The organism is Desulfuromonas acetoxidans DSM 684 (assembly GCF_000167355.1).
In the GTDB taxonomy this organism is placed as follows: domain Bacteria; phylum Desulfobacterota; class Desulfuromonadia; order Desulfuromonadales; family Desulfuromonadaceae; genus Desulfuromonas; species Desulfuromonas acetoxidans.
On record NZ_AAEW02000005.1, the window covers coordinates 115343 to 228521 of the forward strand.

Genomic DNA, 113179 nt, shown 5'->3' on the forward strand with positions numbered 1-113179 from the left:
GCCATGCGTGCCGCTTATCAACAGGCGGGCTGGCAGCCGCAAGACGTTGATCACATCGAATGCCACGCCACCGGCACCCCGGTCGGTGATGCCGTTGAATTTGCCAGTCTCAAACAACTCTGGCAGGACCAGGCCACCGATCACCGCTGCGTTATCGGTTCGGTCAAGTCGAATATCGGCCACCTGCTCACCGCCGCCGGATCGGCTGCCGTGATCAAAACCCTGCTGGCGCTCAAACATCAGCAACTGCCGCCCACGGCCGGATTTCAACAGGCCGGTGAACAGATGGGCATGGAAGACAGCCCGTTTGACGTGTTGCCCACCTGTCAACCCTGGCAGCGCAACGAAACACGACCTCGCAGGGCCGCAGTCAGCGCGTTTGGTTTCGGCGGCATCAATGCCCATCTGCTGCTCGAAGAATGGCACGAAAACGCTACTCAGCAGAAAACCTCCAAACCGCAAAGTTCCTGTGAGCCGATTGCTATCGTTGGCCTGGATGTGCGCCTGGCCGACCATGCTGACATCGCAGCCTTTCGCCGCGACTGGCTGTCCGATCAGGAGGAAGAAACGTCCTTCTCTTCGCCGAAGCATTGGTACGACGCTGAAACAAGCCAATGGTTTACAAAAGAATTTTCGCAACACAACAGTGAATCAGGACACTATCTTGATCAAGTTGCGGTACAGCCGGGGACCTTCCGCATCCCCCCCACTGAACTCAAAGAGATGTTGCCGCGCCAGGCCCTGATGCTGCAAAGTGCCGCAGCCGCTCTCGACGATGCGGGTCTCAAAAATCACGACCATCTCGACACCGGTGTGTTTGTCGGCACCGGACTCGACCTGAATGCCACCAGCTTCAGCCTGCGCTGGGGATTGCCGGAACGGGTACGCCGCTGGGCAAAGCAAAGTGGCAGTGACCTTGACCAGCAACAGCTCGAACACTGGTGCGACACCTTACGTGACGCCATCTGCCCACCATTGACCGCCAACCGCACTATGGGTGCCCTGGGCAGCGTGGTGGCCAGCCGGATTGCCCGTGAATTCAAATGCGGCGGTTCCAGCTTTACCATCGCCGCCGAAGAGAACTCGTCCATCCAGGCCCTGCAACTGGCGACACAAGCGTTGCGACGCAAGGAGGTGAAAGTGGCGATTGTCGGTGGGGTTGACATGCCCGGTGACATTCGCGCCCAACTCAGTGCCAGCCAACTCGACCACCGTACACCGATCAATGAAGGGGCTTGTTCCGTCGTGTTGATGCCCCTGTCAGAGGCCCGGCAACAGGGACATACCATCTACGCGCTGATTCAGGACGTGACGACAGCCACGGCAGCGGATGATGGTTTGATGTCACCACGCCCGGAAGCCTTCAGCCGATTTGCCGACGTCACCGGCACGACGTATGTCGATCATATTGCCCCGAATACGGCAACTCTGGATATTCTGCGCAAAGAGATTCGGCCGTCATGGCCTGTTTCCAGCTCGCACCGTTATGGCCACAGCGGTGAGGCGGCCGGTCTGGTCGGCGTTATTGCCGCAGCCCTGTCTCTGCACCAGCGCATTCTACCAGCCTCGGCAGACAACGATGCCCGTTACTGGCTACACAATCGCCAGGAGGGACTACGTCAGGCCCTGGTGACCAGCACCGCCACCGGCGGTTTGCTGGCGGCGGTCCGCCTTGGTGAGGATGATCATTGCGACACCCCACTGCCGCAACGCCTACCTGCGGCGCCCTTGAATCGTGCCCTGTTTGCCGTATTTGGATCAACACCGGGCCACCTGCTCAGCAAGTTGACCGAACTGGAACAGTGGCTGGCCCATCAGAACCAGACCGCCATTGCTCCACTGGCCGCGCAGTGGCGTCTCAGTTCGCAACCGGAGAACACACCGGGAATGGCCCTGACTCTGGTGTGCGCCCATGTGGCCGAGCTGGTCGAACAAATTGCCTTTGCCCGTGAACATGTGACGCAACATCCCGATCAGCGTCTCGACGGTCGCGGCGGTGCCCGCCTTCCAGCCTGCGCTCGCGACAATGTGTTCTACAATCCCGAACCGCTGGCCGACAAGGGCCAAGTGGCGTTCATCTTCCCTGGGTCCGGCAACCAGTTCCCCCACATGGGACGGGAATTGGGCCTGCTGTGGCCGGAGATCTTTGAGCAGCAACATCGTGACAACCAGCGTCTCAAAGACCAGTTCCAGCCCCACCTGTTCTGGAACGGCACCGAGCGTGAGCAGATTGAGCAGGACCACAACGGCATGATCATCGCCCACGTGGCGTTGTGTACCGCGCTGAGTGACCTGGTACGGCGTCTCGGCGTCTCACCCCAGGCCGCCATCGGTTACAGCCTCGGTGAATCATCCAGTCTGTTTTCCCTCAAAGCCTGGCAACAACGCGATGCCATGCTTGAACGGATTGAAGCCTCACCCTTGTTCACCCGCGATCTCGGCGGACCATGTGACAGCGCGCGTCAGCTGTGGCAATTACCAGACAATGACACGGTCGATTGGACATTGGGCATTGTCCCCATCGCTGCCGATCGGGTTGAACACGCATTGCAGGGCCGTGAGCGAGTTTACCTGTTGATCATCAATACCCCGCAGGAATGTGTTATCGGTGGCCAGCGAGCGGCCGTTGAGGCCCTGGTGGCAGATCTGGAGTGTCCATTCATCGAACTGAAGGGCGTGACCACCGTCCACTGCCCAGTGCCGACCATGGTGGCCAAACCGTATCACGATCTCCACCTGTTTCCGACCACGCCACCTGAGGGTATCCGTTTTTATAGCTGCGCCAGTGGCCAGCCCTATATGCCGGATACGGAGAGCTGCGCAGCGGCTATCCTTGCCCAGGCGGTGGATCGCATCGATTTTGTCCGCGTGATTGAAAATGCCTACAACGATGGCGTGCGCCTGTTCATTGAAACCGGCAGCGGCAATTCATGTACGCGCATGATTCCGCGCATCCTCGGTGACCGTGCCCATATGGTGCGCCCGGTGCATGTTGACAATCAGCCCATGGCCGTCACCGTTACCAGACTGATGGCACAACTGATCGCCGAAGGTGTTGAGTGCGATCAATCGCTGTTGGAGCAGGACGCGAAAAATCCGCTGCAGCCCGCCGGCAAACCGGCCAATGCCGTCATCCTCACAAATGGCCAGGCGAACTTGACTTTGCCACCCTGCCCAATGGAACAGCAGAACTCTTACGATGTATCACCGTCACCAGCGCGTCCACACGTGATAACGCAACCGTCACAGAGCAAGCCGGTTTCTGGGTCACAGCCGGTCACGAATCCGGTGTTTGCTACCATGAGCCGCACCCAGCACCACCATACGGCCTGCCACGACACCTTTCTCGGTCTGTCGGAGCAGATCCAGCAGCTCATGCAACGCAACCTGGAACTGCAAAAACAACTGCGAGCCCATCTGCCCGAAGAGTCTCAACCAACAGCACCTGCGCAACCGGCTCTTACGGCAACAGCCGTGGTCAAACCGCAGCAGGATGTGGCTTTTGACCGCGACATGTGCATGGAGTTTGCCATCGGTTCCATCGCTGCCATGCTCGGTCCCCGTTTTGCGCCCATCGACGACCATCCGACACGGGTGCGCTTACCCGATGAACCGCTGATGTTGGTGGACCGGATCATCAAGGTGGAGGGGGAACCCTGCTCCATGAGCCATGGCCGGGTGATCACAGAACACGATGTCACGGCGGACCGCTGGTACCTCGACGGCGAGCGCATCCCCACCTGTGTTGCGGTAGAGGCGGGTCAGGCAGATCTGTTTTTGTCCGGCTATCTGGGCATTGATTTTCACACCAAAGGTCATGCGGTTTATCGCCTGTTGGATGCCATTGTCGAATTCCACAGTGAGCTGCCCAAGCCCGGTGATGTGATCCGTTACGATATCCGTATTGAACGCTTCTTCCGCCAAGGCGACACCTGGCTGTTCCGCTTTGAGTTCGACAGTACCGTCAACGGCCAACCGCTGATGACCATGCGCAACGGCTGTGCCGGATTCTTCTCCCAGCAGGAACTCGATGCCGGTAAAGGGATCGTTCACACCAAGTTCGACTTGATGCAACAACAGGGCAAACGACCGGCCGACTGGCAGGAACCGGTGGACATGATTCGTGAAAGCTATAATGGCGAGCAGATCAAGGCGCTGCGCAACGGCGACTTGGTGTCCTGCTTCGGCAACGCGTTTAACGCTCTGACGATCGGCACCCCTTACACTCTGCCCAGCGGTCACCTCGAACTGGTCGACCGGGTCACGGAAATCATTCCGGGTGGCGGGCGTTTTGGTCTGGGACAGATTCGCGCCGAGATGGATATTCAGCCGGACGACTGGTTTCTCACCTGCCATTTCTGCGACGACAATGTCATGCCCGGCACCCTGATGTACGAGTGCTGCCTGCACACATTGCGCATTTACCTGATGCGCATGGGCTGGGTCACGGCTGAAGGGGAAGCGGTCTGGCAACCGGTTCCCGGAGTTGGCAGCCAACTCAAGTGTCGTGGTCAAGTCACAGAGCACACCAAAACCGTCACCTACGAAGTCACCCTGAAGGAGTTGGGCTACCGCCCGGAGCCTTACGCCATTGTCGATGCTTTGATGTATGCCGACGACAAGCCGATTGTCGAGATCATCAACATGTCAGTGCGTCTGAGCGGTGTCACTCGTGAGGCAATGCAACAACGCTGGCACGCGGCCCCGCAGGTTGAAAGATCTGTGATCAAACCGGCCATTTACGACTATGACAGCATTCTCGCCTACTCGAATGGCAATCCGTCTGAAGCGTTTGGCGAACCCTATAAGATCTTTGATCAGCAACGGCGCATCGCCCGTCTGCCACGACCGCCGTTCCAATTTCTCGACCGGGTGACTGACGTTCGTGCCGAAGCGTGGAAGATGGAAGCCGGCGGCACCATTGAAGCGCAATATGATGTGCCCAGCGATGCCTGGTATTTCGGCGAAGAGCGCACCGGTCAGATGCCATTCAGCGTGCTGCTGGAGATCGCCCTGCAACCGTGCGGCTGGATGGCCGCCTATGTCGGCTCAGCCTTGACCAGTGATATTGACCTGTGCTTCCGCAATCTGGACGGCAATGCCGTCCAGCACCGTGAGGTCACGCCACAGACCGGCATCTTGTCCACCACGGTAAAACTGACCCGGGTGTCCAGCAGCGGCGGCATGATCATTCAGAGTTACGATTTTCAAGTGGAAGACCAACACGGTATGGTGTACAGCGGTGATACCGTATTCGGCTTTTTCACCGAACAAGCCCTCGCCAACCAGATCGGCATTCGCGACGCAGCCCTGTATCAGCCGACACCGCAAGAGCAACAGGGATCACCACTGCCCTACCCAATTCAGGCACCGTTCCCGGATGAAAAATTGCGCATGATCGATGAAATTGCCCTGTACGCAGCTGACGGTGGCCCGCACCAATTGGGTTACATTCGCGGCACCAAACAGGTCAATCCCGCTGAATGGTTTTTCCAAGCCCACTTCTATCAGGACCCGGTATGCCCCGGCTCACTGGGCCTTGAGTCCTTCCAGCAGTTGCTTAAGTATGTTGCCAGCCAGCGCTGGGCATGTGATGAAAACACGGTCTTTGAACCGATCACCCTCAACCATCAACACCATTGGATGTACCGGGGACAAATCATCCCGTCCAACGATGTTGTGACAGTGGAAGCGGTGATTACGGCCGTGGACGATAAACAAAAGATTTTGACTGCAGATGGTTTTCTACAAGTTGACGGCAAGGTGATTTACCAGATGAAATCATTTTCACTGCGCATTTCATAACCTTGAAAACACTTTAGGTTTTCACCGCAACACCCTTGATTTAAAGAGATATTAGAAAATATAGACAAGCTTACCCTTGAAACATTACGTCAAAGTGGTACGATAGATTTTCTTTAATTTTATTGAGAACAACACAGGAGGAGTATTATGGTTCGATGGATGATCATTATGACGGTTTTGCTGTTGTCAATGACCGCCTGCAGTTCGGATGAAGCACCGACACAGCACGCGGCCTCCTTGAGCAAAGCCATCCAGGAAGCCCCGCAGCCGGTCGAGGAACCGCAAGTTGTCGCCGCTGAACCGGAAACAGTTGCTGAAGAATCAGTCGAGCAGGTCAAACCAATGCCCTCTTCCGACTGCTCTGTCGCAGAGTTCAAACAATCTGAAGTGGAAAAGCCGACAGCAGAGCAACCGACCACATCGATTGTCTCCGTGGAGCTACAATGTACGTTCGGCCCGGTTCTCTTTGACCACCGTAGTCATGTAGAGATGATGAGCTGTGACACCTGTCACACCAGCAACCCACCAGGAAAAATCGCCAAAAGCAAAAAAGAGTTTCACGCCACCTGCCGCGGCTGTCATGCCGACAATGGTGCCGGACCAACCAAATGTCGTGAGTGTCACAACCGCGAATAGATCAACACGCCATAGTCAAAACGCCGGCAGAGTCATTCTGCCGGCGTTTTAGTGCCATCTGTTCCACGTCAAATCCGTTTTCCCTGATGCAACGATGTTCGTTTACGTGCTTTCCCTTTTCGAACGGAACGCCCCTTCCCCGCATTGGAACCCCTGAAAATCTTGATGATCTTTTCCCAAAAATACGCCAGAATAAACAGCGCGATAAAAGGAAGGTATTGATACCAGGCCAGGGGAGTCAAAACCGACACAAAAAAAATCACAACGATCAGGGCGATCGCGCCCACGATGGAATACACTGCCATTTTGTTCACCTCGTTTTCATTACATAACACATGAGGCCAAGCCTCAGGACCCAGCGCACCACGCAGGAGACCCATGCTCAACCTTAACCGCACCGAACAACAATATATCGAACGTGCCCAACACATCAACCTTCATGATATCGATTACGACTCATTGCTCAAACATCGTTCGCATCATACCTATTCAGCACTTGGCATTGGGGCCTGTTTTTTTATGGTTGGTATTCTGTTGTTTGTTGCTGAAATTCTGCCGGATGTTCCCAGTATCGGTTCCATTCCCGTAACCATGATTCTGCTCACCGGTCTGATGGTTATCTTTTACGCCTTACGTTATCAAAGAGAAATTGAAACCCGCGTCACCTACGATATTCTACAGCGAATTCAGGCCATTGAGGGACACGATGGCTTTCTGTGGCGCATGAACACCATCATCAATGCCTATTGTCAGGAACAGTACGGCGGGCTGCCGGAGAGCATTCAGCAATTGCAAATTTCCTCTCAAGCGGGCGGGATTGAGATGAGTGAAATCCGTCTGTACAAGGATGTTCTCAAAAACACGATTGTCTGGTACCGAAACAATATGCCGGAAGAGTAATCCTTTTTTTGAACTTCGCCACTTTTAATTGCTCCAGCGAAGACCCTCCTTAAATCGTCTGATCCCACGTAATGCGGGCTTGCACCCCAGCAGGTCGCGATTGAAGGGAAAAGTCAAGAAAGTGTAGCGCTATAAGGTCTTGCGGAACTTGACTGCAGCAATCGTCAAAAAGCCCACGGCGTGAACCATCTCCCACATGATCTGTTGCCACAAATCCACCAGCCCGGCTCCTTTGATCACCACGCCGGTAATCGCTTCAAACCCCCAACGCATCGGATTGAGATGGGTCAGATACTGGACGGCCTGTGGCATGTTGTTGACCGGAAAAAGATAACCACTGAGCAAAGCACAAGGCATCATGATGAAGAACGCTGTCAACAGCGCCTGCTGCTGGGTATGGGAGATGGTACTGATCAATAAGGCCAGCCCCAGGTAGGAGAGGATATTCAGGCCGACGACAAAGATCAGCACAACCACACTCCCTTTGACGGTGATGCCGAACACCACCCGCGCCAGCACAAACATCATGGTCGTGGTTAGATAGCCGGTCAGAAAAAACGGCAGGGTCTTGCCGATAATGAACTCAAAACGGCCAATGGGCGTAACCATCACCTGCTCAATGGTACCAATCTCTTTTTCACGGACAATGGCAATACTGGTCAGCAAGGTGCTGGTCACAAGAATCATCAGCGTGATCAGCCCCGGCACATAAAAGTTGCGGCTGTCGAGATTGACGTTGAACAGATTGCGCGGCACCAATTCAACAGCGGGCTCAATATGGGCGGTTAGAGCGCGATTGTAGCGCTGCAGCACGCTGCTGGCGTAGTTAAACATAATACCGGAGTCGTTGCTCATGGTGCCGTCGGCGATCAACTGGACGGCCACCGTTTTTCCCGATTCCAGATCGCGAGCGGTTCCGGCGGCAAACATCAGAATGCCCCGCACATCACCACGGTCCAACAACTGGCGAGCCTGGGCCAATGAATCCACCATGCCATACACCTTAAAATAGCCGGAGGCGATAAAATCATCGGTGATCTCGCGGGTGACCACGGACCGGTCGTCATCGACAATGACCAGATCGATGTTTTTAACATCCAGAGTCAGGGCAAAGGAGAACACCAGCAGTTGCACCAAGGGGAAGCCGAACACAATAATGCGCATTTTCGGATCACGCAGCATCTGCTTGAGCTCTTTGACCAGCATGGCTTTGAGTTTGAGAATCATGTCAGTTCAACCTCAGTTTCAGCGCCCGATTGGCAATAAACACCATCACGGCGGCATACAGGGTCAACAGCATAAAATTGCTCACCATCATCTCCAGCCCCACCCCTTTGAGATAAATACTGCGCAGCATGGCAATAAAGTAACGAGCTGGAAAAATATGGCTCAAAATGCGGATCGGCAGCGGCATATTGGCGATCGTGAAAACAAAACCACTCAGTACCAGCGTTGGTAAAAAGCCGGTAATCAGAGCGATTTGATTGGCGACCACCTGTTTTTTCAGCACAATGCTCAACACCAGTCCGTAAAACAGCACGCCGACGAGGAACACCGACGCCACCAGTAACACCAGCGCCGGTTCGCCACGCAACGGCACATCAAACAGCCATTGACCGAGACCGGCGGCGATCAGCACATCGACGATACCGATAAAGTAGAGCGGTATCGCCTTGCCCAGAGTCAACTCCAGACGACGAATCGGCGTACTGATCAGTTGCTCCATCGTACCGGTCTCCCATTCACGGGCCACAGTAACACTGGCCAGCATGGATGCGATCACCACCATAACAATGGCAATAATGCCGGGAACGATATTGTAGGTGCTGACCAGGCCTTGGTTGTACCAGGCGCGCATATGACCTTCAACCTGCCCCACCTGGATTTCGCTGCCAAGATGACGACTGCGCTCGACCAGGACCTGCTGACTGTACAGCCAGCCCAACGCCTGGGCGTAACCAAGAGCCAATCGACCGATGTTGGCATCACTGCCGTCGACAATCAGTTGCACCTGAGCGGTCTTTCCTTGTTCAATATGGCGGGCAAAATCACGCTCGATGAGCAACGCCACCAGAATGCGGCGCTGGCGCATGGCGCTCTGAACTTCGTCGAGCGTTTGCAACGAGTGCTCAATAGAAAAATAGCTTGAACCGTCAAATTGACTGATCAGATCACGACTTTGTGGCGACATGGAGCGATCAATCACAGCCGTCGGCACCTGCTTGAGGTCCATATTCAGCGCGTAGGCAAACAACGCCAGCAGCAGCACCGGGATGGCAACAGCCAACGCCAGGCTGCGCCAATCGCGCAGAATATGGATAAATTCTTTGACCACCACGGCCTTAAGTCGCTGCAGGTTAATCATCGCTACGCGCCTGTTCAATTAATCGGATAAAAACATCTTCCATACTCGGCTCTGTCACAGAGACCTGTGCGGCCACCTGCTGTTGACGGAAGAACGCTTCCATTTGCCTCTGTCCTTGCTGTGCATCACGCACCGTCACATGCAATCCCGCCCCAAACAGCGCCACATCCGTGATCTGATCAAGGTCGGCAACCGCATCCAGCCATTGCTGGGGTCGCTCTACAGCAACCTGAAACAACAGGCCATCATGATGCTGACTCTTTAATTGCGCCGCAGATCCGGAAGCGATCATCGCGCCGCGATAGATCAAGGCCAAACGGTCGCAATACTCAGCCTCTTCCATGTAATGGGTGCTGACAAACACGGTCACGCCGTGATCGGCCAGCTCGTTGATAATCTCCCAAAATAAACGACGACTGGCCGGGTCCGCACCACTGGTCGGCTCATCGAGAAACACGATGGACGGTGCATGGAGGATGGCGCAGGCCAACGCCAACCGTTGCCGCCAGCCACCGGCAAGATCCGCAGTCGGTTCAGAGCGGCGTTGTTCAAGTCCGGACAATTGCAGCGCCCAATCACGTCGCTTGGCCAGATGGGTGCCGGACAGGCCATAGATACCGCCGTAAAAGTCAATATTTTCCACCACCCGCAAATCTTCATAGAGCGAGAACTTCTGGCTCATGTAGCCAATGCGGGTTTTAATTCGCTCGCCCTGACGCTGGACATCAAAACCAGCCACCTGACCGCGCCCGGCACTCGGCGTCAACAGCCCGCATAACATGCGGATGGTCGTACTTTTGCCGGCCCCGTTCGGCCCCAGAAAGCCAAAGATCTCACCGTACGGCACATCCAGAGTAATTTTGTCGACGGCGGTAAAACTGCCAAAGGTTCGTGTCAGATCCTCCGTAATTACAGCACTGCCTTGCGGGCTGTCGATCCCCTGAGCCACCTGACTGAGCAAGGCATCTTTCTCGCTGTCCGCAGGTTGTAGGGTCATAAATATATCTTCGAGCTGGGCACGCTCCTGAACAATATCGCTGGCATCCGGTAACCAGCGACGCAGTTGAATCATCATGGCTTGCGAGTCGTCACAACGCACCCTGACCCGGTCGCCGTAGAGATGTATCTGGTCGGAATCAAGATGCTGCTTGAGAATCCGTGCCGACTCAATACAGCGCGAACACGATACCGAAACAATATGCAGCCCGCTCTCTTCGACCACCTGTGCGGGCGTTCCTTCGCGGATCAACTGTCCCTGATGCAACAGACCGACCCGTTCACAACGCTCGGCTTCATCGAGATAGGCGGTACTGACAATGATGGTCATGCCTTCGCCAACCAGTTCATAGAGGATGCGCCAGAAGTCGCGACGACTGACCGGATCGACGCCGTTAGTTGGTTCATCAAGCAACAACACCTGGGGTTTATGAATCAGGGCACAGATCAGCTGGAGTTTTTGTTTCATGCCACCGGACAGTTGACCGGCACGCCGCTGACGGAACGGGCGCATGGTGCTGAAATCAAGCAGCAGTTCGGTGCGCTCGCGGCGTTCCGCGCCACTCATGCCGTAAAGATCGGCATAAAAGCGGATGTTTTCATCAACCGTCAGATCGGGATAAAGGGCAAAACGCTGACTCATATAAGCCATGCGATCTTTGACCTGCTCCTGCTGTGAGGTTGACGAAAACCCGCTGATAAACGCTTCGCCGCTATCCGGTCGCAACAGGCCGCTGAGCATACGCAATGTTGTCGTCTTACCTGCGCCGTCCGGACCGATCAGACCATAGATGGTGCCGTGCCCCACCTGAAGAGCCAGTGACTGGACGGCAACAAGCGGACCAAACGCTTTTTTCAGTCCACGGGCTTCAACAGCCCACGCGTCACTCATGGCGACTCCAGGAGGATCTGCCCTTCAACAGGCATCCCCGGTTTCAGTTCGTGCTGCGGATTTGCCAAGGTGATTTTAACGCGGTACATAAAATTGATCCGCTCACGGTAGGTTTGCACCGACTTGGGAGTGAACTCCGCTTCGTCAGAGATATAGGTGACCACACCGTTGAAATCACGCTCAGGCCAACTGTCACTGCGAATCACCGCTTTCTGGCCAAGCTGAATGCGGCCAAGATCTGTTTCACTGACATACACCCGCGCCCACACCTCATCGAGAACGGCTGCGGTAAAAATGACACTGCCCGGTTGAACGTATTCCCCCACTTCGGCCGGCCGAGTAAGAATGGTGCCATCAAGCGGTGCGTTAAGATGGGTATAGGTCAGTTGCTGGCGCGCCTGCGCGGTTGTCTGCTCAGCCACTTTCACTTGGGCCTGAGCAGACAAGATCGCCTCATTGCGCGAGCCTTCGACCGCCAGACTTAACCGTTCCCTAGCCTGGCCAACAGCCGCCCGCGCCTGTTTTACATGCTGTTGTGCAGTTTTCAAGGCGGTCTGGTACAGCTCCAGAGTGCGGCGGCTGGTGCCACCTTCTTCATAGAGTTGGGAGAAACGCTGTTCATCGAGTTGCGCCTGTTCGAGTTCGGCCTGACTGGCCTGCTCTGCAGCTCGCGCTTCATTTATGGCGGCCTGAGCTTCGCGAATCTGTTGGGTGCGACTGCCGGCCAGCACTTCGTTGAGCACAGTTTGCTGATAATCGCGTTGCGCTTCGGCCACAGCGACCGCCAGAGTTTCATCACTGTCCTCAAGCACTGCGAGTTGTTGCCCCTGTTTGATCTGGTCGCCTTCATCAACATGCAGCTCGCTGAGACGACCGGAAATCTTAAACGACAAATCAACCTCCGTGGTCTCGATCATCCCGGAAACAAGGACACGGTCCTGAGGAACCGTATCGCGACTGTTGACGATGACAAAACCCACAGCAGCACCGATCACAAGAATCAGCGGCAACAGGAGTAATTTTTTCATAACCCCTCCTCTTTCAGGCCACACAGACCATGCAGGGAAAATTGGTATATATGTTGAGCATGACGTTCAATCTCTTCACGATCTTTGCCGAGCGTAAAACCTGAACGACTCATGACTTCATGGGCGATAAACGGATACAGGCATTGTCCGGCAACACTGGTGGCTATTCGGATCAGTTCCGCCGGTTCCCGTGGCCCGACAAATTCGCGCACCACATCGACCATGGTCAAAATCATCGGTTGAATATGGCGTTGAAACAGTTTTTCAAAGGCCGGTGACGGTGCGGTTAACTCCCGCGCCATCAGTCGCACCCGCGAACGATCACGTCCGAGGCCGTCACCACCAATCAGACGATGCAGTAACAGGCGAATTATCTGGCGCAAGCGCTGTTCAGCGGACATGCCCGGCGTCAGGTAGTCGGTCATGGGGTAGCGGTCAAAAGCGTCACCAATCACCTGATCAAGGAGGGCTTCATACAGACCGTTTTTGTTTTTGTAGTGGTAATGAACCAGGGCAACACTGACACCGGACTTGGCGCAGATGTCGCGAATCGTCGTGGCCTTAAAGCCCTTATCGGCGAAGAGTTTCAGTGCCGTCTGTTCAATACGTTGCTTTGCAGAAAGTTTCATTTATCGCACCCTGAACAAATGTTTAGTTTAAGCCTAACGTACTTTGCTCCTCGGCGCAAGGAGCAGAGGACATCGTTGGCACCGGTGCTATTTGTCCGTTCCTGGAAAAACGGAACGACAGAAGGTTACTCGCTTACGGAAAAGACGCGTGTCGAGAGATGGGAACAAAAAAAAGCGGAGCAACAATGGTTGCTCCGCTTTTCGTCCCATAACGGGATGTGGATGGTACGCCCAAGGGGATTCGAACCCCTGTCGCCGCCGTGAAAGGGCGGTGTCCTGGACCAGGCTAGACGATGAGCGCATATATGTAACATCGGGAAAACCCGAAATTTTCAGTAGCTTGTGGAGAAGTGATCTCCCTGAAAACGCGCTGATAATAATGAACATTGTCGGTCAGGTCAAGACAAAAAAACGACGAATGTTTTTTTTATGTTCAAAGGACACATTGACGGTAACGTAAGAAGGCTTTTCACACAATCACCCACTCCCTGCCCCAGCCTGTGCGCGATTTTTTCTCTCAACGTGGACAACCAGGATGGGTTCCGCTACTATTATTAAAAATCCCCCTTGCTTGAAGAAGGAATGTCACATGAATGAAAAACGTCACTATGCTCGTGTCAATTTCGTTGAGCAGGCCCACCTGCAATATGCCGATCAGTCGCGGGAAGTCACTCTGCACGATATCTCCCTCAAAGGAGCATTAATAGAACTGGCTCAGCCTGTTGCAAACGATCTGACCGGGTCCGCATGCCACCTGTCGTTACGTTTGGCCGACAGCAGCATTGTTCTTGATTTTGATGCGCAGGTGGCTCACGCCGAGGGAACAGCGATGGGTATGACCTTCACAGGCATGGACAGCGACAGCATCACCCACCTGCGTCGCCTGCTGGAACTCAATACCGGAAATCCGGAAGAGATTGACCGGGAACTGAGCTACATGGTTCAGAACCGCTGATCGTTATACTTCTCCAACCGTCATTTCGTTCCAGGTTTGATCGTGTTCCAGCCTTTGGACGTGACCAGTTCAAGCAGTTGTTCGACTCGCAAGTGACAGTCAGTCAGGCCCATAACCTCCTGACCGGGCAGTGCATAGTCTGATGCCGGCCAGACACCTTCAGCTGTGGGGTCAATGCAGTCCGGCACGGCAATCCCTTCAAGCAATTCGTAAATGTCATCCATATCTGTCTCAACTCCGACCACCTCACAACCGGCACAACGAGCCAGATAAAGCACCTGTCGGCATTGCATCTGTTCTGGCGGATAACCCCACTCCCAGTAAACATTGATGGGGAAATAGCGCCACCCTTGTTGATCGGCGACCGTCACCGGCTGAACAAAGCACAACACAACACTGGCCTCATATACGCTTTCATCAAGAGGGACACCTTCCGGTTTCACTGCATACAGGCGCAAAGGGCGCTCAGAATTCCAATGCTGTTCAATGAAATCCGCTGCAGCGGCAATATTGTTATGAAACGTCAGGCAGGGATACATGGCCGCATCCTTGCCCTGCAACCAAGAGGGATCAGCGCCAAGGAGATCAACGCCAACAGCCATCTGTTGCTCTGCTGTCTCTGCCAGTCCCTGTGCATTCAGTCCACAACGGCTGACGAGCTGTTGCCAGCGAGCGGCATCCAGTGATGGTGGCAGTTCCATACTTTGATCACCTCCGCAACAGCCTGGAGCCGGAGCATCAGGCAAATGCGCGCGACGTCGTCCTGCGATATAACTGACAATCCCACCCAAGAGGCATAGGATCACGGCACTCCAGATCAGATAGGCAAACCATTGCATCAGCGTCCTCCTTTATCATTCGACACAAGACCTTCAAAATCATGAAACCCAAAACCCGTTGCACATCAACACATTGGACGATGACACAACAAAACCGGACACTAGCAAATTGTCTACGGTTGAGCAATGCAATTTCCTTGCACACCGGGGCGCTTTCTGACAATATGCAGCGCGACCCGTTCCACAGGCTGTTGACAAAATGTGTTCGACAGCGCTGTGTATTCATTTCAATCCAAAGCACGGAAGGTTTCTCATGCTGACAACCCGGGATCAGCAGGCGGTTTTCCTGCTGGCGCATGTCGTTATTCGTGATCGTAATCTGTCAGTGGCGGCATTGAAAAGCGGTCAGGACATTCACCATCGCACCCCTGGTCGGCCAACCATGTTGGACTGGGCGATGGACTACATCCTGACACTGCCCGATGACATGGGAGATCAGGAGTTGCTCCACAATCTGCACCTGAATCCGTCGCATCAGTGGACACCGGAACAGGCCCGACGCGTCGCTACCGTACATAAAAGTTTTTACCAGCGCCTCACCGATCAACGTATTTACGCCATCGGCGTAAAATGGCTGAACTCTCAAGGCCGGTTGATCCTCCAGCAATATGCACTGAGCCAGGCTTCTGCACAGACCTGCCAGTAATTTTCAATAATTCGAGCAACACAACACGCAAAACGGTTATGAACTACCAAAACGTTTATATTAACGCTATCAATTACGAACTTCCGCCGGTAGTCGTCTCCTCACAGGAGCTTGAACATCGTCTGGCACCGTTGTATGAGGCGCTGCATATGCCTCTTGGGCAGCTCCAGGCCCTCACCGGCATTCGCGAGCGGCGCTGGTGGCAACCGAACACCCCGCTGTCACAAGGTGCGATTGCTGCCGGACACAAAGCACTCACCGCAGCAGATGTCCCGGCTGAGGCGATCGGCGCCATCACCTATGCCGGTGTGTGCCGCGAATTGTTTGAACCGGCGACCGCCTGCCGGGTGGCCGATGGCCTGGGTATTGGTGGCGAAGCCCTGATTTACGACACCAGCAATGCCTGCCTTGGTGTTCTCAACGGCATCCTCGATATGGCAAACCGCATTGAACTTGGCCAGATTCGTGCCGGGATGGTGGTCTCCTGTGAAAGTGCCCGCGAACTTAACGAAGTCACCATTCGCCGTATGCTTAAAGAACAGGATATGGCTCTGTTCTCCCGCTCTGTCGCTACCCTGACCGGCGGCTCCGGAGCTGTGGCCGTACTGCTGACCGATGGTTCGTTCAACAGCGCACAATCTCACAAATTACTTGGCGGCGTCGCGTTGGCAGCCCCCCAACACCACCAACTGTGCCGCTGGGGTGTTGAGGAAACCGCTCAGGACCAACTGCGCCAATTCATGAACACTGATGCCGTGGCCGTTATGAATAACGGTGTGCAATTGGGCCTCGACACCTGGAAGAAGTTTTTGCCGACCATGGACTGGAGCGAAACCGACATTGATCGTGTCATCTGTCACCAGGTCGGGTCAGCCCATCAGACCACCATTCTTAAGACGTTGGATATCGATGCGCGTAAAGACTTCACTACGTTTGAGTTTCTCGGCAATATCGGCACCGTATCGCTACCGATTACTGCGGCCATTGCCGCTGAGCGCGGTATCCTCAAAGCCGGCGACCGAACTGCCCTGCTGGGAATCGGCAGTGGTCTGAACTGCATGATGTTGGGAGTACAATGGTGAAACGACTGCTGCCCTTTCAAGGAAACACGCTGACCCTGGCCAACAACCTGCGTTATCACTATCTGGATAAAGGTCAGGGAGATCCTGTGGTCATGGTGCATGGTAATCCGAGCTGGTGTTACTATTACCGCCACTTGGCTGTTGCACTGTCCGCCAGTCATCGGGTCATTGTTCCCGACCACATCGGCTGTGGACTGTCGGACAAACCGGATGATTCCCGCTACCGTTACACCCTCGAACAGCGTATCGCCGATCTCGAAACCCTGTTGGACCATCTGCAGATCAAAGAAAATATTACCCTGGTGGTTCACGATTGGGGCGGCATGATTGGCATGGCCTATGCCACCCGCTACCCAGAGCGGATCAAGCGCTGCGTCGTGCTCAACACCGGAGCCTTTCACCTGCCACCATCCAAACCGCTGCCAAAAGCACTGAAACTGTGTCGCGACAGCAAACTTGGCGCGTTTCTGGTGCGCGGGTTCAACGCCTTCAGCCGTGGGGCGGCCTGGGTCGGCTGCAAGATCAATCCCATGCCCCCGGCCCTGCGTGCCGCTTATATGGCCCCGTACAATACCTGGAACAATCGCATTGCCACTTTGCGCTTTGTTCAGGATATTCCCCTTGATCCGTCAGATCGCGCCTATGCTGAAGTTAGTCGGGTTGCGGACAATCTCCACCTGCTGGTGGACAAACCCATGTTTATAGGTTGGGGTGAAAAAGACTTCGTTTTTGACCACCATTTTCTTGCTGAGTGGCAAAAACGGTTTCCCAACGCCCAATATCATACCTGGCCACGTGGCGGCCATTACATCCTTGAAGATGTCGGCGACGAACTGATCCCATTGATCTGCCGATTCATTCAGGAAACAAAGTGACATAAGAAACCATGATGGATTGTGACCTGACCGAAAACCTTGCCATTCATCTGACTCGTCGTGCCGAACAACAGCCTTATACGGCGGCGGTTATTTTTCCTGAGGGGCGAGATCGTGATGGTCACGTCAGCTATACCCACCTCACCTATCAACAACTCGAACAACAAAGCAACCGCATTGCCTGTGCTTTGAGCCAATACGGTGTTCGCTGTGGTGACCGCACGGTCCTGATGGTGAAACCGAGCCTGAATTTTTTCTCGCTGACCTTTGCCCTGTTCAAATTGGGTGCTATTCCAGTGCTTATCGATCCGGGCATGGGTGTTAAAAACATCAAGCAGTGCCTGGAAGAGGTGCAACCGGACGTATTCATCGGCATCGATAAAGCGCATGTGGCGCGCCTGCTGCTCGGCTGGGGGAAAAACTCTCTACGTCTGTCCATCACCACCGGCGTTTCCCTGCGCTCGACAGTGCCGACATTGCGCACGTTAGTACAGAGAGTTGCCGAGGCGGCACCGTTTACCGCACACCAACCGCAGAATAATGAAACGGCGGCGATCCTGTTCACCAGTGGCAGCACCGGTCCCCCCAAAGGGGCGATCTACACCCATACCAACTTCAATGCCCAGATTGCCGCCCTCAAACAGCTGTATGCCATTGAACCGGGCGAGATCGACCTGTGTACCTTTCCGCTGTTTGCTTTGTTTGCTCCGGCTCTTGGCATGACGGCAGTGATTCCCGACATGGATGCCACCCGTCCGGCCCAGGTCAATCCGCAACGCATTTTTGAAGCTATTGATAACTTCGGCGTCACCAATATGTTCGGCTCTCCGGCCCTGCTGCGACGTGTCGCTCAACAGGGTCTGCTCCAGCACAAACAGTTGCCGACCCTTAACCGGGTGATTTCCGCCGGAGCGCCGGTGCCGGCAACAGTGCTTGAGCAGTTCACTTCAATGATGGCGCCCGAAGCAAAAATCTACACCCCTTACGGAGCCACCGAATCACTGCCGGTCTGTTCAATTGACAGCACCACGTTGCTGGGAGAAACCCGTTATCTGTCGGATCAGGGCAAGGGAACCTGCGTCGGACAAGCCATTATCGATGTGCAGATCATTGCCATTGATGATGAGCCCATTGAACATTGGACAGAGGATCTGACCGTCGCGGATGGCGTTATCGGCGAAATCTGTGTACGCGGTCCCCAGGTAACCAGCGGCTATTTCAACCGTGAACAATCCAATAAACGCTCCAAGATCTTTGTGGAGGATGGCAGCTTCTACCACCGCATGGGCGATGTCGGTTATCGTGATGACCAGGGTCGCATCTGGTTCTGCGGTCGTAAGGATCATCGTGTTGAACACAATGGCGAAACCCTGTTCAGCATCCCCTGCGAAGCGGTGTTCAACACCCATGGCGATGTGTTTCGTACGGCACTGGTCGGTCTCGGCAGCCGCCCCAATCAACGGGCAGTGTTGTGCGTCGAGCTGAATCCGGGCATCGGTAAAGAGCGTCACGACTCCATTCGTCAGCAATTACGCGATATTCAGAACAACTACCCTCATACCCAGGCCATCGACACGATTCTGTTTCACCCCCGTTTTCCGGTGGACATCCGGCATAACGCCAAGATTTTCCGCGAAAAACTGGCGGTGTGGGCGGCCAAGGAGGTGTCATGATCGTTCTCGTGACCGGAGGCGGTGGTTTTCTCGGCACGGCCATCGCTCGCAAGCTCCGCCAACAGGGGCATCAGGTGCGCAGCTATTCGCGTCGCCATTATTCTCACCTTGAGCAGATGGATATCCAGCAATTCAGCGGCGACTTGACCGATGTGAACGCGCTTAAAAACGCGGTCAGCGGTTGTGATCTTGTCTACCATGTTGCGGCAAAAGCCGGTATCTGGGGAGATTACGCCGACTACTACCAAGCCAATGTGGTGGGGACGGAAAATGTCATCCGTGCTTGTCGTGACTGTGGCGTCAGTAAACTGGTCTACACCAGCTCACCCAGTGTTATCTTCAATGGCGAATCAATGGAAGGCGTTGATGAATCACAGCCCTACCCTGAGCATTATGAAACCGCCTATCCACAAACCAAGGCCTTGGCCGAACAAAAGGTTATCGCTGCTAACGATGACACCCTGGCCACAGTCTCGCTGCGACCTCACCTGATCTGGGGTCCCGGTGACAACCATCTTACGCCACGCATTATTGAAGGTGGTCGACAAGGCAAACTGCGCCGTATCGGCAGACAGGATCACTTGGTTGACTGCATTTATGTGGATAATGCCGCTGATGCACACCTGCTTGCCGGTGAAAAAATTGCCATCGGTAGCCCCATCAGTGGAAAATGCTATTTTATTTCCCAGGATGACCCCCGTTACTTGTGGGATATTGTCAATGGTATTCTAGCAACGCAAGGCATTGCTCCGGTATGTAAAACCGTGCCACGACAGTTGGCTTATATCCTTGGCGGACTCTGTGAAACAATTTTTCGAATGCTACAATTGAAAAAGGAACCGCCGATGACCCGCTTTGTGGCTAAGGAATTATCAACAGCACACTGGTTTTCCATGGATGCCGCTAAAAAAGAGTTGGGTTTTCAACCGAAAATTTCAATTGAACAGGGTCTTGAACAGTTAAAACACTGAAAAGATACAATTGTATACAAACGACAACATTATGGCTGTTTAAATGTTTTTCCAGACTATAACCTTTTGTAATTATTAGATCTTTTCTATCTGCCTATTTTTTATGCAATCCGTCAATTCCTTCGTAAAACGGGGAGTTTAGCTTTTTATTCAGGTAGTTTTCCAGAAGTTATCCACAGCCTCTGTGGATCACGGTTTTCCGTCTCAGGAGGGCCCGATTTATGACACGAACCACCTTTTCACTCAACATTTCCGCTGACGATTTTCTGCGTTACTATCAGGGTTCAGCCACCTGGATTCGCATTCAGGCCGACAACGGTCAGATGCTCAAACTTCCCGCCAGCAACTTTCGTAAATTCCTCACCCATTCAGGAATCCACGGCCGGTTTATGATTGAATTTGATGACCAATTCAAGTTGGTCGGTCTGACAAAGCTCTGAACGCAGCACCATTCCTCTGAAATCTGGCAAAGTTTGTGCAATATCACTACAGATTAGCTGTGTTTCTGCTTTAACCCTTCGGAGGAAAACGATGCGCCCAGGTCCGCTCACATCGTTCATTGTTCTGATGCTGTTGCTGATCACCACTAGCCCGGTGGTGGCTGGTGATTATCTCAATTCTGCCCATGGCAATGCATCGTATGGCGTAGACCGCCTCGACGGCCCATACGCTATAGGCAACTGCGCCCACTGTCATGAACAGCACGCATCCATTGACGGCAATGAACCCTCACCGGTTATTGATGACTCGCCGACAAAGCACGCTCTGTTCACTTCGGCCTACACCTCAGCAACCGATAATTTCTGTGTCGAGTGTCATGATGGAACGATCGGTGTCGCCAACTCAGCAATTGTCAATCACAGCTACAGCTACCGTGCTGGTGGCCTGACGACCGATTTTGCCAGTTCCATCAAGGATATTTTTGATCTCGATTCTGTGGACATCGCCTCAACCCATAATCTTGACGATATAAAAACTCTGCTCTCATCTGCAGCCGTTGGCTTACCATGGGGATACACCAGCGCCTCCCACCCTTGTGAGGGGTGCCACAACCCCCATGCGGTCCAAGGAGATCCAGCCAACTCGGATACTGGCCGCAAAACCGTCGACAGTCGCGGCTATCCGTTATCACGCCCCAGTCAGCACACGCCGCTTTCCGGGTGGGGCGTCTGGGGAGACGACAGCTCGGAAAAGATGTCGACCTATGCCGCAACAGGGATCTACCAAGCACCGTATTACTACGGTTCAACCTCGAACCATGAGCCGGAAAACAACACCACAGATGACGGTTCCAACCTGACCGACGTCAATACCTTTTGTACCGATTGCCACAACAAAACCACGTCCATCTACAGTACGACGCTCGGACGTCCTTTGTATCAATTCGACTGGGGCACTGAAATTCACGGCAAAGGCAGTGCGATCGATCTACCGGCCAAAACCGAATGCCGTACTCCTTTTATCGACAGCAACCAGGGAAGCTATATCCTGGCTTGTACCGATTGTCACGAAGCTCATGGATCACCCAACATCTTTTTAATTCGTCCCATTGTCAATAACAATGCGGTGTCTCTGCCCGTGGGCACCACGTATTGGGGAGATCTGTGCAGCAGTTGCCATGCAGCAACGGCAGACCTTCGCGCGTTCCACCACCAGGCCAATGACGGCTATGCTTGTACAGACTGTCATGAAAGCGGCAAGGGGCCTCAGGTCAACAACTGCACCGGCTGCCATTTTCACAGCAGCTACAACAGTAACTATCGTCTATTCTAAGCATTAAAAGACATCAAACGCACAAAGGGGAAGGCATCTGCCTTCCCCTTTGTGCGTTATACCTATCAATCGTTGACTGATATCATTCGTTAATTCAAACCAAACTTTTTCATCCGGTAGCGGATGGTGTCACGGCTCATGCCCAAACAATTGGCTGCTTTGGTCTGGTTACCGTCATAACGCAGCAACGCCTGTTGAATCAGCATTTTCTCAACTTCGTCCAGCGTAATACCGTTGGGTGGCAGGGTAATCCCCATGCCGGAGCTATCTGTCGAAACCAACGTATCGCTGTCCACGGGCTGATCGGTAATCAAATCGTGGTTGGGGTGGCGGATTTCACGCGGTAAAAAAGTTGGCGTCAGTAAAGGTGCCGGGTCCAGCATCATAATCCGCTCAATAGTATTACGCAATCACGCACATTGCCCGGCCAGTCATACTGCTTTAAATAGGCCATGGTTTCCTTTTCCAATCCCTGCACTTTCTTTCCGTATTCAGCGTTAAGCCGACCGATAAAATATTCAACCAGGCTGGGGATACAATCGATACGCTCACGTAATGGTGGCAAATGGATACACATCACATTAAGGCGATAGTACAGATCACCACGGAATAACCCTTGCTCCACCAGAGCGGGAAGGTCCTGATTGGTCGCTGTGACAATCCGCACGTTCGCTTCGAGATTACTGCGACCGCCAACCCGCCGGTAGCGCCGTGTCTCAATCACCTTGAGAATCTTGGTTTGCATAGCCAGAGGCATGTCGCCAATTTCATCGAGGAAAACGGTACCGCCATCCGCGCATTCAAAGATCCCCTCTTCACGCTGGGAAGCATCGGTAAACGCCCCTTTTTCATGTCCAAACAGTTCGTTTTCGAGCAAATTGTCGGGAATGGCTGCGCAGTTGACATCAATAAACGGCGCATCCGCACGCGAGCTGTGCATATGAATAGCCCGAGCGACCAGCTCCTTTCCCGTACCGCTTTCGCCAAGAATCAGAATGGTTTTACAATCACTTTCCGCACAGATCTTGGTCATCTTGAACACTTCAATCATCTTGGCCGATGAGCCGACCAGTTGGTCAAAATCGTTCTGACGCCGCAAAATCCGCTTGGTGGTTGTGGTTTGTTTTTTCAGGCGGCGCTTGTCGAGAATCTGACGGACGCGGTGTTCAATCACATCAAGATTAAAAGGCTTACCGATATATTCATCGGCACCAAGTTTCAAGGACTTGACCGTGGAATCGAGATCGGCGTTGGCAGTGATCATAATGATCATGACCTGCTCATCCTGCTCTTTGAATTCCTGCAACAGTTCCATGCCGTTAGCGTCAGGTAAAGCGATGTCCAGCAAAATCATTTCTGGCTGAAAAGAGGCAAACTTACTGCGCGCCTCAGCACCAGTCGTTGCCGAATCAACCATATAGCCGGCATCTTCAAGCATTTCAACCAGTGACCAGTTAATCAGTTTTTCATCATCAACAACAAGAATTCGCTCACTATTCATGGGACAGACAACCTCCCGCCCGGTTCATACGTCTTGGGGCAATACCGTCAGTAAAGATCAAAATCAACCAGTCAACACACCACCTGTTCGACCAGGCACCTAAAATTTTCCTTGTCATTTGCCGAATCCGACCGCGTGAAAAAATTTGGTTTCATTGTTGCAATTTCTCATGAACGACAAATGACGCTACTGGTGTTTGCAAAAAGCCAACCATATTGAGACTTCGATGAAGAATCCTTCAATCGAGGATCTGAAGGATGACAACAGAGGCCTCAACTAGGCTTTTTTACATCTGAAAATGATGGTGTCTGTCGTGACTTTTTCACCGAACAAACTCAGTGCCTTGAGGGAGCACCAACATCACAATCCGAGAGGCATTTAACGCATAAAAGCGTCAACAAAGTGGGGCATATCACCCACTTTACCACAAAACAGGGAACGGCAACGGGTGGACTCAGCACAGCGCGAAAAAAAAAATAAATATTTTTTTCCACCGTTTCTTTTCATCGGTGTGCTTTTCGGTCTCATGCAGATTTGTGCGTCCGAATGTGTGGCTCAAACCCAGATCAATACGATCCGGCTGGTGGAAACACGTCATGTTGATGATAACGAGCAGCCGCTGTCTTACCCGACAACGATTGCCTACGACGACACTCGTGACGAAATCATTGTCACGGATGCCGGGAAATCGCAGCTGGTGGTTTTTAACAACGAGTTGTTCCCCATTGCCAGCTTAGATCAGGGACGCGGCATTATGGGGGTGACCAGTTGTCTGCCGAGCAAAGAGGGATTTTACGTCACCTGCGGCAGTACCGAGAATGGCGACGGTTACATTGCTCTGGTCAACAAGGCGTTCATTATTGAAAAAAAGATACGTCCGGCGCAGCTCAATCCGCAATTGGGCAAGTTTACTGCAACACGCCTGATTGCAAATACGAACAATCGTTTCTACGTACTCAGTGTTGAAAGAAGCGCGGTCAGTGTTTTCGATCAGAACTGGCGCTACCAGCACGACATCATCCCCAAGGATGAAAAACTCGGCATTCCGGAACCAGCTTCCATTCAGGCTCTGGATTGTGACAGCCATGGCAATCTGTACTTTCTCAGTGAGGAGCGTGGCCGGGTGTTTGTTTACGATTTACACGAGAAGTTTCTTTATAAATTTGGCGAAAAAGGTGGCGCGGAACGCAAGCTGGCGCGACCGCGAGGCATCAGCGTCGACAGCAAAAACCGCCGTCTGTACATCGTCGACTACCTGCGCCACACGGTTTCTTCCTACACCCTGGGAGGAGACTATCTGTTCGAGATCGGCGGCAAAGGGAATCGGCCCGGCTGGTTTCTCTACCCGACGGATGTCACCGTCGACATGGAAGGAAATATTTATATTACAGACACATTTAACCATCGTATTCAGGAGTTTTCAATTACGGCGCAATAACGTTGACCGTAGTTTATCGCATTGTGTCAAGGATGTTGACACGCCATGAAATTCAACTTTCAGGAGGAAAACATGATGAGACGTGCCACAATCTTTGTGTTGAGTCTGACCCTGCTGTCGCTGACGACATCAGGAGCTTTGGCCGACCCACTCCCTTTGAGCACAGACGACTGTGCCAAATGTCACGACGAGGTCGTTACCGACGTCACAACACGAGGAAGCAAGCACAACACCGCCGTCACCTGTCTCGATTGCCACCTGGAGCACCCCCCCAAGGGAACGGAAGTAATTCCAGCTTGCTCCATGTGTCATGATCCGGCGGAAAAAACCCACTACACCATTGACAACTGCATCGGCTGTCACTACCCGCACTACCCTCTTGAGATCGACCTTGATGAAGCCGGCACCGTCAAGCCGGTGTGTATCAGCTGTCATGAAAATGAGGGCACCCAACTGGTTGACTACCCCAGTATGCACAGTGAACTGGATTGTAAAGAATGCCATCTGGCTCACGGGCAATTCCTGCCGTGCCTGGAATGTCACGAGCCGCACACTGAAGAGATGATTTATGAGGATTGCATCACCTGTCACCAACCTCATAAACCGACGGTCGTTAAGTATCCGGACAACATCCAGTCAGCCTACTGTGCCGGTTGCCATGAGACGGAAACCGCCGTGCTGGCCCAAAACACCACCAAGCACCATGATTTGAGCTGCGCCTACTGCCATAAAATGCAGCACAAGATGGTACCGCTGTGCACCACCTGCCACGGCACGCCGCACGATGCCGCTCTGCACACGAAATTTCCGGACTGCATCAGCTGCCATATCGATCCACACGGCTTGGAAAAATAATCCGGCGATAGACTGTTAACACCTATCTATCTGTTGTTATGAAGAGGAGACCCATGAAACGAATCAAAAGACATCTCAGCGTATTTATCGCCGTCGCATTTATCGCCGGCATCTGGGGCTGCGTTGAACCAACCAACAGCTCCATGGTAACCTCGGTCGCCCAGGCCAAGTCACGTGACAAAGAGGAAAAAAGTCCCTATGAGCAGGACGTTAAACCTCTGACAACACTTGATTGTGCCCGTTGCCACTATTCTGTCTTTGAAATCATCCGTGACAATGGTGGCAAACACCAGCTTGACTGCCAATTCTGCCACGAGACATTCCACACCTATCGCCCGGACAAGAACTGGAGCGATGTGGTCCCCCAATGCACCACCTGTCATGGCGAAATCCACGGACCAACATTCCTCGATTGCCTGAGCTGTCATGGCAATGCCCATATGCCGATTGCCGGCCTGACTAACATGACAACCCTGGAGAAAGACTGTGCCAACTGCCATACCGCCCAATCGGCTGAAGTCACCCAGTATCCGAGCGCTCACAGCAAAGTAGCCTGCAGTGATTGTCACCACACCCAGCACGGCTACAAGCCGGATTGTGTTGAATGCCATGAGCAGCCTCACACCGACTATGCCAACAATGATTCTTGCATGGGCTGCCATCCGGTCCATAAACCGCTGGAAATTCGTTACACCGAAGAGACTCCCAACGGTGTCTGTGCGACCTGCCATGAAGAGATCAACTCACGGTTGATCAGTACCCACAAAAAGCACGCGTCTTTACAGTGTGCCTATTGTCACCAGGAGACCCACGGCAACATCCCGCAATGTCAGGATTGCCATGGTCTGCCGCACAGCAAGGGGATGCTCGACAAGTTCAATGGCTGCACGGATTGCCATTTTGATCCGCATGCGCTGGTACTCCCCGGCCATTAATGATGATGGTGCCGCATCAGTGGCACACGCCCTGCTCCGCCACCGCTCGCGGTGGCGGAGCACTCATGTTATTTCATGTGATTGAATCGACGGGTTACACCCTCTTTATCCCGATAACCCGGATGCTTGAATTCTTATGTCGTTATTGCAGGGTATAAAAAAGACTGTCGCATCCTTGTCGCTGGCACTGCTGTTTGCCGTCGAAGCTGCGTCATCCCCATTGCATCTCACCGGCAACTGGAGCCAGCCCTATGGCGACGACAGTGACCAGTGGAAGTTGGGCCAGAGCTACAATCTGGATCTGAGCAATGATCTGACCTCTGCCCTGCGCATGTCGGCTAACATGCGCTATACCACCAACAAGAAAAAAGATTCAGCAGATACCGAAACCCTGTCACCGTCGGTTCTCATCGGCCTCAATAACGACCTGTTCAACCTGAGCCTTAACGGCATGGAGAACCGCCGCAAGGTTGAAGATGAACCGACAACCATCAACCGCAGTTGGAGTACGACGTTTATCAGCTCACTGGATGAACGGTACTGGCCGCAACTGCGTCTCAACTACAGCCAGAACACGACAACGGATGATGCCTCACCGAAAACGAGTGATCAGCAGTCGGACATTTTCGATTCGAGTCTTAAATATAAATGGCGATTCCTGTCATTTCTTTACGATTTCACCAACAGTATCGACACCAATAAAATCGAAGACACCGAGAATGAAAACACCAATCATTCGGCACGTATTCAGTGGCAGGACACCTACTGGAACAACCGCTTGAGTGTCATTGCCTCACACAAGTACAGCCATGATAAAAACACCATTACAGCCACATCGGGCAGCAGTCAGATCAGCCGGCCGCTTTTGCCCAGTGCCGGGATCACCAGCCTCGATGACACCCCGTCAAACGATCCACTGGCGTCAGAACCGGCGTTGATCGATAACGATCTGTTTACCCCAACCGGCGTTGAGCTGCTGCAGCCGACGGAAACGGTCAATGTCGGGGTGCAAATCAACCTGGAGAGTTTCAATGAATTGGTTTTTTATCTCGACCGCGAAATCGACGCGACAACGCAAAGCCGTTTAAGCTGGAGTTTTTATGGCAGCCTCAACAACGATGACTGGTCACCAGTCACCACACCGACAACCATCATTTACTCCGTTGAGGATGGCCGTACCCTGGTCACCGTTGAATTTCCATCAGCGGTTGAAAACCTGCGCTATATCAAGGCCGTTGTCACATCAACAGCGGGTGTCAGTACCGCCTTTATTACCGAAATCGATGTCAACCAACTGGTGACACTGGCACCGGGAGACAGCTCTCTGACCACACTGACCCGCACCCATTTAAGTCAGGGCAGCATCAGTTTCAGGCCATGGGATCAGTGGAACCTGGGCTACACCTTCAACCGCAATGACACCGATTCAGACAGTCGCTCGCAATCGCTTCAGTTCAATCAGACCCTCAACAGTGCCCTCAATCTCAACCGGTACTTTGCCCTGTCCATGAGTGTCACGGAAACCACCGATGACATCGAAGATCAGGATACCATCAAGAACCGCTCCTATGCTCTGTCCTACCGGGCCACGCCGCTCAACAGTTTGAGTTTCTCTCTGGGGGGAACACGTACGGAACATTTTATCGACAGCAGCCTCAACAGCCGCTCCGACACTTTGAACAGCCATCTGTCAGCGACCCTGTTTCCCGACCTAACGGCCGGACTGTCGGCAAACTGGACCCGCAGTCAGGATAAAGAGAATAACGAAGAGACGACCAACTGGGACTATCGCTTCGATATTGCCGCACGCTTTACCGATTCGTTTAATCTGTCAGCCAGTTACACTTATCGCGACAACGATGACGGCAGCAGTGACAACAATTACGAGATCAACACCGTCTATCGTCCATCGACGTATATCTCCCTGACAACGGGTTACAAACGCAACGATGCGACAGACAATCTCTATTCAACACTGAATTTCCGCCTGACCCGGAAAATTCAGACTGATTTTCGTTATGCCTATCTCAAAGCGGATACAACGGTGCAGTCGGCCAGTTTCAACCTGACCTGGAACTTAAGTACGATTTTCAACCTCCGCCAGAGTCTGGCCTGGGCAGACGATGGCGAAGAACAGACCTGGTCCGGCCTGACGACTCTTAACTACAATTTCTGAGGAACATTTATTGCATAAACCAACAGATGACCCTGATAAAACGAAGTGAGGTTAACGTGAACTATGCCATTCGCCTGCTACTGATTGCCGTTTTACTTTGTGCAGGATGTGCCAAAACTGGCCATCACTACACCGACCCGGCGGTCGGCCTGGGCTATATCAAAAAAATCGCTATTTTGCCGCTGGAAAACTTTACGGCACGCAAAGGCATTGAGGAACGAAGCCGTGAACTGCTGACCACCCGCATTCTCGGCCACGGTTTGTATGAAGTTGTGGAAAAGGGGGAACTGCACCGTTTTCTACGCGACGAGATCCGTTCCAACGAAAAAGAGCTGATCGACCAGCGTGTTGCGAAACGGATGGCGCGCGAATTCAACATTGAAGCCTATATTGCCGGCTCAGTCGATGAATTCACCGAGGTGCGTAACGGCTCCTATACCTACCCTGAAATCGCCATCAGTCTGCGCATGGTGGACATTAAGACCGGCAATGTCGTCTGGAAAGCCAGCCATCATGCCAATGGCTACAGCACAGCCGGTCGTCTGTTCGGCCTAACCGCCGAAGACACCAACAGTGTCCTGTTTCGCCTGATTGATGATCTATTGGCAACATTAAGCGAGAGTTGATGATGCTGAGAGCGTGTATGTCCAGCTGTTTTATCTGTCTGATCGTGAGCGCGCTTCTGGTGACGTCAGCCTCGGCATATCGTCTTACCGTGATGCCGGTCCACGACCTGACAGCCTCACGCAGCGGTCTGGACGTTACGTTGACCAAACAGCTCTCAGATGTCTTTCAGCAACAGGGACTCGATGTCGTCCCCTACCAGAAGATGCTCGCCTTTCTGGTGGATAACAGCATCCGCCGCAGTGGCGAGATTGATTCGCTGACGGCACGGCGCATGGCCCAACAGCTTAACAGCGACGGTGTATTACTTACCACCATCACTGAACGCGCCATTCATCGGCAGTCTAAAATCGCCCTGACTCTGGTACTGCTTGATGGCGAAAGCGGCGAACAGATCTGGGGTGCCACGGTATGCGATCACATCAATGACAGTCAGCCGTTGCTGGGGATCGGTCGGTTGGAGACCGACGACGATCTCAAACAGCATTCATTGCGCACCACTGCGGCTCTACTCAGCGCCAAAATCCCCGACCTGCCGCAACGCGAAGCCTCGCTGCCTGACTACCGGATTACCGACATCGACCTGAAACCGGTTCTGGTGCGCAACGGCAACCCGGTATTTTGCCGTGTTCAGATTAAATTTCTTAACCAGGCTCCCACCTATCTTGAGGTGGAAACCAGCGCCGGAAGCACTATTTTACGCAAGAGCCGAATTCCCAACTGTTATGAAGGACAGGTCGCAACCAGCCCACGCAACGGCAGTCATCCTGTTCATCTGAAGATTCACTGGTCCAAGGATAAACTCGATACAGTAGACAACCTGACCCGTTATCATGTGGCCAATACGCCGCCACCACTGAAGATGCATGTCACCACCGGCTTGAACATTGAAGAAACCTATGCCTTTTCCGACAGCGTGGTGATCTTGCCGCGGCTCGAAGAGGATCGCCCTCTGGACCGCTGGCAGTTAATGATCAAAGATCGTGAGGGAAAAACAATTCTCACCGAAGGCAAAAACGCATCATTGCCCGAACGCCTTGAATGGCGCGGCACGGATGCCTACAACCATCGCCTTGAAACCGGTCGCTACACCATGATCATGCAGGTCTGGGATGTTGCCGGGAACCGTAATCAGGTGGCAACAAAGTTTTATCTGCAACCCGCCAATCAGGACATGATCAATATCAGCCAGGTTCAAATCGATGGCAAAAATTATCTGAAACTCCTTCCAGCGCAAGACCAACTGGTACCGGTGGAGCAATGGTCACTGGAGTTGGAAACTCCCGAGGGCAACTCCGTCTACAACAAAACCGGCTGGGAGCTGCCATCACTGGTGGCAATTCCTGTCAACCTGGAGGCAGACCGGCTGATCTGCAGCGTGCAGGCTTTGGATCGTCTGGGCAACAATGTTGAGATCAAAACCGCCCAGTTGGACCTGAGCAGCGATCATGAGCGTGTGGCACAACGCCCCTCTCAAAACAGCCTCTGGTCTGTGGATTTTTGATATGGCGCGTCTGATTGCACACATCCTGCTCTGCAGTATGTTAATCGCCTGTGCCGGAAAAACACCAACAACGACGGAAGTTCCCGGCCAGCATAAATCAGCCGGATTCTGCCGGATTACCGTGCTGCCTTTTGCCAACGACACGGATGAACCAAGACTGGGTTTAATTGCCGAAAAGATCTGTCAGACCGAGCTGTTACAGCGCGAAGCTCAAGTTGTCAATGAAGCGGATGTGCGCCTGTTCCTACAAAAACGACAGGTCTTTACCTCGGAGTTGACCCAACACGGCAGCACGGAACTGTATGCCGCCCTGGCCGAAGAGCTCAAAACCAAAGTCATTATCCGCGGTCGCATTCTGACGATTGATGATGAGAAAAAACAGGGCGAAATTGTTCCGATCATCACCCTGCAACTGGAACTGATCAATGCCACGGATGGACAGTTGATTGTCAGTTCCTTTCTGCGTCGCAGCGGTGAAGATTATCGCACCATTCTTCATTACGGTGTCATTCGCACCCGTAGTGAATTGATTCGGCAGATCATTGCCGAAATTTTTAACGACTGGATAGCGCGAGGAGTTGTAAGTTGTCAAAAATCTGCGTAAGAATCAGCCTGACCACCCTGATCTGTCTGTTATGGATAGGTAGCACAAGCCATGCCCTGTTCTGGCAGGATCCACCGCTTGTCGCCATCAACGATCAATCCTGGAATCGTCAAGACTTCCTCAACTGGTGGCAGGAATGGAAAGAACCGGGCATGGAACAACCGCAAAGTCCGGATGACTTCATCGACTGGATACTTCTCTCTGATGAAGCGGAGCAGATGCAGCTGTATGATGAACCGCGTTTCAAGCAAAAAGTGCATACCTTCTTGAAGGTTCGCTCACTAATGATGCTGAAAAATGAGGAAGTGGATGAAAAAATCTCCGTCAGTGATGAGGAGATCGATCGCATCTATCACCGTGATTATACACCGTTGCTCAAATTACGCTCCATTGAACTGGACAGCGAGGAACAATGTGCTGCGTTTATGCAGGCGGTCAGTCAAGGATTATCCAGCGACGAGGTTCTTGCCGACCCATTATTGCAATTGCCGCAAACAGGTTTGTCTGAACCGATTGTTCAACGCCCCAACCAGTTACCACCGCATGTTCGCACCTTGTACGAACAAGACCCACAAACCCGTTACCTGCCGGCTTACAGTTATCAGGATCGTTGGTTTATTCTCGAGATTATGCAACGTGATCCGGGCAATGACAATGATCGGGCCAATGTCGCTGAATCAATCAGCTATACATTACGCAAGGACAAACAACGTGAGCTGACCGGTCAACTCAATATGCGTTTAATGGAAAAGTATCAGGTCAAGATGGATGAGCAGGGAATGAAACGGATCCATGAAGACGGTCCGGAAGAGGATGTCGCCGAAGCGGCCATGATTACATTTCCCGATTTCACCATCACCGGCCAGATTCTCTACAAAAACGCGCTGAGCCACTATCAGCGTTTCGGCGGCAAAGAGATGAAAGACACCTCGTTTGAGGAGATTGTCCAGCGCGTTGCCAACGATATTGTGGCTCAATCGCTCACCAGCATGGAAGCGCTCAATCGCCACTATGAATCAAAGCCGCCTTTTCAGTCGGTGTACTTTTTTTACCAGCGCCATCGTCTGATCCGTGAACTGGAAAGCAAACTGATCCTGCCCTACACCCAGGTCAGTGACGAGGAACTGAGCCACTACTACAACGAGCACCGAGAGGACTATGCCTATCCGGTGCGGGTCCGTTATGCCAGCGTGGAAACGCGCAACGAAAAAATGGCCCTGAAATTGCGTGAAGATTTGCGTCAAGGCGCTGATTTTTATCAGACATTATCACCGTTATCTCCCGCAGGCATTGAAACGAAAACAACACCACTGGCCCATCTTATCCCGGAAATGCAGGACTTAATTGACCGTTTACAGCCGGGGCAATCCGACATGTTAGAGGTGGATGGCTACTTCCACTTTATCCGCTTAATTGAGGAACCTAAGGTGGATTACAAGCCATTTGACCAGATCCGTGATGCCCTGAAAGCGCAACTGACGCAGGCAAAGTTCAGCCAACGACGCGCTGAACTGGTTGCGCAGCTGCGCCAACGCACGACAATTACCGTGAATCAAAATCAATGGCAACGCTGTCTCAATGAACTCAACAAGGGGCAATAAATGATGAATCGATGGTTCCCATCTTTTTTGATCGTTCTTTGTATGTTGTTACTCAGCTATGGCTGTTCCGGATCGGGAGGCTCAGCCAGACGAGTCGTTAAAGACTGTCTCGACTGTCATGCTGAATATCAGACGATGTTGCAGCACGATTGTCTGCATGATCCTCTCAAAGGGGGAACCTGCAACGGCTGTCATCGTAACCACGGGCTACTCGGCGGGGTTTACCTCAATACCGCTGAAAATGAACTCTGTTTCAAATGCCACCAGCAGATCACCTCAACGGCTGAGGATGCCGTCGTCCATCAACCGGTTGCCAAAGGCAACTGCGCGCCCTGCCATGATCCGCACGGTGGCAGCAACGACGCCCTGCTGGTCAAGAGTGGACGCGATTTATGCATCACCTGCCATGACGAGTCGTTATTCTCCGGACGCGTTCGGCATCAACCGGTGGATCAGAGCTGCGGCACCTGTCATGCCCCCCACTTCTCGATGCATCCGAATCGCCTGACCCAAGAGGAAAGCGCACAGTGTTTGACCTGTCATGACAACAAGGCCCAGATAAAGCAGCATCACAGCGGCTATCAGGTCACAACAGGCTGTAGTTCATGCCACACGGTTCACTCGTCTAATCGTGAGGGACTGTTGCGACCAAGCATCCATCAACCCATTCTTGAAGGAGATTGTTCCGGCTGTCATGTCAGCTCGCAAAACCCATCACCGTTTGACTTAGTTCGTCACGATGCTGATTTATGCCTCGGCTGTCACGATGCCCTGCAACAGGATATGGCCCACGAGAGCAGTCACCAACCCGTCAAAGACGGTGACTGTTTCAGCTGCCATAACCCTCACGCCAGCGATCATGACAATTTGCTGACGCAAGCCCCTGAAACCTTGTGTTTTCAATGCCATGACCGGGAGAAAAAGCAAACCAGCCAACATCCGGCGTATTCCACCGGGCAATGTCTGGGTTGTCACACCCCGCACCGTTCACCCACAAACCAACCGGCGCTGCTGCGGGCACCACTCAACAGCTTATGCGCCTCCTGTCATGAACAGGGCCAACAAAACATGCGGGTTTCCCATGCCCCGGTCAGTGACACCGCCTGCGACACCTGTCACGCGCCCCATGGCAGCACACAGCCATCGCTGCTGGTCGAGCCACAACAGGAGCTGTGTTTAGACTGCCACGAAACCATGCGTGAGCCGTTAGCCCGTCTCAACCTGCATGCCCCGGCAGCGACCAACGACTGCTCCGGTTGCCATCAACCCCACGGCAGCAACAACCGCAATCTGCTTGAAAAACGGGGCGCGGCGCTGTGCGCCACCTGCCATGAAGAAACCGAAGAGATGCGTTTGCATGGCCCGACCCACAGCCCGTTTAAACAGGGGCAATGCCAAACCTGCCATGACCCACATGCCAGTAATTATGCCGGTCTGACCGTCAAGGACACCAATGCCATCTGCTTTGACTGTCATCAGGATTTGGTCAACGACAAAAAAGTGCATCAGCATTCGCCATTTGCCCAGGGCAACTGCACCACCTGCCATCATCCACACGGCAGCGGCTATGTTGCCAACCTCAAACAGGCCTTACCCGATTTGTGCCTGAGCTGTCACGATGTCGATCATTACTGGGCCACAGGGGTCGCTCATGAACCGGCTCGTCAGGGACAATGTACCGCCTGTCACAATGTTCATCAGTCAGATCGCCCTCACTTGCTGACCATGGACGTTGACCGTCTCTGTCAACAATGCCATGAAGAATCTCCCCAGCAACTGGCTGTCCACCACGGTGGGATCGCTCCCGGAGGAGATCGTTGCCTGAGTTGTCACGACAGCCACGGCGGTCAGGACCGCTCTTTGACATTCCCGATTAAACACCAGCCTTTTGTAGAGAAGAACTGCCAGGCCTGCCACCAGGGAGGGACACACTGATGAATTATCGCAGTTGGATTATGTCGTTGCTGCTTCCGGCCCTGGTTTTGGTCAGTGTGAGTAACTCATTCGCTGCCTCTCCCTGTTTTCAATGCCACGACCCAGCCCTTTTTAACGGTAAGGTAACCCATGCACCGGTCGCCAAAAACAAATGTGACCAGTGCCATAATCCACATCTGGCCAAATTTGACGGTCTGTTGCTCAAACAGGGCAGCCAGCTGTGCTTTCAATGTCACGATACCTTTGAGGCCAACGTTTTTAGCAAAAAAGTTGTTCATCAACCGGTCGCCGAGGGGCAATGCAGTGCCTGTCATGAACCACACGCTTCGGCAACATCGGGCCTGTTAAAACGCTCCATGTCCGAGTTGTGTCTGACCTGTCATAACGATATTGACGAGCAACCGGGTAAAAGCCACGCACCGTTTGCCAAAGGGCAATGCGCCACCTGTCATTTGCCCCACTCCGGTGATCGGCGCGCCCTGCTTAAAGCGGATAACAGCGCGGTGTGTTTGAGCTGTCATCAATCGAGCCCGGCATTGCGCCGTCAACACCTTAACCGCTCGTTGGACGGTGTCGATTGTCTGGAATGTCACCAGCCCCACAAATCGCAACAGGTCAGCTTGTTACGCGAGAACCTGCATCAACCGTTTGCCGAGGGAAAATGTCAGAGTTGCCACTCGCGCAACAACGATCTGAGTTTGTGCCTAAGCTGTCATGAAGAGATTCTGACGTCGTTCAACCACCAGTTCAGCCACCGGGTTGTCGGATCCCAGACCAATGGATGTTTCAATTGCCACAGTCCCCATGCCAGTCGTCAACAGGGGTTGATCAAACAGGCACCGGGCCAGGCATGTCGTCAATGCCACGAAGGAAAATTTGAGCGCCGCGCCACAAGCCTTTATGTGCATCCTGATGCCAATAACTGTGTGACCTGTCATCAACTGCACGGCTCCGATCTGCCGGCCATGCGCAAAAAAGATAACGACTCGGCCTGTGTTGACTGCCATGAGCGTCACAGCAATTTCAGCCATCCGATGGGGGATAAAGCGCTTGATCCCCGCAATGGCCAACCGATGAATTGTATCTCCTGTCATGATCCCTGTAACGGCACGATGTTTAAGTACAACCTCAGGGGAACCAGCGATAAGGGTTTGTGTATCCTGTGTCATGCCGGATATTAGGAGGGACACTATGCGTTTATTTTCATCCCAACAACGAAAGACGGACACCGTCGACATGGGCGTAATCCACAAAAAAAACAGCATCAGGTTGACCCAACACCTGCTTTGCCTGGCTCTGCTGCTGTTGGTTCCGGCGCTGGTTTGTGCCAAGGCGCCATCCTGGCACAGCAGTCTGTCATTCCCCAAAGAGATGGCCATTGATGCGCCATCGGGATTGGTAATCGATCAGGCCCGCAAACGCTATTACGTCATCGATTATAACGCCGACCAGTTGGTGTCGTTTGATGAACAGGGCCAATTGATCGATCGCTTTGATGCCATGGGCCGCCTGAAAAAACCGGTCAGCATGGCCTTCGGTGCGCCCGGCAAGATGTGGGTGGTTCAACGCAGCACCAACGAACTGTTGTATATCGACTTGAACAGTCGTGATGTGCGCCGCTTCAATGTGAGTAAAACGAGTGGCCAGCCGATGCTGATTGACCGCGTGGCTACGGATGACCAGCAACGGCTTTATGTTGCCGACAGTCACAGTGGCCGGATCTTTCGACTGGACGACAACCTCAAAATCACCACCATTTTTGCAGGAAAACGCGACAGCCAGCTGATCGATTTTAAAATTGCCGGCTCCACCTTGTATGCTCTGGACAGCCAGCATCAGCAATTACACAGCTTTACTCTGGATGGCCAGCACAAGGACACGATTGCCCTTAAAGGGGATCTGGATCGGCCGGTTTCCTTTGTCTTGGATTCGCACGGCATGATCTACATCCTGGACCGCCCACAAGGCAAAATTGCCGTTTTCACGGCAAAGGGGCTGTTCAAGTACGGCTTTTGCCACCGCGGCGCCCGGCGTGGCCAATTAAATTACCCCAGTGAACTGCACATGGACTGGCAGGACCGTCTGTGTGTGGTCAATCAGGGCAATGATCGCATTGAGGTTTTTAAACACTGATCCACTCGGATCATCAACGGTGATGATGATGTCAGCCAATCGAAGAATAAAAGCAGTTAAACAGGTGACAACGAGAAGAGTCCACGCCCTTTCCGGTCTCATCGCGGTTTTTTTGTGCCTGTTCGCAACGATGACACACGCGAAGGTCATCGGTCCCTGCTCCAACTGCCACACCATGCACAACAGTCAGAACAACAGTCTGGTCAACAGTTCCGGACCAAACCATTCTCTGCTGCTCAACGACTGTGTCGGTTGTCATACCGGTGCCAATACCGAAGGCGACTCCACCCCGTTTGTTCATAACACCGGCACAGTTGATTACAACACCTCCGGTATTGAGGGAGATACACTGGCTGGCGGCACTTTCAAATATGTGGCAACCAGTGATTACAAAGGACACAACGTTGAAGGCATTGCTAATCCCGATCTGACCTTGTCAGCACCTCCTGGATTTGATGGCGGACGACAGGCGGCCGATGCCACCACTCCGGGTGGCGGTCTGTGGTCAAACCAGCAGATCACCTGTGCCGGCACATACGGCTGCCACGGCAGTCATGCGACAAGTGACCCGTATCAGGCGATCTCCGGCGGCCACCATAAGAACAGCCAAGGCACGGCAATTACGGCACCGGGAACGGCACCTGAGGATGGATATCGACTTCTGGTCGGCATTGCCGGATATGAAGATCCTGAGTGGGAATTTACGCCAACAGCCGCGCTGCATAATCAGTACAAAGGGGTGGATGATGCCGGTCAGTACAGTGACACATCGACCATCAGTTATTTTTGCTCGCAATGTCACGGTCAGTACCACAATCCATCAGCGAATTTGAGCACCGGGGGCGGCTCCCCCTGGCTGCGCCATCCGACAGATTACGACATGGGCAATACCGACCTTGATTCCGAATACCGCAACTATGGCGACATCGGCAATCCCTACCTGCCCGCCACACCGGTGGCCAGTGCTTCGGTGGCCAGTGTGAAAAGTACTGTGACATTTGCCGATGACACCATCGTCAACTGCCTGTCCTGCCACCGTGCTCACGGCTCCAATTATTATAAAGCCATGCGCTGGGGCTATGCTGAAAGCAATGATGGCGGGTTATGCTCCAACTGTCATACCAGTAAGGATTAAACCGGCCAGGGACAATATGTGTAACTCTTGCAGATTTAATGGAAATTTCATGAACTATTTTCGATGGCGATATCTGATCTCAACACTACTTGCAGTGATTCTACTGGCTGCCTGTCAACCAAATCTCGTTGAGACGCCGACCCAGTCTCGCTCAACAACGGACAGCATTGTGTCGGTGTACCTCAATTACACATCCACTGCGGATTTTCGCCTAGAAATTCAAGATCTGGAGTTACGCAGCAAAGATATCTGGCTCCCCTGCCGTGGCAATACTTCTGACACCAGACGTTCCAGTCGCCAACACCTGATTGCGTTGGATGCTCTTCCGGCAGCACAGTACGATCAGGTTCGATTTCGTGTTGAACTCTATTCTGAACAGAACACGCTCCTGCGCACAGAGCAGGTCACTCTGGGGATCGCCAACCATCTGCTTCTCAAGCCATCGGGGAGCCAGTGTCTGTTTTTACACTGTCGATTGTCCCCGTACACGCTTGACCGCCCACTTCCGGAGCAATTTGTCGTTGAAAATCAGGTAGCACCGTTGGCGGACAATCTGCTTTACGCCCTGTGCCCTGACCTGTCAACGGTTTATATCATCCGCACCGACCAATTTACCGTCACCGCCGCCTACCCGCTCCAGGGACAAATCAGCGACATGGTGGTCGATAACGACCGGCGACTGATCTATTTTCTCGACCGTCAACGCCAGCAGATTCAACGCTGGGACGGTATCTCACAACAGATGACCGACCGCATTCCCTTGCCCATGACTCAGAGCCCGGAAGGCCTGGAGATCTCCCCGGACGGGGAATTCTTGTTCGTCACCGATACCGTCAACCGCCAATTGCTTAAAATCGACGCTGAAAATGGAACCCGTCTGGCTCAAGTCAACATCGGTCATGAGCCATCGCAGCCCTACTGGTTCGAGCACAATGGTCAGGCACGCTTGGCGGTGATCTCTCTTGGCGACCAACAACTGCATCTGGTCAGTGCCGACAGCCTGGCCACGATGGCTGAAGTGACGGCAGGGCAACAACCGTATGAAACCGTGTATGCCAACAATGCCCTGTTTGTCAGCGACAGTTTCGATTATCAGATCCTGCAACTGGATCCCGACAGTGGCGTTCTTCAGGCGCGCATTCCCACCATGGGCCGCCCCATGGCCATGCTTGACGACACCATTCAACGCAATGTCATCATTGCCGAACAGTCCCGCTCAGGGCTGGCGTTACTGCCCTACGGGCAACAGTTGATCGCCCGGCACATTGCGGCAGGTGCGGCACCCCACGATCTGGCCATCTCCAACAAACGCCGCCTGTTGTACATTGCTGATGAAATCAACCATTCGATCGTCGTCCTTGATCTGCCATCGGAAAAAATCATTCAGACGATCGAAGTCGGATCAACGCCAGATGTCATCATGGTTCAGGAGCCTTAAACATGCACGACCAGCTCAAACATTTTTATGCCATCGTTGTGACGTCCCTCTGCCTGTTGCTGCTGAGCTCATTAACCTGTCAGGCCAATGATGCGTTGTGCCTTGACTGTCATGACGAGATTAAACAGGTCATCGATGAAAGCTATTATGTTCACGAACCGGTACGAGCGTATAAATGTCGCGTCTGTCATGCCCGCGACGAATTCGAACCATCGATGCCGGTATCACAACCGGAGCCGAATAATAACTATGTGCTGGCCTACAAGCAGACAACCTCCCATGAGGAACAACCGATCACCTGGCTGGTGGAAAACTTCACGCCGGCTTTTCATCAATCAGCTTTGATCAAGCAACGCAAACTCAAAGATCGCCTAATCCTCGATCTCTGGTATCAACAGGCAGGCAAAAAGACCCATCAGTTCGACACACCTGATCTGGACGCACTACAAACGCAGAATCCCCGTTACCAGATGCTTGCCATCGAAAACCTGTATCTCACCGATTTCGATACTCGTTTGGTGCCACGCGCCACTCTGCACTGGAACACCAATGAACCAAGCCGGTGTACAACCAGTTACGGCAACAAGGCTCTGGATGTCGTGTATGAGGAAGATGATCTGTACCTTTATGACCATCACATTGATCTGCGCAATTTCACCGATGGCGGTTACGTGGTGGAGATCTCCTGCCGCGATCCCTATCGACGTGTAAAAACCACCGACCGGTTCAATATTCTGACATTGCCGGTTCGTGAGCAACCCATTGCAGCACCCCCAGTGGAAGAAGATCGAATCGCCTTGAAAAACCTTCAGGGCAAATTGTGGATCGAGGTGGAATCGCACCAGCCAGCCAGTTTGTCCGTTGGCGTTCAAAAGACGGCCGATAGGCAGCAAGCCGTCGATGAACCACTGTCTCAGGCTCTCGTCGAGACCACCACTGCGGATAGTGAACGTTCGGAAGACGAACACATCACGTTGAATACACGACTTTATACAACAACCCAAGTGTGCCACAAATGCCATACCGGCCTTGAGCCGGGACAATCGCACCCGGTTAATGTGCTGCCACCGTTGAATATGATTGTCCCCCCGGAATACAAACGGCTTAAAAACGGAAAAATCAGTTGCATGACCTGCCATACGGTGCATGGCAGCAACACCGAACATCGTCTGATCAAAAAGTCCCCCAAAGCCCTGTGCACCGGATGTCATACAAATTATTAACCGATCTGCGGTATTACTGACCATAACAGAACAAGGAATCCCCCATGACTGCTGACAAATTCAAACGCAAACTGGTCAACCTGAATGTGAAACGCCGCTTACAGCTCTGGTTGCTGATCCGCATCGGCGGCATCATCATTCTGACCTCCATCATTTCCGCACTCATCCTCTACGGCTATGCCCGTCACGAAACCATCGACACCTTCTATCAGGCGCATATCAAAATTCGCCGTGTCAGTGATCTGCTGTTGCCGGTTGTCTTATCCGGATCAGCGATCAGTCTGATCAGCGGCGCCCTGCTGGCGTTATTTCTGCCACAGAAAATTGCCGGGCCGCTTTACCGCATTGAACAAGAACTTAACAAGGTTAAGGCTGGAGATTTTCGCACGAAAATCAGGCTGCGCACCAAAGACACTCTGGTCAATTTCACCAGTCAGATCAACGACACGATCGCAACCGTGGATCAGCGTCTAAGTGACATGCAAAAAGCCATGAACAGTATTGACAATATTGAATCACTGCCGCAGGACACCCGGGAAAAACTCGACGATGTCAAGCGACTGCTCAACGACTGCAAGACCACACTGAACAATCACTGATCACCATCAGCTTCCCATCAGGCTCCGTTTGTTTCGTCGTCGAGACAAACGGAGCTTTTTTCTTCCGCCCTCCATCAGCCAGTCGGCACGCTTCTTGATATTTATACCTGTAACAACATAAACAGCTGGCACAACCACTTAAAATGGGTGTTATTGCCCACCCATAGGGGCAGATAACACAAGTGCGGCATACAGCGACACAACGATTCATAAGCTTAAGACATAGAATATGAAAGAAAGATCGTTCTAGCCAATATCAGACACAAACTGCCACAACACTTCAGGAGGGAAACAATGAAAACTTCACGGCTTGGTTTGCTACTTATCGTCACACTGGTTCTTTGGAGTTCCAGTGCCCTGGCGAGCGTCAGCGGTTCCTGTGCCAACTGCCATACCATGCACGCCACTGACGGCGCCGGTAACACTCTTGCCGGTGGCGCTAAAGGGTCATTAACCATTGGCGGCTGCGTCGGTTGCCACACCGGTAACAACGAAGACGCAGACGGTGCTTCCGCCGGTGCCGGCGGCGTTCCTTACGTTATGGATACCGCCGAGCCGACTTACGGTCCGGAATACTCCGGTGGTACGCTGGTTGCTAATGTCCAGACCTTGGCTGGCGGCAGCTTCTGGTGGGTTGGTAAATCCGCCGGCAACGATGCTACCACGGGCCACAATGTGACAACAGACGGCCTGTGTGATTTTGATATGGACGCTCCCGGCCGTCGTGACGGCGATCAAACAGCATTCAGCTCCGGTGCTCCGCTGACCTGCGCCGGCACCATGGGGTGCCACGGTGACCGCAGCGTCGCTGGCGACTATGCGAGTATCAGTGGTGCCCACCACGGTTCATCGTCGACAACAGTTGACGACAGCTTCCGCTTCCTCGATGGAATTGCCGGCACCGAAGCGCCGGATTGGGAGTACGCTGCAGCCATTGACAACCACAACAGCTATAAAGCTCAAGCACGCAGTGAAGCGTCAACCATGTCCGATGGCGGCGATACCATCAGTTCCCTGTGTGGTCAATGCCATGGAGATTTCCACAGTGGTACCGACACAGTATCTGACGGCAGTGCCTGGTTGCGTCACCCGACCGATATCGTTCTGCCGGCTGGCGAGTATGCCTCCTACGCGTCTATCCCGGACGAATCCGGTATCTATAACATCATTGCCCCTGTTGGTGTAGCCACTCCAATTGCCTCAACAGCCGATGTAACCCTGGCCAATTCTGTCGTCACCTGCATCTCCTGCCATCGCGCACACGGCTCACCGTATGCCGACCTACTGCGTTGGGACTATGCCAACATCAGCGCTGGTTCACCCATCGGTGGTGTTGACAACAACGGCTGCTTCGCCTGCCATACCAGCAAGGATGGTTAGGTAAGAGTGACAGCAAACAGATCCAACGGGGATGGGCATGATTTGCCCATCCCCTTCTTTTCCATATCATTTAATGCATGCCTTATCGGCTAAAAAAAAAGGGAGGGTCATGTGATCAGCACCAACCGACAGATTACCATGGCACTGAGTGCAGCAGGCGCTCTCGGTGCTATCATTGGCTATCTCTATCTGATTGAGAAAACGGAGCTGAGCGCTTCAACGCTCTTTCTGTTCATGCCGGTTGGGCTGACTTCTGCGGCGATTGCCGCCCTGCTCCTTGCCTGTCACCTGCGTTCCGACCGCCAGAACCGCCAGCTATCGGACCAACAGAAACTGTTCAGTGATTTCATTCATCACGCCCAGGATCTGATTCAGGTTGTTGACACCCGCGGCAACATTCTTTACGTCAACAACATCTGGGAGGAAACCCTCGGCTATACACGCGCTGAAGCCTCACGCATGAATATTTTTAACATTATTGCCGACGACCACAAGAGCATCTGCCAATCCCGGTTTGCCGAACTCCTCAACGGCCAATATAAGGGCTGTTTTGAGGTCACCTATCAGACCAGAGACGGCCAGGCCATCACCCTGGAAGGTAATTGCAGCTACAGTGTCAAAAACGGCACCCCCCATATGATCCGCGGTATTTTTCGTGATATCAGTCAACGCCGTGAGCAGGATGAACATATTCTACAGATGGCCTATCACGATATGCTTACCAATCTACCCAACCGTTTTTTGCTCAATGATCGCTTGTCCCAGGCAATTTCCCAAGCACGTCGTTACCATCAGAAAGCCGCTCTGGTCTATGTGGATCTGGACAGCTTTAAACGGATCAACGATCATCATGGTCATACTGTCGGCGATATCCTGCTGCAAAAAACAGCACGACGCATGCAGGACTGTTTACGGGAAAACGATACGGTTTCACGCATCGGCGGGGATGAGTTTTTGCTCATCCTCACTGGAATCAAAGACCGCGGCGACATCCCTCAAATTGTCGACAAGGTGCGCATCGCTCTTGCAGCTCCCTACATCGTCAACAGCCTGCGTATCAACTCGTCAGCCAGCATGGGAACGGCCATCTATCCTTTGGACGGCGTGGACCCTGAAGCACTGCTCAACCAAGCGGATCAAGCCATGTATATGGCTAAAAAACAAGGTGGAAACGCCCATTGCTTCTATACTGAAAACACCCCGCCAAAAACAAAAGTTCTGCGTTTGGTTTAACCCTTACGAACCATAAAAACCTGATAAGGCAACATTACTCTTTCATCGCATTTATGCTATGATGACGAATCAAATGATTCCTTATCAGTGAGTACATTTATGTCCCTTCGATTTAAGATCCTGCTCATGTTGTTTGCCACCTTGAGCATCTATGGCCTGATGGATTACACCGTCCATCGGTTGTTCGTCTTGCCGACATTTCTCAACCAGGAACACACCCGCATAGAAGAACATATTGACCACTCCATGCAGATCCTCAGTTTTGAATTACTGGGGCTGGATCGTTTATGCCGTGACTGGGCATCGTGGGACGACAGTTACACGTTTATGCAAAAACACGGACAGGATAAGGACTATATTAAATCCAATCTGGTGCCGGCAACCTTTGAATATAATTCCCTGGACCTGATCTGCTTCCTCGACAACGACAACCATATCGTCTGGAAAGGCACCTCGGATAAGTACATCGGCAGCAACCAGGAAGATTTCCTCCAACCTTTCAGCCCGTTACTGAAAGTTTCAGACAACAATAGCGGCTTCATCATGACAGATAAAGGCCCGATGATTCTGGCCTCTCGGCCGATCAGCGACAGTGATGAAGCAGCTCCCTATATCGGCTTTCTGGTGATGGGACGCCTGCTGGTCGACAGTCCAATCATGGCTCTGAATCGGCATCTGCACGGCAGCGTTGAATTCATACAGCCTAAAACCAATAATTTGATCAGTGACAAAAACCTCGAATTTCTCACACTGCGTGAAGATCCGGTTATTTTACCGCTCGGCAACACACTCCACACGTTCAAAATGGTGCGCGACATCAACCATCTCCCGGCATTTATTGTCCATATGCAAACAGATCGCACCAATGTCGTCCACGGCTTGGAGACCATCTCTTACGATGCCTTCTCCAACGTATTTTCCGGCTTTATCACCATCGGAATTTTCGTGCTTTTCCTGCGCCGCAACGTCATCAAACCAATCAGTAAACTGACCCGTCATGTCAACAGTATCAACACCGCTGAAGACCTATTGACAGTCCCCTTGAAAACGCCCAGTGACGATGAGATCGGCGTACTTTGGCAAGGGTTTAACCAGATGGTTCACAGGCTGCAACGGGACCGCTTACGCCGCCTGGCTGCTGAAGAAGCGCTACGCAGCAACGAAAAACGGATTCATGCCATTCTCGACACGGCTCCGGACGGAATCATCACCGTAGACCAAAACGGCACCATTGAAAGTCTCAATCTTGCAGCGGCAAAAATGTTCGGTTATGACTCCGAGGAACTGGTCGGCAAGTCGATCAGTAAATTGGCCCAGGACGAACATTCCGGGCGTTTGCTGCAGACCATCAAAAAGTATCCGGAGACCAGTCATTACAAATGCTTTGATTCAGGCTGCGAAATGGCGGGACGAAAGATCGAAGGAGAGTTCATACCGGTTCACATGCGTGCCAGTTCTGTTCAGATCGGCAGTGACACACTGTTTGTCTGGATTGTTCGCGATATCTCTGAACTCAAAGCAATGCATGATGAAATCGCCCACAGCAAACGTCTGGCGGCTATCGGTGAAATGGGCGCATCCATTGCACATGAAATCCGCAACCCATTGGCCGGTATCGGCGGCGCAGCCCAGATGCTGTTGAAGAGCGTCAAGGACAATCCCCGCCAAGTCGCGATCCTCAACGAGATCATCATTCTGGTGTTCCGCATCGAAAACACCGTCAACCAGATGCTCGACTATGCCCGCGCCTGGACACCAAATCAAGCGTTGATCACGCCGATGCAGCTTCTCAAAGAGGTGGCCACTGAAGCCGAAACCATGGAGAACTTTAAACAGATCTCTTTTAAATTCAGTGGTGACGATTCAATCGCCATTCCTCTCGATGAAGACCTGATCCGTCAGGTGCTGTGGAATTTGTTTAAAAATAGCGCTGAGGCCATGCCGGATGGCGGTGAACTCTCCTGCCATGTTCAGGCAACTCAGAATGAACTGATCGTGTCGATTCAGGACCACGGTATGGGGATGGATGATGAAACGATAAAAAAACTCTTTACGCCTTTCTTCACGACCAAAATTTACGGAACCGGTCTCGGGTTGCCCATCTGTCAACGTATTATAGAGGCCCACAAAGGCAGTATCGCCATTCACAGTGCTTTGGGTGAAGGGACAACCATTTCGTTACGCTTCCCCTTCAACGCTCAACCTCGTCAGATTGAGGATGTACAATAAAAAACCTCCATCACATGAATTGCCTACCCGGTGAGCGGATAATTTAATCCACGTGTTTCGATGCGGTTGACATGATTGGACACATCGATCAACTTAACACAAAAAAGAAACCGGCCGCTGTCGTTAAAACAGCGGCCGGTTTCTTTTTTACCTATCAATCTTTGCAGAACCTCAGTCGCCCCAACCGATCTGCGGCATCTCTTCGGCAGCCGATGGCGCATTGCTAGCTTGTGCCGTCGGGTTGCCAGCGACCTTAAAACGAGCCAGCATGGCACGCATGTGTTCGGCCTGGCTGGACAACTCTTCTGCAGCGGCTGCCCCCTCTTCAGCACTGGCGGTATTTTGCTGAGTCACCTGATCAATCTGGTTGAGGCCCTCGTTAACCTGAGAGATCCCCTCAGCCTGTTCGTTAGCTGCGGTGGTGATCTCACTGATAAGAGCATCCATTTTTGAAATACCCTGCATGATCTCCTGCAGAGAACCGGAAGTCCGTTCGGCAATCTTCGAGCCGTTGTCCGCTTTGGACACCGAGCCCTCAATCAGCTCAGCCGTTTCACTGGCAGCTTTGGCACTGCGCGCCGCCAGGGTCCGAACCTCTTCAGCAACAACAGCAAAGCCCTTACCATGCTGTCCGGCACGCGCGGCTTCAACCGCTGCATTCAGCGCCAACAGGTTGGTCTGGAAAGCGATCTCATCAATGACCTTGATGATCTTTGAAATATCCTGACCGGCTTCATTGATCTTTTTCATCGCCTCAACCATGGCGTCCATATTGGTGTTACCTTCATCCGCCGATTTAATCGCCGCGCCGGACAATTGGTTTGCCACTGTGGCATTGTCGGCATTCTGACGTGTCTGACTGGCAATTTCAGTCATTGAACTGGTAATCTCCTGCAGAGACGCCGCTTGCTCCGTCGCGCCTTGCGATAACGCCTGACTGACATCCGACACCTGCATGGAGCCGGAAACAATCTGACTGCTGGCGCCATTGACTTCAGAAACGAGGCTACCGAGACCGGCCACCATCTCCTGAAGAGCCTTACCAAATTCATCTTTTTCCGATGCCAGATGCACTTCAGGAGTCAGATCACCACCTGCAATGACTTTAGCCAGTTTCGCTTTATCAGCGAGACTGTCACACATGGCGTTCAGGCTGGCGGAGAGAACTCCCATCTCATCTTCTCGCTCAATATCGAGGCGCTGACTCAAATCGCCCAGAGCAATGGCTTCTGTGACACCAACAGCCTGACTGAGCGGTTTGGTGATGAAATTGGTCACCACCAGAACTATCACCCCAATCAAAACCAGCAGGAACAAGGCGGCAAAGATACTTTTCTGCTCAATGGACTCCAGAGATGCCAGCCCGGTGCTCTTAATTGACGCCAGACTCGTCAGAGTTTCACTGACATCTTCCGTCATCACCATCAGACCGGCCTGTTTACCGGAAAAATCCTTAATCGGAAAAACCGTTACATAATAGTTATCGACCAATTCCGAATGTAATGACCCCACACCGGCATTGAGGCGGTTGATATCCACCAGACGACTGACGAGTGATGAGTCGGTTGAGGCGCATAAAACATACTTGCTCCCCAGTACCGGATATTTTTTCGCGTCTTGAAGTTTGGTGGCAATGGGCAACAGGTCGGCGTTCATATACACGGAATAATTTTGCGTTGGAGCGGTTTTCGAAATTTTCAACAGGGCATTAAATGGCAACAGCACTTCCGCCGAACCAAGATGGCTGCCTGAATCCTCAATCGGCACCAAACCACGAATGGCAAAACCACCCCGACCAACTTCAATGCCACTGATCGGTTTATGACTACCACTGTTTATTTCAAGAACAGTTTTACGAAATCCTGTCAGGTCATCCGAGATATCAATCTTCTGACCATTACGTTTGGTCTGCCACCCATCACGCCACAAACGCACCAGACTGCGCCCGGTCGGCAAGTGAAAATGGAGTTTCAATTCAGCAAGACCTGTCTCTTTTTTAAAACCGGCAATAACGGGTTTAAACATTTCCCGGAGCTGAACACGCGCTTGTTGTCCTGAATCATCACTTTCGTCATTTAAGTTGCCGGAATGTGCCAGGCGATAGGCGTCAATCACACCGGGGGTCTGACTGAGAATTGCAGCCTGCTCCAGGGCTTTACGTCCCATGCGATCAATATTACCGTTGATATCCTGAACTTTAGCTGCCGTATTGGAAACCAGGGACCGTTCAGAAAGTTGCTGCGTTGTCTGCAACTGGCTGTCCACCAACGATGTGATGGCATTTTTCATACCGAACATGCCAACAACAAAGGCAAAGATCAACACACCAAAGACAGGCAACAAAAACTTGGTCCGGATTTTCTTTACGCGCATAAATTCGCCTCCTGGTAAACGGGTGTTCTTATTTAATGATCAAAATAACAGCAAATCGGAAAATTGCATCAACTTCAAAAAATTAATTAGTTACGCCAATATTAGAAAACAAAATCCGTACTCAATGAGAAGAGAAATTATCAACTTCTCCTTCCGGCATTAATGCTTTGCTTTTGCGCCGACGACGCAAGCGCCTTTCACCACCGGCATTCAATGCCTGTTCAAAATCGGTTTCGGCAACAATCTCGGGAACCCTTATCGGGGTTCCATCAGAATCCAAGGCAACAAAGACAAGAAGTGACGTCAGGCACAGTTGTTTTTCGCCGCTCATCAGATCTTCCGCAACTACTTTGACATAAACCTCCAACGAGGTGGTACCGGTCCAACAGACGAACGATTCCAAGGTCACCGCCTGACCAACCCGCACCGGACAAAGAAATTCAACAGAATCAATAAATGCTGTGACAACTGTGGTACGAGCATGACGCATGGCTGATATGCTGGCAACTTCATCGACATAGGCCATCATCTTTCCACCAAATAATGTCCCATGGGTATTGGCATCAGGAGGAAGCACAACAGACGTTTTAGTGACCCGCGATTCACTGCACGGTTTTGCCGACTTTTCTGCCATAGTGACTCCTAAAACAACTCATTTAATTACATTTACACGTTAGCAGCCCTGTTCACTAAATAACAAGCGTTGTTTTGTGAGAAACATTAAACAAAAAAGCCCCTTACAGATATGCAAAGGACTAATATTATACAAAACTTCTGAGATTAAAACGTCACAGGACAGTCAAGAATTCATTGATTCATCTTGGCCAAAACTTTTGCTTTTTCTTCTTCATACTCTTTGCTAGAAATCAATCCATCCTCAAACAGGCTTTTTAAAAATTTAAGCTGCTGCTTGATCGCCTGTTGCTGTTGGCGTGGGGTTATGGCTGGCACACTCGTCTCACCCCTGTCTGGCTTATGCGTCGCATTGAGTGGCAAAGAAAGTGTCGTTTTGGGCGGGGCAACAGGAACATACTGGTCTTCGACATCAAGATGGTCTTCAAAGGTTTCCATATCCACTTCAAGCCACATGCACACCTGACTGCCATCAGCCATTTTTTTTAGGTGTAATCCGGCGTTTTCAACAACCAGCGGAGTTTCGGTTCCAGCAACTTCAAGAGGGCTCAGCTTGGCAAATTGATGATAGATGGCAGAGGTTTCACTCGGTGCCCGCTTGGCATTGATGTAACTAAAGGCAATGTTTACGTTATTGTCGGAATCAATAAACACCACCCCTTCGGTTTTGCGGCTGTTGCTGAACAGAACCCCCTGTTGCTGGCCAAAAGAGACAAAACGCACCCATTGCTGTGGTGACGCGTGCTGAAGAGCTTGCTGCAACGACGGTGCAAGTCGTTCAATTTCCGCCGATTGAAATACCGCCATGGGTGTCTCTTCGTTGGCAATCCCCGCTGCACCAACATAGACCAGTTGCGCCAAAAGGTCTTTCACTGCATCCAATTGCAGATGATGTGGATGGGCAAAAGCCTGATCCGCCTGTTGCCCAAGAACAACCGCGTGATGGTACTGTTTTACAACAGAAGTCTGTCCCAACTGCACACTGGCACACGCAGTTAACAGCAGCAGAGCAACGCTCCATAAAACGGCCAGTTTTTTCATAAAAACCTCACACCCGATATCATGAAAAAAATAAGGCAGGCTTCTCAATGTTGAAAAAAGCCTGCCCTAACCTTTAGAAACTGACAATAGCGCCCAGAGCGATTGTTTTAGTCTCCTCTTCAGCATTGCCGATCGAAATCTCGTTGATGTTGTATTCACCAACCAGCTTCAATCCCTCATTGACCGTATAGAAGATGGCACCGGTTTTAGTTTCATTTTCCCAGTCCTCGACGCCGACATCGCCATCAAGCTCACTCTCGCCATACGATCCGACAAAGCGGAACGCACCGAGTGTGTATGCAGCCTGAAGCAGATAGCCCTCAGAGTCCAGTTCATCTCCATTGGCATCAACAACCGGCAGCCCCAGCGTCGTATCAGCACCGGCACCGAGTTCAAAACCAAGGCCACTCGCCTGATAGCCGGAAGCATGGAGAGCCAGACCGGAAAAACTGGCACGGATCCCGTAGGAAACTCCGTTAGTATCGATCTCGTTGTCCTCGTTTTCAGAAGACTGGGTTAAAAAGCCGGTCCACGCGGTGATGCCACCTTGCTTGTAGGTGTAATTGTAGGTCAATTCACCTTCGAAACGCGGTGCATGTTCTTCACCACCGGCGGCAGTGCGTGACGGATCGACAACGCCAATGGTCAATTTAAAACCAGCAACTTCCGGCGAACGATAGGTGATCTGAGCCGAGGGGAACGGGTAGGTATAACCGGTACCGATATTTCCAAAGGAAACCCCGTTGCCATCGATCAGGCCCATGGCATCGCTGACATTACCGTAACCAAGCAAAATTTCATCGAGAAAGATGTTGGAGCGGTTGAAAATTGTGAAATCCTTACCGATCAGAACCTGGCCCCAACTGCCGTCGATCGTGCCGTAAAACTGACGAGTGTCGATACCGGATTCGGTCACATTATTATCGCTGTCATTAATCGTCACCCAGAAGGATGCACGGCCACCCAATTTCAGATCACCGATCTGCTTGCTGAAATTGAAGCCGATCCAGTTCGGCAAAAAGCCCATTTTCACCCGGGACTGTTCCCGGTCAGAGCCGGCAATGGCTTCCATTGCCGCATTTTTATCACTGTCACTATGGACATAAAACGTGTTGAACGATCCATCAACGCTGAATGTTGTGGCATCCGCTTCATAGAGTGTAAGGGCAGCAAAAGCTGCTTGTCCACTCAACATAAAGATGGCCGCTCCACAAACTACCCCCCAAAACAATTTACGCATACTTTCTCCCATTTTGATTGATGTGACATTTTGACACCATGAATTAACACTTAATTCATGACGCCGCCTCTCCCTTGGCATAAAAAAGAACGATGTTTACATCGTTGCAAAACTTGAAAGGCTTCTTAGCCATGTTCATGCCAAAAACATCACATCAAGATAAAACAGGGGTTTAGTATACATTTTTACAAAATTGGCTCAGTGCAAAACCAAAACTGAACCATAATGGAACAACATAGCAAGCACTTAAGAGACACAATGAACCAATATGTGACACAATGTATACACTACGGGCTCTAATTATTAGCCATGGATCATTCGGTTATGGTAAATAAAACAACTTACTATTTTTTTAAATAGCTTTTGCGAGTAATAAATAATCAGGAATGATATCGAAGATGATAAAGGCGGGTTTTACAGTGCGGTTTTTTTTCGGGAAAGTCCTCTCCTGAGTCCAGGCAGCCCAACAGCTCCGCGCAAGGCAGATACGAAGCAAGTAAGTCCTCAAGAAAAGATTCTTCAACATGGGGGCCATTGAGGCAAAGCATCAGCTCGCCACCGGGAACAACCCAGCTGGGAAGACGCTGCAACAACTTCGGCCAATGGGTCTGGGCTGTGAAACTGCGCCCTTGCTGGGCAGGAGGATCACAGACAATCAGGTCAAAAGGAGCCAGTTTACGCATGCGGCTGTTACTGCGAAAGACCTCTACAGCTACGAAACTGGCATCGCGCAAGTCATAACCGTTAAGCAGGTGATTGGCGCGGCCAAGCTCTAACGCACTGCGACTCATATCAACATTACACACATTCCTGGCGCCCCCCGCCAATGCCGCGATAGAAAAGGAACAGGTATAGGCAAACAGGTTGAGCACCTTTTTGCCTTGAGCCCGTTGACGAACTAGACGGCGACCAAAAGCCATATCCGGAAAAAAACCAAGGTTCTGCCCGCGATCAAGCTGAAGATGGTATCGCAGGCCATCCTCGAGCGCCTCAGGCTGATCCGGAGCCTCACCTGACACCACCCTGACCGGGCAGCCCTGTTGATAACGATACTGCACCACCACACAACGTGCGTCAGCAATCAGCTCACGCAATTCGGCAGCCATCGCCTCAAGCCACGCGGCATCGCGCTGCCGATACAGGCAGATCAGGATCAGATGCGGGTGGTAATCAATGACCACATCGTCGTAACCGGAAAAACATTGCCCACGGCCATAAAACAACCGCCGACTTTCACCGTTGGCGGGCAGATGATGTTGTACTTCGGTTAACAGGGGGGACAATGGTTGCATACCTGTGGTCAGTCCTGCGCTGCAAAAACTGTTTTCAGCAGTTCGGTTGTGCGTTTGGCTGGGTCCCGACGAATCTTGACCTCCTCAGTCGCCAGCATGGTGAACACGCCATCCTGAGCTTCATCAACAATATACTGCTCAAGGTCAAATTGCGGCTTAGACGTAAACGGTAAGGCATTGTAAGCATTTACCAGCGTCGTGTAATAGCCATATACGCCAACTTCAGCCATTTTATCCTGGACAATGGGCTTGAATTTTTCAGACAGTTGAGTGGAGGTCTTTTCGCGGAAATAATCCGTGGCCGCCGTATCATCCCCCTGCAAAACCCCCATGGCATCAGTCAGAGTCATCGATGTGATAGCCTCCCAGAACACCCCTTTGGCTTCGCCGGAAGCACTCTCTGCAGCGCGGTTCATGGCCACTTCAAACTCATCAACATACGAGTCCATACCGACACTGCGTAATGTGGTGGAGACCTTCTGTAACGACTCAGGCATGGCAATACGGATCAGGGAATTTCCGAGAAAGCCGTCCTCAGCCGAGGTCAAAGAGACTGCGCGTTCACTGCCGACCCGCAGGGCTTCTTTGAGCCCTGAGGCAACGGTGGATTCGTCAAGGGCGCTGGCCGTGGTTGTCGAGGTGAGCAAGCTGCTGAGCAATGGGGATTCAGTAACCTCAACACAACCGGTACTGAGGCTGATCACGACAGTGATAACGGCTGCAAACCAATAATTTCGTTTCATTTGTCCCCTCCTGTTCATCATCCAACATTCCTCGCATCAGCGAATGCTTTCAGTGCACGTGACCTGCGAACCACAGGACCTGGTCTTTCGACCTGCTGATGGGAGGACTGGCGTGCCTTTTACCAGAAACGCCTTGCGAAACCAGTCCGGAAAAAAGACTTTTAACCAGCACTGACACATCACCTTCAACACGATTTTAATATTGACAGAGCCCTGCCAGGAACGCTACACAAAATCTTTCCTCTGCTGACACAGGATCTCACCACAACACATGCTGCTCATCCACCCTCCCATCGCCAAAGCCTGTGAGCCACCGGCGGGTCTCGCTCTCCTGGCCGGAGTTCTGCGCGCCCATGGGCAGAGCTGTCAGGTGATTGACTGCAACCTTGAAGCGCAGGAGCATCTCATTCAAGCCCCTGCCGTTAGTGATGACACCTGGACACGGCGGGCGAAAAAACATGCGTCGAGTAACCTTGAAACCATCCGCCAGCCTGCACTGTATCACACGTTTTCCCGTTATCAACGCTGTGTTGCCGATCTCAATCGCGCCCTTAATCAGAGCAGCCAACAGGCGGCCATGACGTTGAGCAACTATACCGACAGCAGCTTTTCCTGCGTGCGCAGTGACGATCTGCTGGCCGCAGTGGAACACCCGGAGCAGAGTCCTTTCCATGACTATTTTATGAACCGCTTGCCCCAGGCTCTGGAAGAAAACGCACCGCAATTCATCGGCATTTCTCTCAATTTTATGAGTCAGGCGGTTCCAACCTTTGCCATGATCGGCCTGTTGAAAAAAATCGCTCCACAAGTGACTATCATTGTCGGTGGCGGTTTGATGACATCCTGGATGCGCCATCCGAACTGGCAAAACCCTTTTAAAAGCTGCATTGATCACTGTGTCGATGGCCCTGGTGAAGCCGCGTTGCTGAAACTGCTCGGTGTTCATCCCCAGCAAAACCTGACCGCCCCACCGGACTATTCAGTCCTGCCGTTGGAGCACTACTGGTCACCGTCTCCGATTCTTCCTCTAGCAACATCCCGCGGCTGTTACTGGAACCGCTGCACCTTTTGCCCGGAACGCGCCGAACAAAATCCCTATCACCCTTTGACCGTGTCCACCATTGTTGAGCAACTCCATCACTTGTGCAGCGAATGGCAACCGGGACTGGTTCATCTGCTGGACAACGCGATTAGCCCGGCGCTGATCAATGCGCTGATGGCCCAGCCTCTGCCCGCCCCCTGGTACGGCTTTGCCCGAATCAGCAAACAATTAGCAGATCCCGACTATTGCCGGGCGTTGCGACAATCCGGTTGTATCATGATCAAGCTGGGCGTGGAATCGGGCGATAATCAGGTTCTGGAAAGCATGGACAAAGGTGTCACCGTCGAGCTGACGGAACGGGTGCTGAACAGCCTCAAGCTGGCGGGCATCGCAACCTACGTCTATCTGCTGTTCGGCACGCCGACGGAAAATCTTGACGCGGCAGAAGCAACCCGCCAATTTATCTGTCGCAACCATGAGGCCATCGGCTTTTTGAATCTGGCGATCTTCAACCTGCCAACCAACAGCCCGGATGCTCAACGTCTGGATTTACGCCCGTTTTATCAGGGGGATTTGAGTCTTTATAGTGATTTTGACCATCCTAAAGGCTGGAATCGTGGCGAGGTGCGTCGTTTCATCGACAAACGGATTAAGAAAGAACCGCTCATTGCGGAAATCTTGCGCCGCGATCCACCGCAGTTCACCTCCAACCATGCGGCGTTCTTTGTTTAACGCAAGGTTATGACCACCCGGATTCACCCCGATAGATACCGTGAGATTTCAAGCTACTAGTTCGACGCTAATGTGGTTCGACCTGTGGGCGCGACAGCCCACATCACGTAGGTAACACGTCACGTACAAGGATGAGGTTTGCAGCAGGAGAAGGGGTAGCCTTACAGCTTTGCCTCAGGCAACTCAGGAAGCCGATTCAAAGCAGCAACATAACGCTGCAAATCAAACGATTCGCCACTTTTCAGCACATCAAACACCTCAGAAATCACCACACAGCCAATCAGCTCACGCGCTTCCGGCTCAGGGTAGCCTTCATTAACCAGACGAACCAGTGTTTCGGTCACCTCGGGCGGCTCATTGGTATCAATCTGTTCCTGAACCACCTGGGCAATGGCATTTTCGATGCGGGGATGGACGTCCATATTCCCTCCTGTTGAGATGATAAAATTCTTTGTTCGGGAGGCACAGACTAACCATCCACTTTGAAAAAATCAAGGAATTCTCTGGTTATGTTGCAGCAGCAGTTTGTTGCAGATTTTTACGGTTCTGCGACCAGAGAATGACTGCCACAATCGCTGCGCCGGACAGATCCGTCACCAGCGTCGGCCAGTACAACAATATGGTCGCCGCACCAAGGGCAAACCATTCCAACCAGGTGGTGCGCCGCAGCCAGTAAAACATGGTCAGGGCCGAAAAAGCGATGGTGCCGAGAAACGCTGAAAACAGACTCGATGTGACCGCCAGTCCAGTGGCCGGAATGCCACCACTCAATACCGGGTCGCCCTCTTCGATCATGCCTCCGACACGAACATTGAGCTCATCAATGACACCGCGCTTGTCTGCAACAACGGGAAACGTTCCTTCATCGGTTCGGATCTCAAACAGCTTGTCCCCCACCTCAAACGAATCACCGGCTTTCACATCCACTTGAGTAACATCTGCAAAAAAAACATCACCCGGCAACGGTCCCATGGTGATGTCCGCGGGTTTACCCTGAAACAGAATCGCCGGAGTAAAGGCGAACAAAATCGGCATGACATAGAGCAGTTTGGCAAATTTAAACGAGGTCCAGCCGGTTTTCCACGGATCAGCTCCGGCAATCGCGGCCCCGGCATAGGCCGCCACACACACCGGCGGCGTGATGTTGGAATCCTGGCTGAACCAATAAACGATCATGTGGGCTGCCAGCACCGGCACGCCCATCTCCACCAACGGCGGCACCGCCAGTACTGCGGTAATCAGATAGGCGGCGGTTACCGGCACGCCCATGCCGAGCACCAGAGATGCCAGCGCAACAAGAAACACTGCAGCCAGTAAGTTCCCCTGTGCCAGAGAGATAATGATGTCGGAGAACTTCAGGCCGACGCCAGTCAAAGCAATAATACCGACAATGATGCCGATCACCCCCAGGGTGGCGCCAATGATCAGGGTATTCTGAGCGCCAGTCTGGATGGCCTCCCAGATCTCTTTTGGCCCCATGCGCGTCTCTGCGCGCACCCAACTGACACCAATACAACACAGTGTCGCCCAAAATGCCGAGAACCCCGGCGAGCGCCCCATGATCATCAGCACGGTGATAATCACCAACGGCAAAGAGAAATACCACTCCCGTTTCAACACCACTTTCCAGTGTTCAAACTCATGTCCTTTGATCCCTTTAAGCCCCTGCTTGCGGGCTTCAAAATGGATCATACAGAACACCGAAAAGAAATAGAGCAGTGCCGGTGCCACAGCGATCATCATGATGGTGGCATAGGGGGTGTTGGTCAGTTCGGCCATCAGGAAACCACCAGCGCCCATGATCGGCGGCAGAAACATCCCACCAATGGATGCCGACGGTTCAATCGCCCCGGCAACATGAGGTTTGAACCCGGCCTTCTTCATCAACGGTATGGTAAAGGCACCCGTAGACACGGTATTGGCAATGGCCGAACCGGAAACGGAACCGAACAGTGCCGAAGCAATGACCGCGACCTTGGCCGGACCACCGGTCGAGCGGCCGGCAACGGCCAAAGGCAGATCAATGAAGAATTTTCCGGCACCGGATTTATGCAGAAAGGCACCGAAAAAGATAAACAGGATGACATAGGTAGCCAACACGTTGGCCATAACACCGAAGACCCCATTGGGCGTCAGGAACAGAAAGGTGCACATCCGTTCCAGATCAAAGCCACGGTGCGCCAGAACATCGGGAAGATAGGGGCCAAAATAGCCATAGGCCAGCATCGCCATACCGATACAGGTCATGGGCCAGCCCAGTACCCGACGACACACTTCCAGAGACAACAGAATCCCCACCAGTGAAACCAGGGCATCGAGATCGTTTTCCGCCCCGGCGCGGTAGTTGAGATTCTCAAACTCGGCGATCCAGTAATACACCACCAACGCTGATGTCATGGCATAAAGAACATCGGACAGATTAGGATTTTCCGGCCAACGCTGCGCCAACCAGCCATCGACAACATACAGCACAGCAGCCACAATCAGCACCAATCCCAGCAGCGGCCAGAAGGCGATACCGGCAGCTAGCGCCGCACCAAGACCACCCTGCACCGCCTGATCATAAAACGTCATCAGTTGTTGGTGAAACTCGGCCGCAGTGTCGTAATAAAAAACCACTGCCAGCATGGAACAGAAGACGATACTGATCACAAATGTCAGAACAGCGCGTATGGGACGACGACCCGCAGGATACATGAGAAACACCAGCACATAGGTGACAAACACATAGACACCGCGATGAAACTGGGTCGCTACAGCGGCCAGACCGGCAGTGTAGAGATAAAACAACACCATGCCACCACCCAGTGCGGCAACGATCCAATGCCACAGCCCGGTCGGAACACGGTGCTTGCGATTGTCTTTTTCCATGAGCTCCTGCAGGCGTTCCTGCTCGGAATCGCTGAGTTCTGTCAAAACCGGATCGTTATCGTCCATAGATGCTCCATTCATTTCTTAAGGAAAACACATCCAATCTCATCAGGCAGACTCACATGACATTGCAAGTCTGCCTGAGATGTAAAAAAATCCGTTAAGGTTTTTGAGCATCCGTGAGAGTCAGGCCGTTCTCCTTCCAGAAATTCGCAGCGCCTTGACTGACCGGCGTGACCACACCACTCAGAGCACCTTCAACAGACATGGCCTTGGCAGTGCTCTTCACCTTGACCAAATAGGCCAGTGAGCGTGGCGAGAAAATATCCTTGGTCGCTTCATAGACCAGTTGCGGATCGAGTGACGCATTGGCGACCCACAGAGCGGAATCCTGGAATGTGGTAACATCATAATCGACACCGCTGTAGGTGCCTGCCGGAATAGTCACCTGAGTGTAAAACGGAAACGTGGTAAAGAATCCCGCTTTTTCTCCGGCTGAAACCGTGGAAAGAACCCGCACCCGATTACTGGCAGCGGCCTGGATCACCGAGGCATTGGGAAAACCGGCAAACACCCACATAGCGTCAATCAGCCGGTCGCCCATGGCGGACGCGGCTTTACTGTAGCCGATAAACTCGACGTTCATCTGATCCCACAACCCCAGCGAGGTAAAATAACGTTGCGCCGAGGCCGCCGCACCGGATCCGGCACCGCCAACAGCAACACGTTTTCCTTTCAAATCTTCAACTTTGGTGATGCCACTCTTTTCAAGTACGACCAGATGAGCCGGTGCACCGTACAGATAGGCAATGGCGTGAACATTGGCATAATTGTTAGGATCTTTTGGCAGCTTACCGTGACGGGCCAGATAGGTATCACCGGAATAGGCAATGCCGAAATCCGCATCACCAGAATTGACCCGGCGGATATTTTCCACAGACCCGGCAGAAGCCATATTGGTCACTTCGACATCAGCCAGGTCTTTGGACAGGCGTGTGGACATGCCATTGGAAAAATACTGAAATGTACCGCCGTCCGGTCCACCGGAAAACGCCAAACGTTTTTTGGCGGCAAAGGCACTGCCCGCCGGCAGTACAAGCAAAGCCGCCACAACCAACCACAGCAAATTCATCAGTTTTTTGTTCATGGTCTCCTCCTTTGGGGGGTCTTTCGTCAGGAATGACGTTGATCGTGTTGTTCAAAACAAACAGCGTGATCGTTTCTTGCTCACCGCCTGTCGGATATCGCTCAGCCATAGAGCATCGTGATCCGATTAAAAACGTCCAAACTCACTATTGAGAATAATGGAGAAAGCTTTACCCCGCAACGTGGTTGAGATAATTAATCCATGAATACATTTAAACCCTGCGATCCATTCACGCATAGCTGCGTAATAAAAAAAGAATCAGCGTATAGCTAAGCGAGGACATGGCGGTTGTCATCACCACAATGGAACCAGCCAGTTCGGCATCCCCTTTCATCTGTTGCGCCATGATAAAGGTGGCCATGGCCGTTGGTGCAGCCGACAAGAGCACGCCAACCTGCAAATCAAGACCGGAAACACCCAGATAACGTAATAATAGATACGCAAGCAACGGCATCCACAACAGTTTGGTGCCCATGGCCATACCGGCGCACACCAGATCTCCGCGCAAACGGTTGAGCGAAAACGCACCGCCCAGTGACAACAAGGCCAGCGGTAAGGTCATGCCGGTGGCAATATGGAGCCCACGATCAATCACAATGGGCAGCGGCCAGGAAAAATAACTCCAGGCGGTACCGCCACAGGCCGCCAGAATCAGCGGGTTTTCAATCACCTGCATCGACCAGAATCGCCAGCCTTTCCCTTGACCACTGTGACGATGCGGCAACAGCAACGCGGAGACCGCCAGAAGATTGTACAACGGCACCAAAAATCCCATCAGCACACTGGCACGGGTCAATCCTTCATCACCGTGGGCATTAAAGACAATGGCCAACCCCATGTAGGCGAGGTTTCCACGAAACGACCCCTGGGCAAAGGTGCCGAGTTTCATCGGTGGATAACTGCGCCAGGCCGCATAGGCATAAGACACGGCAAAACCGACAACCACACAGGTCATGGTGGCAAAAACAACCGAACCATTGAAATTACGGCTAAAATCAGCCGTAGCGATTTTGTAAAACAACAGCAACGGCAGGCAGACGTAATAAACCAGCCGATTGACCTGAAACAGAAACGTTTCATCAATCAAGCGAATCCGGCGCAAAAACCAGCCAAGAATGATCACCAGAAAAACCGGTAAGACAATTTCAACAATGTCAATAAACATCAAGCCATCCAAAAAGGGAAAAAACGTGGTGCAGATTGAGGCCACAGGAAGTCGCCGGTGAAAGTGTCAGTTTACCACAGCAACACCACAACGCACCTCACCGTCAATCACGAGACAGTGCAGGGTTTCATCGTAACGACTTCGACGTTATACTTGGCAGATATCCTGAATTGATATGCACGGCAAAAGGAGTAACCATGATTGAGCGTACCAACCTTGACCGCCCTCACGACCCTGCCCTGAAATCAACTACCATGCCTGCGCTGACCGGTGATAATGCCGAAGAGAAACGTGCAGAACTTCACGCGTATTTTCGTAAAACGTATGCCATTGAAGAGGCTTTGTACGATACCTTGCGTTACAATGAGAGCTTTTACCATCGCGCCGATCCGTTACGCCATCCGCTGATCTTTTACTACGGCCACACTCCAGCGTTCTACATCAACAAACTGGTGGTCGCCCGCCTGATCCACCAGCGCATCAATCCGCGCTTTGAATCTATTTTTGCCATCGGTGTCGATGAGATGTCGTGGGATGATCTGGATGAAACCCATTACGACTGGCCAACAGCGTCTGAAGTGAGCACCTATCGCCAGCAGGTCAAAGAACAGGTTGAAGCACTCATCACCACCCTGCCCCTCGAATTACCCATCACCTGGGAAAGTCCCTGGTGGGCGCTGGTCATGGGTATGGAACATCAGCGCATTCACCTGGAGACGTCGTCGGTCTTGATCCGCCAACTGCCTCTGGACCTTTTGTGCGAGCCCTCCTTGTGGCAGAGTACCGCAGATCAGGGCGATGCCCCGAAAAACACTCTGCGTGACGTCCCTGGCGGTGAGGTCACGATCGGACGATCTATCGATTCACCCTATTACGGTTGGGACTGCGAATATGGCGCTCAATCGTTTTCGCTTAAACCGTTTTCTGTCAGTCAGTACCTGGTTAGTAATGGTGAATATCTCACCTTCGTCGAGCAAAACGGCTACCACAACCAACGTTGGTGGAGCGATGAAGGCTGGCGTTGGTGTCAGTATCAACAGGCCACCATGCCGCGCTTCTGGCGCAAGACAGATGAAGGTTACAGGTTGCGAACCATGCTTACAGAACGCCCGATGCCGTGGAATTGGCCGGTGGAAGTGAATTACCTCGAAGCCAAGGCATTCTGCAGTTGGAAGACAGCTCAGAGTGGTCAGCCTATACGCCTGCCCAGTGAAGCCGAGTGGCTGCATTGGCACGACCAGGTCAATCCGGGCTACAGCCATGCCCAAGCAACAACCCCGGCAAATATCAACCTCAACCAGGCTGCATCCAGTTGTCCGGTGGATCGTTTTACCCGCAACGGTTTCGGTGATGTCATCGGCAATGTCTGGCAATGGACGGAAACCGCGGTCGACAGTTTGCCCGGCTTTCGTATCCACCCCTATTATGATGACTTTTCCACTCCGACCTTTGACAGTCTGCACAATGTGATCAAGGGCGGGTCGTGGATCTCCACCGGCAACGAAGCCACCCGTGAGGCACGCTATGCCTTTCGGCGCCATTTTTATCAGCATGCCGGATTCCGCTATATCGCCTCGGATCAGCCCCTGACCGAAGCGGCACCGAGCAAGGAAAGCGATCCGCTCATAGCCCGACTGTGCCATGACCACTACGGCAGTAAAGAGAATAACTTCATGCAGCAACTGGCTGAGCTGGCCATCGCTGCAGTGCCGCAGCAGAACCGAAAACGCGCCCTGCAGGTGGGTTGTGAAGCTGGACGCGGCACCTTTGAACTGGCACACGCTTTTGATGAAGTGATCGGCATCGACCTGTCCGCCAATATGATCCGCCGTGCCGTGGAGATGGCTGAAAACGGTCACACCGGCTACCAACTGATTGAAGAGGGAGAACTGATCTCCCATCATGAAGTGACACTGGAGGGTGTAGGGCTGGCTTCCGTTGCTGACAAGGTTTCTTTTCTGCAGGCTGACCCGTGCAACCTCAAACCGCAATACCACGGCTTCGACCTGATTGTTGTCAGCCAGATTCTCGAACGCCTCTACGATCCGGGCAAGTTTCTCGACAGCCTGTCTGCACGCCTGAATCCGGGCGGTGTGGTGGTGATTGCCAGCAGCTACGATTGGGACGACCAGCGTACTGAACCACACAACCAAATAGGTGGACAACGTATTGACGGAGAACCGGTTCACGGGCCGCAGGCACTGGCCGAGCGCCTGAAAGTTTCTTTTGATCTCATGGATCACCACACTCTGAGCCGCAAGTTGCATCGCCACCGCTACAGTGCCTTGTGGCAACTAAGCGATGTAACCCTATGGCACAAACACAAGGACGCCTGATGACTCAGCCTTTCGATTTTGACCAGATTGTCGACCGACACGGCAGCGACAGCCTCAAATGGGGGATTTATCCTCCAGAGATCCTGCCCATGTGGGTGGCTGACATGGACTTCACCTCTCCGCCCGAAGTGCTCACCGCCCTGCACCAGCGCATTGATCACGGGGTGTTCGGCTATGCCCTGGCCACGCAGAAGGTCACTGACAGCGTTGTTAACTGGCTACAACAACGCTACGACTGGACGATAGATCCACAGTGGCTGGTCTGGTTGCCCGGATTAGTGCCAGCCCTTCATGCGGCCTGCCTTTCCTACACCGAAGCCGATCAGGAAGTGGTCACCTTCTCCCCGGTCTATCCGCCGTTTCTCAGTGCGCCAAAGACCTGTCAGCGCCCTCACCGCGATATTCCGTTAACCCGCGACCACGGCCGTTATACTTTTGATCTGCAGCGCTTTGACGATCAACTTACAGACAAAAGCCGTCTGCTCCTGCTGTGTCACCCGCACAACCCTGTCGGTCGCGCCTTTGAGAAACAGGAACTCACAGCCTTGGCTGAACAGTGCATCAAGCATAATCTGATCATTTGCAGCGATGAAATCCACTGTGATCTGGTGCTCAATCACACTCGCCACATCCCATTTGCCTGCTTAAGTGAAGAGATTGCCCAGCGCACCGTGACCCTGATGTCGGCGGCAAAAACCTTCAACATTGCCGGGCTCAACTGCGGTTTTGCTATCATTCCCAACCCGACCCTGCGCCGCCAATTCAACCACGCTGCCCAGGGAATGATTCCCCACCCCAATGCTCTCGGTTATACGGCAACCCAGGCCGCTTTCACCCAAGCGGAACCCTGGCGACAAGCCTTGTTGGAGTATCTGCGCGGCAACCGTGATTATTTGCTCAAAGAGATCAACCAGCGACTGCCGATGCTGACGATGGAACCCGTGGAAGCCACCTATCTCGCCTGGATCAATGTCAGTGCATTAGAGGATTATCGCCCGGCATTTTTTGAACAGGCAGGACTGGGATTCTCCGCTGGAGAACCATTTGGTGACAACCGCTTTATGCGACTCAACTTTGGCTGTCCGCGATCCACTCTGGAAGAAGCCATGCTGCGACTGGAACAGGCCATTTCCCCACGCTGAGATTTGCCAATTGAGAATCAAGGCAAGAAAGGCTAAGATCAGTGACTTCTTACCAGTACTGTATTGATATGAAATTTATGCGATAAAACGGAGGACGAAGTTTCATGAGTGAACCACGCAAACCCAGCAAAGCGGAAATCGAAGCGGGCCTGAAAGTGCTGCGCCGTCGCCGTCTTATTTTCTGGATTCTGATCGCGGTCTATCTGCCAATGATTTATGTGGTACTGGACATGTCCGGTTCCGACAAGGTTACCGGTATCTTCTTCGGATTCTGGCTGTTTTTTGTCACCATTGCCGCCAACGTCGTGGCTTTCTCAAAATGTCCGAGTTGTGGTCAGTTCTTCCACATGAACGGTATGATTCCCATGTATTTCCGTAACTGCCTGCATTGCGGGCTGCACATTACCGGCGATGAAAAACGCAATAAATTTGAGAAATAGTGGTCTTTGACCTCGGTCTTCAGTGGTTCGTCATTCGAAACGGATCGCTCTGGCGAGCTTCATTTGTTCGCAATATTCATACGCACGTGACGTGGGCTGCCGGGACGAAACCCGGCGACCTTGACTTTGATCTTATAGCAAGACAACCCTTAAGAAAACCAACACTCTCACACCGGACGCAACCGCCCACCACACCGCGCATGACGGTACTGACGTCGTGCCGGTAACCGCCGCAAACGATAAATCGGCTCCTGACACCGCTCACACACGGCAACAACTTTAAGCCGTTGCTGATGCAACTTAGCAACAGCAGGACTATGGCCGCACCTCTGTGCTGAGACTTGCAAAGCTCTGGCCCATTCTTGCCAGGATTTACCATGACCACCACGATAAGCCTTACCCTGAAAAGCCATGAGATGATCACACAGATGGGCCACTTCATGAAGAAACGTCTGGTGAAGAGCATCACTCTCCTGAGCAAATTGCAGCCGAATACAGTGAGGCTCGCCACCACGCGAGTAATAACACCCCAAGGAACGGGTAGCGGAACTGGCTTTTATCGGAACGCTCTGGATTCGGCTCAAAAACGCCTCAGTATCGGAGACCAATCCAACAACAGCCTGTTCAACGTGATGCCATAGGTCATGGCGGCTGGCAAAATCGTAAAGAGTCATAAGGTCAGGAACGTAACGAGTTAATCAGGTCATCCTCTACAGGAAATTGGCCGGTTTCTTTTTTGGAATAAATCTTTGTCCCGTCCACAGTCACTTCAAACACACCGCCACTCGATGGGATCAAAGTCGCAGCCACATCAAAGTTTTGTTTCAATTTGGCAGCCAGACTGGCTGCTTTAGGGCGGTAACTTCACTGCTGACAGTACTCAATGGTAACATCCATCGTAACCTCCATAAAAACTGATTTGTTTTTATGAAAGCATAAGTGATTCCGATTGAAAAGACAGGACCTTTTCCAGGTGATCGGCAATTTTTTTCGGAGAAACTTTACCCAGACCACGCAACACCTCAAAAGGGACCGTGTCAACCTGACAGCGTTGGCACACTTCACGCTCCATCTCCATCCATAGATGGGCTGTCATTTCGGCATCCGCCAAAGCACGGTGAAACACTCCCTGACTGGGAAGATTCTTATAAGCCACCAAGGTCGCTAGTTTATGATTTGGTGCCTCAGGATAAAGGCGCCGCGCCACCAACATACTACAGCCAAAACGCAACAGCTTGCACTCACCGATACGGGCAAACTCACTTTTCAAAAAACGTTGATCAAAGGAGGCGTTATGAGCAACCAAAGGCGCACCGCCAATAAATTCAGAGAACTGATGCATCACCTCTTCACAGCGTGGAGCACGACGTAACTCATCGTTGGTAATCCCGGTAAACTCTTCGATAAATGAACTGACTCTGAATCCCGGGTTCATCAGACTTTCGAAATGATCGACAATGCGGCCATCATTAACTTTAACCGCGCCAACCTCAATAGCCCGGTCCCCTCGTTGTGGTGCCATACCACTGGTTTCAAAGTCGAGGACAATCAGATCCTGTTGTGTCCGTGCTGTATGCATAACAACGCCCTGCGCCAATTAATCAGCCAATAAAAAAAGACCCTGCGCAAGCACAGGGTCTTTTGATGTTTTATACCGACAAACAGTATTTATTGCTTTACAACGTTTGCGGCTTGGGGGCCTTTTTGGCCATCAGTGATCTCGAAAGTGACCCGCTCACCTTCTGCGAGAGATTTGAAGCCATCACCCTGAATTTCTGAGAAATGAACGAACACGTCAGGTCCGTTGTCCTGCTCGATAAAACCAAAACCTTTTGCGTCGTTAAACCACTTAACTGTACCTTCTGCCATGTTTCTACTCCCTTACGGAAAACTGTGTTGTTGTACCCCGTTGATGAGGTACGTACTGAATACTTTATGAGCCTATAGCACGACAGTTCGGAGAAAAGCAAGCTTTTTCAACAGCTAAGCGCATCGAACCCCTTTTCTTATCGAACCATAACTTAAAAAACAGCTCAACAGACCGAAATGATCTCGAACTCCTTATCAGTTGCCCGCCCGGAACTTACCACGTCACCCACCTGCTTGCCGAGCAGCGCACTACACAAAGGTGAACCGGGTGTAATCACAACCACATTTTCACCGTCACAATCCACCTTCAGTCCACCAGCTTCAGGGCCGAGAAACAGTTGTCGAAGACGTCCATCTTCGTATTCAATCCCAACCAATGCCGTAAGATAAAACGGCTCATAAGGAGCAAAGCTCTGTATTTCAAGTTTTTTATAAACGTCCAGCGCTTTTTTAAGTTGCTGGGCGCGATTTGCATGGCCCTGGGCGATATAGGAAGACTCCAGCGCCAGGGTGTCGTATTTATTGTCCGGTTGGGTTTCTTCATCAATGGCGGCTTCATGAGCCGATTTGGCCGCAGCCAACGCCAGTTCAACATTTTGCTCAATTTTGTCAATGATACATTGACGCAAATGTTCTTTGTCCATATTCACACCTCGCAACAGAGCACAACATATTATGCGCTCGTATTTAAGCCCTGAGGCACGCCCCAAAAAGCTCCGGGCAGTCGTTAACAGCCATTGCTCGTTACTCAAAATCACTGTCTGAAAAAGTGATACTTTTTGTTTTTATAAGGCAATGTGCGCGCAGCGTCAACGAAACAATGAATTGACTGAAAGAATTCCCTAACACACTATTATCAAAGGTTTTTTACAGAAAGAGATTCTTCTTACGTTCAACTAATTCCACACCATTAATGTCACACATACGCAAAAATCATATTTTAGACGGACATCGTTTTTTTATAGACGTCATCCTGGCAACTTCGTACCATGAACACATTGTTAACTATTCTTTCTGAAAAGGATTTTTTGCCATGAAAAAGGCGCAAAAAGGTGATCAGGTTTCTTTTAATTTCATCGTCCGTCTGGACGATGGAAGTGTCATTGATTCCACCTATGATGAGGTGGAATGTGAAACCGATCACGAAGTTGATTCCGGGCCAATGCAACTGACCATTGGCGACGGTACATTTTTCACCCAGGTGGAACAGGCTCTTGTCGACATGACGGAAGGCGCAACAAAAAACGTTGTGGTCCCTGCTGAAGATGCTTTTGGTGCCTATGATCCGGATCAGGTTTTCTCCCTACAGCGTGACCAGATCCCCATGGACTTCACGCCTGAGGAGGGAGACCTTCTCGAACTCAGCGCGGAAGATAGCGATCAAGCTGAAGTGGTTAAGGTGTTGGCTGTGGGTGATGACGAAATCACTCTTGATGCCAACCATCCTTATGCCGGTCAGCGGCTGAATTGCGAAATCGCACTTGAAAAGATTCTGAGCTGATTCGGCATTGATTCATCACAAAAAAAACCCCTGCGGCATCCGTCGCAGGGGCTTTTTCAATGATTGAGCGTTTGCGAAAACGACTTATCAGATGGGGGTGATCTTCAGAGCCACACGCCGGTTGAGTTGACGGCCGTATTCGGTGCTATTGTCGGCAATCGGAGCACTTTCACCAAAGCCCACCGTGGTAATACGGGTCGATATGACACCACTGGCAACCAGAATGTTGCGCACCGCCATGGCACGACGTTCGGAAAGGCCCAGATTATATTCTTCGCTGCCGGTACTGTCAGTATGTCCGGCCACCAGAATTGTCGTCTTATGGTATTCCGTCAGAATGGCCGCTAAACGGGCGACATCCTGTTGTGCACCGGCTCTGAGGGTAAACGAACCGACATCAAACTGGTTGTCGGAACGGAAGGTGACATAAAGGATGTTACCGTCTCGGTCAATTTTCACACCCTCAACAGAGGCCAGAGCGTTACGCATCGCCTGCTCCTGCTGATCCATATAATAACCGATGCCGGCGCCGGTACCGGCACCGACAGCAGCGCCAACCCCGGCACCAATCAAGGTTGATTCAGTGTCACCACCGGCGGCCTGACCAATAAGAGCACCGGCCAGTGCGCCGGTTGCGGCACCAATGCCGGCGCCTTTCTGGGTCCGGTTCATTGGTTGGGAACAACCTGCCAGATAAACCATAACCGCAACCACAACACACATTCTGAGCGTATTACGCATAAAGACTCTCCTTTAAAATAAAATCACAATCATTACATGCAGTATAACGGTCCGCCTATGTCTCGCAACCCGCATCGGCACAGTACGGATTGTGCTTTAGCACATCAGAACAGATCGCTGAGCACCACTCCGAAGCCGATTCGGTTGGACGACGCATTGTAATCGATCAAGCTCTCTCCATAACCGTTAAAATACTGAACATAACCTTTGAGCTGGGACGTCAGCGGAAATGTCCAATCCACCTGAACAGCTCCCTTATTGTCATGCTGACGCAAATTGTTACGCAGCATCACGGAAAAAACGTGTTTGTCCCATTTGTAACCGAATTTTATCTCCCCATAACCGAGATATTTATCGATATCGGGATTGTCGTCATCGTCGCGATCCTCTTCAAAGCGATACCAGGGCCTGAAGCTGAGGACAAAATCTTGGCGATCGAGAATGAAATTAAGATAGAGGCGGTTCCAACTACGCGACAGTGTCCCCCCTTGGCCATTGGACTGATGGTTAAGACCGATCAAAATCAGTGAATTGGTCAAGCCAAAGATTTTAGTATCGTTTTCAATGGTTAAAAACAGTTCCGGTTCGTGATTTGTTTCGCGGAATGGACTGGAAAACGGCTCATTATAGGCCTGCCAGAACGATAGATTGGTATATGCCGCCCACAAATCCGCATCACCTATGACATTTTGCCAAACCGGCACCTTGAAACTGAATTGAAATTTGACTTCAAAGCGATCCATATCCTCATCATCAACCTCAAAGGGAGCTGAATTGACATGGGTGTTGTACGTCACGGGCAACAAGTAATTGCGTTTGTGAGGAATGATTGAAAATGGCAGCCGCGACGCCAGTTTTTCACCTGTGAGGCGCTGATCCACCACTGAACCCGTAGCAAGAGGTTCTTCGAGGTTCTCACATTGCGGAGCACAGGCTTCCACCTGGTGTTTCTCTAGAAGCTCGCGCAGTTGTCCCACGGTGAGGTCATCATACTCACCACTTTGAACGGCATTGAGCAGATCCGCTTGAAAGGCTGACAAGGGCTCACCGGCGGCCCAGCACGGCGAAACAAACAACGCACAGCAAAAAAGACTGATATACAGCCCTCTGATCATGCACACACACGCCTCCATTGGTAAGCAACAAATACGGCAAGAAGACAACCGTAATAACGTTATACGTGACCGTTGCAATGGGGTCAATCTAACTTGAGGCGATTAAGAAAGGATAAAAAGGAGGAATATAAAAAAGAACCAGATCAGCCCATGCTGCCGAGACTGGCCAGAGCAATCATGGAATCCAGTGAACAACCACTGCGATCACCAACAGCCATAAGGACATTTTCGCCCTGCGTCAGTTTACCAAGACGGGCAAACGCGGCAAGCGAAACAGACGACGCGCGCAAATCGCAAACCAACTCAGTTTCAGAGGTAAAACATCTCTGAGCCTCCTCAACAAGGCTGGTACCGTCGAATGCCCCCCCCTCGGCAACATACCAGGGACCGAGGATTCCACCCAGTGGATCAAACTGGACAAGCGCGGTCTGTGTATTGTTCTGCACCAACCGCCCCTGTCTCCCGAGATGTGACAACATGGCAGTACGTGAATCGCCCCAGGCCGCACAATCGATCTGGTAGAGAGTTTCTAGTTCCGCAGCACAAAGAGAACCAATGGCATTTTCACTGCCGGTGCCATTAACACGCAAACGCACCATCTCATCGATCAGTTCAAATCCACGCCGTTCGTAGAGTGGTCGTCCCTGATTGGAGGCCGTCAACCAGACACTCGCGGCACCTGTCTTCCACAATTGCTGGAGAATATAATCAAACAGATAGCCGCCCAGCCCCTGACCACGAAACGTCGGATCTATAATAAGGTTGCCAATCCAGGCTGTTTGACCATGAAGCACAGCAGTGACAAATCCCTGAACCCGATCAGCGGACTTAAGAGCATAACAGTAGCTATTAAGACTTTGCGGATAAAAGCCCAGCTCGTTGTGAGGAACATCCCACCCCTGTTGTTCTGCAAGTCGGTTGAAGTCTTGCCAATCGTTTGCCGAGGCCGGAACAATGCTCATCCGTTGATGACTCCGGAAATATTCGTCGGATGCGCCACGAGATTCAACAATTCATCATCCGCAAGAGAACGCTTATATTTCTGTGAGATAGAACGCACTTGTTGAAGTAGAAAATTAACTTTATCCGCCTCCAAATGCACGCCAAGATTCTGCAAACGACTCTGAAGTCCATGACCACCGGAATGTTTGCCCAACACCATATGGCGAGTCAGGCCAACCTCACTGGGATCAAAACCCTCGTAGTTTTTCGGGTATTTCAAAACACCGTCGGCATGCAAGCCGGATTCGTGAGAAAAGACCTTTTCGCCAACTACGGCTTTCCATTCCGGTACCGGACGATGGCTGGCCTGTCCAACCAGGCGGGACAATTCAACAAAGCGATGAGTGTCGATCGCCAATGGTCGATCACAGGCATACTTCATCGCCATGACCACCTCTTCCAAAGCGGCATTACCGGCGCGTTCGCCAAGGCCGTTGACTGTGGTATTGACAAAATCAGCTCCGGCGCGAATTCCGGCAATGGCATTAGCCGTGGCCATCCCCAAATCATTGTGAGTATGAACCTCCAGCGGCAATGCTCCGTTACGGTGCAGATAGTCGACATGGTCGTAGGTGGTAAATGGATCCATCAAGCCTAAAGTGTCACAATAGCGAAAGCGATCAGCCCCGTACTCGGCACCAATCTCAGTCAGTTCACAGAGAAAATCAAGATCCGCACGGCTGGAATCCTCTCCGCCGATGGAAACATAGAGGTCATGAGATTTGGCAAACTCCAGAGCCCGGTGCAATTGCGCTTTAACCCAGTCGCGAGACTTGCCCAACTTATGCTCAATGTGAATATCGGAAACTGACAAGGAGATATCCACGGCTTTAACGCCACTGTGAATGGAAGCCTGAATATCGGAAACCACCGCCCGGTTCCAAGTAATCAACCGTGCATTGAGACCCATATCGACAAGAGCCCGGACCGAAGCCTGCTCTTCACGCCCCATGGCAGGGATGCCACACTCCAGTTCACCAACACCAATTTCATCGAGCGCTTTGGCGATCTGTTTTTTTTCTTCCAGAGAAAAAACTACGCCTGCAGTCTGTTCGCCATCACGCAAGGTGGTATCATCAATCACGATCGTCCGGGTTGAATCAATCGCTTTCATGGCTTAACTCCTTTTGCACTGTTCGTAAAAATTATCGAACAAGCGCGTATGGGCCGTCACGTGATCTGTCTCTTTGGCCGTGAATTCAGCCATCAGTTCAGCGGAACAGCCGCTGTGGCGGCACCAGCTTTCAACAATTCCCCCCGTCACTTCCGGATGGAATTGCACGCCGTAAGCATTTTCATAACGAAAGGCTTGGCCTGGACACTGTTCATTGAAAGCTAGATGGGTAGCACCATGAGGTACTTCAAAGCTGTCATGATGCCACTGAAAAGCTGCAAGCGCGGCGGGCGAACCGGCAAACAAAGGGTCGGAGGCACCGTCCTCTGTCAGATTTATCACTTGCAGCCCCTGCTCTTCAGCCTTGTCATGGTGAACGGGAGCTCCGAGAATATCGGCCAGCATCTGAGCTCCCAGACAAATCCCCAACATGGGAATCTGTGCTTCGAGAACTTTCCCCATAAATCGTTTAACATCATGGAGATAGGGATACAGAGTATCAGCATCAAAACTCATATAACCACCCAGTATTACAACAGAATTTACCGTTGTAATATCCGGAAACGGTTGAGCGGCAAAAGCCTGAACCAGTTGGGCATCTTGCCGCAATGCAGCGATGCCGGATGGTACGCGTGGATCGTTTTGAACAATGACCACCATATCCCCCTCCCTTGTCCGTTCTGCGCAACGCAGAAAGATCAGGCGGACGAAACCTTTAACTGATCGAGATCAAGGTCTTGTCCGATAATGCCGGCGGCATCCGCACGACATTGCTTACAGTGACGCGCCTGAGACAGAATCTGCTCCGCCTGACTGCGAATAAAATCAATTTCATCTTTTGAGGGCTGCTCCATCCCGGCAAACTTGCCTAATGGAATCAGCGGAATAATATTCATCATCGTCGCGCCAAGTTTGCGTGCGGTCACCGCAAGATCCAATGTCTCATGATCGTTGATTCCCGGCATATACACATGATTGATCTTGACCAACATGCCAGCCTTAGCGGCTAACTCAACACCCTCAAGTTGTTTATCCAAAAGAAAACCGGCAGCAGCTTCACCTTGTAACTTCTTACCTTGGTAATGGATCCACTCATAAACCTGAGCACCACTTTGCGCCGACAATGCATTCATGGTCACCGTTAGGCTATGAATTCCCAGATCCTTAATGCGATCCATGTTCTCAGGAAGCATCAGGCCATTGGTGGAAAGGCACAGCGTCAATTCCGGATGAGCCGCACGCACCAAATCAAACGTCTTAAACGTGTTCTCGTTGGCCAAAGGATCACCAGGGCCGGCAATACCGACCACTTTCATCTTCGGACCAGCTACGGGGTGGCGCAATACCAGTTCAAGACGCTCCAGAGCCTGCTCAGGAGTCAGAACTCGGCTGGTAACTCCGGGACGACTTTCATTGACACAATCGAACTTGCGCTCACAAAAGCCACATTTGATATTACATCCGGGAGCCACCGGCAGGTGGATCCGAGCGCTGTTTTTATGATCTCCTCCAAAACAGGGGTGCTGCGATTTCTTCTTCATCATCTGACAGGGGGTTGCCATATTATCTTCTCCTTAAACCAAAACGAAAAAAGACGCCGACGAGTATTTCGCCAAGCGTCTTTGCTACGTCCCGGTGGACAAAAAATCTGGACATCTTTGTCAACTGAGAGATAAAGGCACAACATTGTACCGGCCAGCTATTGGCCTTATCCTTCAAACGAAGGTTTTATTCACTGTGTCGATCTATAAAGCATTTAACATGCCAAAAGCGCAAGAACGCTGCATACGGCGTTTTCGATGTCGATTCGGAGTTTTGCCCGAAGTTTTTCTCGACAAAATTGCCTAAGTGGTGGGCAAAACTTGTGCATCAGAGAAAACTTTTTAAGCATCATATATCAAATCACGCATAAAAAGGGGGGAAAGCAATTCAATGCCTTCCCCCTTTTTTAAGCAGGATGTTGAAAAAGTCCCGTCCGGGGATTTTCCAACGACGCAAGCCGAAAATGCGATTTCCGTCTTGCTCACAAAATCAAGTGCTTGAAAAACCTGTCCTTGATTTTGATCGCCGTCCATAGGCTCCACAGGCTGTTTTTCAACAGCCTGTTAGATCATCCAGAACAAAACAAACACCGTCCAGATGCTGCCAACAAGAGATTGGAAAGTTTTTTCAATCTCTTATCAGGATAATTTTTTCAACTTTTTTTTCAGCTTTTTCAATTTGCCTTCCTGCTTGGCGACTTTTGCTTTTCTGGCTTTCATCTCTTTTTTCAGTGCCTTGACTTTTTTCGACGCTTTCGCCATGGTTCCCTCCTTTGAAAGAATGATGTTAAGATGAGGCGCACCCATCTGCCAACAAAAAATGCATATCATTTGATATGCATTGTATATACATAAATGATCTGTTGGTAAAAGTCAAATCACACTATCAGGAGTCACTGCTGTGCCCGAAAATGAAACAGACCGCAAAAAATGGGAACAACTGTGCAAGCAATGCGGTTTATGTTGCTTTGAAAAGACTCGCCTGCCAAACGGACGTATCATGACAACGCGCATCCCGTGCCGCTTTCTCGACCTGCATACGCGTCAATGCCGCGTTTATGAGCACAGATTTGAGGTGGGTGAAGAGTGCCAGAAATTGACACCGCAATTGGTAGCTGAAGTTGACTGGCTACCAGAGGAATGTGCCTATGTTCAATGGCACAAACAACAATGCGCAGTGCCGTCGGTTGAACAAACGGATACTGCGCATCGCAAATCAAAAAAAAGAAGATAATTTAAAACACATTACTTCTTTTTACGTTTTTTCTTGTCCTGACTGGCTTTGAGCAATTCGCCAAAGCTGCCCATTCCCGAACCACTGGACAACGAATCGCTCCAAGAGGTTTCCGTGGCTTCAACGGCCACACCTGCAGGCACCAAAGAGATCCGCTTCTGCTCTTCATCGATTTTCTCGATGGTCACGGCAAGCTCCTGGCCCTCTTTCAGAACCTCGCGCGGATGGTTGATCCGACGCCCCTCTCCCAACTTGGAGATATGGATCAGACCGTCAATCCCCTCTTCCAGAGTGACAAACGCACCAAACTGAGCCAGGCGGGAAACTTTGCCGGTGTGCTCACTGCCCACTGGGAAGTTATCGGCCACATTTTGCCACGGATCAGCCAAAGTATCGCGCAGACTGAACGAGAATTTGTTATTTTTCCAATCCAGGGATTTCACCACCAGCTCCAGAGACTGGCCGACATGCAGCACCTCATTGAGATCTTCCACCCGGCTGTAAGCCACTTCGGAAATCGGCAACAAACCTTCAATACCGCCGATATCGACAAATGCACCGAACTCACGAATCGATGTCACTTCGGCGGTCACGCGCATCCCCTCTTTCAAGGTTTCGCGTAAACTTTCCGCTTGGGATTGACGCTGCTCTTCAAGCAATACCCGTCGTGACACGACAATATTGCGTCCCTGCTCACTGAATTGACTGATCTTAACCTGAAAGCTCTGGCCGATCAGTTCTTCGGGATTGTCCTGACGGCGCAGACCGATCTGCGAATAAGGGCAAAAGCTGCGCACATTGCCCGGCAGCATGATCTCATAGCCGCCCTTGATCTCTTTTTCGATCCGGCCGTCAACAGGGATACCACTGCGCCAGGCTTCCTCCAATTGTTCATGACCGGAACGTCCACCACCAATTTTGGTGGTAAAACGAAGTTCACCGCCCTTGCGTGACATGAAAAACGCTTCAATTGTGTCGCCGACCTCAACACTCAGCTCACCTTCGTCATTCTGAAGTTCACGCACATCCAGCACGCCTTCACCCTTCTGGCCGACATCGAGGAACACCCAATCTTTGCCAATTTGCAGAATAGTGGCTTCTGTTTTCTGGCCAATATCCAGACGCTGGCTGCCGCCCATGCTCTCTTCGAGCATCGCAGCAAAGTCTTCCTCTTCCATATCATCCTGCAAGTCAGTCGGTTCTTCGTTCATGCGATACAATCCCTGTTCAGAGGTTAGCGTGATTATCTGTTATTCCCGCGGATCATAGCATATTGCCAGGACAGTTCTATAGAAAGATCTCAAACAAAACCTGCCGTACCAAAACAAAGCGAGCAACCGTCTATAAGCGAGTTGTTATCTATTCATAGATGGATCAATTTGAATAGGATTTCCATCATAGAGTCCTCTATCGGAATTATATATCCAAGGACTTGGCAACGAAAACACGCCAATATTAACAAAAGATCCATCTACAATAATAATAGGTACTTGTTCATCGAATTCGAATAGATCCTGATACGACATCAATTTAGGAACTAGCATTTCAAAAGAAACATAATGAGTTTCGTAATCAATATCCGTTTCATGGAACGCGCCAATGAAAGGGTAAGAGATCGCGACAGGTGTATACATGTTATAAATATCTTTAGGGCCAGATCCGACCGGTGATGGAGAAGCACCAAAATCGAGGGTAAGGTCAGACTCTACAACGCCATCGCCATTGGAGAGTTGAGAGGAAACAACCACTTCTCCATTAAGGGAGTAATCGAACGAAAATTCTTCGGTTTCATCAATGATCCCATTGGCATAATCATCGAAGGTGGTTGAATACTCTATTAAATGCCCCTCGCCATCATAAGTGAATGCCGCGTGACTGATTTCATTCAATGGCAAGAAATTGTAATCATAGGGGTTATCCCGATTGTCGGGGTTATACCACTCTTTAAAAGAGTCATAAGAAACAAGCAAACCATCCTGATAATTGCAATCAACCGACAGCGTCATTTGATAAGGAACAGACCCTACATCAAAAATCGACCCATACATACCCGCTCCTTCAACATCGAAGCCACTAAGGTAACCATTTTCATAGCGATAATTGATAAGCGTTTCCTGATCCAACCGATCCATATCACCATCCAGGTCCGTATCCATCTGATACCTATCGTGATAACGACTCAGCAAACCAGCGGTATACTCATACTCGTCTAAAGACTCTGTGTGCTCTTGTAACCCACCGGCATCTTCCTCATTCACAGAATATTCTACTAATCGGCGTGTCAAGAGACCATTTTCATCGTAACTCCACTCATAATCATCGGTTTCTACGACATCGACAACACCATCTTCATTTTCATCGGTGCTGGTATTTTTAAGAAAGTAAACCAACCGCCCATCGTCGTCATAGGCATATGTGAGGGTGATGACAGTGTCGACATCAGCACTGACATCATAGTTATCATAAGAGAATTCTTTTACACTCAATAATCCCGCAGCATTGTACTGATAGGTAATCGAGTAAGCTGTCCCCCCAGAGGGTGTCGCCAACGTTTCAACCAGCCTGTTATCTTCGTACGTATGAACAAAAACAAGGCTTTCGGTTTCTACAACCGCTTCCACCGGGCCATCACCATCAGTATCCTGAATGTCTTCAGTCGAATAATTCGTGAGATTCCCCAGAGCATCGTAAGTATAGTTCTTCGTTAATCGCGTTAACGAGTCACAGACGCCATCACCATTTTCATCGACTTGTTCGTATAAATAACGAACCAAATACCCCGCTGAATCATAGGTATAACGCAAGGTGTCAACGGAGTGAGAAGAGAGTTCTTCACTCGGAAAACTGTACTCCCATTCTTCGACGCCATACTCAACAAGTGTTCCATCAGCCGCGTAACGATAGGTTTGTTCTCGCCGCTGATTCGGTACAGAGTAAAAGAAGCCGTTCTCGTTTAGTTCATAGCTTTCAAAAGCTAACTGCACGGGTGCCCCAAGAGGACTCTCCCTGTTCCACCCGCCAACACTATCTGCATCAAAAAGAGCCGTGAGAGCACTTTTTGATGCAAGCAAAGCAGTGGCCGTCAGATTGCTGGGTTGATATGTTTCAGTGACAACGTCCTGGCTATCGGCTGCACCATCCGCATCAACATCGTATTCGGTAATGGTCTGCACCTCGACAACCTGCATTTCATCATTGTACTGATAGCTAACCGTGGTACGGGTATCCCAGTGACCATCACCGTCGACATCCGTTGTTGTGACGACTTCTTCAGCACCATAAGGAAATCGGTTCAGGTCTGTAGAATCCACGCTCGTGCTGGGCGATGCTGAACCTCCGCCCCCACCTCCGCAGGCAGACAACAAAGAGAAACATACAATCAATACACAGCGAAAAACGTTCCTTAAAATTAACGACATCATTTTCTCCACAACAGATAAATTAATCTGAATATTATAAATAACATTTATAAAAGGTGGACAATAATGTCTAATAATCAAAAGGTCAACGATTTTAACTTTCTGTTATTACAGAGAATCAGGCCAATAATCTTTATTCAATGATTCTGATGAATTTTCAAATTTTTTAGCTATGACGATAGACATACCTCGGCAGACTTTTGGCATGCCATTTCGGTTAAAAGTAACAAAATGGCATCATACGTTCTTTTGGAGGAACATGTTCTGCCCAAGGGAAGTATCTGACGATAAATTCTGATCACAACAGCAACCCGGTGGTTACCGTTAATGCCAATTTGTTGCTGGTCGTTGAAAACGATAAACCCACGGGTCACAGAAGCAAACAGAGTCTTTGCGGAAGAGAGGGCATGGCAGAGAGAGTAAGGTAAGTCGCTGACAACAGAACAACAATAGACGGTGAATGATTGAAGGCCGTTGCCCAAAGCATACCTTCAATCATCCCAGACAATTGCTCCCTAATTGCAGTCCCGGCGCCACATGCAGATTTCCTGTCCACAGTTCTCGCGACTATGGGTATCAAAACAGATCGGATTTCCTTCAGCACGCTGAATGGCTCGAATCAGATCGACTTTCTTCATGTTGGAAGTTTTAACGCCCATCTCTTTGGCAATCACTTTAATCTCGGCAACCGTCATCTTTCCCTCCTGAATGTTGAACAAGACAGCATGTTTATTTTGTTAATCGTGAAAAGTATAGCGCCGGTTTTTTGAATTGCGAGTCGCAAGAGATATTTTTTTCACAACTTAAACATTAGGCCAACAGTTTGTTTTTACGTTGTTTTTCATGAAAGCGGCTGACAACAAATAAAGCCAAAAGGCACGATGAGAAAATCGTCTGTTATGGTATAAGAAATCTCTATTGCATCAATAACATTCAATCGGATTCAGGAGCGTCTTATGGCTTACACTTTTGACACCATCGTGAACAAACCTTTTGATGAGGTGATTGAACTGGTAACTGCAGAACTGAAAAAAGAGGGGTTCGGTATCCTCACGGAAATTAACGTCAAAGCCACAATGAAGAAGAAACTAGAGGTGGATATCCCTCCCTATGAGATTCTTGGAGCCTGTAACCCACACTTCGCCCATCAGGCGATACAGCAGGAACCCAAGATCGGCGCCATGCTGCCCTGCAATGTCATCGTCCGGGAATTGGCACCTGAGCAGGTCGAGGTGTCCGCCATCGACCCGATTGCCTCGATGCGGGCCGTGAACAATCCAGACCTGATGAACGTGGCGGATCAGGTACAGTCGAAATTAAAAAAAGTCATTGAAGCATTATCAGCAGCAGACTGATACATGGATCGCGCATAAAAAAAACGACGGTCTCAACAAAGGCCGTCGTTTTTTCATCATCTCTTTTCCGGACGTGAGGATAAAAGTCAACAAGCCCTTTCTTAGTCTTTCCCGTTGCCAAGTTTCTCTTTTTGTTCGAGCGAAACCACCAGCCAGTATCCAATACTCATGGACAGAGTCACACCCGCTGTGGCCCACATATATTCCGGTGAAACAGCGTCGTAATCGAGAATGATCACTTTTCGGGCAATCGCCATCAGGGCTGTCGCCAGTACGATTTTAACGTGAATAACATCTTCGCGTAGATAAATCACAATATTGACAAAAATCTCTATGGCAATAAGCACCGCCATAAAAGCGCCAAATGTTGCCAGGATGTCGCCGATGGTCAACATAAAGCGCGGTGGTTCCATTAATTTGGTGTAGAGCACCCAAACCACATCGGCAACGCCCCACAAGATCACCAGCGTCATCAACACCGACAGAATACGTACAGCGACATGAATCACCCGGCGCGATGCCTGTACAATCGGTTCATTAGGATTTTCAAGATCGTCCATAGGCTTTCTCCTGTTTTTTTACAGTGTGCCGCGAAACCAAAAAACGGCAAGTGAACAGACCGTCAGGATTGATTACGAATCCGCGGGTCAGCCAGGGCATACCCGACATCTGCAAGAAGATTTCCCACCAGTGTCAACACCGCGCCGATGACCAGAATCCCCATAATCAATGGATAATCGCGCATCATCACGCCATCGTAAAACAGCTTGCCCATACCGGGGATGGCAAAGATACTTTCAAAAATAACACTGCCACCAATCAGCCCCGGCACCGACAAGCCGAGGAGGGTGATCAACGGCAACAAGGCATTCCGCAACGCGTGCTTGCCGATAACAATTTTTTCCGATAACCCTTTGGCTCTTGCGGTAAGAATATAATCCTGCTGAACCACTTCCAGCATGTTGGATCGCATATAACGGGAAAAACCAGCCAGCCCCCCGAAGGCCGACACTAGAATCGGCAGCATTAAATGATGAATGACATCCCAAATCTGCTGTGGCCCGGTCAAATATTCATGACCAAGGGATTTGATGCCGGAAATAGGAAACCAGCCAAGGTAGACACCGAGATAATCCATGAGCAGCAATGCCAACCAGAACGATGGCGTGGCGAAACCGATGAAGACAAATAAGGTGGTCAACCGGTCAAAAGTTGAATTACGCCGCGTTGCCGATAAAATCCCTATCGGGATTGACACCGCCAGAATCAGAGCAATGGACAAGACGTTGATCAGCACGGTAATAGGCAGGCGTTCGACGATTTTATCCCACACCGGACGGCGATCCTGCGAAAACGAGGTGCCGAAGTCAAGCTGCACCAACCGCTTGACCCACTGACCGTATTGAACCGCCAACGGTTGATCAAGCCCATACTGGGCGCGCAACCGTTCTTTCAATTCAACACCGGCATCAGGATTAAGGTCGGTTTGCAGGTCCGTGGGTTCACCGGGTGCCAGATGAATCACCGTAAAGGAGATCAGGGTAATCCCCAGCAACAGGGGCACCATCATCACCAGTCGTTTTGCCAGATAAAGAACCATAGGTGCCTCGCTTAGCGTTGATATTTCTGCAGTGCCTCAGGCACATACCAGCGAATAAAGTTATGCATAATGCCACTGGGCGCTTCCTCAATGCCGTGAAAACGGCGGGCGACAACTGGCAAAGAATCCGGAACGAACAGAAACGTATAGGGCTGCTCTTCTGCAAGAATTTCCTGAAATTCATCGTAAATTTTCTTACGCTCGGCCTGATCAAAGGTGGAGCGTCCCTGCTCCAACAACTCATCAACCCGATCATTCTTAAAACCGATAAAGTTCAAACCGTTGGGTCCGGTTTTACTCGAATGCCAGACATTGTACGCATCGGGATCAATGGGCACGGTCCAGGCCATGATCGTTACATCAAAATTCCCCGGGTTGATAAATTCCTTTAGCAATGATGCCCATTCGATCACGCGCAATTTCGCATCCACACCGATCTCCTGAAAGCGGCGTTGGATGATTTCACCACTTTTAATACGCTGATCGTTGCCTTGATTGGTAATCATGGTAAATGCCAGCGGCGTACCGTCTTTGTCGCGGATACCGTCGCCGTCATGGTCACTCCAGCCAGCCTCATCAAGTAAGGTTTTGGCTTTGGCCGGATCATAAGGATACGGTTTGATCTTGGCATTATTAGGCCAGCTGCCCGGTTTATAGGGACCGTTGGCTGGCTGCCCCAATCCCAGCAGAACACCGTCAACCAGCTCCTGTTTGTTAATGGCATAAGACAACGCCTGGCGCACCCGGCGATCCTGGAACATCGGTTTGTTGAGATTGTAGCCCAGATAGGTATAGGAAAAAGCCGGATAGCGGTATTTATTGAAGCGGCGCACAAAACCAGGCGCTTTGGTCTGACGGGCATATTGCAGGGGGGTCAGTCCCATCTTATCCAATCCGCCCGATTGCAACTCAAGAAACATGGTAGTTAAATCGGGGATAATACGAAAGACGATGCGCTTGATGTAGGGCGCTCCTTCAAAGTAATCCTCGTTGCGCTCAAGAACAATCTTCTCTCCCTGAAGCCATTCAACAAACCGGTAAGGTCCGGTTCCGATGGGCGCCCGTGCCAGTGGACTGGTGGCAATCTCCTGCCCTTCAAGCAGATGCTTTGGATGGATGCCCATTCCCCAACTGATCAGAGCGGATGCCAGAGGCTTCTTGTAGCGAACAATAAACGTGTAGGGATCAGGGGCTAAGGCTTCCGTCACCTGCTTATAGCGCTCTGAATACGCGGTTGGCGTTTCCGGGTCGATCAACAACTGATAAGTAAACAGAACATCGGCAGAGGTAAACGGCGCACCATCGTGCCAGCGCACATCATGTCTGAGGTGAAAAACAATCTCCAGTCCATCGTCAGAGACCTGCCAGGATTCGGCCAAATCACCTTCAAATTCGAGGTCTTTATTGTAACGGATCAGACCGTTGTAGATCGCGGACGATACTTCCGTGGATGCCGAATCGGTCGACAACATCGGCAGCAAGTTACTGGCGTCAGCAATGGTACCGGTAATAATTGTGTCACCGGGCACCGGCGTGGTGTCATCACCCTCTTTTTCCAGCAAAACGTCCTGCTGGCGGCAACCGACCATCAACAACACCATGATCAGGAGGCCCCAAATGATCAGACGGCGACTGAGTACAAGAGGCTCAGATGTGAACTTAAAGATTGTTCGATGACTCATCAACAGGCTCCACCTCATCCAGCGGCATCAATTCCGCATGGTCCGGAATGGTCAAGTGAAATTTCTCCGCCTTGATCTGGGGGTTGATTTCCACATCCTCAAATTGAATCACCACCTGCGTCAATGAACTGTCGACAGACAGCTCAAGACGGCGCGGAAACCCATCGTCGCCCCATTGGGAGTAAAGGATGTCATACATGATATAATCGTCAATCCGGTAACGAACCCGGTGCAACAGGCGACCGGAAAACACCACTTCGTAGCGCACGCCGGGAGCGACGATAAAATCGAGCCCCTGCGGCTGTGCAACCACCTCCCCGCTCTCCAGCACCCCCGGCGGCAAACTGTAGAGCAGGCTGGCGACAAGATCGGCCACAGACAACGGCAAGCCAGTGAAACGTTGAACTTTATCCAGGGTGGCCATACCGGAATAATACTGGTTATCGGACGGGACATAAGCTTGCAGGTCGGGACCACTCACCGCCATCTGAAACAACAGTTGACCAAAGAAATTGATCGCATCAACCCGCAAACGTAACGGGCGCTCCACCAGAAGCCCCTGAGTAGTGGACCAGTGTTTGCCCTGCTGCGTCACTTTGACCTCGGCCAGAGCACTCAACGAGTTCTGCCTGTACGCCAATTGGCGTAAAACATCCAGTTGTTGCGCTGTTGAAACCGACAGCGGCCGCGTTACCGGGCGCGGCTGACAGGCGGTCAGCAGGACAATAACGATGATCCAGACAAATCGTTTCATGACTCTAAGTCCTGTAACTTTTTGACAACAGCGGGCAGGTTCGGTTGCAGTTCAAGTGCTTTGCGATAGATCCGTTGCGCCTCTTGTGTCAAAAGGAGTTTTCGATAGAGATCTGCCAGATGTTCCAGAATCAACACATCTTCAGGAGATTTTTTCACCGCCTGCTCCAGCGGTTCACGCGCCTGCTCATAGTCACCCAGCTGATAATACACCCAGCCTAGGGTATCCAGCACAGCCGCATGCGGGGCCAACTGCGCTGCCTTGCGGGCCATTTCCAACGCCTCGTCAAGATGTTCACCCGATTCAGCATAGATATAGGCAAGATGATTCAAGGCACCCACATGTTGAGGATTCAGAGTCAGTGTCTCACGCATCAGCTGCTCGGTGCGATCCCGCAAACCACGCAATTCAAAAATAACACCTTGACTATAATACAGATCATCGACTTTGGGATGGCGCTGTATCCCCCGATCCAGGACGGACAACGCGTCATCGTAACGTTGACTGCGTTGATAAAGGCTGACTAACTGTAAAAAAACCCGGACATCACTCTGGTCCAACTCCAGCAGATGAACAAGTGATTCGGCAGCCTTGTCCAGATTATTCATGTGATTGTACGTCACACTCATCCGCACTAAAGCCTCTTTTTTCAGCGCCGAAGGATGTTCAACAAGCTGGTAATATTGGATGGCTTCCTCCCAGCGCTGCTGGTGTTCCAGAGCAAAAGCCAGCCAATAAAAAAGTTGCGACGACACCGGATGGTACGGCAACGCCTGACGAAACATCGATTCGGCTTCCGACCAGCGCTCCAGTTCGATATAGATATAGCCGAGTTTCCCCAACGCTTCGACATCGGCGGGGTCGTGCTGAACAATTGATTCAACACGCTGCAGAGCTTCAGAGTAACGCCCCTGTTCAATCAGCAACGTTGAACCGAGGTGATCAAAATAGGCCTGATCTTCGGTCTGGCGCGCCGCTTCATCGTAGAGGGTCAGTGCTTCATCAAACTGGCGCTGCTGTTCGAGGAGACGACCGAGAGGCAGATAGATTCGCCGATCATGAGGGGTAAGTTCAATGGCCTGACGGTAAGTGGTAATCGCCTGCTGGTAATCGCCACGCAATCGATAGAGATTAGCCAGCTCCATCAGACCATCAACAGACTGGGGTTGACGCTTGAGCCATTGAAGTAGAATCTGTTCCGCTTTGTCATAGGCCTGCAGACTAAGGTACAAACGACTGATATGGAGATAAACATCCTCAATATCAGGATGGCGGTCAAGAACCTGACGAAATGCTTGAATCGCCTGATCGGTTTTGCCCTGAGCATGGTAAACATCAGCAAGCATCAGCTCCGAAGCCAAATGGTGGGGCTCAAGAACCAATGCCTGATTAAGGTAATCCTGCGCCTGCTGAGTTTGCCCTCGGTCAAGATGAATAGACGCCAGCACGGCAAACAGATAGGGCGATTGGTCGTCAAACGTCACGGCCCGCTGCAACGCCTCAATAGCCGCATCAACATCGCCATCAATCAGATGCAAACGGGCATCGGCATAAGCCAGATACGCCTGAGCCCGCTGATAGCGCTGTTGCTCCTCAACAGAAAGCGGAGATGGCTTCGGCGGCAGGCTGCAGGCCGTCATCATCAGCAACAACAGGCTGCCGATGAGAAAAAATCGCCCCGGCACGAATCGCCAGAACGAAAAAAGAGTGTTACCACGACATGCCACCTGGTCGCTTCCTTTCATGTGAGCCTTTAAAAAACCTCTGAATACGTCAGCAACCCTTACGAGGCAGACGTCGTTCGGACGCTAGCACAGTTGCATCAACAGGTCAATTTACCACCTTTATTCTTGACCACAATGAGCTGCCCCGCTAGACTCGCCAAAGTGTTTACAACCCCCTCCGCACAACCCTTATCCATCGATATCTAGGAGTCTTAATATGGCAATTTCCAACAAAATCCAGACCTGTATCACACGGTCTTCGTGGATTCGAAAAATGTTCGAACAAGGTGCCCAGTTGCGCGCAAAGTTCGGCGATGAAAACGTCTATGACTTTACCATCGGCAACCCATCGGTTGAACCACCCAAAGCATTTCACAACGCCCTGAAAGAGCTGGCCGACAATCCACAACCGGGCATGCACCGCTACATGAGCAATGCCGGCTACGATGACACTCGGGCCGCTGTGGCCGAGGCGATCAGCTCACGCTGCAATCAAACCGTCGAGGCAGCACAGATTGTTATGACCTGCGGAGCCGGTGGTGCCCTGAATGTGGTCCTGAAAACCTTGCTCAACCCCGGCGAAGAAGTGATCATCCTGACGCCGTTTTTTGTTGAATACAAGTTTTACATCGACAACCATGGCGGCACCAGTACCATGGTTCCGACCTTAAGCGATTCGTTCCAGATTGATCTGGCCGCCATTGAGCAGGCCATCACTAAAAACACCAAGGCGATTATTGTTAACTCGCCCAATAATCCCACCGGTGTCATTTATCCGGCCGAGGATCTCAAAGCTCTGGATGCTCTGCTCAAACGCAAGGAGCAGGAACTGGGCAATCAGGTCTATGTCATTTCTGATGAGCCCTACGCGCGTCTGGCCTACGATGGCATGGATGTCCCCTGTATTTTTGACTGCATTGATAACTCCGTGATCGTCACCTCCCACTCCAAAGACCTGGCCCTTCCCGGTGAGCGGATTGGCTACCTGGCTGCCAACCCGGCCATGGCTGGGGTTGATTCTTTCATGGAAGGGGTGATCTTCTCCAACCGTGTTCTCGGTTTTGTCAACGCACCGGCCCTGATCCAACGCCTGATCACGCCGCTGCAGCATGAAAGTGTCGATATCGGTGCCTACGAAGAGAAGCGTGATCTGTTCTATGCCATTCTCACCGATCTCGGCTTCGAGGTGGTCAAACCCCAGGGCGGATTTTACCTGTTTCCCAAGTCACCAATTGAAGACGATGTCGCTTTTATTGAAATGGCGCAGAAATATAACCTCCTGCTGGTCCCCGGTATGGGCTTCGGCCTGCCCGGCTATTTCCGCATCGCCTACTGCATCGACAAAGAAATCATTGAGCGCAGTATCCCGGCATGGGGAAAATTGGCCTCCGAAGTGGGTCTAGGCAAGTAACAATCAATCAAGTCAAAAAATCGTCAATGACCGCCCGTTATGCTGCTGTGTAACGGGCGGTCATTTATGCCCCCTCAACGTGTGACGGCATGATGTCTTTAACGATCAACTGCAGACTTTTCTGCCCCCGCCATGTGTTCATGCCGACCTGAAACAACACATCCACGGCTTGACCAACCACTTCGTCTTGCCGCTGTGCCATGCCGAAGGCGATACACGGCACACTGTAACCATCCTGCTGCAGGGAAAACCGCAAGTGTTTTTCCGCCACACACGATGGCCTATGGACATGCACCTGGCGGACAACAAACACCGGCTCAGGATTTCCCATACCAAACGGCGCCAACGCCTGCAGCTCGTCATAAAGCGTTTCATCGATCTCCTCAAGCACCAGCTCGGCATCGTATTCGCGCACCGCGCCAAGCATAACGGGATTGAGATGGGACTGCGCGTAGCGTTCAAATTGCTCGGTAAAACGTGACACACAGGCAGCGTCAATGGATAGACCAGCGGCAAATTCGTGGCCACCGAACCCCGACAATGGCTCCTGACAAGCTTCAAACGCCTGGTAGAGATGAAACCCCTTAATCGATCGGGCTGAGCCCTTGCCCTGCCCCTCTTCCAAAGCAATCAGCACCGTGGGGCGATGATAGCGTTCAACCAGACGACTGGCGACAATACCGATCACCCCAGCATGCCAGCGTTCATCCGCCAAAACAATGGTCAGGGCATCGTCCGTCAGATCGCGCTCAATCCGCTCAATCGCCTGATCCAGCACCTGTTGTTCAATCTGACGGCGCTGGTGATTAAACTGATTCAGTTGTTCGGCAACCGGCATGGCACTCTGAGACACTTCATCGAGGAGCAAATCAACCCCCAAAGTGGCGTCCTCAAGACGGCCAGCCGCATTGAGCCGCGGCGCCAACTGATAACCGACAACTCCCGCGGTTACCGCGCGAACCTCTGCCACCTTAACCAATGCGGCCAATCCGACACGTGGCTGCTGAGCCATCAGACGTAAACCACTCGATACCAGCGCCCGGTTGACACCTTGCAACGGTACCAGATCGGCAACCGTTCCCAACGCCACAAGATCGAGAACATAGCGCAAATCAGGCTCCGGGTCAGGCAAGTTGCCGGTTTCCCGCAGGCGCGCTCGTAACGCAATCATCACCATAAAAGCCACCCCAACTCCGGACAAACGCTTATCCGGGTAGGAACAATCGGGCAACCAGGGATTAATACAGCTCAGAGAAACAGGGAGGGTTTCGGGCGGTTGGTGATGATCGGTAATGATCAGCTCTATGCCCAGATCAGCCGCCAGTTGCGCTTCGGCATGAGCACTGATGCCGCAATCGACAGAAACCACCAAGCGAATCCCCTGCTCCAGCGTACGGCGCAGAGCGACTTCAGACAGACCGTAACCATCTCGCATACGCAGCGGGATATGATAGGTCACGTTGACACCGAACCAGCGCAGACATTGGGTCAACAAAGCCGTTCCACTGATGCCGTCGACATCGTAATCACCATGAACGGCAATCGGCTCTCCCGCCTTAACAGCCTGTACCAGACGATCAACGGCAGATTCCATACCTCGCAGTGCCATCGGATCGGGAAGTTGGGAGAGGGAGGCGGTTAAAAATGCTTGTGCTTCTTCGAGAGTGGAAATACCGCGTTGACTTAAGAGCTGACACACTAAAGGAGCGCAGCCAAGACGTGCACTCCACTGTTGCCAGTCAACGGGCTTCGCAGATTGGCGTTCCTTCCAGCTACGCTGTTGCGAGGGTTGCATAGAAGCTCCTCAGGAAAAAGCAGACGATATGAACAAAAAACAGGACCGCAACAACGGTCCTGTTTTGATTTACCTCAAGAATATGTGCCACCTAGTGTGGCAGACGCGTATCAAATCCGCGCCGCATCTGGTGAAGCTGCTGGCGCACCTGCTCACTGGCGCTTCCTTCGGGGTTGCGTTTGAGGTAGCGCTCCCAGGCCTCAACGGCCTTGGCACCATCCCCTAAATCATCACGATAAACAAGCCCCAACTGATACAGACTTTCGATGTGGTTAGAATCGACATCCGCAGCCCGTGAAAAATTTCCGACAGCCTGATCATACCAGCCCAAACGGCGATACATAATCCCCTGATTGGTCAACAGATCTGCATCGTCCGGTCGTAACTCCAGAGCGCGACCATAGGCTTTTGCCGCCGGCATGGGCTGGTTGGCATCAAACAGAGATTGAGCCAATTGTTCCCAGGCAATAAAGTTTTGCGGTTGTTCACGAGCAACCTGCTCCAACTCGCCCAGAGGGTCGTCGCCGGGTGAAGTCGCCGGAGAAGAGGAAGAACCGGCAACAGACGGAGGTGTCCGTGTGTCGGCAATCATCAAACCGACCAACACTCCGGCAACAAAAGCCACCGCAACGACCAGCCACATCATCCTGTTGTTCACATGCTCTCCTTCAGCAGCCCACGTTCACCCGCTGGTTGCTCAGGGTGCGCTTTTTCCTGCAGTTTTCTCTTGCCAGGCGATCAGAATTGGACTGGCAACAAAAATAGAGGAATAGGTACCAACCAGGACACCAATCAACAAAGCAAACGCAAAGTTATGGATAACGCCGCCACCGAAAAGGAACAAAGCAAGAACAACCAGCAAGGTGGTTCCCGACGTCAGAATAGTGCGCGACAGGGTCTCATTGATGCTGCGGTTTACCGTCAACGGCACCCCGGAACCATGGTATTTGCCCATATTTTCGCGAATTCGATCATACACAATGATGGTATCATTGAGTGAATAACCGATAATAGCCAGAAACGCTGCAATGATCGGCAAGTCAATCTCCTTGCCGAACAGGGAGAACGCACCCAGAGTCAACAACACGTCATGAACCAGTGCCACGATGGCACCCACGGCAAAACGAAACTCAAAACGCCAGGTGATATAGGCCAAAATACCAATCATGGCATAGAGAATCGCCATCAGCCCCTGTTTACGCAACTCCTGCCCTACCTGCGGGCCGACCATTTCGATACGACGCATATCAACGGTTCCTGCACCGTAAACCGGCTCGAGCGCATCAAGGATCTGACTACGCAGGCCTTGCAGTCCACTGTCACTTTCCTGAGCGCGGATCAAATACTCATTAGCATCATCGCCAAATTGCTGAACCGTTGCATTATCAAGAACATTTGGGATCAGGGCTTTTTTGATTTCACCAGCCGTGGTGTTTTGTTCAAAACGAACCTGTACCAGAGTTCCGCCTGCAAAATCGACACCGTAATTCGGACCACCTTTGACAATCAGCGAACCGATTCCGATGAGGATCAGGACAATGGAGAGCACGAATGCCATGTTTCGCTTACCAACAAAATCGACATTAATATCAGGTTTAATCAGCTGCATCACACTCTCCTATATGCTCAACTTCTTGACCTGACGTCCTTCAAGGACCAGATCAAAGATCAGACGGGAAACAAAAATCGCGGTGAACATCGATGCGATGATACCGACGGATAAGGTGACGGCAAAGCCTTTAACCGGACCGGTACCGAACTGGAACAAGACCAGAGCAGCAATCAGGGTCGTAATGTTGGCATCGACAATGGTGACAAACGCTTTGGCAAAGCCAGCGTCAATAGCCACTCGGGCGCTTTTGCCATGGCGTAATTCCTCACGCACACGCTCAAAGATCAACACATTGGCGTCTACGGCCATACCAACCGTGAGGACAATACCCGCCAGACCGGGCAGCGTCAGTGTCGCTTTAAACAACGTCAGCATGGCCATAATGAACAACAGGTTCAGAGCCAAAGCAACATTAGCTACCAGACCGGCACCGCGATAATAAAGCAACATCATCAGCACCACCAGCACAGCACCGATAACAACGGAGTTAACACCTTTGGAAATGGAGTCATGACCCAAAGACGGTCCGACGGTGCGGTCTTCAAGAATCTTGACCGGAGCAGGCAGGGAGCCAGCTCGCAGCACAATAGCCAGGTCCGTGGCTTCTTGCTCAGTGAATGAACCGCTGATCTGAGCGCTGCCACCGGAAATGCGCTCGCGGATGTTCGGTGCGGAATAGATGGTGTCGTCAAGCACAATGGCCATCCGCTTGCCTACATTGGCAGCGGTAATCTGATCAAAGCGCTGAGCACCAACAGCATTAAACTCAATAGCGACATAGGGTTCGTTGAAACGGGTATCGATACGGACCTGAGCATCGGCAAGCAAATCACCGGTCAAAGCGGTTTTTTCAAACACAACCAGCGGATTTTCCGTAGCCTTCTTGGTCATCGGATCAACCCGGTGCTCATAAAGAACCTTGGTGCCGGGTTTGAGATTTCCTTGCAGAGCCTGTTGAATATCGGCCGATTCATCGACCATTTTAAATTCAAGACGGGCGGTTTTACCAAGCAGATCAATGGCCCGCTGCGGGTCCTTAACTCCAGGCAACTGGATCAGGATACGATTGTCGGACTGACGCTGCAACACCGGTTCACTCAAGCCAAACTGGTCAACCCGGTTACGCATGGTTTCCAAGGCTTGACGTACAGCGTAATCTTTGATGTTGGCAATTTCCTGATCACTGAAGCGATAATTCTTTTCAATGTAGCCACCGGAAGCATCCAGCGTCATTGGCTCCAGGTTGGGGAAATTTTCCTGAATCAGGGCATCGACTTCGGCACCCGCATCAGCATCATACACCGTGATCACCATGCGATCATCGCTTTTGCGCTCAATTCGCTTGAAGATCACATCTTCATCACGCAGTAATGATTCCGTTTGGTCGACAACGCTATCCAGGCGACTTTCCACCGCCTTGTCTACCTCAACGCCCAAAACCAGATGCATCCCGCCTTGCAGGTCAAGGCCAAGGTGGATGGGATCAAAGGCGTTTTTCCACCAGTTCGGCAAACTGTCTTTCATCAGCGTCGGCCCGAGTGCAAGCACCGACAACACCAGACAAAACAGAACCAGCAATCCGCGTAATTTGATGCTGTTCGACATACCGCTATCTACTCCTGTGTGCAGAGATTACAGAAAAAGAGTCTGTTCGGGGAGAACAGACTCTGGACAGATGGGAATTGATTGAGATCACGCGTCCTCTTTGGTCGCGGTGACGGATGCGCGGTTGAGCTTGATCTTAACGCCTTTGTCAATTTCCATGGTAACAACGTTTTCCTGGACAGTGACAATGCGGCCATGAATACCTCCGGCTGTAACCACCTGATCACCGGCTTTCAAGGCATCAAGCAGCTGGCGATGCTGCTTGGCACGTTTCTGCTGGGGACGGATCAGCAGCAGGTAAAAAATTGCGAACATGATCACCAGCATGATGATCCCTTCGTAACCGGACTGTCCGCCGGCAGCAGGTTGACCCGCCATTGCGTAAGCTTCTGAAACCATTTAGTTCCTCCTTATGAACGATCATTCGTCATTTTCAACAATTTGAAATTCACTTTATAGCGCGTTACGACTTAACTTTCAAGGACAACACCACTTTGGCGGCGTTGATAAAATTCTTTATAAAAAGTGGCAAAGTTCCCCTCGTCCAATGCCTGGCGAACCTGGGCCATCAATTGAACATAATAATGCAGATTATGCATGGTATTCAGCATGGAAGAGAGGATCTCATTACTCTGATACAAATGGCGCAGATAGGCGCGACTGTAATGACGACACACATAACAATCACAGTCCGGATCGATCGGCCGTTCATCTTCACGATACTGTGCCTGCTTGATGCTGATCTTACCGAACGAGGTAAACAACACGCCATTTCGAGCGTTACGGGTCGGCATAACACAATCAAACATATCGACACCACGGCGCACCCCTTCGATGAGGTTCTCCGGGGTACCAACGCCCATCACATAACGGGGCCGGTCGGCAGGCAGCTCCGGCAAGGTATAGTCCATCACCTCATACATCACTTCCGCTTCTTCCCCCACGGACAACCCACCGATGGCATAGCCATCAAAACCGATCTCCATAAGATCATGAGCGCTCTTACGGCGCAGGTCCTCATGCATGCCACCCTGGACAATCCCGAACAGGGCACTCCCGTCTTGACGGTTGTGGGCTTGTTTACACCGTTTTGCCCAGCGCATGGAACGCTCTGTGGAATCAATAACGTAGTCGCGGGTAGCCGGATAAGGGATACATTCGTCAAACACCATAATGATATCGGAGCCCAACGCCTGCTGAATTTCAATAGATGATTCCGGTGTAAGAATCTGATGAGCGCCATCCAGATGGGACTGAAACCGCACCCCCTCCTCGTCAATTTTGCGCAATTTGCCGAGGCTGAACACCTGAAACCCGCCACTGTCGGTCAGAATAGGTCCCGACCAGTTCATAAACCGATGCAGTCCCCCCATTTTTTTTACTAAATCATGACCGGGGCGTAGAAACAGATGATAGGTATTGCCGAGAATAATTTGAGCACCGAGATCGTGAAGCGACTCGGGCAACATCCCTTTCACCGTACCCTGAGTCCCCACCGGCATGAACACCGGGGTTTCCACCACACCGTGAGCGGTGTGCAGACGACCACGCCGTGCAGAACTGTTCGGATCAGTGGTGATCAAATCAAACGGAATAGTCACGACGCCTCCTTGATCACATTGTGAATCAACATACAATCCCCATAACTGAAAAAACGGTAACGCTCTTCCACCGCCTGACGATACGCCTGCAAAACAAATTCCCGTCCGGCCAGTGCGCTGACCAGCATCAGTAAGGTCGATTGCGGCAGATGAAAATTGGTCAGCAACGCATCGACAATTTTGAACCGGTAGCCGGGATAGATAAACATGTCGGTCATCCCATCGCCTGCCTGCAGTTCTCCTTGTGGATCAACAGAAAATTCAAGGGTCCGTGTCACTGTGGTGCCCAGAGCGATCACCCGTCGCCCTTCACGCTTGGCGCGATTGACCTGAACTGCCGTCTCATCGGGAATGCAATACGCTTCTGCATGCATGCGATGCTCTTCAACGTTATCAACCCGTACCGGAAGAAAAGTGCCCAGACCGACATGCAGCGTCAAGGGACAGACAATAACCCCTTTAGCCCTCAGTTTATCAAGAATTTCCGGGGTAAAATGGAGTCCTGCCGTGGGTGCGGCAACCGCGCCGGGCCGTGAAGAAAACGTGGTCTGATAACGTTCGCGGTCTTCACCTTGTGGTTCGCGATCAATATAGGGGGGTAATGGCAGGCGACCGATCTTATCAAGTAAAGAGAGAAAATCGCCTTCGACATCAAAGCGGATATGCCGATAGCCGTCACCGCCACCCTCCATCACTGTTGCCGTCAATTGATCCCCCAGCAGCAGACGAGTTCCCGGCCGTGGACCTTTTGAGGCTCGGGTCAGGCAAAGCCAGCATTCCCCCTCTTCAGCCAACTTACGAACCAGAAACACTTCAACCTTACCACCACTCTCCTTGCAACCGAGTAAGCGCGCTGGAATCACTCGGGTATCATTGATCACAAGAACGTCACCTTGCTCAAAGTAACGATCAACCTGACGAAAGTGATCGGAAACAATCTTTTCCGCCTGACAATCAAGCACCATCAGCCGTGATCCATCACGTTGCTCACACGGATGCTGAGCGATTAATTCCTGCGGCAAATCATAATTAAAGTCAGTGACATACATAAAGATACTTAACTGTATACTTGAACGAATGGCTTTTATTGAAAAAGGCTGACAAGGGTGCCAATCATCTACGGAATCAGCAGGATTGTCAATGGTTGTCTCAGACGAAAGAAGGGCCTCATGAACCGTAATAGGTCACCGCATAATAGACAATCAGCAAGCCACCCAGCATCAGCATCAACCCCATCATTCGCAGGGTGCGTTCGGGAAGAGGTAACATCTGCACCAACATCCGTTTCAGCCCCTGTGGCGACAGGAACCACGGAATTCCCTCAAGCACCAGAACCACACCAATGACACACCAAAAAAATTTCATAACCCTTGTTTCCATAAAAAAGCCCGCCGTATTACGGCGGGCTTTGAGAGTTTTCTTCGCCAGAAAGGATCAGGCCAGATCAACCACGGCCTGGTGAATCAGGTCAAACAGCTCCTGGATATCTTCCTCGGCAATACAGGAAAACGCCACACGCAGGTCCGTTTTACCAATGGAGATGGCACCCACCCCATATTTTTCCAGAAGATGAACACGCAGCGTTTCAGCATCAACTCCTTTGATCTTCAGACACATGAAATAACCCGAGTTAAACGGATAGTAATCCCAGGACTCGGCATATTTCGCATTGGCCAGCACCTCTTTGACCTTGAGGGCGCGCCCTTTCATTACGGCATATTTTTCCGCTTTCTGAGCCGGATAGTCTGGAGAACGCAACGCTTCAAGAACAAAGGTCTGTCCCGGATGCGGGCAGTTGGAAATTGTTGCCCGGATAATACCCATGGTTTTCTTTTCCAGAGCAGTCAGCACCTTAGGATTGGCCTCTGCGTTACCGTCGGCAAAGGTGATAAATCCGGTGCGAAAGCCCCAGACATACTCCTCTTTGGTGGCACCGTCCAGTTTGATGGCCAGAACACGAGGATGCAGGTTCGACAGTTTGCCAAACAGGGACTCCTTCATGGAGTCTTCATAGAATAGGCCAAAATAGGCATCGTCGGTAATGGCCACGACATTGCAACCCTCTTCAGCAACTTCTTTGATGGCGTCAACGATGGCGTCACCTTCGGCAACAGTCGGCGTGTAACCACTCGGGTTGTTCGGGAAGTTGAGCAGTACAACAGCCTTGCCTTTTTCATCGGCAACATTGCGCAGAACCGCTTTAAATGCCGGCACATTGAAGCCACCATCAACCGTAAAGGTCGGGTATTTTTTAATCGCCGCACCACAGCGGGTGGTGAAGGTGATGTTGTAATTACCCCACATCATATCAGGCAGGACCATGTGGTCGCCTTCGTTGATGAACATGTCTGCAACAATGGACAGGCCATGGGTCAAGGCATTGGTAACAATCGGGTTACTGAATTCCTTGCCCGCCATGCTAGGATTTTCACTGAGCATCTTTTCGCGCCACAAAGCACGAAGCTCGGGTTTACCGGCCGGCGGAGCATACGGAAAAATATCTTTGGGTTCAAACGCAGGAAGTTTCTCGCGGATGCAGTTGAGATACATGGGGCCACCGTTTTCCGTTGCAATACCGATAGTGGCATTAAAACGATGAGCTTTCTCTTTCGCTTCAGCAGATTGGGTCAGAATCCCTTTTGGGAAGAACAAGTTCTTACCCAGATCGGATAACATTTCAAGGACGTGCGGATTGCCTTCCGCCAACATTTCATTCAATTCTTGAGCCAGTGGATTCATCATGAGGTCTTTCCTCCCAGTGTGAATAAACGTCCTGCAGTCTTCATCGGCTGCATTCCAGAACAAAATGTGATTAAATCAAGATATTCATGGCACTGTCAATGAAATAAGCAGTGCTTTTTTTGCTATTCGGGCCTCAGCCGCTCTGCTCCTGGTAAAGGTTTTGTCCATGCTTTTCGTAAACATCATCGTACCGGTTTTCATCATCATTTTCAGTGGCTGGGCTCTGGAGCGTTTCAGTAAAATTGAACTGCATCCGCTGACAACCTCATCGTTGTATCTGTTTGCCCCGATGTTGGTGCTCAGTGCCCTACTGAAAAAGCCCATCGAAAGCCAGCTGGCCATGACGGTGTTCGGTTTCATGGCGGTGTATATCCTGCTGATGTGGCTGCTGGCTCATATGGCCTCGCGGCTGCTGCGACTGGATTATGACAGCCGTCAGGCCATGACGTTGACGACGGTGATGATGAACATCGGCAACTTCGGTCTACCTCTGAGCTATTTCGCTTTTGGTGATGCCGGATTGAATGTGTCCATTCTGGTGTTTGTTGCCTTCAACATTCCTCTGGGCAGCCTGGCGATCGTCATTGCCCAAGGCAAAAATGCCAGTCTGTGGGCCGCAACCAAAAATTGTTTAAAGATCCCCATCCTCCATGCCGTTGTCATCGCTCTGATCCTTAATGCCCTGCACATCAAAATGCCAGTCTTTATCCTGCGCCCCATGGAGCTTCTCGGCCAACCTGCGGTTCCAATGATGCTTGTATTGCTGGGCATGCAGATGTCGCGTACTCAATGGCGGCTGCCGGGAGGATTCATGCTGACAGCCAGCTTTCTACGCCTGTGCGTTGCGCCGGTAATTGGCTGGACATGCTGTTGGATATTAGGAATTACCGGCATCGAGCGCAATGTTATGATTCTGCAGACCAGCACCCCGTCAGCCGTACTGCCACTGCTTTATGCGCTGCGTTTTAACACCCGACCGGATCTGGTTGCTTCAACGATTATGACCACTACCCTGCTCAGTGCGGGGAGCCTGACTTTGTTGCTATATCTTTTGCCGTTGCTGCCGTAAGAGTAAAAATTCGCTGGTGCGATTCGTTTCAAGTTGCAAACCACTGAAGCTCAAGATCAAAGTCAAAGTCGCCGGGTTTCGTCCCGGCAGCCGACATACTTTTGGCTGGCCGCCCAAAAGTATGCAAAAGCCAGCTTGAACACCTCCTGGACCTGGACCCACCGACACTGAGTCTGTTTCCGCGATGCTTTACAGATTCGGCTCGCCGCCCTTTAGGTCGGCGAATCGTGCAACTCATCATCTTTGGCGTAAAACGTTGATAACGATGTAACGCTGCTCTCTAGTTTTTCCGTGGCACCGATTAAACGGGTGGGCAGTGCCCACCCTGCCTGAGTTTGTTATTTAGCAGCTCAGCTCTCCCGTTCAGCAGCACCGAACGCAATGAACGTCAGCGCGATGGTTGTCGGCAACCTGTTTGAGCGCTAGCGAGTTTTGCCGACATCGCGATGTAAGTGAATGGAGAGAGGGAACCCGAAGGGTGCAATGACGGGAGTCGATTTTACGCCTCTTTTGTCGACGCAAAAGGGGCCCGAGGTGTGGGCGCGGAAGCCCACGTCACGTGCGTACCAGAATTGCGAACGGATGATGTTCGCCAGAGCTATCAGTTTCGAATTACGAACCACTGAAGATCAAAGTCAAGATCAAGGTCGCAGGGTTTCGTCCCGGCAGTCGTCAGTTCGATTCCATAAAACTCTGGGAAAACCGCTACAACAACACCATGGACAATTGCGGGAAATAGGTAATCAAGGCGACGCAGATCAACAACAACACTAGAAACGGCCAGGTCGCCCGATAAAGCTGAGTAATAGGCCGTTCAAACCGGTAGCTGGCAATGAACAGGTTCATCCCCACCGGTGGCGTGAGATAACCAATCTGCATGTTGGCAAGAAAGATAATGCCCAGATGAACCGGATGGATGCCGTAGCCGACAGCAACCGGCAAAATCAGCGGCACAACCAGCACCAATGCCGAGAAGATGTCCAGCAAGGCACCAAGGCATAACAGGAAAAGATTGAGCAACAGCAAGAAGGTCAGCTTGCTGTTGACGGTCTGCTGAACAAACGTAAACAGTCGCTCCGGCACACCACTGTCAATCATGACGTTGGTTGATGCCAACGACAAACCGAGGATGATCAGGATCCCACCAACCAGCACCATAGAGCGATGCATGACCGTCGGCAATTTGCGAAAAGAAATTTCACGCAAGATAAAAACTTCTACAATAAACACGTAAGCCGCTGTGACAGCCGCAGCTTCGGATACAGCAAAATAACCGCTGTAGATCCCTCCCAAGACCACAAATGGCAAAGGCAACTCCCAAATCGCTTCACGGATAGCTTTGCCGACTTTCGTCCAGGAAAATTCAGACAGGGGCTGTCGAATCGCACGGTTTTTCCAGCAGCTCCACCCACCCAGCAACAGCAACATCAACAATCCGGGGAAAATACCCGCCAGAAACAACTGATCAATGGAGATACTCGGCCCAACATTGAGCTGCTGTGCGACAATGCCATAGAGAATAAGCGGCAAAGATGGCGCAAATAACAGCCCCAGGCTGCCTGAAGTGGTCACTAGGCCAAGGGAATAATTCTCTGCATAATCCGCCTGTCGTAACGCGGGATAGAGCAACGCCCCCAAAGCGATAATGGTAACACCTGATGCACCGGTAAAAGCCGTAAAGAACGCGCAGACAGCGAGCGACACCAGCGCCAGGCCGCCCGGCATCCAGCCGATCAAAGCCTGGGTCAAATTGACGAGACGGTTTGGGGCCTGACTCTCGCTGAGGAGGTAGCCGGCAAAGGTAAATAACGGAATGGCCAGCAAAACCGGCATTTCGGCAATGCGGTAAAACTCTATGGCAACAACGGCCAGATCGACATCCGCCTGATAGAAGCCCCACAGAGCACCGGTAGCAATAACAGCAAACAACGGCATGCCCAGCAGAGCAAGGAGTCCAAGAACAAGAATGGTAACGATCATACCGCCTCTGACGTTTCTTGTTGTTGCGGTGGCGGATAAATCGCCAGAGCGAGATAACGCCAGCAGATCAACGCGAAACCAATCGGAATCACACACTGGAACCACCAGGAGGGATAACCGCCCAGCAACACACTCCCGTACTCGGCTTCGATACGAACAAACTGATAGCTGTGCCAAGCCAAAACACCGCAAACCACTGCTGTGGCCACAAAGACCACGCGCCGTAGCGGCCCCTGCAATGCCGACGGGACAAAACGCACCAGCACATCCATACGGATATGCTGATCCGTGCGACTGGCGACCAGGGCGCCAATCACCGTCAGCCACAATACCAGAATACGCAGCAATTCATCGGTCCAGACAAAACCACTGTCAAATAAATTGCGTTGAACAATCTGCCCCACCGCCAGGATCACCATCACAGCAAGCAAAACGGCCAGCAGGGTATCTTCAATCCCACGCAACATCCGGGACAAAGCATGCACAGCACGTTTCATAATCAACTATTCACTGACCACGGCATGTTGTTGACGAAACACACTCAAATGCTGTTGCGCCTGCTGATAGAGGTCATCGGGGAAATTGCCGCGTGCGGCAACTGCATCAATGACCTTGGTGGCAACGGTGTTCCAGCGTTCATATTCGCCATCAGCCGGCTTTATCAACTGTAACCCTTGCCCAAGTAAGGTTTGCAACGCCTGCTGATTGTCAACATCGGTCTGCTGATCAATGTCCTGATAAATCGCTTCAAGTATCTCATGCACAACCTTTTGGTCTCCTGCAGTAAGTCGGGAGAAGCGCCGTTTATCCACAACCAAAGCACCGGAAATATAGACCAGCGGCATATCGGTGATGTAGCCGACCCGGGTATACCATTGAAACGCCAACGCGCCCAGCGGTGAGGTCGCCACCACATCAACAAGCCCGGTTTGCAACCCGGTCAACACATCGGAAAGCGGTAACGTCACCGGGGCCACACCGAGTCCCTCCATCACCTCATAGCTAACCGTATCACCCTCCGGGACCCAGACTTTTTTCCCTTTGAGATCTTCGACACTGGCCACCGGCTTCTGAGTCATGAGTTTAGCAAAGCCACCCGAGGCGAAACCAAAGCAAACCAACCCGGCTTTATCGAGTCGTTCAATTAACTGAGCGTCCATTTGATGACGGATATAATTCATCTCCGCTGTTGAGCGGGTCAACAGGGGCAGACCGTAGAGCATCATATCAGGAACAATTTTACTCAAACCACCACCGGTAAACGCTCCGCCATGCAGCTGACCGACCCGCATTTTGCGAAAAACACTTTTCTCGTTGCCCATGACGCCGCCACCGTAAAACTTCAAGACAACGCGCCCTTCGGTGCGCTGCTTGATTTCAACCGCACCGGCACGCATTTTCTGCATCCACGAAGAGCCTTCAGGCGCAACCGTAGCGATTTTCAACGTTGTTGCGGCCCAACCACTATGAGCCATGAGAAGCGCGCCAACAACCAGACTGATCAAACGGATTTTAGATCGCATTCCATTCCTCCGGAGCAACGAGATCATCGTCGTTCCACATTGGTTCTAAAAATAATCACCGGCACTTTGCAACAGCTGCGCCGCCTGTTGCTGCGCCAGGACATTCATTAACGTCATATCGGAAGCATGCACATCAGCCTGACGAACTTCAAACAACAGCCGATCATGCAACTCACGGTCATAAATCAATCGTGCGTAGTATTGCGCATACGCCACTTTAACGGACAAGTCCCGGCCTTCTGTTACCAGCAGAGCTTGTTCAAAGCATTGACGAGCGCGATCGGGATTTCCTCCCATGGCCGGTGGCCGCAGACTATACAGAATACCACTGTACATCCACAGTTTACCGTTTTCATACATCGGGTCGAGCTCAATCATCCGCTCGAGGAGCCGCTCCATCTTGGGCAATGCGGCAACAACGCCCCAATCATCAGAATGGTTCTGCGCCCAGACCAGCCAGCCCAGAGCCAGACTGTACATGGCCGGCAGTTCATCTTCGTCAAATTCGCTCAGAGTCGACTCAAACGCGGCAAAAGGAAAGTTGGTCAGACCACAACCGTCACTGTTTTCTGAACACAACGCCCTCTGGCCATAATCAAAGGCTCGCTCTGACAACACTTTGGCCCGGTGCGATTCATTGACAAATGTCGCAGCATAAAGACTGTACATGGAAGCACCGGCCCGCAGCCAATCTTCATCCTCGGGATCACCCTCTATAAGACTGTCCACCATCAACAGATAGCTTGGCAACGCCTGACTGATCATGACAGGATCATCATGATTCAACACCGCCTGATTGAGGTTGGTCCCCAGGTTACTCAGGCCGCAACCGTGCAGAAACACCACCACGCCAAGCTGCAAAAAAATGAAAACAAACCGCATACGGTTTTTCATTGTTAGGTCATCCTCCACGTGACAGGTTTGTTCGTCACCTGTGAGCCTTTGAAAATTTACTAACAATAGCAGACAGACTGAAAGAACTTAATCCTATTTGTGTTAGAAGAGTGCTAAAAAAAACGCCGCAGAGAATTCGACGTTTGACGCGATCAGGGCAGGACTTTTTTCCAGGGACTGATGGTCACGTCAGAAAATAATCCGGCCTTGGCATAAGGATCGTTGGCGGCAAAAGCTTCGGCACCAGCCTTGTCCTCGCATTCGAGGATGACCACAGAGCCATTCATCTCACCGGCATCATCCAGGGTTGGTCCGGCAACAAAAAGGCGCTCACCAAAGCTTTTGAGGTACTCGACATGGGTTGGCCGGTTAGCCATACGGACTTCAAGATGATCTTCTTTATCAATACAACGAATCACATACAACATGATTTCCCCCTTTAATGGTTATATCGCATCATTCGGTTAAAACAGTGGTAACAATAGGTAAAAATAGCGCACGGTGCAAGGTTCTTGTTTGACAACCGTTCCAACCATGGCTGAAAAAGTTACCTCTTTACTGCCGATCAACTTTGGTCAAACGGTTCTCAAAATCGTCAAAACATGATACCACTATGGGCGCATTGATCCGTCCATCAACCAGGGGAGCCTTTTTTATCATGACGTTTGAACATATCGGTCTGCAAGTCCCGCGAATTCTGTTACCCAAACGTGGCACTGACATGCGTTACTGGTCGGTGATTGCCTGCGATCAATACACCTCGGACCGCTCCTACTGGCAACGCCTTGAGCAACAAACAGCTGGGAAACTCTCGACCCTAAACCTGATCTTTCCCGAAGTAAATCTGGAAGACGACGATGCGCCACAGCGCATCGAAAAGATCAATCACACCATGGAAGCTTATCTGGCTGACGGTAGTCTTGAAGAACAACAGCCCGGTTTCATCCTCATTGATCGCTCGACCAGTGAGGTGCCGTCACGTAAAGGCCTGATGGTGGCACTGGATCTGGAACAGTACGATTACACGCCGGGCTCAAAAAGTCTGATCCGGACAACGGAAGGCACCATTGTTGATCGACTGCCACCGCGCATCAAAGTACGTGAGAACGCCCCCATCGAACTGCCGCACATCATGGTATTGATCGACGATCCGCAACAAACAGTCATTGAACCTTTGTTTAACGAAACTCTGGAAACAGTCTATGACTTTGAACTTCTCGAGAATGGTGGCCATATCCGTGGTCTGCGTGTTGATCAACCAGCCTTAATTGAGCAAGTGGTCACGGCTCTGACCCGGTTAAAGGATAGGGGCCGTTTCCAGGAACGTTACCAGACCACGGATGACGAGGCGATGCTCTATGCCATGGGCGACGGCAATCACTCCTTTGCTACGGCCAAAGCAATCTGGGAGCAGTTGAAACAACAGACAGATGACCCGCAAACCGTTATGAACCACCCGGCTCGCTACGCTCTGGTGGAACTGGTCAATTTGCACGATGCCGGCCTGGAATTTGAACCGATCCACCGGGTGCTGTTTGATGTCAGTGAGGAGCAGCTGCTGAACGCCATGAAAAACTGGTATCAACAGCACAACCTAGATTTTGAATTTATCGCCTGTGAAAACCTGCAACAAGCTGAGGAGTTGTCCAGAGCCGACGATACGGAGCACAGTTTCCCCTGTATTATCGGCGGATTCTTTGGACTGTGTCGTATCCGCCAGCCCCATTTAACATTGGTTGTGGGAACATTACAGGAATTTCTTGACGATTTTCTCAAGCAGACGCCGTCAGCACGGATCGATTACATCCACGGCAGCAAGAGTGTCACCGCCCTGGGATCGGTAAGTGATGCCGCCGGTTTCTATCTGCCGGCGATCAATAAACACGACCTGTTCCGCACCATCGTTCACGACGGTGCTCTGCCCCGCAAAACGTTTTCCATGGGTGAAGCTGATGAAAAACGCTTCTACCTGGAATGCCGTAAAATCAGCGTTTCATAACGGACATGAAAGCCGCAGAAAAAAACAACCTGCCCGCCAGCGCAGACCGCGAACGCTTATCAACCTGGGCCCGTTATCACACCGGGCTGTGTGACACCTGTCGCGCCACGTGCTGCACCATGCCGGTTGAAGTGAAAATTGACGATCTGATCCGTATGGAGATCCTCAGCGAATTTGATCGTCAGGAACCATTAAAAAAGCTGGCCAAGCAGCTTAAGAAACAAGGCATCATTGACCATTTCAATTTCAAGAATGGGGTGTTCACGTTAAGCCGCATGGCCAACGACGATTGTCTCTACCTCGATAGCACCAGTCGTCGCTGCACCATTTACAGTCAACGACCCGACACCTGTCGCAATCATCCTCACGTTGGCCCTCGTCCCGGATACTGCCCTTTTCAACCCCGGTGAAGCAAAAAACGCTCAACCACGCGATGCACAGCACCATCAGGTGTCAGTTCACCGGCAAACAACTTCACAGCAGTGAGGGGAATCGTCAGGTCCAGCTTCAACGGTGCGACCGTCTCATGAAATGAGTGACGATGAAAGCGCGCTACGGTGATATGGGGATGAAAAGAGCGCGACGGCTGCGGCACTTCAATACCGCACGCGGTACAAACCTCATTGACCCGCCGATACAACCGATTCAGAGCTGCAGTTGGCACGAGTCGCGCGGCCACCACATGGGGTCGGCGAGCGGGGAAAAGCTCTAATTGATCAGCAACAACACCAGAGGCTGCAAGTCTGGCAACCACTGGTGCCAGTTGTTCAGCAAGTGTGGCCAAAAGAGTCTGCGGCTGATTACCAAGAAACGCCACAGTCAGATGGTATTGACTCGGGTTTCCCCAGCGAAATGCATCGAATCGCTGCCGCCACAGCCGACACTGGCGCCACAACTCCTGCTGTTGTCGTGCTGGAATATCCACAGCAATGAAACAACGGACATCGGCATCATTGTCGACACTCATCCCTTCACCACCCGGTTACGTCCTGTTTTTTTCGCTTTGTACAACGCCTGATCCGCCCTCTTAATCACGCCATCCAGATCAGCCCCCTTGTGCCAATGCGATACGCCAATACTTACCGTAACACGCAGTGATGGTTGTCGATCTTTTGTCGCAACAACGCGACGTGGTCTTTTTTCCGGTCGTGGTTTCTGGCGCAGGACAAAAGGCGTGTCAGCAATGGATTGGCGCAACAGATCCAGCGCGTCGTTAACTCTCTCGACATCGCGACGATAAAACAATACGACAAACTCTTCACCACCATAGCGAAAGGCTTTTCCGCCATTGGACACAGCAGCCAATCGCCCAGCAACCCGCTTGAGAACCTGATCACCAACATCGTGGCCGTGGGTATCATTGACCTTTTTAAAATGATCAATATCGACAATGGCAAGGCTGTAACCGGATGAGCGCCGATTGACGAAATCGAGAAATGCCCGGCGACTCGGTAAACCAGTCAGTTCATCACGAAAAGCCAGTGTATAAGAGCGTTCAAAAACACTGACCAGCACAATCAGGATCAAAAGCCCATGCAACACGACAACAGGAACCCGAGCCTGGACATCAGAAAGTTGAGCCGTGCAAATCAACAGCAGTGCCCACAACAGCACGCTTGATTCCATGCTGGGCCGCCACACCACTCTGAGTAGCAGGGCCAACGCGACCAGTGTAACGATGATTTCGTACAGAGAGAGATTAAGGGAAAAAGGAACAAAGGGAGTAGAAAAGGACCAGTGTAACGCGACCAGCCGTTGGTACTCTTCAGCCAGGGTGGTCGCCAAAACAAACAGCACGACAGGCTGCATCACGATCAAGCCAAGACGATACAACATTGCCAGGGAAACAACCGGCCGTTCTCCGACCACTGACAAAAGCAACAGATTGACCGGCAGAAGCAGTTGCCACGCCGGAAATAAATCAATAAACCCGCTCAGAACACATTCATGGACAACAAGCAGCACACACAGCAACACCAGCCGTGAGCAGGAGAAACGCCAACTCACCAACAATGCCGCAACTATCAATAAGGCTGCAATGGTCGGCAACAGGGTTGTCAGAACATGTGATTGTGGAGCCCACAGCCAGCCCCCCAGAACAGGCAAAGCAACCAGTATCCCGGGAAACATCAGTGACAGCAGAGCGGATTTGCACCTCACCGAAACTCAGCTCCTGTACAGAAATAAAAAAGGAGGAACACGCGTGAATGATGGCTCAAACATAGCGTCGTTCCTCCTTAGTGTCAAACCGATGTTAGCCTACTCTTCAGCACGAAGCCATTTGCGCCTCACAGTTATCGGGAATCATCCTCACCGGGATGTTAAGTTCTTCCATCAGGCCCACCAGCCCCTGACTGATCGCAGGCTCGGCATAGATGGAACGACGCGGTGACAGACCGTTCTGCAATTTATACAGATAGAGGGAGTATGCCGCAACTTGAGTCACATGACGCATCCGTTGACACAGGCGTTCACACTCCTGCATCACATCCAGTGTCATGATCCGCCACTGACGATTCTGTGCTTCCTGATAACTCTTGCGGGTAACGGTTTCATAGTTGACCAGCCGTGTTAATGTGGTATTGCTGATTTCGATGATCATGATTTCTCTCCCCATTGCAACAGAATACACATCACGGCACCAGCGGTTTTTACGATGCCGTATACAACACCATAAAGACAACATATCTCATTTTCTACCAGCTATCAATATTTACTCAGAAAATCATCCGTGTTATGAGAGGGGGAGAATGGTTCCAAGCAGGATTGCCTTAAAGAGTATTTGATCAAATAGAGGCGCTTGATACACTTCACTGAGAATACATGTTGAACTTTGATCTGAAAGGACTCACCCATGGAGATCTTTGAAAGTATCGCGGCACGTCGTGCCGTCAAACATTTTGACCCACAACATTCGATGTCCGAGGAGGAGAAACAACGCCTGCTCTCGGCAGCCGTACTCTCGCCAACAGCGTTCAATATTCAGAATTGGCGATTTATCGTCGTCGAAGATCCAGCCTTGCGTCAGAAGATCCGCGAGGCGGCCTGGGGACAAGCCCAGGTGACGGATGCCTCACTGTTGGTTATTCTGTGTGCTGACCTCAAAGCCTGGGAAAAAGAACCACAGCGCTATTGGCGCGATGCCACCAAAGAGGCCCAAGAGTTTATCCTTCCGGCCATCGACAACTACTACCGCGGCAAAGAGAGTGTCCAACGCGATGAAGCCATGCGTTCGTGTGGCCTCGCCGCCCAGACATTGATGCTGGCTGCTCAGGGATTGGGGTACGACTCGTGTCCAATGGACGGATTTGATTTTGATGCGGTCGGCAAACTGATCAACCTGCCCGACGATCATGTCATCACCATGTTTGTCGCTATTGGCAAGCAAACTCAGCCACCGTGGCCGCGCCCGGGGCAACTGGCACTTGACGAGGTGGTGATCAAAAACCACTTCTAACCATTGCCAACGCGGCACAACGAAAGAGGCCCTGCAGAAAATTCTGCAGGGCCTTGTCTCTGTATCAACAACGCAAAAAAGCTTACTCTGCGACCAACTGATTCAGCACATAGCGCAGAATACCGCCACTGCGATAGGCTTTAAGCTCCTCTTCGGTATCCAGGCGGCACAACAGCTCCGCTTGCCCCTGGCGGCCATCATCATAGACGATCTCCATGGTCAGGCTGCATTTGGCACTGAGCTGTTCGCCCAAACCACGGATGGTGATCTTCTCCTTACCAGTCAATCCTAGAGATTCACGGTTTTGCCCAGCGGCAAACTGCAAAGGCAGCACCCCCATTCCAAGAAGATTGGAACGATGAATTCGCTCAAAGCTCTCGGCAATCACCGCCCTCACCCCTTGCAGCAAGGTGCCTTTAGCCGCCCAGTCACGACTGGACCCGGTGCCATACTCTTTACCGGCCACCACGACCAACGGGATTCCCTTCTGTTGGTAATCCATCGCAGCAGTAAAAATGGGTTTAATTTCATCATCAAGAAGATCGCGGGTATATCCACCAACAACATCCGGCACCATTTCATTACGAATGCGAATATTGGCAAAGGTCCCGCGCATCATCACTTCATGATTGCCACGCCGTGAACCATAGGAGTTGAAATCTTCAGGTTCAACGCCGTGGGAACGCAGATAATCGGCGGCAGGGCTGTTGGCAGCAATTGCTCCGGCCGGTGAGATATGGTCTGTAGTAATGGAGTTGCCTAATTTGGCCAGGATCGATGCCGATTCAATATCGTCCTGATTATTGGGTAAAGTGAAAAAGGTCGGCAATCGGATGTAGGTTGAATCCTCATCCCAGGGATAAAGCTGACTATCTGCAACATCCATGTTTTGCCACTGTTCATCGCCACTAAACACATCGGCATATTGGGTTTGGAACATATCACCACTGACCAAAGAAACGGCTGCGGCAACTTCCGTCGTTGAGGGCCAGATATCTTTGAGATAAACCGGATTACCGGAAACATCTTCACCAAGCGGCTCTCGGGATAGATCAATACGCATGGTTCCAGCCAGGGCATAAGCGACAACAAGTGGCGGTGAAGCCAACCAGTTGGATTTTGTCAACGGGTGGATCCGTCCTTCAAAGTTGCGGTTTCCAGACAACACGGAGCACACGTTGAGATCCCCTTGTTCAATGGCAGCGCCGATCAGCTCCGGCAATGGCCCGGAATTGCCGATACAGGTGGTACAACCATAACCAACAAGATTGAACCCTAAAGCATCGAGATGCGTTTGCACACCTGATTTGTTCAAATAGTCGCTGACCACCTTGGACCCGGGAGCCAGTGATGTCTTCACCCATGGTTTGGTTTTCAACCCCAGCTCGTTGGCCTTCTTAGCCAACAATCCGGCACACAGCATCACCGCCGGATTGGAGGTATTGGTACAGGATGTGATGGCGGCAATCACGACATCACCATGCGTCAAGGAATACTCTGCCCCGGCAACATCAGCACGAGCATCTTGATCAACATCAGGTTGATCGGCAACCATTACTTCCCCAAACACCCGTCCCACGTCAACCATGGCAACCCGATCTTGAGGGCGTTTCGGACCAGCCAGACTGGATTGTACCGTGGCCAGATCGAGATCAAGCACATCAGTAAACTCAGGATCGGCAACCGAGGAATCCCGCCATAGCCCCTGTGCCTTGCAATAGGCTTCAACAACCGCCACCTGCTGCTCAGATCGACCACTGAGTTTCAGATAATTCAGGGTTAATTGATCCACCGGAAAGAAGCCACAAGTCGCGCCATATTCCGGTGCCATATTGGCGATGGTCGCACGATCAGCCAGTGGCAGTACATCAAGCCCCTCACCAAAGAATTCTACAAACTTTCCAACCACACCTTTTTGGCGCAACATCTGAGTGACGGTCAGGACAAGGTCAGTGGCTGTTATGCCCTCACCGAGGCTTCCGTGAAGGTGAAAACCGATCACATCGGGAATCAACATAGAGATCGGCTGCCCCAGCATCGCCGCTTCCGCTTCAATACCACCAACGCCCCAGCCGAGCACGGCAAGACCATTAATCATGGTGGTGTGACTATCGGTTCCCACCAGGGTATCCGGAGATAACATGGTAGAACCATCGGCCTGTTGGTTATGAACAACACTGGCCAGATATTCGAGGTTGACCTGATGACAGATGCCGGTCCCCGGAGGAACTACCCGGAAATTTTCAAAGGCCTGCTGCCCCCAGTGCAGAAACCGGTAACGTTCGCGATTGCGCTCCATCTCAATGGCCACGTTATCGGCAAAGGCCTGATCATCGCCAAAGCGTTCGACGGTAACGGAATGGTCGATAACCAGATCCACAGGAATCTGAGGATTAACCACTGAAGGGTCTGCACCATGTGATGCCACCGCATCGCGCATCGCCGCCAGATCGACAATAGCCGGCACTCCGGTAAAATCCTGCATGAGCACTCGTGTCGGTCGCCAGGCGATCTCCATCCGCTCTGACTGGGGTTTCCATTCAGCCAGGGCCATAATATCGGCTTGCGGCTCGGAAAAACGTAACAGGTTTTCCAAAAGAATTTTGATCGTTTTCGGTAAACGATCCAGATTGGCGGATAAAGATGATGCGGCATGAGGAAGACTGTAGTACTGGTAATCCTGACCCGAAACGGTGAGGGTATGGGGTGCAACCTGTAGCGACATAACGCCTCCATAAAAATAGAAGAACTGGGTGAATTTCGACGACGGAAATAATACGTTACACTGAAGCTGGCTGGAGTCTGTGTTGACAACACCATAATTCCGATGAGACAAACAGGGATATAGCGTCAACATTATCATTGTCTTATGTTAAGTCAAGAACAGGAATCATTCCCAGAGGATCATATGAATTATCATCAGTTGAAAAACGCCTTGGAACTGTTTGCCATTCAGGACCGCGCCAGCCTCAAAGAGATCAAATTGCGGCATAAAGCTCTGGTTAAAAAACATCATCCTGATGCCGGAGGTGACGATTCAGAAGCGATTCGCAACATCAACGAAGCCTATCAGTGTCTGATGGATTACTGTTCAACGTACCGTTTCTCATTTAGTCATGAAGAATTTATGGTGCAAAACCCGGAAGAACGCTTGCGTGAGCAATTTTCCTATGATCCGGTCTGGGGAGGTCGTGATCCGGACAAAAAACATCTTTAGCAGGACACGAGCTGTCACTTTGGAAAGAAAAACTGCCAAATATCTTGAACGATTAATTGTTCAGATCATTCTGAAGTCTTAGCTTGCAGGTAAGCTCAGGAAGCGTAACGAAACCAACGGACAAGTAGCCAGAATCAACGAATGGCATTAACTGCTAAGGGCAATCACGTGATGTTAAAAACCCGTTTTTCAGTTGCCCATCCATAAACTCGACAGACTGTTTTTCATCAGCTTGTTAGGTATGTCTGGAACAGGGGGGGATCTCACTGGCCGGTACAGGAGGGCTGAAATGATAGCCCTGCCCCATATCGCAGCCGATCTCTTTGACCGACTGAAGAATTTCTGCGCTGTCGATAAATTCCGCCACAACTTTCATATCAGAGCGATGGGCAAACTGGACAATTGAAGAGATCAACTCACGGGTTCTTTCATCCTGATTGATCGCCTGAACCAGCGAGCCGTCAATTTTGATCACATCGGCACTCACCTGCGTGAGATAACTGAAGTTGGAATAACCGCTGCCAAAATCATCTATAGAGATCTGACACCCCAATTCTTTCAGATAACGGATGGTCTCCAGAGCCTGATCATAGTTCTGGATATTCTCTGTTTCCACCACTTCCAGCACCAAGCGGTCAATCACATCATAACGCAATGCCGTATCCACGATGAGCTGAACCGTTTCCTTACGCAGCAGATCATCCACCGTGAAATTGATGGAAAAATGACAGACTTTGTCCTTAAAAAAGGCACATGCCTGTTCAATCATGGCATGGGTCATATAAGCGTAAAACTGAGTCTGCTTGAGTACAGGCAAGAAAAGTCCAGGCGGCACTGGAGTGCCGTCCTTATCGAGAAGACGCATCAGAGTTTCGAATTTACAGATCTGACCAGTGCTCAAATCAATGATCGGCTGATAGTAGGCCACGAGTCGCCCTTCGGTCATCGCCTGCTGAACCGTATCAATCCAATACATTTTCTGCTTGTATTCATCACTGTCGGCCAAATCCTGATTGTAGATCATCAAGCGTAGGTTCTGGCGTTTGGCTTCTTTAAGTGCACTGTCAGCACACGTCAGCAGGTTCTCCTGACGACAGGCAATTCCAACCGTCAGGGTAATGGGAATCTCCGTATTCATGGTATCTTCGAGACAGAATTTCTTTTGAGAAAACTGATCGAGAAACGCGTCCATGGTGGAAGAAAAATTTTCAACCCGCGGAGAAAGGACCGCAAAAATATCTGCATTAAGCCGATACAAAGTGGTCTTGGTGCCACCATAAAACAAGGACAAAGACTCGCCAATATACTTGAGAATCATATCTCCGGTTTCAGTGCCATAAAGTTTATTGACCCCATGAAAACTCACCATATCTATCAGAGCCAGACATTGATCCGCCGGCCCCCGTTCAATATCACGCAACAACTTAAAGCGACTTCCCAGTGCCGTCACGGTGTCAGTGGAGAACGCCAGTTGCAACTGTTCACGTTTTTCCAGCAATTCAGTAATGTCATAACGCGCAGCGATGTATTCGAGGATATTTCCGTTATCATCGGTAATCGGCATGATCACCTGTTGGGTATAAAACGGCTTGTTATTTTTACCAAGATTTTTAGATGACCCGCGCCACACCATCCCAGCTTGAATGGTATCCCACAGCTCCTTAAATACCTTTTTGGGTGTACTGGGATGACGAAACAAATTATGAGGCTTGCCAAGCATCTCATCCGCTGTATAACCGGTGACACGTTGGAAGGATTCGTTGGTATAGGTGATGTGACCGGTTAAATCCCCCTTGGACACCATGCACGATAAATCCAACAACTTCTTATATTGTTCCAGCTCATGCATATGGGCCTGACGATTGCGGTCAAGCCGGTGAATATGACGATTGACATAAAGAGCGACACTCAGACCGAACAACAGGTTGAGTATCAACAACAACAGCCCGCGGTTGATTTTATCTCGTGAAGCCTGATTAGCTTGAGCAATGCTTTTTTCAAGTTCCAGTTTATGTTCGTTCAAATAAAAACCGGCACCAATGGTCCAGTTCCAAGGCGGGTAAAATATAAGATAAGACAGCTTTTCCTCAGTGCAGTTATCCCGATTCGGATTGATGTAATCGTAACGATAAAATGACTGGCCACTGTGACGGGAGATATTTTTCAACTGACGGAAAAGTGTTTTATTGTCATTGACATCGGCCAAAGGTGAAAGATCTTCATGGTAGGCAGGGTGATGGGACGCATTAAGAAGCAGTTGATCCTGTGGACCGACAATAAAATAGTACCCGTAATCATCATGTCCAAATCGTTCCACAGAGAGTAACTCGACAACATCACGCTGAACACGTTTCGTCGCATCTTCAAGATCCATCGTGACGACAAAGACACAGTCCAGTCGTTTCAGACAGGTTACACCACTGAGGAAGCGATGATTCCGGCCATCGGACAAAACGAGAGTGGATTCATGCCAAGTGATTTTATCCGGTTGTGAAAAACTGGCCTGGATGACAGGTTGCAAAACCTGATGTAACAGCTCCCCTTTGCCCTCTTCTCCAGAAGTATGCGGATACTCGGATGGGCAATCATCGTAAACAATTTGATCAGCCCGATTGACCAGGAGGTAGCCCCCCGCACCGTGCACCCAACTGGCTTCAAAAAGGGAACTGACCAGAGAATGCTGCTTTTCAAGACGAGAGACATTCAGGCGTTCCAATGACGCCTCAAGACGTTGAACCGTGGCTAGCTTTTCTTCCAGTTCCAGACGAACATGCTCCATCTGCAGCTGTCTGCGCGAGCGAATAGTATCGATCTCGCC

The 113179-nt window shown here is 51.4% G+C and carries 100 protein-coding genes, 1 tRNA gene and 1 pseudogene (1 of these 102 only partly in view); 42 read left to right on the plus strand and 60 right to left on the minus strand.

Annotated elements, in window-relative coordinates; all coding sequences use genetic code 11:
* Together DACE_RS05240 and DACE_RS17100 are read left to right on the plus strand one after the other, a co-directional pair.
* Window positions 1-5805: the 3' portion of a type I polyketide synthase gene (locus DACE_RS05240; RefSeq protein ID WP_005998984.1), read on the plus strand. Its footprint begins 921 nt before the window's first position; only the last 5805 of its 6726 coding nucleotides appear in the window; its start codon lies beyond the left edge, outside the window; its stop codon occupies window positions 5803-5805.
* Window positions 5806-5952: 147 nt separating this feature from the next.
* Window positions 5953-6441, plus strand: coding sequence for a cytochrome c3 family protein (locus tag DACE_RS17100; RefSeq protein WP_005998986.1), 489 nt, complete (start codon window positions 5953-5955; stop codon window positions 6439-6441).
* 68 nt (window positions 6442-6509) lie between these two features.
* Here the strand turns inward: DACE_RS17100 and DACE_RS05250 are convergent, their stop codons facing one another.
* On the minus strand, window positions 6510-6821 hold the full coding sequence (locus DACE_RS05250; protein WP_040366274.1) for a hypothetical protein: 312 nt from the start codon (window positions 6819-6821) through the stop codon (window positions 6510-6512).
* Here DACE_RS05250 and DACE_RS05255 point away from each other — a divergent pair.
* Complete coding sequence (locus DACE_RS05255) at window positions 6820-7341, plus strand: hypothetical protein (RefSeq protein ID WP_005998988.1); 522 nt, start codon at window positions 6820-6822, stop codon at window positions 7339-7341. The genes DACE_RS05250 and DACE_RS05255 overlap by 2 nt on opposite strands.
* Before the next feature lie 129 nt (window positions 7342-7470).
* On the opposite strand, the gene DACE_RS05260 is transcribed toward DACE_RS05255, so the two are convergent.
* The 6 genes from DACE_RS05260 to DACE_RS05285 form a co-directional block, all read right to left on the minus strand.
* The gene (locus DACE_RS05260) at window positions 7471-8568 is read right to left on the minus strand and encodes an ABC transporter permease (protein WP_005998990.1); all 1098 of its coding nucleotides are present in this window, start codon (window positions 8566-8568) and stop codon (window positions 7471-7473) included.
* Window position 8569: 1 nt separating this feature from the next.
* Complete coding sequence (locus DACE_RS05265) at window positions 8570-9706, minus strand: ABC transporter permease (protein WP_005998992.1); 1137 nt, start codon at window positions 9704-9706, stop codon at window positions 8570-8572.
* On the minus strand, window positions 9699-11594 hold the full coding sequence (locus DACE_RS18885; RefSeq protein WP_005998993.1) for an ATP-binding cassette domain-containing protein: 1896 nt from the start codon (window positions 11592-11594) through the stop codon (window positions 9699-9701). The genes DACE_RS05265 and DACE_RS18885 overlap by 8 nt, the downstream gene beginning before the upstream one ends.
* Window positions 11591-12622: a beta-barrel domain-containing protein gene (locus DACE_RS05275; protein ID WP_005998995.1), complete on the minus strand. Its 1032-nt coding sequence runs from the start codon at window positions 12620-12622 to the stop codon at window positions 11591-11593. The genes DACE_RS18885 and DACE_RS05275 overlap by 4 nt, the downstream gene beginning before the upstream one ends.
* Window positions 12619-13251 (minus strand): TetR/AcrR family transcriptional regulator, encoded by a 633-nt coding sequence (locus DACE_RS05280; protein WP_005998997.1) that lies wholly within the window; start codon window positions 13249-13251, stop codon window positions 12619-12621. Before DACE_RS05280 ends, DACE_RS05275 begins: the two co-directional genes overlap by 4 nt.
* 223 nt (window positions 13252-13474) lie before the next feature.
* Window positions 13475-13552, minus strand: a tRNA-Glu gene (locus tag DACE_RS05285).
* A gap of 288 nt (window positions 13553-13840) precedes the next feature.
* Between DACE_RS05285 and DACE_RS05290 the strand changes: the two genes are divergently transcribed.
* A complete protein-coding gene (locus DACE_RS05290) occupies window positions 13841-14206 on the plus strand; it encodes a PilZ domain-containing protein (RefSeq protein ID WP_005998999.1) in 366 nt (121 codons plus the stop codon).
* 20 nt (window positions 14207-14226) lie between these two features.
* Here DACE_RS05290 and DACE_RS05295 read toward each other — a convergent pair whose 3' ends face one another.
* Window positions 14227-15045: a hypothetical protein gene (locus tag DACE_RS05295; protein WP_005999001.1), complete on the minus strand. Its 819-nt coding sequence runs from the start codon at window positions 15043-15045 to the stop codon at window positions 14227-14229.
* A gap of 253 nt (window positions 15046-15298) precedes the next feature.
* Between DACE_RS05295 and DACE_RS05300 the strand changes: the two genes are divergently transcribed.
* From DACE_RS05300 to DACE_RS05330, 7 genes are all read left to right on the plus strand, one after another.
* A complete protein-coding gene (locus tag DACE_RS05300) occupies window positions 15299-15691 on the plus strand; it encodes a hypothetical protein (RefSeq protein ID WP_005999003.1) in 393 nt (130 codons plus the stop codon).
* Between the two features lie 38 nt (window positions 15692-15729).
* Complete coding sequence (locus DACE_RS05305) at window positions 15730-16773, plus strand: 3-oxoacyl-ACP synthase III (RefSeq protein ID WP_005999005.1); 1044 nt, start codon at window positions 15730-15732, stop codon at window positions 16771-16773.
* Window positions 16767-17648, plus strand: a complete 882-nt coding sequence (locus tag DACE_RS05310) for an alpha/beta fold hydrolase (RefSeq protein WP_005999007.1) — start codon at window positions 16767-16769, stop codon at window positions 17646-17648. The genes DACE_RS05305 and DACE_RS05310 overlap by 7 nt, the downstream gene beginning before the upstream one ends.
* 11 nt (window positions 17649-17659) lie before the next feature.
* Window positions 17660-19321 (plus strand): fatty acid CoA ligase family protein, encoded by a 1662-nt coding sequence (locus DACE_RS05315; protein WP_005999009.1) that lies wholly within the window; start codon window positions 17660-17662, stop codon window positions 19319-19321.
* Window positions 19318-20292 (plus strand): NAD-dependent epimerase/dehydratase family protein, encoded by a 975-nt coding sequence (locus tag DACE_RS05320; protein WP_005999012.1) that lies wholly within the window; start codon window positions 19318-19320, stop codon window positions 20290-20292. The genes DACE_RS05315 and DACE_RS05320 overlap by 4 nt, the downstream gene beginning before the upstream one ends.
* Before the next feature lie 221 nt (window positions 20293-20513).
* Window positions 20514-20732, plus strand: a complete 219-nt coding sequence (locus tag DACE_RS05325; RefSeq protein WP_005999014.1) for a DUF2835 domain-containing protein — start codon at window positions 20514-20516, stop codon at window positions 20730-20732.
* Window positions 20733-20823: 91 nt separating this feature from the next.
* A complete protein-coding gene (locus DACE_RS05330) occupies window positions 20824-22065 on the plus strand; it encodes a cytochrome c3 family protein (protein WP_005999017.1) in 1242 nt (413 codons plus the stop codon).
* Between the two features lie 89 nt (window positions 22066-22154).
* Here DACE_RS05330 and DACE_RS18645 read toward each other — a convergent pair whose 3' ends face one another.
* Window positions 22155-22451, minus strand: coding sequence for a helix-turn-helix domain-containing protein (locus tag DACE_RS18645; RefSeq protein ID WP_005999019.1), 297 nt, complete (start codon window positions 22449-22451; stop codon window positions 22155-22157).
* Entirely contained in the window at window positions 22448-23566 is a 1119-nt protein-coding gene (locus tag DACE_RS05335) for a sigma-54-dependent transcriptional regulator (protein WP_005999021.1), read from the minus strand. The genes DACE_RS18645 and DACE_RS05335 overlap by 4 nt, the downstream gene beginning before the upstream one ends.
* A 526-nt stretch (window positions 23567-24092) precedes the next feature.
* Between DACE_RS05335 and DACE_RS05340 the strand changes: the two genes are divergently transcribed.
* The 18 genes from DACE_RS05340 (at window position 24093) to DACE_RS05425 (ending at window position 46608) form a co-directional block, all read left to right on the plus strand.
* Entirely contained in the window at window positions 24093-25004 is a 912-nt protein-coding gene (locus tag DACE_RS05340) for a 6-bladed beta-propeller (protein ID WP_162013586.1), read from the plus strand.
* Between the two features lie 72 nt (window positions 25005-25076).
* Window positions 25077-25859: a cytochrome c3 family protein gene (locus DACE_RS05345; protein WP_155808998.1), complete on the plus strand. Its 783-nt coding sequence runs from the start codon at window positions 25077-25079 to the stop codon at window positions 25857-25859.
* Between the two features lie 53 nt (window positions 25860-25912).
* Window positions 25913-26794, plus strand: a complete 882-nt coding sequence (locus tag DACE_RS05350; protein WP_005999026.1) for a hypothetical protein — start codon at window positions 25913-25915, stop codon at window positions 26792-26794.
* A gap of 136 nt (window positions 26795-26930) precedes the next feature.
* Window positions 26931-28970, plus strand: a complete 2040-nt coding sequence (locus DACE_RS05355) for a hypothetical protein (RefSeq protein WP_005999027.1) — start codon at window positions 26931-26933, stop codon at window positions 28968-28970.
* A 56-nt stretch (window positions 28971-29026) separates the two neighbouring features.
* Window positions 29027-29596, plus strand: coding sequence for a lipoprotein, putative (locus tag DACE_RS05360; protein WP_005999029.1), 570 nt, complete (start codon window positions 29027-29029; stop codon window positions 29594-29596).
* A 17-nt stretch (window positions 29597-29613) separates the two neighbouring features.
* Entirely contained in the window at window positions 29614-31098 is a 1485-nt protein-coding gene (locus DACE_RS05365; protein ID WP_040366282.1) for a hypothetical protein, read from the plus strand.
* 1 nt (window position 31099) lies between these two features.
* Window positions 31100-31702: a hypothetical protein gene (locus DACE_RS05370; RefSeq protein ID WP_005999033.1), complete on the plus strand. Its 603-nt coding sequence runs from the start codon at window positions 31100-31102 to the stop codon at window positions 31700-31702.
* Entirely contained in the window at window positions 31684-33303 is a 1620-nt protein-coding gene (locus DACE_RS05375; RefSeq protein WP_005999035.1) for a peptidyl-prolyl cis-trans isomerase, read from the plus strand. The genes DACE_RS05370 and DACE_RS05375 overlap by 19 nt, the downstream gene beginning before the upstream one ends.
* On the plus strand, window positions 33304-35238 hold the full coding sequence (locus DACE_RS05380; RefSeq protein ID WP_005999037.1) for a cytochrome c3 family protein: 1935 nt from the start codon (window positions 33304-33306) through the stop codon (window positions 35236-35238).
* On the plus strand, window positions 35238-36419 hold the full coding sequence (locus DACE_RS05385) for a cytochrome c3 family protein (protein WP_005999038.1): 1182 nt from the start codon (window positions 35238-35240) through the stop codon (window positions 36417-36419). Before DACE_RS05380 ends, DACE_RS05385 begins: the two co-directional genes overlap by 1 nt.
* 10 nt (window positions 36420-36429) lie before the next feature.
* On the plus strand, window positions 36430-37371 hold the full coding sequence (locus DACE_RS05390; protein ID WP_005999040.1) for an SMP-30/gluconolactonase/LRE family protein: 942 nt from the start codon (window positions 36430-36432) through the stop codon (window positions 37369-37371).
* A gap of 130 nt (window positions 37372-37501) precedes the next feature.
* Window positions 37502-38506 (plus strand): cytochrome c3 family protein, encoded by a 1005-nt coding sequence (locus DACE_RS05395; RefSeq protein ID WP_162013587.1) that lies wholly within the window; start codon window positions 37502-37504, stop codon window positions 38504-38506.
* A 49-nt stretch (window positions 38507-38555) separates the two neighbouring features.
* On the plus strand, window positions 38556-39944 hold the full coding sequence (locus DACE_RS05400) for a YncE family protein (RefSeq protein ID WP_040366286.1): 1389 nt from the start codon (window positions 38556-38558) through the stop codon (window positions 39942-39944).
* Window positions 39945-39946: 2 nt separating this feature from the next.
* Window positions 39947-41167, plus strand: coding sequence for a cytochrome c3 family protein (locus DACE_RS05405; RefSeq protein ID WP_005999044.1), 1221 nt, complete (start codon window positions 39947-39949; stop codon window positions 41165-41167).
* Between the two features lie 44 nt (window positions 41168-41211).
* Window positions 41212-41766 carry a methyl-accepting chemotaxis protein gene (locus DACE_RS05410; RefSeq protein WP_005999046.1) on the plus strand — a complete coding sequence of 185 codons (555 nt, stop codon included), beginning with the start codon at window positions 41212-41214 and terminating at the stop codon, window positions 41764-41766.
* 294 nt (window positions 41767-42060) lie between these two features.
* Window positions 42061-43146 (plus strand): cytochrome c3 family protein, encoded by a 1086-nt coding sequence (locus tag DACE_RS05415; RefSeq protein ID WP_005999047.1) that lies wholly within the window; start codon window positions 42061-42063, stop codon window positions 43144-43146.
* Window positions 43147-43257: 111 nt separating this feature from the next.
* On the plus strand, window positions 43258-44379 hold the full coding sequence (locus tag DACE_RS17110; protein WP_005999049.1) for a sensor domain-containing diguanylate cyclase: 1122 nt from the start codon (window positions 43258-43260) through the stop codon (window positions 44377-44379).
* Window positions 44380-44478: 99 nt separating this feature from the next.
* Entirely contained in the window at window positions 44479-46608 is a 2130-nt protein-coding gene (locus tag DACE_RS05425) for a CHASE4 domain-containing protein (protein WP_005999051.1), read from the plus strand.
* A 171-nt stretch (window positions 46609-46779) separates the two neighbouring features.
* Here DACE_RS05425 and DACE_RS18320 read toward each other — a convergent pair whose 3' ends face one another.
* The 6 genes from DACE_RS18320 to DACE_RS05455 form a co-directional block, all read right to left on the minus strand.
* Window positions 46780-48981 carry a methyl-accepting chemotaxis protein gene (locus DACE_RS18320; RefSeq protein ID WP_005999053.1) on the minus strand — a complete coding sequence of 734 codons (2202 nt, stop codon included), beginning with the start codon at window positions 48979-48981 and terminating at the stop codon, window positions 46780-46782.
* A gap of 121 nt (window positions 48982-49102) precedes the next feature.
* On the minus strand, window positions 49103-49615 hold the full coding sequence (locus tag DACE_RS05435) for an acyl-CoA thioesterase (protein WP_005999054.1): 513 nt from the start codon (window positions 49613-49615) through the stop codon (window positions 49103-49105).
* 173 nt (window positions 49616-49788) lie between these two features.
* Entirely contained in the window at window positions 49789-50655 is an 867-nt protein-coding gene (locus tag DACE_RS05440; RefSeq protein ID WP_005999056.1) for an SHOCT domain-containing protein, read from the minus strand.
* Between the two features lie 73 nt (window positions 50656-50728).
* Entirely contained in the window at window positions 50729-51895 is a 1167-nt protein-coding gene (locus tag DACE_RS05445; RefSeq protein WP_005999058.1) for a porin, read from the minus strand.
* Between the two features lie 380 nt (window positions 51896-52275).
* The gene (locus DACE_RS05450; protein WP_005999060.1) at window positions 52276-53187 is read right to left on the minus strand and encodes a class I SAM-dependent methyltransferase; all 912 of its coding nucleotides are present in this window, start codon (window positions 53185-53187) and stop codon (window positions 52276-52278) included.
* Window positions 53188-53195: 8 nt separating this feature from the next.
* Window positions 53196-53930, minus strand: a complete 735-nt coding sequence (locus DACE_RS05455) for a DUF4197 domain-containing protein (protein ID WP_005999061.1) — start codon at window positions 53928-53930, stop codon at window positions 53196-53198.
* A gap of 271 nt (window positions 53931-54201) precedes the next feature.
* Between DACE_RS05455 and DACE_RS05460 the strand changes: the two genes are divergently transcribed.
* A complete protein-coding gene (locus tag DACE_RS05460; RefSeq protein ID WP_005999063.1) occupies window positions 54202-55704 on the plus strand; it encodes a B12-binding domain-containing radical SAM protein in 1503 nt (500 codons plus the stop codon).
* A gap of 161 nt (window positions 55705-55865) precedes the next feature.
* On the opposite strand, the gene DACE_RS05465 is transcribed toward DACE_RS05460, so the two are convergent.
* The 4 genes from DACE_RS05465 to DACE_RS05480 all read right to left on the minus strand — a co-directional run bounded on the left by DACE_RS05465 (window position 55866) and on the right by DACE_RS05480 (window position 60887).
* On the minus strand, window positions 55866-56126 hold the full coding sequence (locus DACE_RS05465; RefSeq protein WP_005999066.1) for a hypothetical protein: 261 nt from the start codon (window positions 56124-56126) through the stop codon (window positions 55866-55868).
* Between the two features lie 85 nt (window positions 56127-56211).
* Window positions 56212-58641, minus strand: coding sequence for a TRAP transporter fused permease subunit (locus DACE_RS05470; RefSeq protein WP_005999070.1), 2430 nt, complete (start codon window positions 58639-58641; stop codon window positions 56212-56214).
* Window positions 58642-58735: 94 nt separating this feature from the next.
* Complete coding sequence (locus DACE_RS05475; RefSeq protein WP_005999072.1) at window positions 58736-59722, minus strand: TAXI family TRAP transporter solute-binding subunit; 987 nt, start codon at window positions 59720-59722, stop codon at window positions 58736-58738.
* A 229-nt stretch (window positions 59723-59951) separates the two neighbouring features.
* The gene (locus DACE_RS05480; RefSeq protein WP_005999074.1) at window positions 59952-60887 is read right to left on the minus strand and encodes an AEC family transporter; all 936 of its coding nucleotides are present in this window, start codon (window positions 60885-60887) and stop codon (window positions 59952-59954) included.
* Between the two features lie 197 nt (window positions 60888-61084).
* Between DACE_RS05480 and ovoA the strand changes: the two genes are divergently transcribed.
* The 3 genes from ovoA (at window position 61085) to DACE_RS05495 (ending at window position 64805) form a co-directional block, all read left to right on the plus strand.
* Window positions 61085-63223, plus strand: a complete 2139-nt coding sequence (ovoA, locus tag DACE_RS05485) for a 5-histidylcysteine sulfoxide synthase (RefSeq protein ID WP_005999076.1) — start codon at window positions 61085-61087, stop codon at window positions 63221-63223.
* Entirely contained in the window at window positions 63223-64365 is a 1143-nt protein-coding gene (locus DACE_RS05490; protein WP_005999078.1) for a pyridoxal phosphate-dependent aminotransferase, read from the plus strand. Before ovoA ends, DACE_RS05490 begins: the two co-directional genes overlap by 1 nt.
* 104 nt (window positions 64366-64469) lie before the next feature.
* A complete protein-coding gene (locus DACE_RS05495) occupies window positions 64470-64805 on the plus strand; it encodes a hypothetical protein (RefSeq protein WP_005999080.1) in 336 nt (111 codons plus the stop codon).
* A 167-nt stretch (window positions 64806-64972) separates the two neighbouring features.
* Here DACE_RS05495 and DACE_RS05500 read toward each other — a convergent pair whose 3' ends face one another.
* From DACE_RS05500 to DACE_RS05515, 5 genes and pseudogenes are all read right to left on the minus strand, one after another.
* Window positions 64973-65479, minus strand: coding sequence for a SprT-like domain-containing protein (locus tag DACE_RS05500; RefSeq protein ID WP_005999082.1), 507 nt, complete (start codon window positions 65477-65479; stop codon window positions 64973-64975).
* 4 nt (window positions 65480-65483) lie between these two features.
* Window positions 65484-65657, minus strand: a pseudogene (locus tag DACE_RS18890) (SelT/SelW/SelH family protein); the annotation flags it as partial.
* Between the two features lie 73 nt (window positions 65658-65730).
* Window positions 65731-66384 carry a 3'-5' exonuclease gene (locus tag DACE_RS05505; RefSeq protein WP_005999085.1) on the minus strand — a complete coding sequence of 218 codons (654 nt, stop codon included), beginning with the start codon at window positions 66382-66384 and terminating at the stop codon, window positions 65731-65733.
* A gap of 89 nt (window positions 66385-66473) precedes the next feature.
* Window positions 66474-66674: a cold-shock protein gene (locus tag DACE_RS05510; RefSeq protein ID WP_005999087.1), complete on the minus strand. Its 201-nt coding sequence runs from the start codon at window positions 66672-66674 to the stop codon at window positions 66474-66476.
* Window positions 66675-66838: 164 nt separating this feature from the next.
* A complete protein-coding gene (locus DACE_RS05515) occupies window positions 66839-67318 on the minus strand; it encodes a hypothetical protein (protein ID WP_005999088.1) in 480 nt (159 codons plus the stop codon).
* Window positions 67319-67707: 389 nt separating this feature from the next.
* On the opposite strand from DACE_RS05515, the gene DACE_RS05520 reads away from it, so the two are divergent.
* Window positions 67708-68175, plus strand: coding sequence for an FKBP-type peptidyl-prolyl cis-trans isomerase (locus DACE_RS05520; RefSeq protein ID WP_005999089.1), 468 nt, complete (start codon window positions 67708-67710; stop codon window positions 68173-68175).
* A gap of 87 nt (window positions 68176-68262) precedes the next feature.
* On the opposite strand, the gene DACE_RS05525 is transcribed toward DACE_RS05520, so the two are convergent.
* From DACE_RS05525 to DACE_RS18815, 8 genes are all read right to left on the minus strand, one after another.
* Complete coding sequence (locus DACE_RS05525; RefSeq protein ID WP_005999091.1) at window positions 68263-68916, minus strand: YiaD family glycine zipper/OmpA-like lipoprotein; 654 nt, start codon at window positions 68914-68916, stop codon at window positions 68263-68265.
* A 104-nt stretch (window positions 68917-69020) separates the two neighbouring features.
* Complete coding sequence (locus DACE_RS05530; RefSeq protein ID WP_005999093.1) at window positions 69021-70031, minus strand: phospholipase A; 1011 nt, start codon at window positions 70029-70031, stop codon at window positions 69021-69023.
* 143 nt (window positions 70032-70174) lie between these two features.
* Window positions 70175-70993 carry a GNAT family N-acetyltransferase gene (locus DACE_RS05535; protein ID WP_005999096.1) on the minus strand — a complete coding sequence of 273 codons (819 nt, stop codon included), beginning with the start codon at window positions 70991-70993 and terminating at the stop codon, window positions 70175-70177.
* Window positions 70990-72147, minus strand: coding sequence for a homocitrate synthase (gene nifV, locus DACE_RS05540; RefSeq protein WP_005999097.1), 1158 nt, complete (start codon window positions 72145-72147; stop codon window positions 70990-70992). Before nifV ends, DACE_RS05535 begins: the two co-directional genes overlap by 4 nt.
* Window positions 72148-72150: 3 nt before the next feature.
* Window positions 72151-72807, minus strand: a complete 657-nt coding sequence (locus DACE_RS05545) for a type 1 glutamine amidotransferase (RefSeq protein ID WP_005999099.1) — start codon at window positions 72805-72807, stop codon at window positions 72151-72153.
* A gap of 38 nt (window positions 72808-72845) precedes the next feature.
* Window positions 72846-73709 carry a radical SAM protein gene (locus tag DACE_RS05550; RefSeq protein WP_005999100.1) on the minus strand — a complete coding sequence of 288 codons (864 nt, stop codon included), beginning with the start codon at window positions 73707-73709 and terminating at the stop codon, window positions 72846-72848.
* A 321-nt stretch (window positions 73710-74030) separates the two neighbouring features.
* Complete coding sequence (locus DACE_RS05555; RefSeq protein WP_040366288.1) at window positions 74031-74222, minus strand: hypothetical protein; 192 nt, start codon at window positions 74220-74222, stop codon at window positions 74031-74033.
* Window positions 74223-74327: 105 nt separating this feature from the next.
* Window positions 74328-74450, minus strand: a complete 123-nt coding sequence (locus tag DACE_RS18815) for a hypothetical protein (protein ID WP_272940854.1) — start codon at window positions 74448-74450, stop codon at window positions 74328-74330.
* A gap of 238 nt (window positions 74451-74688) precedes the next feature.
* On the opposite strand from DACE_RS18815, the gene DACE_RS18435 reads away from it, so the two are divergent.
* Window positions 74689-74922, plus strand: a complete 234-nt coding sequence (locus tag DACE_RS18435) for a YkgJ family cysteine cluster protein (protein ID WP_176290168.1) — start codon at window positions 74689-74691, stop codon at window positions 74920-74922.
* Between the two features lie 11 nt (window positions 74923-74933).
* Here the strand turns inward: DACE_RS18435 and rpsA are convergent, their stop codons facing one another.
* From rpsA to DACE_RS05575, 3 genes are all read right to left on the minus strand, one after another.
* Window positions 74934-76133: a 30S ribosomal protein S1 gene (gene rpsA, locus DACE_RS05565; protein WP_005999104.1), complete on the minus strand. Its 1200-nt coding sequence runs from the start codon at window positions 76131-76133 to the stop codon at window positions 74934-74936.
* Between the two features lie 144 nt (window positions 76134-76277).
* Window positions 76278-78344, minus strand: a complete 2067-nt coding sequence (locus DACE_RS05570; RefSeq protein ID WP_155809002.1) for a hypothetical protein — start codon at window positions 78342-78344, stop codon at window positions 76278-76280.
* 512 nt (window positions 78345-78856) lie between these two features.
* Window positions 78857-79036: a Rho termination factor N-terminal domain-containing protein gene (locus DACE_RS05575; protein WP_005999113.1), complete on the minus strand. Its 180-nt coding sequence runs from the start codon at window positions 79034-79036 to the stop codon at window positions 78857-78859.
* A gap of 261 nt (window positions 79037-79297) precedes the next feature.
* On the opposite strand from DACE_RS05575, the gene DACE_RS05580 reads away from it, so the two are divergent.
* Entirely contained in the window at window positions 79298-79696 is a 399-nt protein-coding gene (locus tag DACE_RS05580) for a DUF302 domain-containing protein (RefSeq protein WP_005999114.1), read from the plus strand.
* A 101-nt stretch (window positions 79697-79797) separates the two neighbouring features.
* Here DACE_RS05580 and DACE_RS05585 read toward each other — a convergent pair whose 3' ends face one another.
* From DACE_RS05585 to DACE_RS05605, 5 genes are all read right to left on the minus strand, one after another.
* The gene (locus DACE_RS05585) at window positions 79798-80256 is read right to left on the minus strand and encodes a phosphate-starvation-inducible PsiE family protein (RefSeq protein WP_005999117.1); all 459 of its coding nucleotides are present in this window, start codon (window positions 80254-80256) and stop codon (window positions 79798-79800) included.
* 62 nt (window positions 80257-80318) lie between these two features.
* The gene (locus DACE_RS05590; RefSeq protein ID WP_005999119.1) at window positions 80319-81296 is read right to left on the minus strand and encodes an ABC transporter permease; all 978 of its coding nucleotides are present in this window, start codon (window positions 81294-81296) and stop codon (window positions 80319-80321) included.
* Window positions 81297-81307: 11 nt separating this feature from the next.
* On the minus strand, window positions 81308-82978 hold the full coding sequence (locus DACE_RS05595; protein WP_005999121.1) for a peptide-binding protein: 1671 nt from the start codon (window positions 82976-82978) through the stop codon (window positions 81308-81310).
* Window positions 82956-83732, minus strand: coding sequence for a LolA family protein (locus DACE_RS05600; protein WP_005999123.1), 777 nt, complete (start codon window positions 83730-83732; stop codon window positions 82956-82958). The genes DACE_RS05595 and DACE_RS05600 overlap by 23 nt, the downstream gene beginning before the upstream one ends.
* Entirely contained in the window at window positions 83729-85477 is a 1749-nt protein-coding gene (locus DACE_RS05605; protein WP_081449951.1) for a tetratricopeptide repeat protein, read from the minus strand. The genes DACE_RS05600 and DACE_RS05605 overlap by 4 nt, the downstream gene beginning before the upstream one ends.
* Before the next feature lie 196 nt (window positions 85478-85673).
* Here DACE_RS05605 and DACE_RS05610 point away from each other — a divergent pair, with 196 nt between their 5' ends.
* Window positions 85674-86867 (plus strand): pyridoxal phosphate-dependent aminotransferase, encoded by a 1194-nt coding sequence (locus DACE_RS05610; protein WP_005999127.1) that lies wholly within the window; start codon window positions 85674-85676, stop codon window positions 86865-86867.
* A 64-nt stretch (window positions 86868-86931) separates the two neighbouring features.
* Here the strand turns inward: DACE_RS05610 and recJ are convergent, their stop codons facing one another.
* The 9 genes from recJ to DACE_RS05655 form a co-directional block, all read right to left on the minus strand.
* The gene (recJ, locus tag DACE_RS05615) at window positions 86932-88662 is read right to left on the minus strand and encodes a single-stranded-DNA-specific exonuclease RecJ (protein WP_005999129.1); all 1731 of its coding nucleotides are present in this window, start codon (window positions 88660-88662) and stop codon (window positions 86932-86934) included.
* 91 nt (window positions 88663-88753) lie between these two features.
* Window positions 88754-89320, minus strand: coding sequence for a tetratricopeptide repeat protein (locus DACE_RS05620; RefSeq protein WP_155809003.1), 567 nt, complete (start codon window positions 89318-89320; stop codon window positions 88754-88756).
* 39 nt (window positions 89321-89359) lie between these two features.
* The gene (gene secF, locus DACE_RS05625; RefSeq protein WP_005999131.1) at window positions 89360-90271 is read right to left on the minus strand and encodes a protein translocase subunit SecF; all 912 of its coding nucleotides are present in this window, start codon (window positions 90269-90271) and stop codon (window positions 89360-89362) included.
* Between the two features lie 9 nt (window positions 90272-90280).
* Window positions 90281-91879, minus strand: coding sequence for a protein translocase subunit SecD (secD, locus tag DACE_RS05630; protein ID WP_005999133.1), 1599 nt, complete (start codon window positions 91877-91879; stop codon window positions 90281-90283).
* Between the two features lie 87 nt (window positions 91880-91966).
* The gene (gene yajC, locus DACE_RS05635; RefSeq protein WP_005999135.1) at window positions 91967-92278 is read right to left on the minus strand and encodes a preprotein translocase subunit YajC; all 312 of its coding nucleotides are present in this window, start codon (window positions 92276-92278) and stop codon (window positions 91967-91969) included.
* A 71-nt stretch (window positions 92279-92349) separates the two neighbouring features.
* Entirely contained in the window at window positions 92350-93480 is a 1131-nt protein-coding gene (gene tgt, locus DACE_RS05640) for a tRNA guanosine(34) transglycosylase Tgt (RefSeq protein WP_005999137.1), read from the minus strand.
* Window positions 93477-94529, minus strand: a complete 1053-nt coding sequence (gene queA / locus DACE_RS05645; protein WP_005999138.1) for a tRNA preQ1(34) S-adenosylmethionine ribosyltransferase-isomerase QueA — start codon at window positions 94527-94529, stop codon at window positions 93477-93479. The genes tgt and queA overlap by 4 nt, the downstream gene beginning before the upstream one ends.
* Before the next feature lie 118 nt (window positions 94530-94647).
* A complete protein-coding gene (locus tag DACE_RS05650; RefSeq protein ID WP_040366297.1) occupies window positions 94648-94845 on the minus strand; it encodes a DUF2065 domain-containing protein in 198 nt (65 codons plus the stop codon).
* A 69-nt stretch (window positions 94846-94914) separates the two neighbouring features.
* Entirely contained in the window at window positions 94915-96219 is a 1305-nt protein-coding gene (locus DACE_RS05655; RefSeq protein WP_040366363.1) for an aminotransferase class I/II-fold pyridoxal phosphate-dependent enzyme, read from the minus strand.
* 169 nt (window positions 96220-96388) lie between these two features.
* Here DACE_RS05655 and DACE_RS05660 point away from each other — a divergent pair, with 169 nt between their 5' ends.
* On the plus strand, window positions 96389-97291 hold the full coding sequence (locus DACE_RS05660; protein WP_005999146.1) for an AEC family transporter: 903 nt from the start codon (window positions 96389-96391) through the stop codon (window positions 97289-97291).
* A 705-nt stretch (window positions 97292-97996) separates the two neighbouring features.
* Here the strand turns inward: DACE_RS05660 and DACE_RS05665 are convergent.
* The 5 genes from DACE_RS05665 to DACE_RS05685 form a co-directional block, all read right to left on the minus strand.
* Window positions 97997-99271, minus strand: coding sequence for a TRAP transporter large permease (locus tag DACE_RS05665; protein WP_005999149.1), 1275 nt, complete (start codon window positions 99269-99271; stop codon window positions 97997-97999).
* Window positions 99268-99768 carry a TRAP transporter small permease gene (locus tag DACE_RS05670; RefSeq protein ID WP_005999150.1) on the minus strand — a complete coding sequence of 167 codons (501 nt, stop codon included), beginning with the start codon at window positions 99766-99768 and terminating at the stop codon, window positions 99268-99270. Before DACE_RS05670 ends, DACE_RS05665 begins: the two co-directional genes overlap by 4 nt.
* A 6-nt stretch (window positions 99769-99774) precedes the next feature.
* Complete coding sequence (locus tag DACE_RS05675) at window positions 99775-100794, minus strand: TRAP transporter substrate-binding protein (protein WP_005999152.1); 1020 nt, start codon at window positions 100792-100794, stop codon at window positions 99775-99777.
* Between the two features lie 45 nt (window positions 100795-100839).
* Window positions 100840-101688, minus strand: coding sequence for a TRAP transporter TatT component family protein (locus tag DACE_RS05680; RefSeq protein ID WP_005999153.1), 849 nt, complete (start codon window positions 101686-101688; stop codon window positions 100840-100842).
* 152 nt (window positions 101689-101840) lie between these two features.
* A complete protein-coding gene (locus DACE_RS05685) occupies window positions 101841-102116 on the minus strand; it encodes a YciI family protein (protein ID WP_005999155.1) in 276 nt (91 codons plus the stop codon).
* Between the two features lie 230 nt (window positions 102117-102346).
* On the opposite strand from DACE_RS05685, the gene DACE_RS05690 reads away from it, so the two are divergent.
* The gene (locus DACE_RS05690) at window positions 102347-103687 is read left to right on the plus strand and encodes a DUF1015 domain-containing protein (protein ID WP_005999157.1); all 1341 of its coding nucleotides are present in this window, start codon (window positions 102347-102349) and stop codon (window positions 103685-103687) included.
* A 5-nt stretch (window positions 103688-103692) separates the two neighbouring features.
* The gene (locus DACE_RS05695) at window positions 103693-104097 is read left to right on the plus strand and encodes a YkgJ family cysteine cluster protein (protein WP_005999159.1); all 405 of its coding nucleotides are present in this window, start codon (window positions 103693-103695) and stop codon (window positions 104095-104097) included.
* Here DACE_RS05695 and thpR read toward each other — a convergent pair.
* The 3 genes from thpR to DACE_RS05710 form a co-directional block, all read right to left on the minus strand.
* Window positions 104085-104654 (minus strand): RNA 2',3'-cyclic phosphodiesterase, encoded by a 570-nt coding sequence (gene thpR, locus DACE_RS17115; protein ID WP_005999161.1) that lies wholly within the window; start codon window positions 104652-104654, stop codon window positions 104085-104087. The two genes, DACE_RS05695 and thpR, sit on opposite strands and share 13 nt — an antisense overlap.
* Window positions 104651-105847, minus strand: a complete 1197-nt coding sequence (locus tag DACE_RS05705; RefSeq protein ID WP_005999163.1) for a GGDEF domain-containing protein — start codon at window positions 105845-105847, stop codon at window positions 104651-104653. The genes thpR and DACE_RS05705 overlap by 4 nt, the downstream gene beginning before the upstream one ends.
* A gap of 106 nt (window positions 105848-105953) precedes the next feature.
* On the minus strand, window positions 105954-106289 hold the full coding sequence (locus DACE_RS05710; protein WP_005999165.1) for a hypothetical protein: 336 nt from the start codon (window positions 106287-106289) through the stop codon (window positions 105954-105956).
* A 252-nt stretch (window positions 106290-106541) separates the two neighbouring features.
* Here DACE_RS05710 and DACE_RS05715 point away from each other — a divergent pair, with 252 nt between their 5' ends.
* Window positions 106542-107144: a nitroreductase family protein gene (locus DACE_RS05715; RefSeq protein WP_005999167.1), complete on the plus strand. Its 603-nt coding sequence runs from the start codon at window positions 106542-106544 to the stop codon at window positions 107142-107144.
* 82 nt (window positions 107145-107226) lie between these two features.
* Here the strand turns inward: DACE_RS05715 and acnA are convergent, their stop codons facing one another.
* A complete protein-coding gene (gene acnA / locus DACE_RS05720) occupies window positions 107227-109869 on the minus strand; it encodes an aconitate hydratase AcnA (protein ID WP_005999169.1) in 2643 nt (880 codons plus the stop codon).
* 183 nt (window positions 109870-110052) lie between these two features.
* On the opposite strand from acnA, the gene DACE_RS05725 reads away from it, so the two are divergent.
* The gene (locus tag DACE_RS05725) at window positions 110053-110361 is read left to right on the plus strand and encodes a J domain-containing protein (RefSeq protein WP_005999171.1); all 309 of its coding nucleotides are present in this window, start codon (window positions 110053-110055) and stop codon (window positions 110359-110361) included.
* A gap of 235 nt (window positions 110362-110596) precedes the next feature.
* On the opposite strand, the gene DACE_RS17120 is transcribed toward DACE_RS05725, so the two are convergent.
* Window positions 110597-113179: EAL domain-containing protein (locus DACE_RS17120; protein ID WP_005999172.1), on the minus strand; the 2583-nt coding region annotated here is incomplete at its 5' end.

What these genes read in the sequence shown, in the direction of transcription:
- DACE_RS17100 (WP_005998986.1), top strand. Translation starts at nt 5,953, where the DNA reads ATGGTTCGATGGATGATCATTATGACGGTTTTGCTGTTGTCAATGACC.
- DACE_RS05255 (WP_005998988.1), top strand. Translation starts at nt 6,820, where the DNA reads ATGCTCAACCTTAACCGCACCGAACAACAATATATCGAACGTGCCCAA.
- DACE_RS05250 (WP_040366274.1), bottom strand. Translation starts at nt 6,821, where the DNA reads ATGGGTCTCCTGCGTGGTGCGCTGGGTCCTGAGGCTTGGCCTCATGTG.
- DACE_RS05260 (WP_005998990.1), bottom strand. Translation starts at nt 8,568, where the DNA reads ATGATTCTCAAACTCAAAGCCATGCTGGTCAAAGAGCTCAAGCAGATG.
- DACE_RS05265 (WP_005998992.1), bottom strand. Translation starts at nt 9,706, where the DNA reads ATGATTAACCTGCAGCGACTTAAGGCCGTGGTGGTCAAAGAATTTATC.
- DACE_RS18885 (WP_005998993.1), bottom strand. Translation starts at nt 11,594, where the DNA reads ATGAGTGACGCGTGGGCTGTTGAAGCCCGTGGACTGAAAAAAGCGTTT.
- DACE_RS05275 (WP_005998995.1), bottom strand. Translation starts at nt 12,622, where the DNA reads ATGAAAAAATTACTCCTGTTGCCGCTGATTCTTGTGATCGGTGCTGCT.
- DACE_RS05280 (WP_005998997.1), bottom strand. Translation starts at nt 13,251, where the DNA reads ATGAAACTTTCTGCAAAGCAACGTATTGAACAGACGGCACTGAAACTC.
- DACE_RS05290 (WP_005998999.1), top strand. Translation starts at nt 13,841, where the DNA reads ATGAATGAAAAACGTCACTATGCTCGTGTCAATTTCGTTGAGCAGGCC.
- DACE_RS05295 (WP_005999001.1), bottom strand. Translation starts at nt 15,045, where the DNA reads ATGCAATGGTTTGCCTATCTGATCTGGAGTGCCGTGATCCTATGCCTC.
- DACE_RS05300 (WP_005999003.1), top strand. Translation starts at nt 15,299, where the DNA reads ATGCTGACAACCCGGGATCAGCAGGCGGTTTTCCTGCTGGCGCATGTC.
- DACE_RS05305 (WP_005999005.1), top strand. Translation starts at nt 15,730, where the DNA reads ATGAACTACCAAAACGTTTATATTAACGCTATCAATTACGAACTTCCG.
- DACE_RS05310 (WP_005999007.1), top strand. Translation starts at nt 16,767, where the DNA reads ATGGTGAAACGACTGCTGCCCTTTCAAGGAAACACGCTGACCCTGGCC.
- DACE_RS05315 (WP_005999009.1), top strand. Translation starts at nt 17,660, where the DNA reads ATGATGGATTGTGACCTGACCGAAAACCTTGCCATTCATCTGACTCGT.
- DACE_RS05320 (WP_005999012.1), top strand. Translation starts at nt 19,318, where the DNA reads ATGATCGTTCTCGTGACCGGAGGCGGTGGTTTTCTCGGCACGGCCATC.
- DACE_RS05325 (WP_005999014.1), top strand. Translation starts at nt 20,514, where the DNA reads ATGACACGAACCACCTTTTCACTCAACATTTCCGCTGACGATTTTCTG.
- DACE_RS05330 (WP_005999017.1), top strand. Translation starts at nt 20,824, where the DNA reads ATGCGCCCAGGTCCGCTCACATCGTTCATTGTTCTGATGCTGTTGCTG.
- DACE_RS18645 (WP_005999019.1), bottom strand. Translation starts at nt 22,451, where the DNA reads ATGATGCTGGACCCGGCACCTTTACTGACGCCAACTTTTTTACCGCGT.
- DACE_RS05335 (WP_005999021.1), bottom strand. Translation starts at nt 23,566, where the DNA reads ATGAATAGTGAGCGAATTCTTGTTGTTGATGATGAAAAACTGATTAAC.
- DACE_RS05340 (WP_162013586.1), top strand. Translation starts at nt 24,093, where the DNA reads ATGCAGATTTGTGCGTCCGAATGTGTGGCTCAAACCCAGATCAATACG.
- DACE_RS05345 (WP_155808998.1), top strand. Translation starts at nt 25,077, where the DNA reads ATGATGAGACGTGCCACAATCTTTGTGTTGAGTCTGACCCTGCTGTCG.
- DACE_RS05350 (WP_005999026.1), top strand. Translation starts at nt 25,913, where the DNA reads ATGAAACGAATCAAAAGACATCTCAGCGTATTTATCGCCGTCGCATTT.
- DACE_RS05355 (WP_005999027.1), top strand. Translation starts at nt 26,931, where the DNA reads ATGTCGTTATTGCAGGGTATAAAAAAGACTGTCGCATCCTTGTCGCTG.
- DACE_RS05365 (WP_040366282.1), top strand. Translation starts at nt 29,614, where the DNA reads ATGTCCAGCTGTTTTATCTGTCTGATCGTGAGCGCGCTTCTGGTGACG.
- DACE_RS05370 (WP_005999033.1), top strand. Translation starts at nt 31,100, where the DNA reads ATGGCGCGTCTGATTGCACACATCCTGCTCTGCAGTATGTTAATCGCC.
- DACE_RS05380 (WP_005999037.1), top strand. Translation starts at nt 33,304, where the DNA reads ATGATGAATCGATGGTTCCCATCTTTTTTGATCGTTCTTTGTATGTTG.
- DACE_RS05385 (WP_005999038.1), top strand. Translation starts at nt 35,238, where the DNA reads ATGAATTATCGCAGTTGGATTATGTCGTTGCTGCTTCCGGCCCTGGTT.
- DACE_RS05390 (WP_005999040.1), top strand. Translation starts at nt 36,430, where the DNA reads ATGCGTTTATTTTCATCCCAACAACGAAAGACGGACACCGTCGACATG.
- DACE_RS05395 (WP_162013587.1), top strand. Translation starts at nt 37,502, where the DNA reads ATGACACACGCGAAGGTCATCGGTCCCTGCTCCAACTGCCACACCATG.
- DACE_RS05400 (WP_040366286.1), top strand. Translation starts at nt 38,556, where the DNA reads ATGAACTATTTTCGATGGCGATATCTGATCTCAACACTACTTGCAGTG.
- DACE_RS05405 (WP_005999044.1), top strand. Translation starts at nt 39,947, where the DNA reads ATGCACGACCAGCTCAAACATTTTTATGCCATCGTTGTGACGTCCCTC.
- DACE_RS05410 (WP_005999046.1), top strand. Translation starts at nt 41,212, where the DNA reads ATGACTGCTGACAAATTCAAACGCAAACTGGTCAACCTGAATGTGAAA.
- DACE_RS05415 (WP_005999047.1), top strand. Translation starts at nt 42,061, where the DNA reads ATGAAAACTTCACGGCTTGGTTTGCTACTTATCGTCACACTGGTTCTT.
- DACE_RS05425 (WP_005999051.1), top strand. Translation starts at nt 44,479, where the DNA reads ATGTCCCTTCGATTTAAGATCCTGCTCATGTTGTTTGCCACCTTGAGC.
- DACE_RS18320 (WP_005999053.1), bottom strand. Translation starts at nt 48,981, where the DNA reads ATGCGCGTAAAGAAAATCCGGACCAAGTTTTTGTTGCCTGTCTTTGGT.
- DACE_RS05435 (WP_005999054.1), bottom strand. Translation starts at nt 49,615, where the DNA reads ATGGCAGAAAAGTCGGCAAAACCGTGCAGTGAATCGCGGGTCACTAAA.
- DACE_RS05440 (WP_005999056.1), bottom strand. Translation starts at nt 50,655, where the DNA reads ATGAAAAAACTGGCCGTTTTATGGAGCGTTGCTCTGCTGCTGTTAACT.
- DACE_RS05445 (WP_005999058.1), bottom strand. Translation starts at nt 51,895, where the DNA reads ATGCGTAAATTGTTTTGGGGGGTAGTTTGTGGAGCGGCCATCTTTATG.
- DACE_RS05450 (WP_005999060.1), bottom strand. Translation starts at nt 53,187, where the DNA reads ATGCAACCATTGTCCCCCCTGTTAACCGAAGTACAACATCATCTGCCC.
- DACE_RS05455 (WP_005999061.1), bottom strand. Translation starts at nt 53,930, where the DNA reads ATGAAACGAAATTATTGGTTTGCAGCCGTTATCACTGTCGTGATCAGC.
- DACE_RS05460 (WP_005999063.1), top strand. Translation starts at nt 54,202, where the DNA reads ATGCTGCTCATCCACCCTCCCATCGCCAAAGCCTGTGAGCCACCGGCG.
- DACE_RS05465 (WP_005999066.1), bottom strand. Translation starts at nt 56,126, where the DNA reads ATGGACGTCCATCCCCGCATCGAAAATGCCATTGCCCAGGTGGTTCAG.
- DACE_RS05470 (WP_005999070.1), bottom strand. Translation starts at nt 58,641, where the DNA reads ATGGACGATAACGATCCGGTTTTGACAGAACTCAGCGATTCCGAGCAG.
- DACE_RS05475 (WP_005999072.1), bottom strand. Translation starts at nt 59,722, where the DNA reads ATGAACAAAAAACTGATGAATTTGCTGTGGTTGGTTGTGGCGGCTTTG.
- DACE_RS05480 (WP_005999074.1), bottom strand. Translation starts at nt 60,887, where the DNA reads ATGTTTATTGACATTGTTGAAATTGTCTTACCGGTTTTTCTGGTGATC.
- ovoA (WP_005999076.1), top strand. Translation starts at nt 61,085, where the DNA reads ATGATTGAGCGTACCAACCTTGACCGCCCTCACGACCCTGCCCTGAAA.
- DACE_RS05490 (WP_005999078.1), top strand. Translation starts at nt 63,223, where the DNA reads ATGACTCAGCCTTTCGATTTTGACCAGATTGTCGACCGACACGGCAGC.
- DACE_RS05495 (WP_005999080.1), top strand. Translation starts at nt 64,470, where the DNA reads ATGAGTGAACCACGCAAACCCAGCAAAGCGGAAATCGAAGCGGGCCTG.
- DACE_RS05500 (WP_005999082.1), bottom strand. Translation starts at nt 65,479, where the DNA reads ATGACTCTTTACGATTTTGCCAGCCGCCATGACCTATGGCATCACGTT.
- DACE_RS05505 (WP_005999085.1), bottom strand. Translation starts at nt 66,384, where the DNA reads ATGCATACAGCACGGACACAACAGGATCTGATTGTCCTCGACTTTGAA.
- DACE_RS05510 (WP_005999087.1), bottom strand. Translation starts at nt 66,674, where the DNA reads ATGGCAGAAGGTACAGTTAAGTGGTTTAACGACGCAAAAGGTTTTGGT.
- DACE_RS05515 (WP_005999088.1), bottom strand. Translation starts at nt 67,318, where the DNA reads ATGGACAAAGAACATTTGCGTCAATGTATCATTGACAAAATTGAGCAA.
- DACE_RS05520 (WP_005999089.1), top strand. Translation starts at nt 67,708, where the DNA reads ATGAAAAAGGCGCAAAAAGGTGATCAGGTTTCTTTTAATTTCATCGTC.
- DACE_RS05525 (WP_005999091.1), bottom strand. Translation starts at nt 68,916, where the DNA reads ATGCGTAATACGCTCAGAATGTGTGTTGTGGTTGCGGTTATGGTTTAT.
- DACE_RS05530 (WP_005999093.1), bottom strand. Translation starts at nt 70,031, where the DNA reads ATGATCAGAGGGCTGTATATCAGTCTTTTTTGCTGTGCGTTGTTTGTT.
- DACE_RS05535 (WP_005999096.1), bottom strand. Translation starts at nt 70,993, where the DNA reads ATGAGCATTGTTCCGGCCTCGGCAAACGATTGGCAAGACTTCAACCGA.
- nifV (WP_005999097.1), bottom strand. Translation starts at nt 72,147, where the DNA reads ATGAAAGCGATTGATTCAACCCGGACGATCGTGATTGATGATACCACC.
- DACE_RS05545 (WP_005999099.1), bottom strand. Translation starts at nt 72,807, where the DNA reads ATGGTGGTCATTGTTCAAAACGATCCACGCGTACCATCCGGCATCGCT.
- DACE_RS05550 (WP_005999100.1), bottom strand. Translation starts at nt 73,709, where the DNA reads ATGGCAACCCCCTGTCAGATGATGAAGAAGAAATCGCAGCACCCCTGT.
- DACE_RS05555 (WP_040366288.1), bottom strand. Translation starts at nt 74,222, where the DNA reads ATGGACGGCGATCAAAATCAAGGACAGGTTTTTCAAGCACTTGATTTT.
- DACE_RS18815 (WP_272940854.1), bottom strand. Translation starts at nt 74,450, where the DNA reads ATGGCGAAAGCGTCGAAAAAAGTCAAGGCACTGAAAAAAGAGATGAAA.
- DACE_RS18435 (WP_176290168.1), top strand. Translation starts at nt 74,689, where the DNA reads ATGACAACGCGCATCCCGTGCCGCTTTCTCGACCTGCATACGCGTCAA.
- rpsA (WP_005999104.1), bottom strand. Translation starts at nt 76,133, where the DNA reads ATGAACGAAGAACCGACTGACTTGCAGGATGATATGGAAGAGGAAGAC.
- DACE_RS05570 (WP_155809002.1), bottom strand. Translation starts at nt 78,344, where the DNA reads ATGATGTCGTTAATTTTAAGGAACGTTTTTCGCTGTGTATTGATTGTA.
- DACE_RS05575 (WP_005999113.1), bottom strand. Translation starts at nt 79,036, where the DNA reads ATGACGGTTGCCGAGATTAAAGTGATTGCCAAAGAGATGGGCGTTAAA.
- DACE_RS05580 (WP_005999114.1), top strand. Translation starts at nt 79,298, where the DNA reads ATGGCTTACACTTTTGACACCATCGTGAACAAACCTTTTGATGAGGTG.
- DACE_RS05585 (WP_005999117.1), bottom strand. Translation starts at nt 80,256, where the DNA reads ATGGACGATCTTGAAAATCCTAATGAACCGATTGTACAGGCATCGCGC.
- DACE_RS05590 (WP_005999119.1), bottom strand. Translation starts at nt 81,296, where the DNA reads ATGGTTCTTTATCTGGCAAAACGACTGGTGATGATGGTGCCCCTGTTG.
- DACE_RS05595 (WP_005999121.1), bottom strand. Translation starts at nt 82,978, where the DNA reads ATGAGTCATCGAACAATCTTTAAGTTCACATCTGAGCCTCTTGTACTC.
- DACE_RS05600 (WP_005999123.1), bottom strand. Translation starts at nt 83,732, where the DNA reads ATGAAACGATTTGTCTGGATCATCGTTATTGTCCTGCTGACCGCCTGT.
- DACE_RS05605 (WP_081449951.1), bottom strand. Translation starts at nt 85,477, where the DNA reads ATGAAAGGAAGCGACCAGGTGGCATGTCGTGGTAACACTCTTTTTTCG.
- DACE_RS05610 (WP_005999127.1), top strand. Translation starts at nt 85,674, where the DNA reads ATGGCAATTTCCAACAAAATCCAGACCTGTATCACACGGTCTTCGTGG.
- recJ (WP_005999129.1), bottom strand. Translation starts at nt 88,662, where the DNA reads ATGCAACCCTCGCAACAGCGTAGCTGGAAGGAACGCCAATCTGCGAAG.
- secF (WP_005999131.1), bottom strand. Translation starts at nt 90,271, where the DNA reads ATGCAGCTGATTAAACCTGATATTAATGTCGATTTTGTTGGTAAGCGA.
- secD (WP_005999133.1), bottom strand. Translation starts at nt 91,879, where the DNA reads ATGTCGAACAGCATCAAATTACGCGGATTGCTGGTTCTGTTTTGTCTG.
- yajC (WP_005999135.1), bottom strand. Translation starts at nt 92,278, where the DNA reads ATGGTTTCAGAAGCTTACGCAATGGCGGGTCAACCTGCTGCCGGCGGA.
- queA (WP_005999138.1), bottom strand. Translation starts at nt 94,529, where the DNA reads ATGTATGTCACTGACTTTAATTATGATTTGCCGCAGGAATTAATCGCT.
- DACE_RS05650 (WP_040366297.1), bottom strand. Translation starts at nt 94,845, where the DNA reads ATGAAATTTTTTTGGTGTGTCATTGGTGTGGTTCTGGTGCTTGAGGGA.
- DACE_RS05655 (WP_040366363.1), bottom strand. Translation starts at nt 96,219, where the DNA reads ATGAATCCACTGGCTCAAGAATTGAATGAAATGTTGGCGGAAGGCAAT.
- DACE_RS05660 (WP_005999146.1), top strand. Translation starts at nt 96,389, where the DNA reads ATGCTTTTCGTAAACATCATCGTACCGGTTTTCATCATCATTTTCAGT.
- DACE_RS05665 (WP_005999149.1), bottom strand. Translation starts at nt 99,271, where the DNA reads ATGATCGTTACCATTCTTGTTCTTGGACTCCTTGCTCTGCTGGGCATG.
- DACE_RS05670 (WP_005999150.1), bottom strand. Translation starts at nt 99,768, where the DNA reads ATGAAACGTGCTGTGCATGCTTTGTCCCGGATGTTGCGTGGGATTGAA.
- DACE_RS05675 (WP_005999152.1), bottom strand. Translation starts at nt 100,794, where the DNA reads ATGCGATCTAAAATCCGTTTGATCAGTCTGGTTGTTGGCGCGCTTCTC.
- DACE_RS05680 (WP_005999153.1), bottom strand. Translation starts at nt 101,688, where the DNA reads ATGAAAAACCGTATGCGGTTTGTTTTCATTTTTTTGCAGCTTGGCGTG.
- DACE_RS05685 (WP_005999155.1), bottom strand. Translation starts at nt 102,116, where the DNA reads ATGTTGTATGTGATTCGTTGTATTGATAAAGAAGATCATCTTGAAGTC.
- DACE_RS05690 (WP_005999157.1), top strand. Translation starts at nt 102,347, where the DNA reads ATGACGTTTGAACATATCGGTCTGCAAGTCCCGCGAATTCTGTTACCC.
- DACE_RS05695 (WP_005999159.1), top strand. Translation starts at nt 103,693, where the DNA reads ATGAAAGCCGCAGAAAAAAACAACCTGCCCGCCAGCGCAGACCGCGAA.
- thpR (WP_005999161.1), bottom strand. Translation starts at nt 104,654, where the DNA reads ATGAGTGTCGACAATGATGCCGATGTCCGTTGTTTCATTGCTGTGGAT.
- DACE_RS05710 (WP_005999165.1), bottom strand. Translation starts at nt 106,289, where the DNA reads ATGATCATCGAAATCAGCAATACCACATTAACACGGCTGGTCAACTAT.
- DACE_RS05715 (WP_005999167.1), top strand. Translation starts at nt 106,542, where the DNA reads ATGGAGATCTTTGAAAGTATCGCGGCACGTCGTGCCGTCAAACATTTT.
- acnA (WP_005999169.1), bottom strand. Translation starts at nt 109,869, where the DNA reads ATGTCGCTACAGGTTGCACCCCATACCCTCACCGTTTCGGGTCAGGAT.
- DACE_RS05725 (WP_005999171.1), top strand. Translation starts at nt 110,053, where the DNA reads ATGAATTATCATCAGTTGAAAAACGCCTTGGAACTGTTTGCCATTCAG.